The organism is Streptomyces sp. NPDC052107 (assembly GCF_040680215.1).
Taxonomy (GTDB): domain Bacteria; phylum Actinomycetota; class Actinomycetes; order Streptomycetales; family Streptomycetaceae; genus Streptomyces.
Genome location: NZ_JBFAWG010000022.1, coordinates 1 through 110,419, shown reverse-complemented (window position 1 = coordinate 110,419; position 110,419 = coordinate 1). Strand labels below are relative to the sequence as shown.

The window sequence follows — 110,419 nt, the reverse complement described above, 5'->3', positions numbered from 1 at the left end:
AGCAGCTGCCAGTCCCACAGGTCCGCGTTCGGTCCGGGAAGGCGGGAGAAATCTGGCCGCCGTATACGGCGGCCGGGGCCCCGAAACTCCCGGTCAGAGGGGTCAGCGGGCGGCGCGGTTGACGGCCGAGACGACCGCCTTCAGCGACGCACGCGTCGTGTTCGCGTCGATGCCGATCCCCCACAGGACCTTGCCGTCGATCGCGCATTCGATGTAGGAGGCGGCCTGCGCGGAGGCGCCCTCGCTCATCGTGTGCTCCTGGTAGTCCAGCAGGCGTACGTCGATGCCGATGGACTGCAGGGCGTCGAAGAAGGCCGAGATCGGACCGTTGCCGGTACCGGTCAGGACGGTGTCCTCGCCGTCCACTGTCGCCTCGACCGTGAGCGTGTCCACGCCGTCGGTGTCCGTGGTCGACTGGCCCGTGCGGACCTGGATGCGGCCCCAGGGGTTGTCCGGGTTAGGCAGGTACTCGTCCTGGAAGACCGCCCAGATCTCCTTCGGCGTGATCTCGCCGCCCTCGGCGTCCGTCTTCGCCTGGATGAGCTTGGAGAACTCGATCTGCATCCGGCGCGGCAGGTCCAGCTTGTGGTCGTTCTTCAGGACGTAGGAGATACCGCCCTTGCCGGACTGGGAGTTGACTCGGATGACGGCCTCGTAGGAGCGGCCGACGTCCTTGGGGTCGATCGGCAGGTACGGCACCGCCCACTCGATGTCGTCGACCGTGACGCCCTTGGCCTTGGCGTCGGCCTCCATGGCGTCGAAGCCCTTCTTGATGGCGTCCTGGTGGGAGCCGGAGAAGGACGTGTAGACCAGGTCGCCCACGTACGGGTGGCGCGGGTGGACCTCCATCTGGTTGCAGTACTCCCACGTACGACGGATCTCGTCGATGTCGGAGAAGTCGATCTGCGGGTCGACGCCCTGGGAGAACAGGTTCATGCCCAGGGTGACCAGGTCGACGTTGCCGGTGCGCTCGCCCTGCCCGAACAGGCAGCCCTCGACGCGGTCGGCGCCGGCCATCAGGGCCAGCTCGGCCGCCGCCACGGCCGTACCCCGGTCGTTGTGCGGGTGGACGGACAGGCAGACGTACTCGCGGCGGGAGAGGTTGCGGTGCATCCACTCGAAGCGGTCCGCGTGCGTGGACGGGGTCGAACGCTCCACGGTGGCGGGCAGGTTGAGGATGATCTCGCGGCCCGGGCCCGGCTGGTAGACGTCCATGACCGCCTCGCAGACCTCCAGCGCGAAGTCCAGCTCGGTGTCGGTGAAGATCTCGGGGCTGTACTGGTAGCCGAACTCGGTCTCGGGGCCCAGCAGCTTCTCGGCGTACTCCATCACCAGGCGGGTGCCGTCCACCGCGATCTGCTTGATGTCGTCCTTGGAGCCGCGGAAGACCACCCGGCGGAACACGGGAGCCGTCGCGTTGTACAGGTGGACCGTAGCCCGCCTGGCGCCCTTCAGGGACTCCACGGTCCGCTCGATCAGGTCCTCGCGGGCCTGGGTCAGTACGGAGATCGTGACGTCGTCGGGGATCGCACCCTCTTCCTCGATGATCGAGCGCACGAAGTCGAAGTCGGTCTGGCCGGAGGCGGGGAAGCCGACCTCGATCTCCTTGTAGCCCATCTTCACCAGCTGGTCGAACATCCGGCGCTTGCGCTCGGGCGACATCGGGTCGATCAGGGCCTGGTTGCCGTCACGCAGGTCGGTGGAGAGCCAGCGGGGGGCGGCGGTGACGCGCTGCTGCGGCCAGGTGCGGTCCGGGATGTCCACCTGCTCGTAGCGGCCGTACTTGTGGATCGGCATGGAACTGGGCTGCTGGCGGTTGGCCATGATGCGTGGGCTCCTCAGGGTGTCCGGATGATCGGAGATCCGGATGTCCGGGGTGGACGGCCGACGACGCAACGCCAGAGCTCCGCGGGGAGGGAGTCGGCCTTGTGACTACAGGCCCTCGCCGCGGCAGCTAAGGAGAAGCAGCCCGAAACGCATGATGCGTCGCAGCCTATCCGAGCCGCCCCGGACACGGGGACGCGTTTCAGTATGCGGGACCGTGGTCACAAAAGAGACAAAAGGTGCGCCGCACCACATCGCCCTAGCACACCGTCACGGAGCGTCGCGCTCCTGTCCCGGTATTTCACCAATCATGGTGGCCGCTAGTGACACCGGTGTCACTGAGTGCAATGGTGCCAGTCATGACGACCAACGGGGGCTTCGAGCCCGTCTTCTGCACGATCGTGCCGCCGCACGTCCTCGACAAGCTCGCCCGAGCCGAGGACTCCGCGCTCTCCGGCCCGGCCCGCCGGTCCCTGGAGCACGACGCCTACCAGCGCACCAAGCGCCGCCTGACCACGGTCATCGGCGCGCCTTCCGTCGCCGCGCCCGCGGGCGCCGCCGCGGACCAGCCGCACCGCACGATCTACGACGCCCAGCACACCCAGGACCTGCCCGGTACGCAGGTCCGCGCGGAGGGTTCCGACCCGGTCTCGGACGCCACCGTCAACCGCGCCTACGCGGGCCTCGGCGCCACCTTCGAGCTGTACCTGAAGGCCTACGGCCGGCACTCCATCGACGACAACGGGCTGCCGCTCGACGCCACCGTCCACTACGACCAGAACTACGACAACGCGTTCTGGAACGGCGAGCAGATGGTGTTCGGGGACGGCGACGGCGAGATCTTCCTCGACTTCACCATCCCGGTCGACGTCATCGGCCACGAGCTGACCCACGGCGTCACCCAGCACACCGCGAACCTGGACTACTTCGGCCAGTCCGGCGCGCTCAACGAGTCGGTCTCGGATGTCTTCGGCTCGCTGATCAAGCAGTACACCCTCGGCCAGACCGCCGACGAGGCCGACTGGCTGATCGGCGCGGGCCTGCTCGCCCCGCACGTCCATGGCACCGCGCTGCGCTCGATGAAGGCCCCGGGCACCGCGTACGACGACCCGAACCTGGGCAAGGACCCGCAGCCGGCGACCATGGACCACTATGTCCGCACCGGCCGCGACAACGGCGGCGTGCACATCAACTCGGGCATCCCCAACCACGCCTTCTACCTGGTCGCCACGGCCATCGGCGGCAACGCCTGGGAGAAGGCCGGGCAGATCTGGTACGACGTGCTCACCGGCGGCGAGCTGAAGAGCGACGCTCTGTTCGCCGACTTCGCCACGCTGACGGTGAAGGCGGCCCGGGAGCGGTACGGCGCCGGGGACGAACTCCAGGCCGTGCAGAAGGCGTGGGAACAGGTCGGGGTGCGGACGCTGTAGTACTGCGACACTGAGCCCATGCGGATTCAGGTGAGGCGCACAGGCGGGTTCGCGGGCATCGAGCGCCGGGCCGAGGTGGACACCTCGGGCCGGCCCGACGCCCATGCGTGGCACACCCTGGCCGAACGCGTCCTCGCGTCCGGCCGGGGCACGCCGCCGGCCGGCGTCCCGGACGGCTTCCGGTACGAGATCACGGTGGACGGCCGCACGGTGTACGCGGCTGATCCCCGACTCACCGAGGAGCAGCGGGAGTTGATCACGAGGGTGCTGAAGGAAGGGGCGTAAGGACGGGTTTCCGCCGGGGCGTTGACTTCCGTTACCGGGGGTAAGGATGATCCGGCCATGGCGACTGACGCAGGCAATCCGATACCTCGGTTCCCGGCCGGCTTCCTGTGGGGTGTGTCGACCTCCGCCCATCAGATCGAAGGAGCGGCGGACGAGCGCGAGGCGTCCGTGTGGGACGTGTTCACGGCCGAGCCGGGGCGGGTGAAGGACGGTTCGACGGCGGCGGTCGCCTGCGACCACTACCACCGCCACCGGGAGGACGTGGCGCTCCTGGCCGGCCTCGGCGTGGACGCGTACCGCTTCTCGATCTCCTGGCCCCGCGTCAACTCCCCCGGCGGCCTGGACTTCTACGACCGCCTGGTGGACGAGCTGTGCGCGGCGGGCGTACGGCCCGTGCCCACCCTCTTCCACTGGGACCTGCCCGCCTCCCTGGACTGGCTCCAGCGGGACACGGCGGACCGGTTCGCCGAGTACGTCTCCGTCGTGGCCGAACGGCTCGGCGACCGCGTCACCAAGTGGATCACCCTCAACGAGCCCGCCGAGCACACCCTCCTCGGCCACGCCCTCGGCGCCCACGCCCCGGGCCGGCAGCTCCTCTTCGACGCGCTGCCGGTCGCCCACCACCAGCTCCTCGCCCACGGTCTCGCGGTACGGGCCCTGCGCGCGGCCGGGGCGACGGACATCGGCATCGCCAACTCCCACGGCCCCACCTGGCCCGCCTCCGCCGAACCGGCCGACGTGGAGGCGGCCGGCTTCTACGACGTCCTGCTCAACCGCCTGTTCGCCGAGCCGGTCGTCCTCGGCCAATACCCGGACGGCATGGGTGAGTTGATGCCGGGCGACGTGCACGAGGACCTGAAGATCATCGCCGAACCCGTCGACTGGTACGGGATCAACTACTACGCGCCGACTCGGGTGGGGGCGCCCGGCGGCACCGGCAGCGAGTACGGCGGTCTGGCGCTGCCCGCCGAACTCCCCTTCTCGGTCAGGGAGATCGAGGGCCGGCCGGTGACCGACTTCGGCTGGCCGATCGTCCCCGAAGGCCTCACCGAGCTGCTGTGCGGCTTCCGCGAGGCCTACGGCGACAAGCTCCCGCCGATCGTCATCACCGAGAACGGCTGCTCCTACGACGGCCTCGACGACCAGGACCGCATCGCCTACCTGGACGCCCACATCCGCGCCCTGCACACCGCCATGGAGGCCGGTGTGGACGTGCGCGGCTACTTCGTGTGGTCCCTGATGGACAACTTCGAGTGGGCCGAGGGCTATCAGCGCCGCTTCGGCCTGGTGCACGTGGACTACACGTCGCTGAAGCGCGCCCCGAAGGCCTCCTACCACTGGTTCCGGGACATGCTCCGGGCCCAGAGATGACGGCCTGGGATGACCGCGCAGGATGACGGCACGGAGATGACCACGGCCTGGGCCCCGGCCGCGCTGGCCGAGCCCGTCGAGCCGGTCGGCCGGGGCTGGACGGCGGCCCTCTCGCTGGCCAACGGTGCGATCTGGGTCGGCTGGTTCGGCCCGCTGCAGATCCTGCTCGCCTCCCAGGCGGGGGACTTCGCACCCGGCTCCGGGATGTCCAAGGAGACGATGCTGGCCTGGGTGACCGGCGCCGGCGCGCTGGTCTCCCTGTTCGCCAACCCGCTCTTCGGCGCCCTGTCCGACCGTACGACCGCCCGCCCCGGCCGCCGTACGCCGTGGATCGTGGCCGGGGCGGCGGGCGGCGCGCTGTCCCTGCTGCTGCTCGCCCAGGCGCGCGGAGTGTGGTCCATGGCGGTGGGCTGGTGCCTGGTGCAGCTCACGCTGAACGCGGCGTTCGCTGCGGTGACGGCGGCCGTGCCGGACCGGGTGCCCCGGCGCCAACGGGGCGCGGTGGGCGGCTGGTTGGGGGCGGCACAGATCCTGGGCGTGGTCGGCGGCACGGGACTCGCGACCGTGGCGGGCGGAGTGGGGGCCGGGTATGCGGCGTGCGCGGTGTTCACGGCGGCGGGTGTGCTGCCGTACGTCCTGCGGTATCCGGATCTGCGGCTGTCGGCCGATGACCGGCCGCCGTGGTCCTGGCGCGGCTTCCTCGCGGGCTTCTGGCTGAGCCCGCGCCGCTACCCCGACCTCGGCTGGGCCTGGCTGACCCGCTTGCTGATCAACCTCAGCAACTCGCTGGTGCTGTTGTACCTCCTCTACTACCTGCGGGACCGCCTGCACCACGCCGACCCCGACCGGGGTGTGCTGATCCTGACGGCCGTGAACAGCCTGACGCTGATGGCGACGGTCGTGGCGGGCGGCGTCTGGTCGGACCGGGTGGGCCGGCGCAAGCCGTTCGTCGTCTGGTCGGGCGTGCTGATGGCGGTGGCGACGGCGGCCCTGGCCGGCTGGCAGACCTGGCCCGGCGCGCTCGTGGCGGCGGCCGTCCTCGGCGTCGGCTTCGGCGTGTTCACCTCCGTCGACTTCGCGCTGATGACGGACGTCCTGCCGAAGGCGCTGGACCGGGGCAAGGATCTGGGAGTCATCAACGTTGCCAACGCCCTGCCCCAGGTGGCGGCCCCCGCCCTGGCGGCGCCGATCGTGACCTACCTGGGCGGCTACCGGGTGCTGTACCTGGTGGCGGCGGTGATCGGGCTGGCGGGGGCGGTGCTGGTGGGGCGGATCAGGGGAGTCGACTAGTCGACTGGACAGGGCCTGGGTGGCTCAGAGGACTCCGGCGTCGCGGGCGGACCAGACGGTCGGGTAGAGGGGCCGGAAGCCGAGGTCCCGGCGGATCCGCTCGGTGGACATGACCCCCAGCCACGGGTCGGGGTCGGTCCGGGTGTGCATGTCGGCGGGCAGCTCGGCGCCGTTGAGCCGGTGCAGCTCGACCGCCGTGACGGGGGCGTCGTCGGCGATGTTGTAGACCGGGCCGCTGACCGCCGGTGCGTACAGCAGGCGCAGCAGCCCCTGGGCGACGTCGGCGTGGTGGCCCATGTGCAGCCGCTGGGTGGACGCCCAGTGCGTGGCCCAGCGCAGGGACTGGGCGAGGTGCGGGTCGCCGTCTCCGTAGACGAAGGGGAGCCGGCCGACGCGCACCTCCATGCCCTCCAGCGCGAGCAGCTCCCGCTCGGCCGCCGCCTTGGACTCGGGATACGCGCCCCACATCGCGCCGCCGGGCCGGGTCTCGTCGTCCTCGGTCAGCGGGCGGCCCCGCCCGACGCCGTACACGAGACCCGTGCTGACCTGCACGAAGCGCCGCACGCGGGAGGCGAGCGCGGCGCGGCCCAGGGCCACTGCAGCGTCCCGGTTGACGGCCCACGCCTCCTCGTCCGGCACCCCGCGGAAGGACGCCGCGATGTTCACGACCGCGTCCACCCCGGCGAGCGCCTTGCCGAGCGTCTCCTCGTCCCGCAGATCGCCGACGGCGACCTGGGCGCCCAGGTCCGCGAAGGCCTCGCCGCGCGCCGTGTCCCGCACCAGGACCCGTACCTGCTCGCCCGGCTGCCGCTGGGCCAGCAGCCTCGGCACGAAGCGCCGGCCGACCTGTCCCGTGGTGCCCGTCACCAGTGTCAACATCTTCTGCTCCTCTCGACGTGGTGCCACCACTGTCGAACGGGGCCGCGAGAGGCGGAAGGGACCTCCCGATCAGGGGACTGGCACTCCCTGGATAATCCCTGCCTTCTGCTCCACCCTGAAGAGGTGAACCGAGCCGAACTCGCCGACTTCCTGCGCCGTGGCCGTGCCCGCCTGGACCCGACCGACGTGGGACTCGCGCCCGGCGCCCGCCGCCGCACCCCGGGCCTGCGGCGGGAGGAGGTGGCGTCGCTGGCGGGTATGTCGGTCGACTACTACACCCGGCTGGAACAGTGCCGGGGCCCGCGCCCCTCCCGCCAGATGCTCACGGCACTGGCCCGGGCGCTGCGCCTGACCGACGACGAACGGGACCACCTCTTCCACCTGGCGGGCGAGGAGCCGCCCCGCCGGGAGACGACCTCCCCCCATGTCCGGCCCGGGCTGCTGCTGGTCCTGGACCGGCTGCACGACGCGCCGGCGCTGGTGGTGACGGACTGCGGGGAGGTGCTGGCGCAGAACGCGCTGTCCAGGGCTCTCTCAGGAGACGCGCTGGCCCGCCCGGCGCGCGAACGCAACCTGGTCCGCCGCTTCTTCCTGGACCCGGCGGGACGCGAGCTCTTCCCTCCGGAGGACGTGGCGGACCACGCGCGTCAGCACGTGGCGAACCTGCGCGCGGTGGCCGCAGCCCGCCCCGACGACCCCGAACCGGCCGGGCTGGTGAACGAACTCCGCGGCGCCAGCGAGGAGTTCGCCCGCCTCTGGGACGAACACGAGGTGGCGGTACGGCGCGGCGCGACGAAGCGTTTCCGGCACCCGGTCGTGGGCCTCCTCGAACTCGACTGCGAGATCCTCCTGACCGACGACCACCGCCACCACCTCGTCCTCCACACGGCCCGCCCGGGCACGGAGTCGTACGAGCGGCTGCAGTTGCTGAGGGTGGTGGGCCTGCAGGACATGACCCCCCAGCGTGCCGCCGGTTAGAAACCGAGCCTGCGAAGCTGCTTCGGGTCGCGCTGCCAGTCCTTGGCGACCTTGACGTGCAGGTCGAGGAAGACCGGCGTGCCCAGCAGTGCCTCGATGTGCTTGCGGGACTTGATGCCGACCTCCTTCAGGCGCTTGCCCTTGGGGCCGATGATGATGCCCTTCTGGCTGGGGCGTTCGATGTAGACGTTGGCGTGGATGTCCAGGAGGGGACGGTCCGCGGGGCGGTCCTCGCGGGGGAGCATCTCCTCCACGACGACGGCGATGGAGTGCGGCAGCTCGTCCCGCACGCCCTCCAGCGCGGCCTCGCGGATCAGCTCGGCCACCATGACCTGCTCGGGCTCGTCGGTGAGGTCGCCCTCGGGGTAGAGGGCCGGGCCCTCCGGCAGGAGCGGGATCAGGAGGTCGGCCAGGAGGTCCACCTGCTTGGAGCCCACCGCCGACACCGGCACGATCTCCGCCCACTCGATGCCCAGCTCCTTGCCCAGCTGGTCGATCGCGATCAGCTGCTCGGCGAGGGCCTTGGAGTCGACCAGGTCGGTCTTGGTGACGATCGCGACCTTCGGGGTCTTCTTGATCCCGGCGAGTTCCTTGGCGATGAAGCGGTCGCCCGGACCGATCTTCTGGTCCGCCGGCAGACAGAAGCCGATCACGTCGACCTCGGCCCAGGTCGTACGGACCACGTCGTTCAGTCGCTCTCCGAGCAGCGTGCGCGGCTTGTGCAGGCCGGGGGTGTCGACCAGGATCAGCTGGGCGTCGGGCCGGTGCACGATGCCCCGGACCGTGTGCCGGGTGGTCTGCGGCCGGTTGGACGTGATCGCCACCTTCTGCCCGACCAGAGCGTTCGTGAGGGTGGACTTGCCCGCGTTGGGACGGCCCACGAAGCAGGCGAAGCCGGCGCGGTGGACGGCCTCGGCCGGCTGCTCGGATGACTGGGTACGAACGCTCATGCCGTTCATTGTCCCTGATCCACGAGCCCCGCCGTACCGTGAGGTTTCGGTAACCCTCAGGCAATGAAACGTCACGGAAACACACCCGTACGCAACCGGAAACGCTCACCGGTGACCCTCTGACGAGCCCGCCCACCCGTTGGAGACGCCCGTGACATTCGCCGCCGCGCACGTGAACACCGGCGACACCGCCTGGTTGCTCGCCGCGACCGCCCTCGTCCTGCTGATGACGCCGGGCCTGGCCCTGTTCTACGGCGGCATGGTCCGCACGAAGAGCGTCCTCAACATGCTGATGATGAGCTTCGTGTCGATCGCCCTGGTCACGGTGGTGTGGCTGGCGGCCGGCTACTCCCTCGCCTTCGGTGACGACATCGGCGGCGGGCTGATCGGCGGACTCGGCCACGCCGGAATGGCGCACCTCGGTCCGGCCAGCGTGCACGGCACCGTCCCCACCCTCCTCTTCGCCACCTTCCAGCTCACCTTCGCGATCATCACCGCCGCCCTGATCAGCGGTGCGGTCGTGGACCGCACGAACTTCTCGGCGTGGCTGGTCTTCGTCCCGGTCTGGACCCTCCTGGTATACGTTCCGATCACCCACTGGGTGTGGGGCCCGGGCGGCTGGATAGCCGGCACGCTCGGCGCGCTCGACTTCGCGGGCGGTCTGCCCGTCGAGATCACCTCCGGCGCCTCCGGGCTCGCCCTGTGCCTGGTCCTCGGGCCCCGGCTCGGGTTCAAGAAGGACGCCATGCGCCCGCACAACCTGCCCATGGTGATCCTCGGCGCCGGTCTGCTCTGGTTCGGCTGGTTCGGCTTCAACGCGGGCAGCGCGCTCGGCGCGAACGGCCTCGCCGCGGCCGCCTTCCTGAACACCCTGGCCGCCGGCTGCACCGGCCTGCTGGGCTGGCTCTTCGTCGAGCAGAGGCGCGACGGTCACGCCACCACCCTGGGCGCCGCCTCCGGAGCGGTCGCCGGCCTGGTCGCGATCACCCCGTCGTGCGGCACGGTCTCCCTGCTCGGCGCGCTGGTCGTCGGCCTCGCCGCCGGTGTCGTCTGCTCCTACGCCGTGAGCTGGAAGTTCAAGCTGAACTACGACGACTCCCTGGACGTCGTCGGCGTCCACCTGGTCGGCGGCGTCATCGGCACCCTGCTGATCGGCCTGTTCGCCGAGAAGGCGATGACCGGCGGCACGGAGGGCCTCTTCTACGGCGGCGGACTGGCCCCGCTCGGCAGGCAGACGCTCGCCGTGGTGGTCGTGGCCGTCTACGCCTTCGCGGTGACGCTCGGCCTCGGCAAGCTGCTCGACAAGGCGCTGGGCTTCCGCGCGAGCGAGGAGCAGGAGCACACCGGCCTGGACCTTACGGTGCACGCCGAGACGGCTTACGATCACGGGGTCCTGGGGCACGGCGCCCCGGTCGCCCACTCCGTCCTCCCCTCCGCTCAGAAGGTCAAGTCCCAGGCATGAAGCTCATCACCGCGATCGTCAAGCCGTACCGTCTGGACGAGGTCAAGACCGCCCTGCAGGAGCTGGGTGTGCACGGGCTGACCGTGACCGAGGCGAGCGGCTACGGCCGCCAGCGCGGCCACACCGAGGTGTACCGGGGTGCCGAGTACCGGGTCGACCTGGTGCCGAAGGTGCGCATCGAGGTCGTGGTCGAGGACGCGGACGCCGACGCCGTCATCGACGCGATCGTCAGGGCCGCGCAGACGGGGAAGATCGGGGACGGGAAGGTGTGGGCCGTGCCCGTGGAGACCGTCGTACGGGTGCGGACCGGCGAGCGCGGTCCGGACGCCCTCTGAGCCGGGGGCTGTCGTGGGGGGCGGATGGTACGTGCTCGTCGAGACGAACAACGGGTACAGCGACGACAATTGGCTCCTGAAGGACAAGGTGCATGTGGAGGGCGGCCGGGAACAGGCCCTGGCGCGTGCCGAGGAGTTGAGCCTCACGTACACGGATCGGCTCTCCCCCATCGGCTCCGGCTACGGCCGCCTCGTGTTCCGCGTCTCCGAGACGAGCTGGTTGCTGGAGATCACGGATTCGTGGTGGTTCACCAACTCCGACGAGGCCGTCACGCGAACGCAGTACGCCCGACTGACCGTCGCGCAGCTCATCTCCTCGACGGAGCCTCCTCCCGTCGAGCGCCCCGCGCCGAGGAAGGGGAGACTGCGCCGCGCCCTCGGCCGTGACTGACGGCCCGTGCCCGACGCGCCCTGACCAGCAGTGCTCCGGTCACCACTCCGGCCACGAACACGACCCCGGCGAGCAGCCACGGCAGCGCGAGGAAGGAGGCGCTCGCCGACTGCCGGGTGCCGGTGGCGCTCGCGGTCAACGTCACGTCCGCCCGGTCGAGTTGGGGCGCGCCGGACCAGGTCTCGGTGAGCCGGACCCGCTGCCCCGGCAGCAGCTCGGACGGCACCCGGGTCAGCTCGCGGTCGAGCAGAGTACGGCCGAACAGCCCGCGTGCCCTCAGCTCCACCTTGGGGTCGAGGGTGACGTTTCCGGTGTTGCGCAGGGTGTAGGAGACGGTCGCCGTGCCGGTGCCGAACCCCGGGATCAGGGGCTGGTGGTGGGTTATGTGCAGCTGCCCCACGGAGAGCGCGGGCAGCGTGGGCCCGCTGACCCGGAGGTAGACCCGCGCGCCGACGGCCCGCTGCACGCCGAGCGCGAGCCGCCCGCTGCCGGGGTCGACGCGCTCGTCCAGGGCGACGACGGCACCCGGGTGATCACCGGGCTGGGCACCCTGCGGGACGCGGAGGGTGAAGGGCACGGTGACGGTCGTATGGCCGGGCACGGTGACCCGGGACTTCGCGAGCCGGGCCCAGGCGCCCACCCCGAGCATGTGCTCCTTGACGGTCCGCACGGCGAAACCGCCGTCCCGGGCGGTGTTGTAGGCGTCGGCCGCGTAGAGGCGGAAGGTGAGCGGCCCGCCGGTCCTGTTCTTGACGGCGACCTTGTCGGTGAGGGTCTGGCCGGGGTCGGCGGAGAGGTAGAAGTAGGGCCGCGCGGCGATCTTCGAGGCGACCGGGTAGACGGACCAGCTGCCGTTGTCGGCGGCGTGGGCGGGCGTGGCCTGCCATGCCGGCATCAGGGCCAGGAGGAGGACGTACAGCTTGCGCATGGGTGCGGACCCCCCACGGACGGAAGACAGGGGCGGGAGACAGAGGAACGGGCGGGTGCGGACGCCCGCACGCTCAGGTGAGCGTCAGTGTGAGCACGCCGGAGTACGCGCCCGGAGGCGTGAACGCCGGTACGTCCAGGGAGAGTCCGGCGTCGACGGTGAACTCACCGCCGGTGAGCGTGCCGTCGGAGGTCGACGCGAGGGTCGCTCCCGAGGCGCCCACGGCGCCCGCCGAGCCGGCCTTGCAGGTGCTGGGGCTGCCCGCCTTGGTCGCGCACGCGGGGGTCCAGCTCAGTTTCCCGGCGTCGATCCTGCCGCCGGGACCGGCGAAGTCGGTGACCTTGCCGGTCAGGGACCAGCCCGCGGGCCCGCCGCGGAAGTCCTGCACGGTCACCGTCTGCAGCTTGCCGGTCGAGGCCCCGCCCTTGCCGAAGTCGACCGCCGACAGCGCGACGGAGTCCCCGGCCTGGGACATGGACAGCGTGCCCGCCTTGACGGTGGTGGTCAGCTTCTGGCTGCCGGGCGGAACCGGGGTGTTGTCGTTGACGACGTAAGCTGCGGGGCCCGCGCCCTTGTCCGCGCTCCAGGAGCCGCCCTCGTAGGCCACGATCCCGGTCGTCGTCTTGTCGTTGACGACGAGGGAACCGCTGAAGGAGCCCTGGGTGTTCGCTGTCACGGTCGCGGTGTCCGCGGTCTGGGTGCCCCCGGACCGTCCGGCCAGGATGACGGTGGCGCCCGGCGTGAAGTTGCTGCCGGTGACGGTCACACCGGCGCCCGGGTCTCCCGAGGCCGAACTCAGTGAGATGGTACGGGTGTTGGCCGGGGTCCCGGCGGTGGCGGTCACGGTCTGGGACACCGGGGCGGGCGGATTGGTGACCGTGCACGGCGTGTCCAGCTCCAGGATGTAGCTGGTGTGGATGTTGTAGTCGCCGGGCGAGAGGGTGATCTGCCCGGCCTTGGTGACGGTGAACGTGCCGGTCATGGAGAAGGACGGGAACGCGGCCTTCCCCGGCACCGGCGGGTTCTTCTTCGGCCCGGCGACGGTCACGTCCCCCGTCTGTGCGCCGCCGAGGGTCACCTTCCCGGTCGGGGTCATGATGTCGGCGGGCAGGGCCAGGTCGGTGGGGTTGCTGGCGGCGGCCGTGACCACGGCGTAGGTCACGGTGACGGTGTCGCCGACCTTGGGGCTGACGTTGTCCACCGACACGGCGGCGGTCGTGGTGCCGTCGATCGGCGGGATGCCCGCGACGGCGGGCGGGATGCAGTGCGTGGCGAAGTCCACGTTCGTGCCGGCGGCACCGGCCGGACAGGCCAGCGCGCCGCCCGCGGTGACCACGAGGGCGGTCGCCCCGAACAGGGACGCCCAGCGCCACCGTCGGGATCTTCGTGGTCTTGGGGGTGTCGAACCCATGGGGCCCCCTCCTGAGGGTTGCGGGCGCAGCGGCTCATCTGCGCCGACAGGGGGCATTGATGTGGAGCGGGGGTGAGAAGTCAATGGAGATGCCGCAGAAATCTGACGGATCATCAGTTTCTGCGGCATCCGGAACAGATCGCTCAGTTCAGTCAGTCGAAGACGAACGGGCCGGGTGACTGCTTGGCGGTCGCCGTGCAGGTGATGGTGATCCCGAAGACGGTCATCTTCAGCGAGCCGCCGTACGCCTCCAGGCTGTCACCGGAGGCCGCGGTGCCACTGAGCGGGCCGACGGTGACGGTGGAACCGGCCGCCATGGCCGGGTTCTTCTTGCCGCTGAAGACGCTGGTGCCGCCGCTGCCCTTCACGAGCGCGAGGGTGGACGAGACCGAGTCCTGGGACACCGCGACCGGCACGGTGATCGCTGAGGACGTGATCGTGATGGTGGCCGAGGTGCCGCTCTGGGTGGCCGTGAGCGTGGCCGCACCGCCGCCGTAGACACCGCAGTTCGCGTTGATGGTCGCCGACTGTGGGGTGACGGCGGCCGCGGAGGGTGCGAAGGCGAGTCCGGTGACCGCGAGGGCCCCGGCGGCCAGTGCCGCACCCGTTGCCGTGCGCTTGCCTCTCATGGGAATCCGCTTCCCTTTCGTGTGGGGAGTGCGATGTGGGGGGACTCCGACGGGCGGGGAGGCCCGGGCAGGCGGGTGCGGACACACTGCGCGGGCGGTGCGGATCTGACGGCCCGTCGGAAACGTACGGTTTTATTGATGCGCAGGGGCAGGGAGCCAACAAGGCTGAATTCCAGCCGACCTTTCGTTCGGCCGGTGCTTCGGTACGTCAGCCGGCGGAAACGGTGACCCGCACGACCCCGTCGAGCCCGGCCAGCAACACCGGCGTCCCCGCACCCCCCAGGTCGGCCACCGCGGCCAAGTCCTCGTCGGCCACGGACTCCGCGTCACTCACGACCGCCGCCGCCTCCAAGGTGCCCGCCCCCGACGCCACCGCCATGGCGACGGCGGTACGCAGCGCGCTCAGCCGCAGCGAGGGCAGCGAAACCGACCCGGCGACATACGTACGCCCCGTCTCGTCCCGTACCGCCGCCCCCTCCGGCACGCCGTTGCGGACCCGCACGGAACGGGCCAGGGTCACGATCTTGCGGTCCTCGGGGTCAAGCGCGTTGCTCTCGGTCATGCCCAGAGCATACGAAGCCACAGCCCGCCCACTCCGCCACGGGGTACCGCGTCACCCCGCCACGGGGTACATCGCGCCCCGGCGCCCCTCCGGAGAGGCCAGCCACTCCAGCTTCGCCGCGGTGTTCGCCTCGTCCAGCGGAGTGTGCAGCACGATCATCAGATCGGGCCGGGCCGGCACCTTCATCACCGTCGACTCCACGACCAGCAGCCCGGCCAGCGGATGGTCCAGCTCCTTGCGGATCTGCCCCTGGTCCTCGATGTCCCGCTCGGCCCACATCGCCCGGAACTCGGCGCTGGCCTCGCTCACCTCGGCGAGCACCGCCCGGAACCCCTCGTCCTCCGGCCGCGCCGCACACGCCGCCCGGAACTGCGCCACGACCGTACGCGCGTTCTGCTCCCAGCTGTGGCTGCGCGACCGGTAGAGCGCATCGGTGAAGAAGTCGACGAGACAGTTCTGTGTGATGTCCGGCCGCATGCCGAGCACGATCGCGGCCGCGTCGTTGTACATCACGCAGTTGTAGTACAGGTCCATGATGTGCGCCGGATACGGCATCCAGGTGTCGATCAGCCGCCGCAGCCCGTCGCACATGTCCCGCTTCTCCGGCGCCACTTCGGGCGCCGGCGGGTTCATCCCGGCCAGCAGGTACAGGTGCCGGCGCTCGGCGTCGCTCAGCCGCAGCACCCGGGCGACGGCGTCGAGCACCTGTGGGGAGACGGAGATCTCCCGCCCCTGCTCCAGCCACTGGTACCAGGAGGCGCCCACCCCGGCGAGCACCGCGACCTCCTCCCGGCGCAGTCCGGGCGTACGGCGCCGGCCGCCGCCGACGGGCAGTCCGGCCTCCTCGGGGCTGACCCGGGCCCGCCGGCTCATCAGGAACTCGCGCAGCTCGTTGCGCCGTTCGCTCTTCATCGCCCCCGCAGCAGGCACGTACCGCTCCTCCCCCGTCGTGTCTGGTGGTGCCACCACCACCATAAGTTCCGACTCCCCACCGGTATTCCGCTCGCCCGAAGCTCAGGACATGGCGATCGACACCACCACCCAGACCACCACCTCCACGGGCACACCGCTCGACACCCCCCGGCCGCCCCGGTTGTCGACGCGCGACAAGCTCGTCCTGTTCGTGCTGTGCGCGGCCCAGTTCATGGTCGCGCTGGACTTCTCCGTCCTGAACGTGGCCCTGCCCGAGCTCGGCACCGACCTCGGCATGAGCCGCTCGGCCCTGCAGTGGGCGGTCACCGCGTTCGCGCTGCCGTCCGGCGGCTTCCTGCTCCTCTTCGGCCGCATCGGCGACCTGTACGGCCGCCGCAAGCTGTTCCTGACCGGCCTGGCCCTGTTCGGCGCGGCCTCGCTGCTGGCGACCCTGGCCTGGGACCCGGCGTCCTTCCTCACCGCACGCGCGCTGCAGGGCCTCGGCGCGGCGGCGATCGTCCCGACGGGCATGTCCCTGCTGACCACCACCTTCCCGGAGGGCCCGGCCCGCGACCGCGCCCTCGGCATCTCCGGCACGCTGCTGTCGCTGGGCTTCACCATCGGCATGGTCGCGGGCGGTGTGCTGACGGACGCGCTCGGCTGGCGTTCCACGATGGCCCTGCTGTCGGTGTTCGCGCTGATCGTGCTGCCGCTGGCCCCGGGCCTGCTGCCGGAGTCGCGCACCCCGGAGCGCCCGCGTCTGGACGTGCCCGGCGCGGTCACCGTCACCACCGGCCTGCTGTCCCTGATCTACGCCCTGTCCACGGCCGCCGACCACGGCTTCGGCCGCCCGGACGTCCTCACCACCCTGGTCGCCGGCCTGCTCCTGCTGGCCGCGTTCACGGTCGTCGAATCCCGTACGACCGCCCCGCTCGTCTCCCTGCCCATGCTGCGCCGCCGCACGGTGGCCTGGGGCAACGTCGGCGGCCTGGTCACCTTCTCGATGATGTCGACGGTGATCTTCGTCCTGACCCTCTACCTGCAGGAGATCCTGCGCCTGTCGGCCTTCGAGACGGGCCTGGTCTTCGGCGTGCAGGGCGTGCTGTCGGCCGTCGCCGGCTCGCTCGCCCCGAAGGTGATCGGCCGCTTCGGCGCCCGCCGCACCCTGGTCGGCTCGCTGACCGGCCAGGGCGCGCTGATCGCGACGCTGCTCCTGCTGAACTCCCACGTCTGGTCGGTCTGGCTCGCCACGGCGGCGGTGTCCCTGGCCAGCATGTGCCACCTGGGCGCGATCATCTCGTACGGCCTGACCGTCACCTCCGGTGTCCCGGACGAGGAGCAGGGCCTGGCCACCGGTCTGGTGACCTCCACCCAGCAGGTCGGCATCACGGTCGGCATCCCGCTGCTGGGCGTCCTGGCCACCGCCTCCGGCGACCTGCTGACCGGCGTCCACACGGTCCTCGCCCTGGACGCCGCGATCGTCCTCGCCGCCGCGGTCCTGGTCGGACTGGGCCTGCGCGGGCGTCAGCCCAGGGTCTGAACGATCTCGCTCCGCGCGGCCGTGTGCACCACACGGCCGCGCGCACCGTTGACCAGCGGAAGGCAGGGGGCGACATGCCCGCACTCGACATCGGCGGCGATCGGCACCCCGAGCGCGCCGAGGGCGTCGAGCACGGCCTCGTGCTGGGTGAGGGTGCGGCCGGCGGGGGCGTGGGTGCGGCCGACGAGGACGGCGGCGGCACGGTCGAAGAAGCCGTTGAGGCGCATGCCGTGCAGGCTGCGGCAGATGGTGACCGCGTTGTCCTCGCAGGCCTCGACGTAGACGAGCAGCGGCTCACCGGCGGCGAAGGACGAGGTGTCCAGGTACGGCGTCCCCGCGAGGTTGGCGAGGGTCTCGATGCACCCGCCGATCAGCCGGCCCTCGACGTCCACGTCCCCGCTACCGTCGAGCCGGGTCCAGGTGCCCTCGGCGTCCAGGGTCAGGTCACGGATCTGCGGGTTCCGGGCCCAGTCGTCCCAGCCGCCGGACCGGTACCGGCCGGCGGTGTCTGACCGAACGGCTCCCCCTGCGGCGCGGCCACCGTGTCCAGCCAGGACAACAGCCCGTCCGGCGTCCGGTAGGGCATGTCCATGAGGTTGCTCCCGTGGACGGCGGCGACTGCCGTCAGCGGGGTGTGACGGTCGGCATGTCCGAGTAGCCGACGACCCAGGTCGGCTCGGCCCGCCGGATCGCCTCGAAGTCGAGCAGCGGCAGCAGATCGATCGCCGTCTCCCCGCCCCCTAGGGGTCCCCCAGGCCCTTTAAGGCACTTGGGGGAGGCACGACGGCGTGGATCCCCGGATCGGTCAGCATGCCGGTCAGCTCGGCCGCGCGCTCGACGGCCGGCGCGCTGAAGTGGGCCGAGCCGTCCATGCACCGGCCGACGACCACCTCGTACCCATGTGACTCGATCTCCCGCATCGCGACATCGAGCCGCCCCCGGAGTTCCGTGGCCACTCCGCTGGAGGGAGAGGTCACACCGACGCGGTCACCGGGGCGCAGGGGACGCGGACCTCTGATCGTCACACGGGGGTCCCACCGCGCGCCGATCGCCCCGGGCAACCGGATTTACGGCCGGTCCAGCCGCAACCGCTCCGCCCTCGGCAATCCGGCGACGACGAGGTCGTACGAGTCCTCGATCAGCTCTTTCACCAGCCGCTCGGGCAGCCCGCCGTCGACCGTGACGGTGTTCCAGTGCCGCTTGTTCATGTGATATCCGGGGATGATCAGGCCCTCGTGCTCCCCGCGCAGCCGGATCGCGTCCTCCGGGTCGCACTTGAGGTTGATCGTGAGAGGCCGCGCGTCCAGGTTCGTCAGGGCGAACATCTTGCCCAGCACCTTGAAGACCGAGATCTCGGGCCTGAACGGGAAGTCCTCCGCCGCGGCGTTGAAGGAGAGGCAGAAGGCGCGCAGCTTCTCGGGGGTCACTCGGGTTTCGCCTTCTCGGCTGCCGGCACGGGGACGGGTTCCACCAGGACCGTCACGATCTTGTTCCGGCGTCCGGCCGCGGCCTCCGCGGTCAGCTTCAGCCGGCGCTCGTCGGGCAGCTCGACCTCGGCGGACGCGCCCGCGATGGGCACCCGGCCGAGGGCCTTGGCGAGCAGTCCGCCGACGGTCTCCACGTCCTCGTCGTCGTACTCCTCCAGGCCGTACAGCTCGCCGAGGTCGGTGATGTCCAGGCGGGCGGTGACCCGGAAGCGGTCGTCGCCGAGGTCCTCGACCGGCGGGAGTTCCCGGTCATACTCGTCGGTGATCTCGCCGACGATCTCCTCGAGGATGTCCTCGATGGTGACGATGCCGGCGGTGCCGCCGTACTCGTCGATGACGACGGCGACGTGGTTGCGTTCCTTCTGCATCTCGCGCAGCAGGTCACCGGCGTTCTTGGTGTCCGGCACGAAGGCGGCCGGGCGCATGGCGGTGGAGACCAGGTCGCCCTCCGTCTCCCGGCTGATGTGCGTCTTGCGGACCAGGTCCTTCAGATAGACGATCCCGACGATGTCGTCCTCGCTCTCGCCGGTGACCGGGATCCGGGAGAACCCGGAGCGCAGGGCGAGGGTGAGGGCCTGCCGGATGGTCTTGAAGCGCTCGATGGTGACCAGGTCGGTGCGCGGCACCATGACCTCGCGGACGAGCGTGTCGCCCAGCTCGAAGACCGAGTGCACCATGCGGCGCTCCTCGTCCTCGATCAGCGACTCCTTCTCGGCGAGGTCGACCAGCGCGCGCAGCTCGGCCTCGGAGGCGAAGGGGCCGCGCCGGAAGCCCTTGCCCGGGGTGAGGGCGTTACCGATGAGGATGAGCAGGGACGGGATCGGGCCCATGATCCGGGCCAGCGGCAGCAGCACGTACGCCGCCGCGGTCGCGGTGTTGAGGGGGTGCTGGCGGCCGATGGTCCGCGGGGACACCCCCACGGCGACGTACGACACCAGGACCATGACCCCGATGGCGACCAGCAGGGCCTGCCAGGTGTCGGTGAAAGCCGCCAGGCAGGCGTAGGTCACCAGGGCCGCGGCCGCCATCTCGCAGGCGACGCGGACCAGCAGGGCCACGTTCAGATAGCGGGTGGGGTCGGCGGCGACCTGGGCCAGCCGGGCGCTGCCGCGGCGGCCGGACTTGACGGCCTCCTCGGCCCGGAAACTGGAGATCCGGGCGAGGCCCGCCTCCGCGCAGGCGGCGAGCCAGGCGACGACGACCAGCGCGATCGCGCCGATCACGATCTGCGGAGACATACGGCCCGCTTACGAGACGGTCGGCGCCGGGGACGGCCCGGTCAGCCCGCGCTCGGCGCGCCATCCGTCCACGATGGCGGCCTGGAGCCCGAACATCTCGGCCTTCTCATCCGGCTCCTCGTGGTCGTATCCCAGCAGATGCAGCACCCCGTGCACGGTGAGCAGCTGGAGCTCTTCGTCCATGGAGTGCTGCGTCGGGGCCTCCGCCCCCTGCTTGGCGGCGACCTCCGGGCACAGCACGATGTCGCCGAGCAGCCCCTGCGGCGGCTCGTCGTCGTCCTTGGCCGGCGGCCGCAGCTCGTCCATCGGGAACGACATGACATCGGTCGGACCCGGCAGGTCCATCCACTGGATGTGCAGCTGCTCCATGGCGTCGGCGTCCACGACGATCACCGAGAGCTCGGAGAGCGGGTGGATGCGCATCCGCGCGAGTGCATAGCGGGCGATGTCGAGGATCGCCTGCTCGTCGACCTCGGTACCGGACTCGTTGTTGACGTCGATCGACATGGTCGTGCTGGTCTACTTCCCCTTGGGAGCCTTGGCGCCGGTCCTGCCGCGGCCGCCCTTGTGGGTGCCGTTCTCGGTGCCGTGCTGGCTGTCGTACAACTCGTACGCGTCGACGATACGGCCCACCAGCTTGTGCCGTACGACATCGTGGGACGACAGCCGGGAGAAGTGGACGTCCTCGACGCCCTCCAGGATCTCCTGCACCTGCCGCAGACCGCTCTTGGTGCCGTTCGGCAGGTCGACCTGCGTCACGTCACCGGTGATCACGATCTTCGAGTCGAAGCCGAGGCGGGTGAGGAACATCTTCATCTGCTCGGGGCTCGTGTTCTGCGCCTCGTCGAGAATGATGAAGGCGTCGTTCAGAGTCCGGCCACGCATGTACGCGAGCGGCGCGACCTCGATCGTCCCCGCCGCCATCAGCCGCGGGATGGAGTCCGGGTCGAGCATGTCGTGCAGCGCGTCGTACAGCGGACGCAGGTAGGGATCGATCTTCTCGTACAGCGTGCCGGGCAGGAACCCGAGCCGCTCCCCCGCCTCCACCGCCGGCCGGGTGAGAATGATCCGGTTGACCTGCTTGGACTGCAGGGCCTGTACGGCCTTGGCCATGGCCAGGTAGGTCTTGCCGGTACCGGCGGGTCCGATGCCGAAGACGATCGTGTGCTTGTCGATCGCGTCGACGTACCGCTTCTGGTTGAGGGTCTTCGGGCGGATGGTCCGGCCCCGCGAGGACAGGATGTTCTGCGTCAGCACCTGCGCCGGGGTCTCGGGCCCGTCGCTCGTCCCGTTCTCGCTCGCCTTGAGCATGGCGATCGAGCGTTCCACTGCGTCCTCCGTCATCGGCTGCCCGGTGCGGAGCACCAGCATCATCTCGTCGAACACGCGCGAAATGAGAGCGACGTCGGCGGGGTCGCCGACCGCGCTGATCTCATTGCCCCGGACGTGTATGTCGGCCGCCGGGAAGGCCCTCTCGATCACACGCAGAAGGGAGTCGCCAGAACCCAGCACGGTCACCATGGGGTGCTGGGCGGGGACGGTCAACTGCGCTCTCGCCTGCTCCTGCGCGGGGGTGGTGTGAGCTGTGGGTGTCTGTGTCATGGGCCGGCTCTGAAGGCCTGCGCTTCCTCCTCGTCACGGCCGCGTAGCTGAGGGCGGCCTCGCGATTCAAGAGTACGACGGTGCACAGACAAGCCCGTAGGGCTTTTACACGGCCTCCTCCTCAGCCGACCTGACCACCGCCGGCCCCACAGGGGGCACATCTCAACCGCCCGAGCCGCACCCACCCCGCCGGGGGCCACGCCCCAGGCACCCGAGCCAGACCCACTCCCGCCCGCCCCGCCGGGGCCCACATCTCAACCACCCGAGCCGGACCGGCCGGGGACGACCACTTCCCACCCGACCGAGCCGAAACCCCCAGGGCGCCACTTCCCAGCCGACCAAGACGTCCCCACCCCCGCCCGCCCCCGCCACGAGCCACTTCCCAACCGCCTGAGCCAGCCCCCCCGGGGGGCCACTTCCCAGCCGGCCGAGCCGGACTCACCCACGCCCCCGCCGGGGCACTCCTCAACCGCCCGAGCCAAACCCGCCGGGGACGACCACTCCCCAGCCGACCGAACCGAAACCGCCAGGGGGCCACTTCACGGCCGGCCGAGACGTCCCCGCCGCGAGCCACTTCCCAACAGCCTGAGCCGAACCCCCCCCGGGGGCCACTTCACAGCCGGCCAAGACGGGTGGGTGGGCAAGCGGGGGTCCGGGGGGCTCAGCCCCCGGGGTGGTCAGCTGGACCGGCGGAAGCCGATCGTGGGCACTGCGCGGCGCAACGGCCACGGCCGGTCCAGTTCCTCCGGAACCAGCGCGTCCAGGAAGCCGTACCGGCGAAGCGCCGTCGGCTCCTGCCCCGGCACGGACTGCACCCGGCGCCACCACGCCCCGATCTCCGACCACCCCGGCGCCGACAAGGACCCCCCGAACTCCTGCACGGACAGCGCGGCGGTGAGCCCCGCGAAGGCCAGCCGGTCCGCCAGCGGCCACCCCGCCAGGGACCCCGTCACGAACCCGGCGACGAACACGTCCCCGGCCCCCGTCGGATCCAGCGCCTCCACGGCGATCGCCGGCACCTCCGCCGCCTCCCCCGTCCGCCGGTCCACGGCGTACGCCCCCTCCGAGCCCAGGGTCACCACAGCCACCGGCACGTACTCGGTCAAGGCATGCGCGGCGAGCCGCGGACAGTCGGCCCCGGTGTACCGCTTCGCCTCCTCCGCGTTCGGCAGAAACGCCTCGCAGTGCTCCAGATCGGCGAGCCCGGCGAGATCCCACGCCCCGGTCTCGTCCCAGCCGACGTCGGCGAAGATCCGGGTCCCCTTCCGCGCGGCCTGCGCGATCCACGGCGCGGGCGCACCCGGCGTCAGGGAGGCCACGGCAGCACGCGCACGGGGCGGGCAGTCCGCGGCCCGCTCCTGGATGAGCACGGCCTCCGGCGGCGGCTCGTGCCCGTGGGACACCATCGTCCGCTCACCCTCGTACGCCATGGACACCGTCACCGGCGAGTGCCAGCCGGGCACGGTCCGCGACCTCGACAGATCGATGCCCTCGCCCTGTTCGAGCGCGTCCCAGCAGTACTCGCCGTAGTGGTCGTCCCCGAAGGCCGCCGCCAGGGAGGTCTTCAGACCGAGCCGGGCCAGGGCCGTGGCCATGTTGGCGACCCCACCGGGGCTGGACCCCATGCCCCGGGCCCAGGACTCGGTGCCGCGCACGGGCGCCGAGTCCAGACCGGTGAAGATGATGTCGAGGAAGACCGTGCCCGTCAGATAGACGTCCCAGGGCGGGTCCCCGGGCCCGCGCAGCACGGCGAGCGGGTCGACCTGGGCCTGACAGCGCGCGGCCGGGGTGAGGTGTTCCGGTTCCTCTCCGGTGATCCTGTGCGACGGGGTCACGGTGCGCTCCCTGGCATGGTGCGGATCTGGCCAGTGTGCACCAATCAGCCCGTCGCACAGGGTGTTACCAGCGGGGCATCACCGGTTGCCGCCAGCCCGGTTCGGCCACCCGCATCGCGGCCGCGTCGTCGCGGTCCCGCAGCGAGCCGTCGTCCTCGGCCCACCGCCGGTGCAGCCGGTCCAGTTCGTCCCGGTCGAGCTCGACCCCGAGGCCGGGGGCGTCGGAGACCTCGACCCTCCCGCCCCGGAACGCCGGCCGTACGGTGAGGACGTCCTCGGACTGCCAGGGGTAGTGGGAGTCGCACGCGTGGTGAAGCCCGGGGACCGTGGCCGCGACCTGGGTCATCGCCGCGAGGCTGATGCCCAGATGGGTGTTGGAGTGCATGGACACCCCGACTCCGAAGGCGGCGCAGATCGCGGCGAGCCGCTGGGTGTTGCGCAGCCCGCCCCAGTAGTGGTGGTCGGAGAGCACGACCTGCACGGCGTCGCGCGTGAACGCCTCCTTGATCTCCCCGAAGGTGGTCACGCACATGTTGGTGGCGAGCGGCACGTCGGTCCCGGCGGACACCTCGGCCATCGCGGGCGTGCCCAGCGTCGGGTCCTCTAGGTACTCCAGGACGTCCCCGAGTTCCTTCGCCACCTTCAGCGAGGTCTCGACCGACCAGGCACCGTTGGGGTCGAGGCGCAGCGGATGGCCGGGGAAGGCCTCGGCGAGGGCCCGTACGGCCGCGATCTCCTCGTCGGGCGGGAAGACACCGCCCTTGAGCTTGAAGGACGTGAAGCCGTGCCGCTCCTTGAACTTCCGCGCCTGCTCCACGACCCCGGCCGGATCGAGCGCGGCGCCCCACTCGTCCGGTTCGGCCGGCACGCCCTCCGGATGCCGGGCCCACTTGTAGAACAGGTAGGCGCTGTACTCGACGGCGTCCCGCACCTTGCCGCCGAGCAGCGCGTGCACGGGCAGCCCGAGTGCCTTGCCCTGGGCGTCCAGACAGGCGACCTCGAAGGCGGACAGCACCGACAGCCGGAGCTTGTCGGCGCTCTGCACGCCGCGCAACCCGCCGGCGTCCACCTGTTCCCGGACCCGGGATTCGTCCACGCCGAGGTCGATCCCGAAGAGACTGTTCACATCCATGACCGAGCGCCCGGTGAGCCGTTCGGCCGTCGGGCGGGCCAGTTCCAGGTACTTGGTGTCGCCGTAGGTCTCGCCGAGCCCGGTGATCCCGTCGGCGGTGACGATCTCCACGATCAGCCGCGGGGTGTACGGCTGGTGGACGCCCTGGGTGTTGAGCAGCGGCGGGTCGGCGACCAGGATCGGCGTCAGCCGCACCTCGGCGATGGTCAGGTCACGGGTCACAGGGAGGCTCCTACGAGGTCGAGTCCGGCGGTGAGCAGGGCCTTGAGGTCGGCGAGGTCGGCGGGCGCGGGGTCGGTGAGCGGGGCGCGCACGGGTCCGACGCGCTGTCCGCGCAGCCGGGCCGCCGCCTTCACCAGGGACACGGCGTATCCGGGTGCGCGGTCGCGCAGTTCCACGAACGGCACGTAGAAGTCCCGCAGCAGCTTGTCGACGGTCCCGTGGTCGGCGTCCCGCAGGGCGGTGAAGAAGCCACCGGCGATCTCGGGGGCGAAGGCGTGCACGGCGGAGGAGTAGGCGGGGACGCCGACGGTGGCGTATGCGCGGGCCTGGATCTCGGCGGTGGCGGCGCCGTTGAAGAAGAGGAAGCCGTCGGGGGCGGCGAGGGTGAGGCGCTGGAGCCGGTCGAGGTCGCTGTGGCCGTCCTTGAGGCCGATGACGTTCGGGATGCGCGTGATGCGCTTCAACGCATCGGCGGTGTAGGCGACTTGGCCGCGCTGGTAGGCGATCAGCGGCAGCCGGGCGCGTTCGGCGAGCCGCTCCAGCTGGGCGGCGAGGCCGGCCTGCGGGGCGTCGACCAGGTAGTGCGGCAGCACGAGCAGGGCGTCGGCGCCGGCGTCCTCGGCAATCCGCGCGAACCGGGCGGCCTGCGCCCAGCCGTACCCGGTCCCGGCCACGACCGGCACGCGCCCGGCGGCCTCCTCGACGGTGATGGCGACGACGGTCCGGTACTCCTCCTCGTCCAGTGAGAAGAACTCCCCGGTGCCGCAGGCCGGGAAGACGGCGCCGGGCCCGGCGGCGAGCCGGCCGGCGACATGGGCGCGGAAGCCGTCGGGGTCGAGGGAGCCGTCGTCGTGGAACGCGGTGAGCGGGAAGGACAGCACCCCGCGCGCCATCCCCTCCCGCAGCCGCCGCGCCACACCCTCGGGACTCGGATCGCCGCCCACCTGACCATCTCCCCTTATGAATGATGTCCACATATGAGAACGAGCGTAGCTCCTCCTACCCGGGCCCACCCCCAGCAAACCGAAAAGTGACACAGATCGCACCGCCCGTGCTTCTTCCGGAAACCGCGTGCTTGATACAACTTGCTCGCGGGTTCCTGTCCATCGACGGTCGCCGCCCCTCCCCCTTCTTCGAGCCCTTCCTTTCGCCTGCCTGGGAACGCCCGTGTCCGCCCCCCGCCGCCCCCTGCCCTGGTCCCTCGTCGCCCTTTTCACGGCCGGGTATCTCGCGCCCTATCTGCTGCCGACCACCGTCGGCCGGCTCGATTCCGCGCTTCCGCTCAACCCCACGCAGGCCGGGGCCATCGGCAGTGCCCTGCTGCTGAGTTCGGCGACGGCGGGCTTCCTGCTGGCCTCCCGGGTCGACCGCATCGGCCCCCGCAGGCTCGCCCGGCTCGGCCTCGCGCTCGCCGTCCTCGGCTACGGCGGTGCCTCCCTCACCGCCTTCGTACCGGCCGTCGTGGCGGGCGCGGTCATCGGCGGATTCGGGTCCGGCACGGTCACGGCGGTCGCCGCGAGCGGCATCGCCGCCCACCGGGACCCGCACCGGGTCACCACCCTCGGCCTGCTCGGCGTCTCCGCCCTCGCCGGTGCCCTGTACCTGACGATTCCCCACCTCGGCCCCGGCCACGGCCTGCCGCTGCTCGCCATCGCGCTGACGGCACTCGCGGTCCTCCCGCTCACCGGCCGCCTGTCCGGTCATACCGCACCGGCCCGTACGGCCGTCGCGCACGGCCGGCTCCCCCGCCTCCGCGCCGGGCTGCTGCTGGCCGCCGCCATGCCCTGCTGGTCCCTCGCCCAGAACGCCCTGTGGGGCGTCAGCGGCCGGATCGGACTCGACCAGGCCCACCTCACCGAGGTCACCGTCGGCGCGGTGTTCGCGGTCGCGCTCGGCGCCGGACTCGTCGGGGTCGTCGGCGCGGGCGCGCTCGGCCCCCGGCTGGGCCAGGCGGTGCCCATCGGCGCCGGTACGGCACTGATCGCGGGCTGTATCGCGCTCAGCGCGTCCGCGACCGACCTCACGGCCTTCGCGGCGGGCGAGATCTCCTGGAACCTGCTCTACCCGGTCGTCCTGTCGTACGTCATCGGCCTCGCCGCCTCACTCGACCCGCGCGGCCGCTGGGCGGTCCTGGTCGGCTCGGCGGCGTCACTGGGGACGGCGGCGGGACCGCTGACGGGGAGTGTGCTGGCGGCAGGAGCGGGCTTCCCGGTGATGGGCAAGCTGCTCGGCACCGGGCTGCTGCTGATCGCCGTGCCGATGACGGCCGTGGCGCTGCGGGCGGGCAGGCGGCCCCTGCCGGTCGTGGAAGTGCCGGTGGAGTCGCCCGCCGTGCCCGCCCAGCCGGCCTACGACACCGCGTCGCCGAACTCGTACGCGTCGACCTCGGCGATGTAGCGGGCCCGCCGCTCCTCGTCGTCCTCCAGGAACGAGGCGAGGAAGGAGTTGCGGGCCAGCTCGCGCAGCCGGTCCTCGGTCAGGCCCAGGGTCTGGCGTACGGCCGCGAAGTTGTCGCCGGCGTACCCGCCGAAGTACGCGGGGTCGTCGGAGTTGACCGTGCACAGCAGGCCGGCGTCCAGCATGGCCGGCAGCGGGTGGTCGGCCAGCGTGTCGACGGTGCGCAGGCGGACGTTGGACAGCGGGCACAGGGTGAGCGGGATCCGCGCCCGCACCAGCCGCTCGACCAGCGCCGGGTCCTCCATGCAGCGCAGCCCGTGGTCGACACGCTCGACGCCGAGCACGTCCAGGGCCTCGCCGATGTACTCCGGCGGCCCCTCCTCACCGGCGTGCGCGACGCGGCGCAGTCCGAGCGCGGCGGCCGCCTCGTACACCTCCCGGAACTTCACCGGCGGATGCCCGACCTCGGCGGAGTCCAGGCCGACCCCGGTGATCCGGTCCAGGTACGGCCTGGCGGCCTGAAGGGTCTCCATGGCCGACTCGGCGGACTCGTCCCGCAGGAAGCAGAGGATCAGCCTGGTGGAGATGCCGTGGTTCCGCTCGCTGCTGCCCAGCGCCCGCCACAGCCCCCCCACGACCGTGCCCATGGACAAGCCCCGGGCCATGTGCGCCTGCGGGTCGAAGAAGATCTCCGCGTGCCGCACGCCCTGCGCGGCGGCCCGGGCCAGATACGCGTCGGCCAGGTCGGCGAAGTCCTGCTCGGCGCGCAGGACGGCCATCAGCTCGTAGTACAGGTTCAGGAAGGACTGGAGGTCCTCGAACTGGTAGGCCTTGCGGAGCTCGTCGGTGTCCGCGTACGGCAGGGTCACGCCGTTGCGCGCGGCGAGCTCGAACGCGAGCTCCGGCTCCAGGGTGCCTTCGATGTGGAGGTGCAGTTCTGCTTTCGGGAGGGGCATCAAAGCATCGTACGGATCTTCTATCGCCGTTTCGGAACCGCCACCCGCTGCAGGTCGTGCGCCACGGTCAGCTCGCCCTCGAAGCCGGCCGCCCGCGCCTGCCGCTCGAACTCCTCCGGTTCGGTGTAGCGCTGGCTGAAGTGGGTGAGGACGAGGTGCCGTACGCCAGCCTCCCGGGCGACGGCGGCGGCCTGCCCGGCGGTCAGGTGACCGTGCTCCACGGCCAGTTCGATGTCCTCGTCCAGGAAGGTCGACTCGATGACGAGCAGGTCGCAGCCCTCCGCGAGCGCGTGCACGCCGTCGCACAGCCGGGTGTCCATGACGAACGCGAACCGCTGCCCGCGCCGCACCTCGCTGACGTCCTCCAGCGCGACCTCCCCCAGCCGGCCCTCGCGCTGCAGCCGGCCGACGTCCGGGCCCTTGATCCCGTGCGCGGCGAGCCGGTCGGGCAGCATGCGGCGGCCGTCGGGCTCGATCAGCCGGTAGCCGTATGACTCCACCGGGTGCGACAGCCTGCGGGCCTCCAGGGTGTACGACGGGGTCACCGCGAGGATGCCGTCGGCGGCGACCGGAGCCTCGGTGATGCCGACCGTCTCCCGGTAGGCCGTGGCGTACCGCAGGCGGTCGAAGAAGCGCTGCCCGGAGCGCGGGTAGTGCGCGGTGACCTCGTGCGGCACCTGGTCCAGGTTGATCCGCTGGATGACGCCGGCGAGGCCGAGGGAGTGATCGCCGTGGAAGTGGGTGACGCAGACCCGGTTCAGGTCGTGGGCGGCGACCCCGGCGCGCACCATCTGCCGCTGGGTGCCCTCGCCGGGGTCGAACAGGATGCCCTCGCCGTCCCACCGCAGCAGATAGCCGTTGTGGTTGCGGTGCCGGGTCGGGACCTGGCTGGCGGTGCCGAGGACCACCAATTCACGTACGGACACGGTGACGTGTTCGCTTTATCCGGGGGGCCACTGCATGCCGCGGCCGCCGAGGACGTGCGCGTGGGCGTGCCAGACGGTCTGGCCGGCGCCGCTGCCGGTGTTGAAGACGGTCCGGTAGCTCTCGAGCTTCTCCTCGTCGGCCACGGCCTGGGTTTCGGCGAGGACGTCGGCGGCGAGTTGCGGTGCCTCGACGCCGAGGACGGCGGCGCTCTTGTAGTGGGCCTTGGGGATCACCAGGATGTGGGTGGGAGCCTGGGGGTTTATGTCCCGGAAGGCGACGGTGGTGTCTGTCTCGCGGACGATCGTCGCCGGGATCGTACCCGCGACGATCTTGCAGAACAGGCAGTCGTCCTGCGGTTCTCCCGCCATGCGGGTCCTCCTCGCGCTGGTGATCGATACCGGTGCATCGTAGTCGCATCAGGTCGGCATTCCCGGCGGTGTTTTCGCGGGCCGTTCCTCCAGTGCCTGCAGCGCGAGCCGGATCGCCTCGTCGAGCTGGGTGTCGCGGTCCTCCGCCCAGTCCTGGGGCCTCTGTACGACCTCCACATCCGGGTCCACCCCGTGGTTCTCCACATCCCAGCCCACCCCCTCCAGCCACATCGCGTACTTCGGCTGGGTGATCAGGGTGCCGTCGACCAGGTGGTAGCGGCTGTCGATGCCGATGACGCCGCCCCAGGTGCGGGTGCCGACGACCGGGCCGATGCCGAGGGCCTTGATCGCCGCGTTGACGATGTCGCCGTCGGAGCCGGAGAACTCGTTGGCGACGGCGACGACCGGGCCGCGCGGGGCGTCGAGGGGGTAGCTGGTGGGGCGCATGCCGCGCGGGAGGTCCCAGCCGATGATGCGGCGGGCCAGTTTCTCGACGACCAGCTGGGAGGTGTGGCCGCCGCGGTTCTCGCGGACGTCGACCACGAGTCCTTCGCGGGCCACCTCCACCCGCAGGTCCCGGTGGATCTGCGCCCAGCCGGGGGCCTGCATGTCGGGGACGTGGAGGTAGCCGAGCCGGCCGTCGGAGGCGGCGTGGACGTGGGCGCGACGGTCGGCCACCCAGGCGTGGTAGCGCAGGGGTTCCTCGTCGGCGGTCGGGATGACGACGGTGTGCCGGGGTTCGCCGCCGCCCGCCGGGGAGACGGTCAGCTCCACCGGATGGCCCGCCGTGCCGACGAGCAACGGGCCCGGTCCCGTCATCGGGTCGACCGAGTGGCCGGCGACGGCGATGATCGCGTCTCCGGGGCGTACGGCGACGCCGGGTGCGGCGAGCGGGGAGCGGGCGTCCGGGTCGGAGGTCTCCGAGGGCAGGATGCGGTCGATGCGCCAACTGCCGTCCGGGTGGCGGGAGATGTCCGCGCCGAGCAGCCCGTGCCGGGGGCCGCCGCCACGACCGCCGGAGGGGATGACGTAGGCGTGCGAGGTGCCGAGTTCGCCGTGCAGCTCCCACAGCAGGTCGACGAGGTCGCTGTGGGTGGCGATCCGGGCCAGCAGGGGACGGTAGCGGGCGAGGACGCCGGTCCAGTCGACGCCGCCGAGGTCGGGCCGCCAGAAGTGGTCGCGCATCAGGCGGCCGGTCTCGTCGTACATCTGCCGCCACTCGGCCGCCGGGTCGAGGGTCTGCCGGACGCGGGCGAGGTCGACGGTGACGCTGGTGTCGCCGTCGTCGTCGGTGCCGGTGCGGCGGTCGCTGGGGACGACCCGGAGCCGGTCGTCGCTCCACAGCAGCACGCGTTTGCCGTCGCCGCTGACCTCGAAGTGGTCGGCGTCGGAGGCCAGGTGTTCCAGGCGCCGCTGGGCCAGGTCGTAGCGCTCCAGCTCGGTGTGCGGGTCGGGGTCCTCGGGGTGGGCACGGGCGGTGCCGAGGACGCCGCGCACGGGGTGGCGCAGCCAGAGCACGCCGTCCTTGGCGGCGCGCAGGGTGGAGTAGCGGCCGGCCTCGACCGGGAAGGGGACGATCCGGTCGGCGAGGCCTTCGAGGTCGATGCGGGTGGCGGGGGTGCCCTCGCTGTCGGGGGTCTCGTCCTTGTCCGGCGTCTCGAAGGCACGGCCGTGGCGCTGCGGGCCGAAGGGCGAGGGTGTGGTGGCGGCGAGGGTGATCAGGTGCGGGCGGGCGCCGACCACGAAGGCGAGGTCGAAGACGTGCTCGTCGTAGACCGGGTCGAAGGCGCGGTTGGAGAGGAAGGCGAGGTGTTTGCCGTCGAGGGTGAAGGCGGGGGCGTAGTCCTGGAAGCGCAGGGGGGTCGCCTCGGTGACCGACAGGTCGGTGGTGTGGGCGATGCGCAGTTGGGAGAGCGGGCGCGGGCCGGGGTGGGCCCAGGCGAGCCAGGCGGAGTCGGGTGAGAAGGCGAGGCCGGAGACCTCGCCGTCGTCGCTGCTGTCGACCTCGCGGACCTCGCCGGTCTCGCGTTCGACGAGCAGCAGCCTGCCGTCGTGCGCGGCCACGGCGGCCCGGCTGCCGTCGGGGGCCATGGCCAGCTCCAGGACCCGGCCGAGCTGCCCGGCGGCGAGCCGGCGCGGGGGCGCGCCGGGCACCGTCCCGGTCGCCGGGGCGAACTCCAGGGCGTCGTCGCCCTCCGCGTCCGTCACCCACACCACCCACTCCTCGCCCTCGGCGCGGAAGACGCGCGGCATCCGGGCACGGACGCCGGGGTTCGCGGCGAGGGCGCGGGCGGGCCCGGAGCGGTGGGTGACCCAGTGGATCCCGCCGCGCACGCAGACGGCGCTGCCACGCGCGGTGTGGTCCGGGGACGCCTCGCCGAACCAGCGGGCGGCGTTCACCGGACGGGGCCGCAGATCGATCCGGGGTCCGCCGAGGCGCACGTCCAGCCGGCGCGGCTCGGCGCCCTCCAGGTCGTCCAGCAGCCACACTTCACCGGCACTGCTGTAGACGACCCGGGTGCCGTCACCGGAGGCGTGCCGGGCGTAGAAGCCGTCGAGGGGGGTGTGGCGGCGCAGGTCGGAGCCGTCGGCGAGGGAGGAGTACAGGGCGCCGGTGCCCTCGTGGTCGGAGAGGAAGGCGATCCGGTCCCCGGCCCACACCGGGCACTCGATGTTCCCGTCGACGTCCTCGTGCAGCCGGACGAACTCCCCGTTCCCCTCCCGGTCGATCCACAACTTGCCCGCCGTGCCGCCCCGGTAGCGCTTCCAGTGGGCGGCCTCGCGGCCCATCGGCGCGGACAGCAGCACGGTGGCGGGGCCGACGGCCACATCGCCGACCGGGCCGTACGGCAGGGTCTCGGCGGGTCCGCCGTCCAGCGGGACGGCGTACGCCCAGCTGTGGCGGAAGCTGTGCCGGCCGTGCGCGCCGAGCGCGAGCACCCGCCCGTCGGCGGTCCAGCCGCGCACCTCGGTGCGGCGGTTGCCCCAGTAGGTCAGCCGGTCAGCGGGGCCGCCGTCGACGGGGGCGACATGGATCTCGGGCGCGCCGTCACGGTTGGAGGTCCAGGCGAGGTGCCGTCCGTCCGGCGATATCCGGGGCATGGTGACCGGCATGTTGTCGGCGCTGACCCGCCAGGCCCGACCACCGTCGAGCGGCGCGAGCCAGACGTCGTCCTCGGCGACGAAGGCCACCAAGTCGTCGTGTACATGGGGGAATCGGAGATAGGCGGAGGACGTCGTGGTCACCGTCGAAGCACCCTGGGTCACCCCGTCACTGTACGCAGCGACCGGTGTGCGCCGCTCCCCCTTCCGATCACTTGCACCCGGTCACTTTCCCTCGACGGGCCAGCAGGTGGGGTCGCCCTTGCACCAGATGGTGCGGGTGACGGTGACCGTCACGGTGGGCCGGCCGCCGCCGGGCCGGTAGGTGGGCGGCTCGTACGTCGGCCCGTGCGTCGCGGTGCAGTCGCCGAGCCCGCTGACGTGGAACACCTGTCTGCCCGCGACCCTGGCGGTCAGATCCCCCCGCACACAGGCGCCGTCGACGGCCTTGGTCACCTTCCCGGTGACGGTGATCTTCCGCCCGTCCTTGGTCTCGCCCTGGCAGTCGACGGACACGACGGTGGTCTCGGACGGCGAGGGCGTCCCAGCCGCCGCGCCGCCGCCGTTGCCGTAGTTGCCGGTGCAGGTGAGCCAACTGACGTCGACACGCTGCTGCCGGAGCCTGGCCGTCGCGGTGGTGTCGGTGGTGTAGGCGGCGCTCGCGGTACTGAGGTCACCCGGCTGACACGCGACGAGGGCCGCGCCGGCCCCCGCGACCAGCCCCACCACGGCCACCGTCCGCGTCCCGCGCCGCCCACACCGAATCCGTCTCAATACCCCCATGCAGGGCAGACTGCCACCGGCACGGACGCCACGGAAGGCCACATACGGCCACTCACCCGTACGTGGCCGGGTCAGCGCGCCCGGCAGAGCCTCCCGGCACTTCCCCTCGCGGCCGGACCGGCGGAGCGCCTGACGCCTGTCTGGTCCTATGCGCAGTCATCACAGGCTCAGGCGGCTCGCCCTGCCGGACGGAACCGTCTACCGGTGGTCCGTCCGGCACGAGCACGCCGACGGCTGCCGCGAGGTGCTGGGCCTCTACCGCGACGGCGGCTACACCCGGATCGTCTTCCGGGAGGGCGAGGCCGGTTCGGCCGCCGACGGCCACTGGTACGCGGGGTGCGTGGCGGACGGCCGCGGCAACCTTCTCGGCCTGCGCGAACCCCGCGTCGTACGCGCCCTCGTCGACGAGGCCGAGCGGCGCGGGCTGCTGCCGGGGAGGGGGGAGCTCGATCGCTGGGACCTGTTCCACGCGGCCGTGGCGGCCGTCGAAGCCACCGAAACCGCGAAAGCCGCCGAAGCCACCGCCGTCAGCCGCGCAACAGCAGCCACTGCTGGAGTTCGACCAGGTTGCCCTCCGGGTCCTTGACGTGGGCGACTCGCATGCGTTCGGTCATGGGGGCCGGGCCATGCACCAGCTCCGCACCACGGGCGGTGATCTCCGACACATAGGCGTCCAGGTCGTCGACGCGCAGCACCACCAGGGAGCGGTGCCCGGTGGCCGTCTCGCCCAGCTCGTTCAGCACCTCGGCCATCATCGCGCGGTCCTGCAGCGCGATCCCGGCGGAGCCGGCGTGCGGGCTGAACTTCTCGTACGGGCCCTCGGTCGCCCCGGACTGCGGCTTGAGGCCGAGGACGTCGGCGTAGAAGCGGTAGCAGGCGGCGAAGTCGGTGACCAGGAGCCGGACTTGGGCGAGTTCCACGGTTGTCCCCCAGGCCTCAGGACCAGCGGCCGGTGCGGCCCAGCAGCAGGGCCACGGCGGCGGTGCCGGCGGTTGATGTGCGCAACACGCTAGGACCGAGTACGTACGCCTGCGCACCCGCCTCCTCGAAGAGCGCCAACTCGTCCCGGGCGACGCCTCCTTCGGGGCCGACGACCAGCACGATCTCGCCCTCGGTGGGCAGTTCGGCGGTCGCCAGCCGCCCGCTCTCGTGCTCGAAGTCGGAGTGGAGCACGGCGGCGAAGTCGGCTTTGGCGAGAAGTGCGGCAACCTGCTTGGTACTTGCCGCGTCCGCGACCGCCGGAAAGCGCAGCCGGCGGGACTGCTTGCCGGCCTCGCGCGCGGTGGCCCGCCACTTGGCGAGCGCCTTCTGACCCCGGTCGCCCTTCCACTGGGTGATGCACCGGGCGGCCTGCCAGGGCACGATCGCGTCGACGCCGGTCTCCGTCATCGTCTCGACGGCGAGTTCGCCCCGGTCGCCCTTCGGGAGCGCCTGGACCACGGTGATACGGGGGCTGGGCTCGGGCTCCACCGGGAACTCGAACGGCTCGACCACCAGGTGGTCCTTGCCCGACACACCGACGACGACCCCGGCGGCCCCGCGCCCCTCGCCGTCCGTCAGCACCACGTTCTCGCCGGGCTGCAGCCGCCGTACGGAGACCGCGTGCCGCCCCTCGGGGCCCGTGACGTCGACGACCGAGCCGGGGCCCACGCCCTCCAGCGAGTCGACGACGAACACCGGCGCGGTCATCGCAGGCCCCCCTTGGCCGACAACGCTGTCCGGGCGGCGTCGAGTTCGGCGGCCAGCACCTCCACGAGCTCCCCGGCGGGCAGCTCGCGGGCCAGCCGATGCCCCTGCCCGGCCCACAGCGCCATGCCCTGCGCGTCCCCGGCCTTGGCGGCGGCCTTGCGCAGCGGCGCGGTGAGGTGGTGGATCTCCGGATAGGCGGCGGGGGCGTACGGGCCGTGCTCGCGCAGGAAGCGGTTGACCAGTCCGCGCGCCGGGCGGCCGGAGAAGGCGCGGGTCAACTCGGTGCGCGCGAACAGGGGGTTGGTCAGCGCCTGCTTGTACACGGCCTGGGCGCCGGACTCGGGGGTGGCGAGGAAGGCGGTGCCCAGCTGGGCCGCGCTCGCGCCGGCCGCGAGGACGGCGGCGATCTGGCTGCCGCGCATGATGCCGCCGGCGGCGACGACCGGGACGCTCACGGCCTCACGGATCTGCGTGACCAGCGACAGCAGCCCGATGCCGGCGCCGTCGTTCTCCGGGAGGTCCCGGTGCGTTCCCTGATGGCCGCCGGCCTCCACGCCCTGCGCGATCACCGCGTCCGCCCCGGCCCGCTCGACGGCGCGGGCCTCCTCGGCGGTGGTGGCGGTGACCAGGGTGCAGGTGCCGACACGGCGCAGGCTGTCGAAGACCTCCCGGCTCGGCACACCGAAGTGGAAGGAGACCACGGGCACCGGGTTGTCGAGGAGCACGGCGAGCTTGGCGTCGTAGCCGTCGTCCCGGCCGCTGTCCGGGTCGCCCAGCTCGGTCTCGTACCACGCGGCCTCGCCGGCCAGCTGGTGGGCGTAGATCTCCACGCCGCCAGAAGGGTGCGCGGCGTTGGCCGCTCCCGTGGAGCCGGTGCTTGCACCGGGGTACTCGGACTGCGGCATGAACACGTTCACGCCGAAGGGGCGGCTCGTGAGCCCCCGCAGCTGCTTGATCTCCTGGTACATCCCGTCGGCGGTCTTGTATCCGGCGGCGAGAAACCCGAGGCCACCGGCCTCGGAGACGGCGGCGGCGAGCTGCGGGACGGAGACGCCGCCCGCCATGGGGGCCTGCACGATCGGGTGGGGGAAGAGATCGGTCAGCGCGGAGGACATGACCGCATGTTGTCACGTCCGTCGAACAAGTCCGAATCCGGGCGTCCGATGGCATAAACCATTGGCATACGGGGTGCCGAAGCACCCCGTCAGGCCTCCGTCAGCGGTGGCTCAGCGCCCGTTGAAGGCGTCCTTCAGCCGCGAGAACAACCCCTGCTGCCCCGGCTGGAACTGCCCCTGGGGCCGCTCCTCGCCGCGCAGCTTGGCCAGCTCGCGCAGCAGGTGCTCCTGTTCGGGGTCCAGCTTGGTCGGGGTCTGCACCTCGACGTGCACGATCAGGTCGCCCCGGCCGCCGCCGCGCAGATGCGTGACACCCCGGTTGTGCAGCGGGATCGACTGGCCGGACTGGGTGCCGGGCCGGATGTCGACCTCCTCCATACCGTCCAGCGTCTCCAGCGGCACCTTGGTGCCGAGGGCCGCCGCGGTCATCGGGATGGTGACCGTGCAGTGCAGGTCGTCGCCGCGCCGCTGGAAGGTCGCGTGCGGCAGCTCGTGGATCTCGACGTACAGGTCACCGGCCGGACCGCCGCCCGGCCCGACCTCGCCCTCGCCGGCGAGCTGGATCCGCGTGCCGTTGTCGACACCGGCCGGGATCTTCACGGTCAGGGTGCGGCGGGAGCGGACGCGGCCGTCGCCGGCGCACTCCGGGCACGGGGTCGGCACGACGGTCCCGAAGCCCTGGCACTGCGGGCAGGGACGCGAGGTCATGACCTGGCCGAGGAAGGACCGGGTGACCTGCGAGACCTCACCGCGGCCACGGCACATGTCACACGTCTGGGCGGTCGTACCGGGCGCCGCGCCCTCGCCGTTACAGGTGTTGCAGACGACCGCGGTGTCGACCTGGATGTCCTTGGTCGTCCCGAAGGCCGCCTCGTCCAGCTCGACCTCGATGCGGATCATCGCGTCCTGGCCGCGCCGGGTGCGCGAGCGCGGGCCGCGCTGCGACGCCGTACCGAAGAACGCGTCCATGATGTCGGAGAAGTTGCCGAAGCCACCGGCCCCGAAGCCGCCCGCGCCGGCGCCGCCCGCCTGCGACAGCGGGTCGCCGCCGAGGTCGTAGACCTGCTTCTTCTGCGGGTCCGAGAGCACCTCGTAAGCGGCGTTGATCTCCTTGAACCGCTCCTGGGTCTTCGGGTCCGGGTTGACGTCCGGGTGCAGCTCGCGCGCGAGCCGGCGGAACGCCTTCTTGATCTCATCCTGCGACGCGTCGCGGCGCACGCCGAGAACGGCGTAGTAGTCCGTGGCCACTTACGACTCCGCCAGGATCTGTCCGACGTACCGTGCCACTGCGCGTACCGCTCCCATCGTTCCCGGATAGTCCATGCGGGTCGGTCCGACCACGCCGAGCTTGGCAACCGCCTCGCCGCCCGAACCGTAGCCGACCGACACCACGGAGGTGGAGTTGAGCCCCTCGTGGGCGTTCTCGTGCCCGATGCGCACCGTCACGCCCGGATCCTTCGCCTCGCCCAGGAGCTTGAGGAGCACGACCTGCTCCTCCAGGGCCTCCAGGACGGGCCGGATCGTGAGGGGAAAGTCATGCCCGAAGCGGGTGAGATTGGCGGTACCGCCGATCATCAACCGCTCCTCGTTCTCCTCGACCAGCGTCTCCAGAAGAGTGGAGAGCACCGTCGAGACCGTACCGCGGTCCTCGGGGTCGAAGGCCTCCGGCAGGTCCTCGACCAGCGTCGGCACGTCCGTGAACCGGCGGCCCGCGACCCGGCTGTTCAGCCGCGCCCGCAGATCGGCGAGGGAGGCCTCGCCGAAGGGCGCCGGGCAGTCGACCATCCGCTGCTCGACCCGGCCGGTGTCCGTGATCAGCACGAGCATCACGCGCGCGGGGGCGAGCGAGAGCAGCTCCACGTGCCGCACGGTGGACCGGGTCAGGGACGGGTACTGCACGACGGCGACCTGCCGGGTCAGCTGCGCGAGCAGCCGCACGGTCCGCGCCACCACGTCGTCGAGGTCGACGGCGCCCTCCAGGAAGTTCTGGATGGCGCGCCGCTCGGGCGCGGTCATGGGCTTGACGCCCGCCAGCTTGTCCACGAACAGCCGATAGCCCTTGTCCGTGGGGATCCGCCCGGCGCTGGTGTACGGCTGGGCGATGTACCCCTCGTCCTCCAGGGCCGCCATGTCGTTACGGACCGTCGCCGGGGACACGCCGAGGCTGTGCCGCTCGGTCAGGGCCTTCGACCCGACCGGCTCCTCGGTGCCGACGTAGTCCTGGACGATGGCGCGCAGTACCTGAAGCCTGCGTTCACTCAGCATTCGCGCGCACCTCCAGCACGTCCCCTCGGTTCCAGTCGGCCCTGCGGTTCGTCCGCCTGGCACTCTTCGCATGCGAGTGCCAGCGTTCCCCGGCCCAGTGTACGGCTGTCGGGTACGCCCAGGGCAAGGTCGGTGCGGTCCCGGCGGCTCGTGCGGCTAGCGTCGCCGGTATGACGGTGACTTGGGAAGAGCTGGGGTGGGAACGGCTGGCCCCGGGGGTCGGCCGGTGCCGGCTGCCCGGCTGGGACTGCACGGCCGGGCTGATCCTCGGGGAGGGTACGGCGCTGATGGTGGACGCCGGCTCCAGCCTGGCCGAGGGCGCGCGGCTGCGGAGACAGGCCGAGGAACTGACCGGCGGCCGTGTGACCCATCTCGCGCTGACCCACCCCCACTTCGACCATGTCCTCGGGGCGGCGGCCTTCGCGGGGGCGGAGCTGTACGGGGCGGTGGGCGTCGACGCGGTACTGGCGTACGAGCGCCACGAGCTGCGCACGGACGCCGTGAGAAACGGACTCGCGGCGGCGGACGCGGACGAGGCGGTGGACGCGCTGGTGCCGCCCGGCCATCTGGTCTGCGGCGAGTGGACGCTGGACCTCGGGGGCGGCCGGCAGGTTCTGCTGGCGAACGTGGGTCCGGGGCATACCGCGCATGATCTGGCGGTGCTGGTCCCAGGAGATCCCGAGGTGGTGTTCTGCGGTGACCTGGTCGAGGAGTCCGGCGAACCCCAGGCGGGCCCGGACGCGCTCCCGTCCCGCTGGCCGGACGCCTTGGACCGGCTCCTGTCCCTGGGTGGCGAGGACGCGCTGTACGTGCCCGGTCACGGAGCGGTGGTGGACGCGGCGTTCGTCCGAAGGCAGCGCGACGAGCTGGCGGCCCGTTTCGGCGTGTCGTGAGCGCGGCCGTACGGCTTCTCCTATCGTCACTCGAATGCGCCAGTACTCCGCCGACCTGACCCCGCCGTGGAAGAAGCCGAAGGCCGTGCCGGAGGTACCGGCGGAGCCGGGCCTGGTGGTGGAGGAGCCCGGCACCGGGTTCTGCGGGGCGGTGATCCGCTGCGAGGCGGGCACGGTGACCCTTGAGGACCGCTTCGGCAAGCACCGGGTGTTCCCGCTGGAGCCGCGGGGCTTTCTGCTGGAGGGGCGGGTGGTGACGCTCGTACGGCCATCCTCCTCGGCTCCGGTACGACCCACGCGTACCGCCTCCGGCTCGGTCGCCGTCCCCGGTGCCCGCGCCCGCGTGGCCCGCGCCGGCCGTATCTACGTCGAGGGCCGGCACGACGCCGAGCTGGTCGAGAAGGTGTGGGGCGACGACCTGCGCATCGAGGGTGTGGTCGTGGAGTACCTGGAGGGCGTGGACGACCTGCCGTCGATCGTGTCGTCCTTCGCACCGGACCCGGACGCCCGCCTGGGCGTCCTGGTGGACCACCTGGTGCCGGGCACGAAGGAGTGGCGGATCGCTGAGTCGGTGACCGGCGAGCACGCGCTGGTGGTCGGGCACCCGTACATCGACATCTGGCAGGCGGTGAAGCCGACCTCGCTGGGCATCGAGGGCTGGCCGACGGTGCCGCGCGGTCAGGACTGGAAGACGGGGGTGTGCCGGGCGCTGGGCTGGCCGTCGGAGAACACCGGGGCGGTGTGGCAGGCCATCCTGCGGCGGGTGGGGTCCTACAAGGACCTGGAGCCGGAGCTGCTGGGGCGGGTGGAGGAGCTGATCGACTTCGTCACGGGTAGCGGTGGGGCCTGACGTTGGGGAACGTACGGAACTCGCTCGTGTCGAGTTCGATACCCAGAATGTCCACCGGCAGCGGCTCGCCGAACTTGACGATGTACTGCTTCCGATAGTCGGCTGCCTCGCCCGTGCCCACCGGGTTCGTCAACAGAACGCACTGACCCATGATCGGATCGATGACAAGGTAGGCGGGCACCTGGCCTGCGGCGTAGATGGAACGCTTGACGCCGTAGTCCCGTTCGACACTGGTCTTGGAGACGACTTCCACGACCATGGTGATCAGCCCGGAAGGCAGCAGCCGCCCCGACGCCGGCAAGACCTCGGGCGCCACGACCACGAGGTCGGGGACTGGCTCACTGGCCTCGTCGACAATGTCGACGTCCTGGGTCTGGAGGGGATACCAATGGTCCAGCGGGATCTGCCTCTCCGTGAGCAGCACGATGAGGTTGTGCACCAGATCAGGGCTGGCCATCATCACAATGACCCCCCGGAGAAGCTCGACCCTGACGCCCTCCGGAGGCTCGAACTCCTCGAAGAACTCGGTCATCCCACGCTCGTCCACAGCGGTCATCTCCGTGGCCCTCCACATCCGCCGCGTCCTTTTGGCGGCAGCCTACGAACCAGGTTAGGGACCGAACCGGCGTTCCGGAGGGATTCGCTCGCGGGAGTGATCAGTCCACCAGGTCCCGCACCACCGCGTCTGCCAGCAACCGCCCCCGCAGCGTCAGCACGGCCCGCCCCTCCTCGTACGGCCCTTCCTGGAGGAGCCCCTCCGCCAGCGCGCGCCGGGACGCCGCAAGCCCCTCCTCCTTCAGCAGCCCCAGCGGCGCCCCCTCCCGCAGCCGCAGCTCCAGCAGGATTCGCTCCACGCGCCGGTCCTCGTCGGACAGCAGCTCACGCCCGGCCCCCGGCGACTTCCCCGATGCGAGCGCTGCCGCGTACGCCCCCGGGTGCTTGACGTTCCACCAGCGCACCCCGCCCACGTGCGAGTGCGCCCCGGGACCCGCGCCCCACCAGTCGGCGCCGCGCCAGTACAGCTCGTTGTGCAGGCAGCGCCCGGACTCGGAGGTGGCCCAGTTCGAGACCTCGTACCAGTCGAAGCCCGCCGCGGACAGGGTCTCCTCGGCGATCAGGTACCGGTCCGCGTGCACGTCGTCGTCGGTCATCGGGACCTCGCCCCGGCGGATACGACGGGCCAGCTGCGTGCCCTCCTCGACGATCAGCGCGTACGCGCTGATGTGGTCTGGTCCCGCCCCGATCGCCGCGGCAAGCGAGGACCGCCAGTCGTCGTCGCTCTCGCCGGGGGTGCCGTAGATCAGGTCCAGGTTCACGTGCTCGAAGCCCGCCGCCCGCGCCTCCGCGACGCACGCCTCGGGGCGGCCCGGCGTGTGCGTCCGGTCGAGCACGCGCAGCACATGCTGCTTCGCGCTCTGCATGCCGAAGGAGATCCGGTTGAAGCCGCCCTCCCGGAGGGTTGCGAGATACGCGGGGTCCACCGACTCCGGGTTCGCCTCCGTCGTGATCTCGGCGTCCGGCGCCAGGCCGAACTCCTCGCGGATGGCCGCCAGCATCCGTACGAGATCGTCGGCGGCCAGCAGCGTGGGCGTGCCACCGCCGACGAACACCGTACGGACCTGGCGCGGGTCGTCGCCGAGCACCTTCCGGGCGAGCCGGATCTCGTCCGTCAGCGTGTCCGCGTAGTTGTCCCGGGACGCCAGCACGCCGCCGGTGCCGCGCAGCTCGGTCGCGGTGTAGGTGTTGAAGTCGCAGTAGCCGCAGCGGGTCGCGCAGTACGGGACGTGCAGGTAGAAGCCGAGCGGGCGGTCGGCGGCCCCGGCGAGCGCGTGCGCGGGCAGCACGCCGTCGGCGGGGACGGGCTCGCCGTCGGGGAGTGCGGAAGGCATGCCCTCCATTGTCCAGCACGGCGGCCGTTACTCCGCCTGGAGCACCAGCAGGGCGAGGTCGTCCTCGGGCGGGCCCTCGCCGAAGCCGTCCACCAGGCGGCGGATCCTTTCCGCGATCAGTTCGGCGCTGAGCCCGGCGCAGCCGGACAGGGCGCGGGCGAGGCCGTCGCCGTCGTCGAACTGGCGGGCGCCGGAGCGCCGCTCGGTCACCCCGTCGGTGACGCACAGCAGGCTGTCGCCGGGCCGCAGGTCGAGGGTCTCGCTGGTGTACGTCTCGTCCTCGACCACGCCGAGCAGGGTCTGCGGGCCGGCGGCGGTGCGCACGGTGCCGTCGGGGCTCAGGACGAGCGGGAGCGGGTGGCCGGCGGAGGCGAGAGTGCAGCGGACCCCGCCGTCGTACGGGGTCAGCTCGCCGTAGAGGAGGGACAGGAAGCGGGTCTGCGGGCCGTCCCCGGTGACCACCGGCCGGCCGCCGGCGGCGACGAGGGCGCGGGCAGCGGCGTCGGCGGCCTCGGTGGCGTCGTCCAGGAGGAGCTGGTTGAGGCGGTCGAGGACGTCGGCGACCCGGTAGCCCTCGCGGGCCAGGAGGCGCAGCCAGGGGCGGGCGAGGCCGATCACGACCGCCGCCTCGGGCCCCTTGCCCTGGACGTCGCCGACGGCGAAGCACCAGCGGCCGTCACCGGCCGGGAACAGGTCGTAGAAGTCGCCGCTGGGGCCGCCCTTGTCGCAGGGCTCGTAGACGAGCGCGCTGCTCACGCCGGGGATCGTGGCGACCGCGCCGGGCAGCAGGCCGCGCTGCAGGACGGCGCTGATGGTGGCCTGGCGGGCGTACTGGCGGGCGGCGCCGATCGCCAGGGCGACGCGGCGGCCGAGGTCCTCCACGAGCCCGGTGACCTCGTCGGGGAAGCGCGCGAGCCCGCACCGGCCGATGACCAGCGTGCCGAGCGGCCGGCCGCCCGCGATCAGCCGGTACGCCAGCGCCGTGCCGTCGGCGCCCTGCGGGCCGAGCGCATGGCCGGGCCACGGGTACGGCTCCGGGCCGGAGCGCAGCCCCTCGCCCGGGCAGGGCGGCTCCTTCTCCAGGGCGCAGCGCAGTTCCTCGATGCGGTTCTCGCTGGCGTGCCAGACCCGGTCGGGACCGCCGGTGGCGCCGCCGCGCACGGTCGCCTCGTCCTCCAGCCACACCGCGCACCAGTCGGCGAGCCGGGGCACGATGAGCTGGCCGGTGAGGGCGGTGACCAGGGTCTCGTCCAGCTGTCCGGCGAGCAGGTCGGAGGCCTCGGCGAGAAACGACAGCGCGCCCCGGCCGAGCCAGTCCCGGTCGCCGTCGGCGCGGTGCGGCTGCGGGGCCAGGTCCTCGGCGACCTCCACGGGGGCGTCCAGGGCGGGGCCGTCCGGGTCCTCGACGCCTCCCGGGGGCAGCCGCGCCCAGACGGTCTTGGCGCCGGCGCGGTAGGTGACGCCCCAGGACTCGGCGAGCGTGGTGACCAGCCGCAGACCGCGCCCGTACTCGGGGGTGTCGTACGGCCCCTCGCCGCCGAGCGGATCGCGCGGGGCGCGGGAGGGATGCCGGTCGCCCACCTCCATCACGAACGCGCCGGTGTCCTCCAGCAGCCAGTCGACCACCACGTCCGTACCGGCGTGTACGACGGCGTTGGTGACCAGCTCGCTGACGACGGCCATGGCGTCGTCGACGAGCCGCGCCGGGATCGCGCACACCTCGGACGCCTCGGCCAGCGCGGCCCGCACCAGCGCACGGGCCGACCCGGGCGCGAGAGGGCTTCCGGGCAGCGTGGCGCGCCCGCGCACCTCCCGGGCCCGGGGCTCACTGTCCCGCTGTGTGGGTATGGCCGCCATGTCCATGCGGCCAGGGTGACAGACAGAGCGCACCTATAAGCGCTGAGTTACTGAAGTGGGCAGAAGACGGCCACTTTCGAACGCCGCTGACTGTCAAAGGGGCGCGGGGCTGTGCCCGGTATGCGGCTCCGCCGCGTGGCGCAAGACCACGGCGGAGCCGCACACTCACCGGACCAGCCCTTACTTCTCCCTGGTCCCGGCGTACATCTCCTCGATGAGGTGCTTGTACTCCCGCTCGACCACCGGCCGCTTCAGCTTCAGGCTCGGCGTGATCTCCCCGTGCTCCACGTCGAGGTCCCGCGGCAGCAGCCGGAACTTCTTGACCGTCTGCCACTTCTGCAGTCCGGCGTTGAGCTGCTGCACATAGCCGTCGACCATCTCCACCGTCTGCGGCGCGGCCACCACGTCGGCGTACGGCTTGCCCTCCAGCCCGTTCTCCTTCGCCCAGTCCAGGATCGCGATCTCGTCCAGGGCGATGAGGGCGGTGCAGTAGTTCCGGTCGGCGCCGTGCACCAGGATGTTGGAGACGTACGGGCACACCGCCTTGAACTGGCCCTCGACCTCGGCCGGGGCGACGTACTTGCCGCCGGAGGTCTTGATGAGGTCCTTCTTGCGGTCGGTGATGCGCAGATAGCCGTCGGGCGAGAGCTCGCCGATGTCGCCGGTGTGGAACCAGCCGTCGGACTCCAGCACCTCGGCGGTCTTCTCGGGCAGCCCGTGGTAGCCCTCCATGATGCCGGGGCCGCGCAGCAGGATCTCGCCGTCGTCGGCGATGCGCACCTCGGTGCCGGGCAGCGGCTTGCCGACCGTGCCGGTGCGGTAGGCCTCGCCGGGGTTGACGAAGGAGGCGGCGGAGGACTCGGTGAGACCGTAGCCCTCCAGGATGTGGATGCCGGCGCCGGCGAAGAAGTAGCCGATCTCGGGCGCGAGCGCGGAGGCGCCGGAGACACAGGCGCGCAGCCGGCCGCCGAAGGCCTCGCGGAGCTTGCCGTAGACGAGGGTGTCGGCGACCTTGTGCTTGGCGGCGAGGCCGAAGGGCACCGCGGCGGTGCCGGTGCGCCGGAAGTTGTCCTGGCTCACCTTGGCGTACTCGCGGGCGACCTCGGCGGCCCACTGGAAGATCTTGTACTTGGCCGGGCCGCCATCGCGGGCCTTGGCGGCGACGCCGTTGTAGACCTTCTCGAAGATGCGCGGCACGGCCGCCATGTACGTCGGCTGCACCACCGGAAGGTTCTCGATGATCTTGTCGACGCGGCCGTCGACGGCGGTGACGTGCCCGACCTCGATCTGGCCGGAGGTGAGGACCTTGCCGAAGACGTGCGCGAGCGGCAGCCACAGGTACTGCACGTCGTCCATGGCGACGAGGCCGGTCGCGGCGATCGCCTTCGCCATGTACGCCCAGTTGTCGTGCGGGAGCCTGACTCCCTTGGGGCGGCCGGTGGTGCCGGAGGTGTAGATGAGGGTGGCGAGCTGGTCCTTCTTGATCGCGCCGACCCGCTCCTTGATCAGCTCGGGGTGCGTCTGCAGGTAGGCGGCGCCGCGCTGCTCCAGCTCTGCGAGCGTGATCACCCAGTCGCTCGTCTCCACGCCCGCCGCGTCGATGACGACGACCTTGGTCAGCTCGGTCAGCTCGGCGCGCTTCTCGACCGCCTTGGCGACCTGGGCCGCATCCTCGGCGATCAGCACCCGGCTCTCGGAGTCGGAGAGGATGAAGGCCGACTCGTCGGCGTTGGTCTGGGGGTAGACGGTGGTCGTGGCACCGCCGGCGCACAGGATGCCGAGGTCGGCGAGGATCCACTCGACCCGGGTGGAGGACGCGAGCGCCACCCGCTGCTCGGGCTGCACGCCCAGTTCGATGAGGCCGGCCGCGATCGCGAACACCCGCTCGGCCGCCTGCGCCCAGCTGAGCGACTTCCAGTCGTCGGGGCCCTGGCCGGAGGCAGGCGGTACCGGGTAGCGGTAGGCCTCGGCGTCCGGTGTGGCCGCCACGCGCTCCAGGAAGAGGGCCGCCACTGACGGCGGACGGTTCTCGATCAGGGTCTGTGTGTCGCTCACGACATCCTCCGGGGGCCCGCGACGGTGCGGCTGTACTCGGTGCGGCTGGGTTAACTCACGGTGGGGGTTCGAGCTGTTGTAACACTGTTGTTTAACTCGCGAGTAACTATCGAGCAGGGATCAGAGTAAGCCGCGACCGGCCGCCGCGTAAGGGGCATCGGCCTGTCACTTTCCACGGAGAGCGACGCTACGCACGCGTAGGGGCCCGCCGCGCTTTCGCACGACGAGCCCCTTTGTGTCCGCGTTTATGGACGTAACCCGTTGTTACCGCTGGTTACTTCTTGCCCTTGCCCGACCCCGCGCTGTCATCGCTGGACAGGACGGCGATGAAGGCTTCCTGCGGAACCTCCACGGAACCCACCATCTTCATCCGCTTCTTGCCTTCCTTCTGCTTCTCCAGCAGCTTCCGCTTACGGGAGATGTCACCGCCGTAGCACTTGGCCAGGACGTCCTTGCGGATGGCGCGGATGGTCTCGCGCGCGATGACCCGGGAGCCGATGGCGGCCTGGATCGGCACCTCGAAGGCCTGCCGCGGGATGAGCTCGCGCAGCTTGGCGACGAGCCGCACCCCGTACGCGTACGCGGCGTCCTTGTGGGTGATCGCCGAGAAGGCGTCCACCTTGTCGCCATGCAGCAGGATGTCGACCTTGACCAGGCTGGAGGTCTGCTCGCCGGTGGGCTCGTAGTCGAGGGACGCGTAGCCGCGGGTCTTGGACTTCAGCTGGTCGAAGAAGTCGAAGACGATCTCCGCGAGCGGGAGGGTGTAACGGATCTCGACCCGGTCCTCGGAGAGGTAGTCCATGCCGAGCAGGGTGCCGCGCCGGGTCTGGCACAGTTCCATGATCGAGCCGATGAACTCGGTGGGCGCCAGGATGGTGGCGCGCACGACCGGCTCGTACACCTCGCCGATCTTCCCCTCGGGGAACTCGCTCGGGTTGGTGACGATGTGCTCGCTGCGGTCCTCCATGACCACGCGGTAGACCACGTTGGGCGCGGTGGCGATCAGGTCGAGGCCGAACTCGCGCTCCAGCCGCTCCCGGATCACGTCCAGGTGCAGCAGGCCGAGGAAGCCGACGCGGAAGCCGAAGCCGAGGGCGGCGGAGGTCTCCGGCTCGTAGACCAGCGCGGCGTCGTTCAGCTGCAGCTTGTCCAGGGCCTCACGCAGCTCGGGGTAGTCGGAGCCGTCCAGCGGATACAGACCGGAGAAGACCATGGGCTTCGGGTCCTTGTACCCGCCGAGCGCCTCCGTCGCCCCCTTGTTCTGACTGGTGACGGTGTCACCGACCTTGGACTGCCGGACGTCCTTCACACCGGTGATGAGGTAACCCACCTCGCCGACGCCGAGGCCGTCGGCCGGCAGCATCTCCGGCGAGTTGACGCCGATCTCCAGCAGCTCGTGGGTGGCGCCGGTCGACATCATCCTGATGCGCTCGCGCTTGTTGAGCTGGCCGTCGATGACACGGACGTACGTCACGACACCGCGGTAGGAGTCGTAGACGGAGTCGAAGATCATCGCGCGGGCGGGCGCGTCGGCGACCCCGACCGGCGCCGGGATCTCCTTGACGACCTTGTTCAGCAGCGCGTCGACGCCGAGACCGGTCTTGGCGGAGACCTTGAGGACGTCCTCCGGGTCGCAGCCGACCAGGTTCGCCAGCTCCTCGGCGAACTTCTCCGGCTGGGCGGCCGGCAGGTCGATCTTGTTCAGTACGGGGATGATCGTGAGGTCGTTCTCCATCGCCAGGTACAGGTTGGCGAGGGTCTGCGCCTCGATGCCCTGGGCGGCGTCGACGAGGAGGATGGTCCCCTCACAGGCGGCGAGCGACCGCGAGACCTCGTAGGTGAAGTCGACGTGCCCCGGGGTGTCGATCATGTTGAGGATGTGGGTCGTGCCCTGGTCGGGGCCCTCGGTGGGGGCCCAGGGCAGACGCACCGCCTGGGACTTGATCGTGATGCCGCGCTCGCGCTCGATGTCCATCCGGTCGAGGTACTGAGCACGCATCTGCCGCTGCTCGACCACACCGGTCAGCTGGAGCATCCGGTCGGCGAGTGTGGACTTGCCGTGGTCGATGTGCGCGATGATGCAGAAATTGCGGATCAGAGCCGGGGCGGTACGGCTCGGCTCGGGCACATGGTTAGGGGTCGCGGGCACGCAAGGTCCTGTCTCTTGAGGCGCCTTATGCCTCGGGTCGGATCGATACGTAGTCTCCATGGTCCCACGCGGAGGGACCGGGCACCGTTTTGGGCCGCTCGCAGGGCCACTGGTACTGTAGATGGCTGTGCCTCATGCCCTCTCAGCGCGAGGCACGTCAGAGATATTTTGGATCACCGGTACGGGACCCGCGCGGCCCCGCACCAGAACCTGAAAAGGCTCCTTCGTGGCGAACATCAAGTCCCAGATCAAGCGGATCAAGACCAACGAGAAGGCTCGGCTGCGCAACAAGGCCGTCAAGTCCTCCCTGAAGACCGCGATCCGCAAGGCCCGCGAGGCCGCTGCCGCGGGTGACGTCGAGAAGGCCACCGAGCTGCAGCGCGCTGCCGCGCGTGCGCTCGACAAGGCCGTCTCGAAGGGCGTCATCCACAAGAACCAGGCCGCCAACAAGAAGTCGGCGCTTGCTTCCAAGGTCACGTCCCTCAAGGGCTGAACCTCCTTTTTGATCTGACCGCCGGAAGGACCCAGAGCGGGCCCTCTCTCATCCGCTCCCTCCCGGCACCCCCGGATTCGCACGCGGCCTGCGTTCGCCACGCGGGTGCGAGTCCACCAGCTTGATCCGAAGGCCCCGGCACCCTCCCTTCCCCAGGGCGGGCGGCGGGGCCTTCGGCATGCGGTCCCTCTTACGACCGGAGCCGGGCGACCGGACCTCGGTGACCGGACCTCGGTGACCGGAGCCGGGGCGCGCACGTCGGCGGGCGTGGTGCCGGCCGTGACGTCGTGGAGCCGGCGTGGACGTCGATCATCCCGTGACCTCGTGATGCCGGCCGTGGGCGTCGATCATCGCGTCCTGGCCCCGGACGTCACGGGACGGACAGCGGACGGCGGGTGGCTCCGGCCTCGCGGTACCTGACGTCCGGGCCGCCGTCGGCAGTGCCCCGAAGGGTGTCCGCGTCCCTGCGGGAGAGGGCGTCGTGCCTTTCCGGACGATCATGCGAACGACCCCGTCGCGTGCGGGGCTTGGGCCTGACGGGTGGGCGCCCGATCCGCCCGGCTCAGGACCAGCTCAGGACCGGGTCCGCCCGAATCGGCGCCGGATCAGCCCCGGCCTCTCGACCGCGCCGCACGGGCAATCGTCACGACCGCCTTCTCCAAGGCGTACCCGGGGTCATCGCCCCCGCCCTTCACCCCGGCGTCGGCCTCGGCGACGGCCCGCATCGCCACCGCGACCCCGTCCGGCGTCCACCCCCGCATCTGCTGCCGCACCCGATCGATCTTCCACGGCGGCATCCCCAGCTCCCGCGCCAGATCCGCCGGCCGCCCCCCGCGCGCGGAGGACAGCTTCCCGATCGCCCGCACGCCCTGGGCCAGCGCGCTGGTGATCATCACCGGCGCCACGCCCGTCGCCAGCGACCATCTGAGCGCCTCCAGCGCCTCCGCCGTACGCCCCTCCACGGCCCGGTCGGCGACCGTGAAGCTGGAGGCCTCGGCCCGGCCGGTGTAGTACCGCCCGACGACCGCCTCGTCGATCGTCCCCTCCACGTCGGCGACCAGCTGGGAGACCGCCGAGGCCAGCTCGCGCAGATCGCTGCCGATGGCGTCGCAAAGTGCCTGGCACGCCTCGGGTGTGGCCGACCGCCCGAAGGAGCGGAACTCGCCCCGCACGAAGGCCAGCCGGTCCGCGGGCTTGGTCATCTTCGGGCAGGCCACCTCCCGCGCTCCCGCCTTGCGCGCGGCGTCGAGCAGCCCCTTGCCCTTGGCCCCGCCCGCGTGCAGCAGCACGAGCGTGATCTCCTCGGCGGGCGACCCGAGATATGCCTTCACGTCCTTGACCGTGTCGGCGGACAGGTCCTGCGCGTTGCGTACGACCACGACTTTCCGCTCGGCGAAGAGCGAAGGACTGGTGAGCTCGGCGAGTGTGCCGGGCTGCAACTGGTCCGGGGTGAGGTCGCGTACGTCCGTGTCGGCGTCGGCGGCCTTGGCGGCGGCCACCACCTCCCGCACGGCACGGTCGAGCAGGAGGTCCTCCTGGCCCACGGCGAGCGTCACCGGGGCGAGAGGGTCGTCATTCGCAGTCTTCCTGGCCATCACTCACAGCATCCCACGCGGCACTGACAACGAACCGGCCGCGGCACCCTGAGCGGTCCCGGAGCGGACCCGGAGTCCCACCTCGGGGTCACGGCTCCTCGCGCCAGCCGTCCCACTGCCCGGCGAACTCGTCCAGCTCCGCCGGGTCCAGCCGCCCGTCCTCGTCCCGCAGGACCACCAGCCACTGCGCGTCCTCGGCGTCGTCCTCGCCGGCCAGCGCGTCCCGGACGATCCGGGGCTCCTCGTCCAGCCCGAACCGCTCCCCGAGCACCTCGGCCACCTCCTCGGCGGCACCCCGGTCGGGCAGCACCAGCACGTGTCTCACATCGCTCACGGGCCCATTCTCCGGCACCGTACGCAAGACCGGGACGGCCCCGTACCGCGCAGGTCAGGCCGCGGGCACGGCAGGTGCGTCAGGCCTTCGGCACGAGCTGCACGCCGAGGTCGACCCGGATGCTCGGTCCGACGCTCACCGATGCGGCATTCGAGACAACACGGGCCCACATCGCGGGAATCCTGTACAAGCGCCGGATCTGGACCGAATTACGAAGTCAGGTTCAGGTTCGGGTTCAGGTTCGGGTTCCGGTTCCGCACAGTCGGCACACGGTCCAGCTCGATCCCGAACCGCTCCCGGTACGCCGTCAGCACCTCCTCGTCCGTCTCCAACTCCCGCGTTCCGCACGTACCGTCGCCGGCCGTCGTCTTCAGTTCCCGCCCGCTGAGTGTGATCCTCCCTCCGTCCTCGGTGACCCGTGAGCAGACCAGTGACCGGGTGAAATGCGACAGCGGCGAGGTGCTGTGCCACCAGGCCCCGGCCGCGAAGTCCCCGAGCACGCGGGGCCGCGTCTCCAGCCGGTACTGCGGCCTGCCGTCCCGTACGACGTCCAGGTCCCCGGAACCGGCCGAGCCGCCGCCGCTCACCCCGGCCGCATCCGGCCCGGCCGCCACCACCCGGAACACGCCGGCCGGGTCCACCTGCTCCTCGCGTTCCGCGTATCTCAGCGGGTAGTGGCTGTGCGCGCCGAACCCCACGTCCGCGAGCCAGGTCTCCCCCTCCACCGTCCGCACCCGCAGGGCGAGATGGTCGTACGGGATGCCGAGCCGCCCCTCGTCGCCGTACACGCGTGCCGCGAGCAGCTCGACCTCGTAGCCGAGCGCGGCGAGCAACGCGCCGAAGGCGCCGTTCAGTTCGTAGCAGAAGCCACCCCGCCCGCGTCCGATCACCTTGTCCAGCAGCCGCTCCTCCTCCAGCACGATCTCCTCGCCGAGGTGGATCGACAGGTTTTCGAAAGGGACGGTCCGCAGATGGCGCACCTGCAGCTCGCGCAGCGCCCGGCCGGTGGGCAGCCGCGGGTGCTCTGCCCCGATCCGGCGGAGATAGGCCTCGACCTGGCTTGAGTTCATGGACCCAGTCTGGCGAACACCCGGTCCTCAGTCTCTCGCCACCCGCACCTCCCCGCCCGTCCCTCCCGTCCCACCGACCGCGAGCTCCCCGTCCCGGTCGGTGCGCAGCACCAGCGCCCCGCCCTCCCGCAGCGCTGCCACGGTCGCCGGCGCCGGGTGGCCATAGGGGTTGTCGGCGCCGCACGAGATGAGCGCCACCCGGGGAGCCGCGAGCCGCATCAGCCCCGGGTCCTGATAGGCCGAGCCGTGATGGGCCACCTTCAAGACGTCCACACCGGCCAGCTCGGCCGCCGCCGGTGACCGCGCCAACGCCTGCTGGGCCGGCGGTTCGAGGTCGCCCAGCAACAGCAGCCGCAGCCCGCCCGAGCGCACCAGCATCGCGACGCTGGCGTCGTTCGGACCGTCGGGCTCGGGCACCGGGCCCGGCCAGGCCGGGGTCTGGGTGTCCCAGGGCGGCCGGATGCTCGGTGGGGGCCACAGGACCCGCCAGGCCAGCGCCCCGACACGCCGTTCCTCTCCTGCTACGGCCCGTGTGACCGGGATGTGCCGCGCCGCCGCCTCCCTTCTGACGAACTCGGCCTGGTCGGCGGGCTCCTCATAGCCCGTGGTCTCGATCGCGGCCACCGAACGGCCCCGCAGCACCCCGGGCAGTCCCGCCACATGGTCGGCGTGGAAGTGGGTCAGGACGAGAAGCGGGATGCGCGTGATGCCCAGCTGCCGCAGACAGTGGTCGACCAGCGCCGGATCGGGGCCGGCGTCCACGACCACCCCGGCACCGTCGCCCGCCGCCAGTACGGTCGCGTCGCCCTGTCCGACATCGCACATCGCGAACCGCCACCCCGGCGGCGGCCAGCCCGTGATCACCCGGGTCAGCGGCGCCGGCCGCACCACCGCCAGCAGGAGCAGCACCCCGAGCAGCCCGCACCACCACGGATGCCGGGTGAGCCGCCGCCCGGCCAGGACGACGGCGACAGTGACCGCCGCAAGCAGCAGCGCTCCCGGCCAGCTCCCCGGCCAGTCCACTCCCGCGCCGGGCAGCGCCGCCCCCGTCCGGGCCACACCGGCGATCCACTCGGCGGGCCAACTCGCACACCAGGCCAGCGCCTTGGCCGGCGCCGTCGCCACCGGAGCCGTCATGAGCGCCGTGAACCCCAGCACGGTGGCCGGTGCCACCGCCACCTCGGCCAGCAGATTGCACGGCACCGCCACCAGGCTCACCCGCGCCGACAGCACCGCCGTGACCGGGGCGCACACCGCCTGTGCCGCGGCAGCCGCTGCCAGCGCCTCCGCGAGCCTCGGCGGCACCCGGCGCCGCCGCAGCGCCTCGCTCCAGCCCGGTGCCAGGACGAGCAGCGCGCCGGTGGCCAGCGCGGAGAGCAGGAAGCCGTAACTGCGGGCCAGCCACGGGTCGTAGAGCACCAGCAGCAGAACGGCCGTGGCCAGTGCCGGGATCAGGGATCTGCGGCGCCCGGTGGCCAGGGCCAGCAGCGCGACCGCACCACAGGCGGCGGCCCGCAGCACACTGGGGTCGGGCCGGCACACGACCACGAATCCCAGCGTGAGCACTCCGGCGAGCAGCGCGGTCGTCCGCAGCGAGAGCCCGAGGCGCGGGGCGAGACCTCGGCGTTCGACCAGCCGGGCCAGTCCGGGCGGCCCGATGAGCAGCGCCAGCAGGACGGTGAGGTTGCTGCCGGACACGGCGAGCGTGTGCGCCAGGTCCGTCTCCTTGAACGCCTCGTCCAGTTCGGGCGTGATCCGTGCGGTGTCCCCGACGACCAGCCCGGGAAGGAGCGCCCGCGCGTCCTCCGGCAGACCGTCGGTGGCCTCCCGCAGCCCGGCCCTGAGCCGTCCCGCGAACCGTTGCGGCCCACTGGGCCCCGCCACGATCCGCGGCCCCGGCCGGCCACGCACCCGCAGCACAGCCGCGGTTCGCTCCCCACCCGCCAGCGCGGGCGCCAGCCGTCCGCCGACCCGCAGCCGCGTGGACGGCAACAACCCGAGCCAGGCATCACGAGCACCCTGCCTGCCCCACGCACCCGGCTTGTCCTGCGCGCCCCTCGCGCCCTGCTCACCGTGGTCGCCTTGCGAACCCCGCGCAGCCCCCGCGCCCAGGCCAGTGGATCGCGCCGCGTCACCCTCTGCCGGAGAGCCGCCGTTGCGAGCTGCCGTTCCTCGCGGTGCCGGAACATCCGCGTCGACGACCAACAGCACCGGAGTCCGCGTCCGCACACTCGTCCCGTCGCTCTGTTCGACGCGCCGCACCTCCGCCCGGGCCAGTACGGCCGGCGGCGCGGCATGATCGCCGCGCACCCGTGGCCGGCTCAGCCAGGGGTCGCCGCTCACCTCGACGTCGGCGGTCACGGTCGCGTACCGCCGGGCCAGCTCGGGTACCGGCCCGCGCCGCAGGTCCGCCCCGTGCAGTCCGGCAGAGGCGGCCGCCGCGGCGACGCACAGCAGCACGGCGGCGATCGAAGCGCGGGCCCATGCGAATCGCCCGCGCGGCCGCCCGGCCTGCGCTCTCCGCGTGACCTGTCCGGCCGGTACGGACTGTGCAGGCTGTGGGGCGCTCCGCGCCGCCAACAGGGCGAGCCCGCCAACCAGGCAGACGATCGCGATCCCGGCCGTCCAGCCCGCCGGGGTGTCCAGCGTCAGGGCCGCCGTGCCCCAGGCCGCGAGCGCGGGCGGCACCAGACGCAGGTCCATGGGCCCCGCCCGATCGCCGCGAGCGGCGGTCCCGTCTTCCCCGGTGTCACGGACTACGGCGCCGCTGGCCTCGGGGTCTCCTGACCGCTCGCCTCTCCGCCGGGCATGCGCGAGTACGCCGGTCCTCCCGCGCCTCGGCGGCCCGTCGACGATCGAGCGGCTCATGGCCGTACCAGGTTCCGCAGATCGCTGAAGCGGCGGTCGCCGATGCCGTTGACCTCGCGTAGTTCGTCCACCGAGCGGAAACCGCCGTGCTGGCTCCGGTAGTCGATGATGTGCTGAGCGAGGACCGGGCCGACTCCCGGCAGCGCGTCGAGCTGGTCCGCCGTGGCCGTGTTGAGGGAGACGGGCGCCGCGGGGCCCGTGCCGGCCGCTCCGGAGGCGGGCCCGGTCGACGGGCCGGGGGGAGGCACCGCCCCGGCGGGCGCGCCGACGACGACCTGTTCGCCGTCGACCAGGAAGCGGGCCCGGTTGAGCCCTTCGATGCTCACGCCGGGACGGACACCGCCCGCCACCCGCAGCGCGTCGGCCACCCGGGAACCCGCCGGCAACCGCTGGATCCCCGGGTGGCGGACCTTGCCGCTGACATCCACGACGATCTGCCCGCCCGGCGTCGCCGAACCGCCCGCACCCGCACCGGCGGCCTTCCCGTCGTCTTCCTTCTTGGTGTAGTGCGTGTCCGACTTGGCGTAAGGCGCCTGCGCGCGCACCACTTGAGGCGCGCTCACGGACTCGGTCCGCCCGGCCCAGAAGTGCTGCACGGCGAACACCGCGGCCGCCAGGAGCACCACGGCGAGCGCCACGACTCCCCGCCGCTCCACCCCGCACCGCGCCTGCAACCACACCGGCATCCGCTCCCGCAACGCCGGCCCAAGCCGCCCCCACCAGCCGGGGCGTACGGGGCCGGGTAGCCCCAACGGGTTTACATCCCCGGGTGGTTCCGGGGCGTAAGTCGGGTTCGGTACCGAAGTCGGCATCGGTGTCGGCCCGCCGGCCGGCACGGCGTGCGATGGCTCGGTCGGCGCAGGCACGACCGTGGCCGTCTTCGCCCTCGCCGGGCTCAGCCCGGGCGCCCGACCCGTGACCGATGCCGCAGCCACCTCCGTCGTCGCCTCGGTCGTCGCCCCGGTCGCCGCCTCGGTCGCCATCGTGGTCGCCGGGCCGGCGGTCCCCTCCCCGTCCGGCGGGCCGTTCCCCGACTCCCGCCGTCGCACGGCTCGTTCACCGAAGAGGAGTTCCGCTCGGCGGCGCAGTTCCTCGGCCGGCGCCGGCGGGCGGTGGCGGGCACGGCCGCGGTCGATGCCACGGCGGTGGCGGATGCGGCCGTCGGAGGTGGGGCCACGGCCGGGGCCACTGGTCGGAGTCGCTGTGCGGGAAGGTGATCGAAGAGCCATGCGACGAGGATGGGACATCCCGCCGATTCGCGATGATCTTGGTCAATTCCCGTGAACAAAAGCCCCGTTGTGGATAACTCCGCCACCCGTACGAATGACTGGCTCAGCGAGGTGAGATCACCGCTCCGAGCAGCCCGGGACCGGTGTGTGCCCCGATCACCGCCCCGACCTCGCTGACATGGAGGTCGGCCAGGCCCGGTACCCGTTCCCGCAGCCGGACGGCGAGCGCGGCGGCACGGTCGGGGGCGGCGAGGTGATGGACGGCGATGTCGACCTCGGCATCGCCCGCCCGCTCGGCGGCGATCTCCTCCAGACGCGCGATGGCCTTGGACGCCGTGCGGACCTTCTCGAGCAGTTCGATGCGGCCGCCGTCCAGCTGGAGCAGGGGTTTGACGGCGAGTGCGGAACCGAGCAGGGCCTGTGCGGCTCCGATGCGGCCGCCACGGCGCAGATAGTCGAGAGTGTCGACGTAGAAGTAGGCGGACGTGCCCGCGGCGCGCTTCTCGGCGGCCGTGACGGCCTCGTCCGCCGTGCCGCCGGCTCCGGCCGCCTCGGCTGCGGCGAGCGCGCAGAAGCCGAGGGCCATCGCGACCATCCCGGTGTCCACCACCCGTACCGGCACCGGCGCCTCGCGGGCCGCGAGGACCGCCGCGTCGTAAGTGCCCGACAGCTCGGCGGACAGATGCAGCGAGACGATGCCGCTCGCGCCGGACTCGGCGATCCTGCGGTAGGTTTCCGCGAACGTCTCGGGGCTCGGGCGCGAGGTGGTGACGGGACGCCGCTTCTGCAGCGCCTGGGCCAGGGAGCGGGTCGAGATCTCGGTGCCCTCTTCGAGTGCCTGGTCGCCGAGGACCACGGTCAGGGGCACCGCGGTGATGCCGTGACGCTCCATCGTCCGCGGCGGCAGGTAGGCCGTTGAATCGGTGACGATCGCGACATGGCGGGACATGAGCTGGAGGTTACCTGCCGTAGTGCTCGTGCGGCAGCCCGGCCCCCAAGGTGGGGGCGGGAGCGGCCGGGTCAGGTGGTGTTCTCGGGGCGCGGCTTCTTCTGCCAGGGAGGGGTGAGACGCGGCGACGGCGGGGTGATCGCCTGACGTGCCTGATCCTCGGCGGACGTACGCGAGCGGGCGTGCAGGGCCGCCGGGCCGCCGGATGTGGACGCGGCGGATGCGTCGGGCTGCGTTCCCTGCGCCGGTCCGGGACCGGCCGGTGTCCAGTGGCGCAGGGCGTCGGCCTCGATGTCTATCTGGTCGCTGAGCGCGCCCAGATCGTCGTCGACGAAGCGGCGCGCCCGGTCGCGGACCGCCCAGCGCAGTGAGTCCGCGGACTTGGTGACGCGTTCGGTGCGGCTGCGCAGCTCGGGCAGCCGTGCGCCGAGCTCGGCCCGGTCCGGCTCCGACTCCAGCCGTCTGAGGTCGGCGTCCAGCTCGTGCCCGTGTGCACTGAGCCGCTCGAAGAGGCCGAGGGACTCCTTCAGCGACTCGTCCTCGGCCACGCCCGCGCGCAGGGCGTCCTGGGTGGCACGCATGGAGGTGCGCAACGCGAGTCTCAGCTGCGCGATCTCGGCGGCCGGGCCGATCTGGACGAACGACTTGGCGCGCAGCGTGTGGTCCTCGACGGTGCGGCGGGCCTGCTCGATCGTCCGGTCCACCCCGCGCTTGGCGGCGCCGACCGCCTTGACGGTGGCGTACGCGCCCAGGCCGACGAAGAGCACGAAAAGCAGGGCGAACACGGCGATCACTGCTTCCACGACGCTCCTCCTCCGGCAGGTGCGGCACACACCGCTGCGCTTTCCACGGTAAACGCAGCGGGCAGGCCCGGAGTTCCAGAAAAACCCCGAACCTGCCCGTAGGGGAGTACCCCGAGACTGCCCGCTCCGGTGGCCTGGCGGTCACGCCGGAACGATGTTCACCAGCTTCGGCGCCCGGACGATCACCTTGCGGATGCCCGCGCCGCCCAGCGCCGCGACGACCTTCTCGTCGGCCAGCGCCACATTCTCCAGCTCCTCCTCGGAGATGGCCGGCGGCACCTCCAGACGGGCCTTGACCTTGCCCTTGATCTGCACGACGCAGGTCACGGTCTCGTCCACGACGTACTCCGGGTCGGCGACCGGGAAGTCCTGGTGGACGACCGAGTCGGTGCGGCCCAGCTTGCGCCACAGCTCCTCGGCGATGTGCGGGGCCAGCGGGGCGACCATCAGCACCAGCGGCTCGGCCACCGAACGCGGCACCGCGGCGCCGGCCTTGGTCAGGTGGTTGTTCAGCTCGGTGACCTTGGCGATGGCGGTGTTGAAGCGCAGGCCCTCCAGGTCCTGGCGGACACCGTCGATCGCCTTGTGCAGGGCGCGCAGGGTCTCCTCGTCGGGCTCGGCGTCGGTGACGGTGACCTCACCCGTCGCCTCGTCGACGATGTTGCGCCACAGCCGCTGCAGCAGCCGGAACTGGCCGACCACCGCGCGCGTGTCCCACGGCCGGGACACGTCCAGCGGACCCATCGCCATCTCGTACAGGCGCAGGGTGTCGGCGCCGTACTCGGCGCAGATCTCGTCCGGGGTCACCGCGTTCTTCAGGGACTTGCCCATCTTGCCCAGCAGACGGGTGACCTTCTCGCCCTGGTAGTAGTACGCGCCGTCCAGCTCCTCGACCTCGGCGGCCGGCACCGCGATGCCACGGCTGTCGCGGTAGACGTAGGCCTGGATCATGCCCTGGTTGAACAGCCTGTGGAACGGCTCGGCCGACGACACGTGCCCCAGGTCGTACAGCACCTTGGACCAGAAGCGCGCGTACAGCAGGTGCAGCACGGCGTGCTCAGCGCCGCCGACGTACAGGTCGACACCGCCGTGCGGCTGGCCCTCGCGCGGGCCCATCCAGTACTGCTCGATCTCGGGGTCGACCAGCTGCCGCTCGTTGTGCGGGTCCAGGTAGCGGAACTCGTACCAGCAGGAACCCGCCCAGTTGGGCATGGTGTTGGTCTCGCGGCGGTACTTCTTCGGCCCGTCGCCCAGGTCCAGGGTGACGTTGACCCACTCCTCGTTGCGCGACAGCGGGGTCTCGGGCTGGGTGTCAGCGTCGTCCGGGTCGAAGGTGCGCGGGCTGTAGTCCTCGACCTCGGGCAGCTCCAGCGGCAGCATCGACTCGGGCAGCGCGTGGGCGACGCCGTCCTCGTCGTAGACGATCGGGAAGGGCTCGCCCCAGTAGCGCTGGCGGCTGAACAGCCAGTCGCGCAGGCGGAAGTTGACGGTGCCCTCGCCGATGCCCTTGTCCTGCAGCCATCCGGTGATGCGGGCCTTGGCCTCGACGACGCCCAGGCCGTCCAGGGAGACCTCGTCGCTCGCGGAGTTGACCAGCGTCGCGTCGTACGAGACGAAGGCGTCGTCCCAGGACACGGTGTCGGTGCCGCGGCCGTCGGTCGGCTCGACCACGCAGCGGATCGGCAGCTCGAAGGCGCGCGCGAAGGCGAAGTCACGGGTGTCGTGCGCCGGGACGGCCATGATCGCGCCGGTGCCGTAGCCCATCAGTACGTAGTCGGCGATGAAGACGGGGATCTGCTCGCCGTTGACCGGGTTGGTCGCGAACGCGCCGGTGAAGACGCCGGTCTTGTCCTTGGCCTCGGCCTGGCGCTCGACGTCGGACTTCGAGGCGGCCTGCGCGCGGTAGGCGGCGACGGCGTCGGCCGGGGTGGCGTGTCCGCCGGTCCACACCTCGTGCGTGCCCTCGGGCCAGGCCTCGGGGGTGAACTTCTCGACCAGCGGGTGCTCGGGCGCCAGCACCATGTAGGTCGCGCCGAACAGGGTGTCCTGGCGGGTGGTGAAGATCGTGATGTGCTCGCCGTCGATCGGGAAGTCGACGCGGGCGCCCTCGCTGCGGCCGATCCAGTTGCGCTGCTGCAGCTTGATGGCCTCGGGCCAGTCCAGCGCCTCCAGGTCCTCCAGCAGCCGGTCGGCGTAGGCGGTGATGCGCATGTTCCACTGGCGCAGCTTGGCCTTGAAGACCGGGTAGTTGCCGCGCTCGGAGCGACCGTCGGCGGTGACCTCCTCGTTGGCCAGCACGGTGCCCAGGCCCGGGCACCAGTTGACCGGCGCGTCGGAGGCGTAGGCCAGGCGGTACTCGCCCAGGACGTCGGCGCGCTCGCCGGCGTTCAGCTCGCTCCACGCGCGCGTGGTGCCCGGAATGGCACGCTCACCGGACTCGAACCGTGCGATCAGCTCGGAGATGGGGCGGGCCTGCTTCGCCTCGTCGTCGTACCAGGAGTTGAAGATCTGCAGGAAGATCCACTGGGTCCACTTGTAGTAGTCCGGGTCGATCGTGGCGAAGGACCGGCGCTTGTCGTGGCCCAGGCCCAGCCGGCGCAGCTGGGCCTTCATGTTCTCGATGTTGGCCTCGGTGGACACGCGCGGGTGCGTACCGGTCTGCACGGCGTACTGCTCGGCGGGCAGGCCGAAGGCGTCGAAGCCCAGGGTGTGCAGGACGTTGTGGCCGGTCATGCGCTGGAACCGGGCGAAGACGTCGGTGGCGATGTAGCCCAGCGGATGGCCGACGTGCAGGCCCGCACCCGAGGGGTACGGGAACATGTCCATGATGAACTTCTTGGGCTTGGCGACCAGCTCGGGGTCGCCCGCCAGGTCGCCCCTGGGGTTCGGCGCCGCGTACGTGCCGTCGGCGTCCCAGAAGTCCTGCCAGCGTGCCTCGATCTCGGCTGCCATGGCGGCCGTGTAGCGGTGCGGCGCGGCCTCAGCCGACGTGGCGGCGGCAGCGGGGTTCGTCTCGCTCATGATCCTCAAAGCTCCATCGATCGTCTCTGCCTGCGGAAATGAAAAAGCCCCTCGCACAGGAGGGGACGCCGCGCCGATGCCGACCTCACGGTTCGACCCGGGGTCGGTACTGATCAGCGCGGCCCGCTAAGCAGAAGGCGTACGGCACGCATGGCGCTAGGGTACCGCAGGCCTTGAGCGAGCGGCGACGGCGACGGCCTTGAGCAAGCCGCGATCCGCTTCCGTATTCCATGTGGACATGCCAGGACCACAAGGGGAGCTGAACCAAGGTCAACGATTACTTCGCGTACCGTCCGCTAAGGGACATCGCCTCAGTCGCACTGTCCGTTGATAACAACGCAATAACTCAAACCCCCGTACTGATCGGTATGGCGCCACTTAGAGTTCGGCAGCGGGACCGCCTTCCCGAAACTGCTCGGAGTTGCCCCCATGAACCCTCGTCGTAGTACCAGCTCCCTCCCCAAACCTGGCCGCTCGGCCTATGGGGTGGCATCGGCTGTCGTCCTGCTGCTCATACCCGTGGTCGTGCTGGCCGGAGGCAACCAGTTCCGCGACTTCCTGAACTTCGGCGCGGGTGTGTTGTCCCTGGTCTCGCTCAGCTGCTCGGTGATCTGGGGCCTGTTCGCACAGGACCGGATCTTCCTGAACATCCGGCAGCGGATCGTCGGCCAGGCGGTGCACCGCACGCTCGGGGTGGCCTCGATCGCGTTCCTGCTGCTGCACATCACCACAAAGGTCGCACTCGGCCACACGAAGGCGATCGCCGCGGTCATTCCGTTCTCGCTCGGCGTCACGGGAATCGGCGGCCTGATCGGACTGGGTTCGCTGGCGGGCCTGCTGATGATCTTCGTGGGCGTCACCGGCGCCCTGCGCAGCAATTTCGCCACCCCGGCCCCGGTCGCCGCCCGCTGGCGCGCCATGCACATGCTCGCCTACCCGGCCTGGTGCGCCGCGCTGATCCACGGACTGTACGCGGGTCGCGCGGCCAAGCCGTTCTTCGTGATCTCCTACGGCCTGTCACTGCTGGGTGTGATGGCCGCCCTCGCCCTGCGCGCCGCCCCGCGCCCGGTCAAGCGCCGGGTCGCCGACCGGCTGGTGGCGCTGTTCGGCAGCTCGGAGCGGCCGGGACTCGAGGAGCTGGACGCGAGCCGTTCCCGGGCGGCCGAGCCGGCCCCGGCGGGCTTCGAGGGCCGGCGCGAGCCCAGGGCGGCCGCCGCCCCTTCCGCGCCGCTGTACCAGTCCCCCGCCGCCCCCGCGGCGGAACCCGCGTCGGGCTTCGCGGCCGCCTACCGCGCCGTCTCCACGCCGGGCCGCTCCCGACCGTCGTATCCGGCCGGCCAGACCGCACGCATGGACCTGCCGCTGGACATGCAGGCCACGGAGGCCATGCCGCGCGTGGACGGCGGCTCCAGCACCTCGGGCAGCTGGCCGATCCCGTCCCCGCCGCCGGTCGGCGAGGCCCCGCCATCCGCGTACGACCCGCTCCAGGACACTGGGCAGACCATTCCGGTCTACGGCAATTCGGGCACCGCTGCATACAGCGGAAGTGACATGTACGACACCGGTGAGACAAACGGCCTCTATGGCACGTACAAGGCCGGTGACACGTACAACAGCGGTCCCGCTACCGAAACGCTGCCCGGCGCGTCCTACGACACTCCGGGATCGGGCGAACCTTGGAACACGCCGTCCGGAGGCTTTAAGTGAACGAGGCCCTGCCCGACGTCCCAGAAGTCCGCGTGGTCGGACTTCCGCAGCTCACGTCGGGCTTCGACCTTGTGGAACGGCTCGACCTGCCCATGCACCTGAAGGTGCACGGGCCGCTCGACCCGCTCGGCGGCGAGCAGCTCGCGCAGCTCGCCGAAGGCATCAACCTCAGGGGCCGCGGCGGCGCGGGCTTCCCCTTCCACAAGAAACTGCGCTCGGTCGCCGAGTCGGCGATCAAGCGCGGGGTGCGGCCGGTCGTCGTGGTCAACGGCAGCGAGGACGAACCGGCCTGCCGCAAGGACACGGTGCTGATCAACCGCGCCCCGCATCTGATCCTGGACGGCGCGCTGCTGTGCGCGGAGGCGCTCGGGGCGCGGACGCTCGTGGTCGGCGTCACGCGCGAGTCGACGCAGCGCTCCATGGAGGCCGCGCTCGCCGAACGCGGGCTGAGCAACAGCCGTAGATCGGCGCTACGCGCGTGGGTGCAGCGCAACCCGGTGCGGATGGTCACCGGCGCCGCCGCCTCGCTGATCCGCTCGGTCGACGGCGGCCCGGCGATCCCGCCCGGCCGCAAGATCAGCGCCTCGCAGAGCGGTGTCGGCGGCGCGCCCACGCTGCTGTCCAACGCGGAGACGTTCGCGCAGCTGGCCATCGCCGCCCGCATCGGCCCCGAGCGCTACGGCAACACCGGCCTGTACGACGAGCCGGGCACCGTCATGCTCACCGTGTCCGGTGCGGTCGCCCGCCCGATGGTGATCGAGGTCCCCACGGGCGTGCCGCTGCGTTACGTGCTGCAGCTGGCGGGTGCCCCGCCGGTGCCGCAGGGCGTGCTGACCGGCGGCTACCACGGCAAGTGGATCGACGCGGCGACCGTCGACGAGGCGATCGTCTCCCGCAACTCGCTGGACGCGGTGGGTGGTTCGCTGGGCGCGGGCGCGATCCTGCCGATCAGCCAGGAGACCTGCCCACTGGGCGAGTCGCTGCGGGTGGCGCAGTGGCTGGCCGAGGAGAGCGCGGGCCAGTGCGGGCCCTGCTACCTCGGACTTCCGGCCGCCGCGCGCGGCATGGAGGACATCCTCAACGGCGGCGGTCCGGCCGCCCTGGAAGCGCTGAAACAGGTCGCGAAGAACGTCAAGCGCCGTGGCGCGTGTTCGCATCCGGACGGCTCGGCGATGTTCCTGGAGTCGACCATCAAGGCGTTCACCGACGACCTGGCCGCGCATGTGCTCGGAAACGGCTGCGGACGGCCCGTTGAGGGCGTTCTGCCGCTCTTCGAGGGAGGCAGGGCCCCTACGGGCATCCCGGGCGGCGGAGAGCCCGAGGAGACCGGCGCGAGCCGTCAGAAGATCTACGTCGACTGGACGCTGTGCCGGGGCCACGGACTGTGCGCCGACATCCTCCCGGAGGTGTTCGAACTCGGCGCCGACGGTTTCCCGACCGTCGCCCAGGCGCAGGTGCCGCGGTACGCGGAGGCGAAGGCGCTGCGCGCGGTGCGCCGCTGCCCGGCGCTCGCCCTGCGCATCGAGGAGGACACGCGCGGGCAGGCGCCGTCGCGCAACCTTCCGGTCGTCTCCCAGGGCCGCGGCCGGCGCGCTCTCGGCCGCTGAGTACACGAAGGGCGTCACCCGGGTCGGGTGACGCCCCTTCGTTCGACTGCGACTCTCCGGACGCAACACGCCGAAGGCGGACCATCCGTCGGGATGATCCGCCTTCGACTTCTGTGGAGCTAAGGAGAATTGAACTCCTGACCTCCTGCATGCCATGCAGGCGCTCTACCAACTGAGCTATAGCCCCTTGTTTTGTTGTTTCGCCCGGCTCCCCCGGCGACGACGTAAACATTACAGGTCCGGGGACGCGGCGCCAAATCGATTTCAACTTCACACCGATACGGTTATTAATGTCTGGTTTTGTGAGCGTGATCGCGTCGTCCGCAGCCCATCGCCAGGTGCCCGTCGGACTGGGCGTGTGCCTGGCCTCCTTCGCGGTGTTCTGGGCCGCACAGCGGGCCGCGCACGTGTCGATGATCGATCTGATGGTCTACCGGGCCGAGGGCGCCACCGTGCGCGTCGGCGGCGACCTCTATGCGCGACGGCCGCGCACCTGCCCACCACCTACCCGCCGTTCGCCGCTCTGCTCTTCACACCGCTGACCCTGCTGGACACCGCGCCACTGCGCGTGCTGGCGACGGCGGGGAACCTCGCGCTGCTGGTGGTCTTCGTACGGCTGTCGCTGAAACTCGTCGGCTACGCGCGTGTGGATGCCGTCTGGTGGATCGCGGCGCCGGCCGTGTGGTGCGAGCCGGTGTGGACGACCCTGCGCTACGGCCAGATCAATCTGCTGCTGGCCGTCCTGGTGCTGTGGGACCTGACCCGCCGCCCCGCCGGCGGCTACGACCGCTGGACAGGAGCGGGTCTGGGGCTGGCGGCGGCGGTCAAACCGACGCCCGCTGTTCCCGGTGTTCCTGCTCGTGACGGGTGCTGCAGCCCGCCTGCGAGGCGGGGACGCGACGCCATGGTTGCGGCACGCGCGCGGGGCGGCCGTCGCGTTCGCCGCCGCGACCCTGGTGGCGGCGGCCGTCCTGCCGTACGACTCATGGCGGTTCTGGACGGACACGGTGTTCCGCGCGGGCCGGGCCGGTCTTGCCGAGGACACGGCCAACCAGGCCCTGCGCGGCGTTCTGGCGCGCGTTCTGCACACGCCGGCCCCGGGAGCCCTCTGGGCCGCCTCGGCGGCCGTCGTGGCCGCTCTGGGTCTCGCGGCCGCCGTGGCGGCGGAGTTGCGCGCGGGACCGGGCGGTGTGCGCCTGCGCGGTCACCGCGCTGCTCATCAGCCCAGTGTCGTGGACCCATCACTGGGTGTGGTGTGTGCCACTCGTACTGCTGCTGTGGAAACACGGACACGGAGCAGCGGCCCCGGGCACGCTGCTGGTCTTCTGTTCGTACGTCCCCTGGTGGGTGCCGCACGGAACCGGGCGGCCCGAACTGCACCAGGGAGCCCTGGAATTGACGCTTTCGGCCCTCTACGCGGCAGCCGGGGCGCTGTTCCTCGTGCTGACCCGGACCTCGTCACCAAAACGCGACAGCGGCGCGCCCGGTATCAGGCGGTCACGAAGGAGTAGAACCGCTTGAGTGTGCAGTGCTCTTCCAGAAGGCGGCCGTAGATCGGCTCGCCCTCCAATTCCCGGTACGTCTCGATCGGGTCACCTTTTATGATCAGCGCCCGCGCGCATTCCTCGCACCAGTACTGGTAGTCGGGATTGATCGGCTCCATGTCACGGACGATCGGCGTACCGCTCCCACACCAGTCGCACTTTCGCCTGTGTGCACCCATCGATCAGCTCCAGCAGTGGCCGCAGGCCGTGCACACGTAGGAGATTCCGCCGTTGTCGCCGAGAACCTGGGCGACATGCGCGGAACCACAGGAAGGGCAGCTCAGCCGGGTGGTCGTGTCCCGTATCAACGCCGCACCGAGGAGGTGGCCGCCCTCCTCAAGGATGCTCGCAGGCATCGCTACTCCCTCCCGTCGGGCCGCGCCCCCTTCCGGCCGTTTGATTCTGCCACGGCCGGAGCAATACGGTCAGCGACGCCTCAGTACCAGTCCGGACACGGCGCCCGCCGCAGCCGCTGAGGCCAGCGCCCAGGCACACACCGAGAACGCCTCCGCAGAGGTATACGAGCGCAGAACACCGAATGACTCAAGCCGGTTCAGGAACAGTGTGCCGAAAGACGCCACCCCGATCAGCTGGCCTAGCTGGGTGACCGTCGCCAGCAGACCGCTGGCGTCCGCCGCGTCCTCGGGCCGCACGGTGGCGAGCGCGCCGGTGAGCGTCGGACTGAAGGCGAACGCCAGTCCGGCACCCAAGCCGGTGTACCCGGCGTACAGAACCGCTCCCCCGTCGCCACCCCCGCGCAAGGCCAGCCCCACGACGGCCACGGACGCCGCGGTCAGCGCGAACCCGGCCGCGGCCAGCGCCCGCTGCAGCCCGGCGGGCCACCTCCGCCACGTCAGGCTGACGATACCGAAGACGCCGGCGGTCGGGGCGAAGCTCAGGCCGGCCCGCAGCGCGCTGTAGCCGAGGCCGCCCTGGATGTGCAGGGTCAGTGCGAAGAGGAAGCCCGCGTTGACCGACATCACGGCGAGGATGCGGAAGACGGCCAGGCCGATGCCGGGGTGGCGCAGCACCCGGGGCGCGATCAGCGGGGCGCCGCCGCGCCGGGCCAGCCGGGTCTCGTACCCGCAGAACAGCGCGAACAGCACCACCGCGCCGGCCAGTGACAGCCAGGACCACAGCGGCCAGTCCTCCTCCTGCCCGAGCACCAGCGGCACCGTCAGCATCGACACGGCCGCGCCCAGCAGCACCAGTCCGGGCAGGTCGAGCGCACGGCCCCGCCCCCTCCCGCTCGCGCCGCCCAGCGGCAGTACCCGGCGGCCGAGTACGACCAGCACGGCGCCCACCGGCACGTTGACGAGGAACACCGGCCGCCAGCCGGTGCCGAACAGATCGGCGCTGACGAGCACACCGCCCGCGATCTGCCCGGCCGCCGCGCCGACGGCGAGGACCGTGGAATAGGCGCCGAGCGCCCGGGCCCGGGCCTCGCCGGTGAAGGTGCGCTGGATCAGGCTGAGCACCTGCGGGATGGCCAGCGCCGAACCGGCGCCCTGCACCAGCCGGAAGGCGATCAGTTCGGTCGCCCCCTGCGCCAGACCGCAGGCGAGCGAGGCCACGGTGAACAGGGCGACGCCGGCGAGGTGGACCCGACCATGGCCGAGCCGGTCGCCGAGCCGGGCGCCGGTGATCAGCAGCACGGAGTAGGAGATGGCGTAGCCGGCGACGACCAGCTGCAGGTCGGCGCCCGAGGCACGGAGTTCGGAACCGATGGTGGGAGCGGCGACGTTCACGATGAAGACGTCGAGGGCCGCCATGAACAGGGCGGTGAGCAGGACCGCGAGCAGCAGCCGGGGCCGGTTGTCAGTGCGGGGTGCTTCACTGTCGGTGACGGGTGATGCGGGACCGTCGGCGATCGAGGGGTCACTGTCAGTGGCGGGTGCTTCACTGATCGCAGGGTTCGCAGCGGGCGCGTTGCCCGGCCCGGTTCGGGATGTCGTCGTCATGGCACCGAGCGTGACGACGGTCCGGTACCGGTGCCGAGAGCCTGGCGATGCTGGTACTGCCAGCACCTGGCAGGGCCGGGTCCGGGTGCCGACGATGAGGACGGGGATGACGGGGGACGACGGGATGGCGGGCGATGACGAGGGTCGCACGATGACGACGAGCACGAGCAACACGACGAACACCACGCAGACGACGAGGACGGCGAACAGGGCGCGGACGGCGAAGACGCCCCGGCCGGCGAGCACTCAGCGCCGCAGGCCGGAGCTGGCTGCCTTCCTGCGCAGCAGGCGGGCGCGGGTGACACCGGCCGACGTGGGGATGCCACCGGGCCTGCGCCGGCGCACACCCGGGCTGCGCCGGGAGGAGGTCGCCCAGCTCTCCGGGGTTGGTGTGACCTGGTACACGTGGCTGGAGCAGGGCCGGCCGATCAACGCTTCGCCGCAGGTGCTGGACGCGGTCGCCCGCACGCTGCGGCTGGACGCGCCGGAGCGGGAGCATCTGTACCGGCTGGCGGAGGTGCCGTTCGAGGCGGAGCCAGGTGCCCTGGCCCGCCGGGTCGCCCCCGAGGTGCAAGGCATCATCGACGCCCTCGATCCCCTGCTGGCGGTGGTCTACAACTCGCGGTACGACATCCTGGCCGCCAACCCGGCCTACCGTGACCTGTTCGCGGTGCAGAAGGCCCGCGGGATCGGCGTGCCGAACGCGCTGTGGACGCTGTTCACGGTGGCGGACGAGGACTGTCCGGTGATGCACCGGGAGCGCGAGCTGCCGGTGATGGTGGCGACGCTGCGGTCGGCCTACGGCAGACACGTGGGCGAGCCGGCCTGGGAGGAGTACATACGCGCGCTGTCCGCGGCGAGCCCCTGGTTCGCGCAGCTGTGGGCGAGCGGTGAGGTGATACCACCGGGCCCTCGGGTGAAGACGTTCCGTCACGCGGCGGTGGGCGACATGCGGATGACCTCGCAGTCCCTGTCCATCGACGGGATGCCCGAGTGCCGGATCGTCGCCTACACCCCGGAGGACGAGGAGTCACGCGAGAAGGTCACGTTGCTGCGGGAGCGAAGAGAGCGGCTGTGGCCGCCGGCATACACAACAGAAAATCCCGCCCCCTGAGGGGACGGGACCTTCAACACCGATCTTTGACAACTCAACAGAGTGTCGATCAGTGGAGCTAAGGAGAATTGAACTCCTGACCTCCTGCATGCCATGCAGGCGCTCTACCAACTGAGCTATAGCCCCTCGGGTTCTTCCCGCTCGGCGGGGCGAACAAGAAGAACTTTAGCCTGTGACCTGCCGGAAAGTGAAATCCGGGGTCCGCGAGCCTCCGGACGCTCAGTCGTCGTCGCCGAGGACCGGCTCCGGGAGGGTGCCGGCGTTGTGCTCCAACAGGCGCCAGCCGCGGGCGCCCTCACCGAGCACGGACCAGCAGCAGTTGGAGAGGCCGCCGAGGCTCTCCCAGTACCCGGCTTCCAGGCCGAGCAGCCGGCCGATCGTGGTGCGGATGGTGCCACCGTGGCTGACGACGACGAGGGTGCCGTCCTCGGGCAGCTTCTCGAGGTGCCGCAGTACGACGGGCGCCGCGCGGTCGGCGACCTCGGTCTCCAGTTCGCCGCCGCCACGGCGGACCGCCTCGCCGCGCTTCCAGGCGGCGTACTCCTCGCCGTAGCGGGCGATGATCTCCTCGTGCGTCAGCCCCTGCCAGACGCCCGCGTAGGTCTCGCGCAGGCCTTCCTCGCGGGTGATGTCGAGGCCGGTGAGGGCGGCGAGCTCGGCGGCCGTGTTCGCCGCCCGCTGCAGGTCCGAGGAGATGATCGCGTCCGGGCCCAGGGAAGCGAGCAGCCGGGCGGCGCGCCGGGCCTGGCCGATGCCGGTCTCGGTCAGCTCGACATCCGTGCTGCCCTGGAAGCGGCGCTCGACGTTCCAGGCGGTCTGGCCGTGCCGCCACAGGATGATGCGGCGGCCGCGGTTCTTGCGGTCGGTCACCTCGCCGGTGGCGCTCATCACCACTCCCTGCCCGGCTCCTGCTCGGCCTCGACGGCCTGCAGCTTCGCGTGCTCCTCCGCCTTGCCGCGGGTGGCCTTGGCGTCGGCGGGCAGCTCCAGCTCGGGGCAGTCCTTCCACAGCCGCTCCAGGGCGTAGAAGACCCGCTCCTCGCTGTGCTGGACGTGCACGACGATGTCGACGTAGTCGAGCAGGATCCAGCGGGACTCGCGGTCGCCCTCGCGGCGCACCGGCTTGGCGCCGAGTTCCTTCAGCAGGCGCTCCTCGATCTCGTCGACGATGGCCCTGACCTGGCGGTCGTTCGGCGCGGAGGCCAGCAGGAAGGCGTCCGTGATCGACAGCACGTCGCTGACGTCGTAGGCGATGACGTCGTGGGCGAGCTTGTCGGCCGCCGCCTGGGCGGCGGTGTTGATGAGATCAAGGGAACGGTCGGTGGCGGTCACTACGAAGCTTTCCGGTCGGCGGTCACTGGATCTCAAGGGTCTCACGGACCGCCCGGCGCACCCCACGTGATTACGGTGGCACGTGGGGTGGCCGGGACCCGGTCAGGAACCGGCGGGCTTGTAGTCCTGGCCGAGGACGACCGAGACGTCGGCACCGGAGGACACCGTGCCCTTGGCCACGGAGCCGGCGGGCAGGCCGAGGGTCTTGGCGACCTCAGTGGCGTCCGACTTGTGGGAGGCGTCCGAGTAGAGCACCTTCGAGGTGGCCTGCGCGCCGGAGGCGGTGCCGCCCTCCAGGAAGGTGAAGCCGCCGTTGAGCAGCACCACGCGGGCCTTCTCCGAGTCGTCCTTCACCCCGGTGGCGTTCTGTACGGAGACCCGGACCGCGGAGCCGGCGTCGGGGCTCTTGGCGGTGCCGCCGAGGATGTCCTTCACCACGCTGTCGCTGGTCTTCGCGCTCAGGGTGCCGTCGGCCTGCACGGGCAGCAGGGCGGTCTTGTAGGCGCCGCTCTTGGCGAGGTCGGCGAGCTTGGCGAGGAAGGCGCCGAGGTCCTTGTCGGTGAGCGGCGGGTCGAGGATCTGCGCAAGGGTCTGCACGGTCGTCGTGGCCGCCGCGGGGTCGGAGGACATCTTGCGCAGCACACCCTGCATGACCTGGCCGAACCGCTCCAGCTGGGCGTTCTGGGCCTCGCCGGCGGCGCGGTAGGTGGCGTAGGCGACGGCCATCTTGCCGCTGAGGGTCTGGTCGCTGCCCTTGTGGACGAGGGGTTCGGCACCCTTCTTCTTGGTGTCCGGGTCGGGCACGTCGGTGTTGGTGTCGATGTCGATGTTGCCGACCAGGTCGACCAGGTTCTGCAGGTAAGGGGTGTCCAGGCGCCAGGTGCCCTGGATGTCGGTGCCGAGGACGGTGTCGAGCTGGTCGCGGGTGCCGGAGGAGCCGTCGTCGTCCACCGACTTGGCGAGGGTGGTGGTGGAGCCGTCGTCGCCGCTCAGGGCGAGGGAGTTGGGCAGCAGCACGGTGCTGCCCTGCTTGGTGGTGGTGTTGTCGACCAGCAGCGCCGTGGAGGTGCCGCCCTTGCCGGTGTTGTGCAGGTGGACGACGATCACGTCGCGTTTCTGGGCGCCGACAGGAGTGGCCGCACCGGGCTTGGAGGCGGAGGAGGACAGGCCCGGCAGCTTTCCGGCGTACCAGAGATAGCCGACGCCGCCGACGGCGACGAGGGCGAGGACGACGAGGAGGGCGATGATCCGGCTGCGGGCGCGGCGGCGGGCCTCCTCGCGGCGCTCGGTGCGGTTCTCGGTGAACTTCAGCCAGTCGATGACGTCCTCGGAGTTGCCGTCCGGCTCCTCGACGAAGGCGAACTGTTCGGTGTGGTAGTCCCGGTCGCCGTCGTCGTGCGGCCGCTCGGACTCCGCCGGGGCGTGCGAGCGCTGCGCCGGGCCGGCCTGCTGCGGGATGTGGGCGGTCTGCTCGGTGACCCGGGGCTGCTGTCCGCTGTTCGCGGCCCGCCCGTAGGGGTCGTGGCCGGCGGGGTGCTGGGTGCCGGTGCCGTAGGGGTCGTACGGGGCCTGGGAGCCGTAGGGGTCGTACCCGGGTGCGGGCCGGCCGGGGTCGTAGGAGTTCACCGGCGGCTGCTGGCCGGTGGCGTACGGGTCGTAGCCGTAGCCCTGCTGCTGGGCGTACGGGTCGTAGGTCGCCTGCTGAGCCTGCGGTGCCTGCTGTGCCGGGACCTGCCGGTACATGGGCCGGCCGTACTCGTCGTAGCCGACGATTTCGTACGGGCCGGCGCCGTAGCCGCCGTCACCCGCGTCGTATCGGTCGTTCACCGGTGCCCCTCTCGGCTCACTCGCCGCGGTACAGCTCGCGCTTGTCGATGTAGCGCACGACTCCGTCCGGCACCATGTACCAGATGGGTTCTCCCTTGGCGACTCTCGCACGGCAGTCCGTGGAGGAGATGGCCAGCGCCGGTACCTCGACGAGCGAGACGCCGCCTTCCGGCAGACCGGGGTCGGTCAGATGGTGGCCGGGCCGGGTGACGCCGATGAAGTGCGCGAGGGAGAACAGTTCCTCGCTGTCCCGCCAGGTCAGCAGCTGCGCGAGGGCGTCGGCGCCGGTGATGAAGAACAGGTCCGTCTCGGGGTTGAGAGCGCGCAGGTCGCGCAGGGTGTCCACGGTGTAGGTGGCGCCACCGCGGTCGATGTCGATGCGGCTGACGGAGAACTGCGGGTTCTCGGCGGTGGCGATGACCGTCATCAGATAGCGGTCCTCGGCCGGGGAGACCTTGCGGTGGGACTTCTGCCACGGCTGGCCGGTGGGCACGAACACCACCTCGTCCAGCTGGAACTGCGCGGCGACCTCGCTGGCCGCCACCAGGTGCCCGTGGTGGATCGGGTCGAAGGTGCCGCCCATGACGCCCAGGCGCCGCTTGCCCGTGTGGGCGGGGCCGTGGCCCGGCCGGTGCTGCCGGTACTGCGGGTGCTTGACCGTGTCGTCGGCGGTCTCGTAGTCCGGACCGGTAGGCATGTCCTGCTCTCCCATGCGTGCAGACCCTACCGGCCCGGCCTCTGGCGTCCGGCCGGGGACGGGGTCCCGGCTCAGCGGTCGCGGTTGAAGCGGGTGGTGATCCACAGCAGGAGCAGCAGGATGGCGAGGGCGCTGCCGCCGGTGACCGCCGGGTTGAGGCTGTTGTGGTGGCCGCCCTCGGCAAGGGTGACCAACTGGGCTGCGGTGCTGGGAAGGCTCATCTTCGGCAGGACCTAACGCGTGTGGGCGGGATAAAGATCTCGGCTCATCGTATGCGGGCGCCCCCTCGGCGATCACGCCGACTCCACCGTTCGGGCCGGGCGGGGAACTTTCGCGCGCTGTCAGTCGTCTTTCCGCTTGTAGCCGCGGAGCAGGAACCAGGCGGTCAGTACACAGCCCAGGATCATCACGATCAGGACGATGCGGAGCAGATTCCCCGCCCCGTGCTGCTGGACGGCGCTCGCGGCGGCCTCGGTCAGCCGGGCGGCTGCGGGGTGGTGCTCCATGAGTGGACTCCTTCGGCTGTACTGCCCGTCCACGGTATCTCCGCCTAGGCTGGGCTCCGCTTCGGGGGCACAGTGGTACTCACACGAGCACATGGGGGAAGACATGTCCGACGACGGCCAGCAGCAGACGGGGCACGAGCGCGTGCCGAGCAGGCAGCGCAGGCGCTTCCCCGGGATCTCCTCGCGTGCCTACGAGCATCCGGCCGACCGCTCCGCCCTGGTCGCGCTGCGCAAGCTGAGCGGATTCGACACCGTCTTCAAGGCGCTCAGCGGGCTGCTGCCCGAGCGGAGCCTGAGACTGCTGTTCCTGTCCGACTCGGTGCGCGTCTCCGAGCGGCAGTTCCAGCATCTGCACGACATGCTGCTGGACGCCTGTTACGTCCTGGACCTGGAGAAGGTCCCGCCGATGTACGTCAACCAGGACCCGCAGCCGAACGCGATGTGCATCGGCCTGGACGAGCCGATCATCGTGGTCACCACGGGGCTCGTGGAACTCCTCGACGAGGAGGAGATGCGGGCGGTCGTCGGGCACGAGGTGGGACACGCGCTGTCCGGTCACTCGGTGTACCGCACGATCCTGCTGTTCCTGACCAGCCTCGCGCTGAAGGTCGCCTGGATCCCGCTGGGCAACTTCGCGATCATGGCGATCATTACGGCGCTCAGGGAGTGGTTCCGCAAGTCGGAGCTGTCCGCGGACCGGGCGGGGCTGCTGGTGGGGCAGGACGTCCGGGCCTCGATGCGCGGCCTGATGAAGATCGCGGGTGGCAACCATCTGCACGAGATGAACGTGGACGCGTTCCTGGAGCAGGCCGAGGAGTACGACTCCGGGGGCGATCTGCGCGACTCCGTGCTGAAGATCCTGAACGTGCTGCCCCGCTCGCACCCCTTCGCCACGATCCGTGCGGCCGAGCTGAAGAAGTGGGCCGAGTCCCGGGACTTCCAGCGGATCATGGACGGCCACTACCCGCGGCGTGACGAGGACAAGGACACCTCGGTCAGCGACTCCTTCCGCGAATCGGCGGCCAGCTACGCGAGCGACGTGAAGACCTCCAAGGACCCGCTGATGAAGCTGGTCACGGACCTCACGGGCGGCGCCGGCGACCTCGGCGGCCGGGTCCGCCGCGGCTTCGACGGCTTCCGCAGCCCGCCCCCGGCAAAGGGAGGCCCGGCGGACGCCCCTCAGGAGGGGTGACACCAGCCCGTCCGACCGACACCGTCTCCTCTCGCCCGCCCCACTGACACCCGGCTTCTCTCCCCCGCCCCACTGACACCCGGCTTCTCTCCCCCGCCCCACTGACACCCGGTTTCTCTCCCCCCGCCCCACTGACACCCGGGCTTCTCTCCCCCCGCCCCAACCGCACCAGCTCTCCGTTTCCACCCGCCTCCCCCACAGCGGCCAGCTGTCCTTTCCCACCGCAACGGCGCCCATCCACGGCGGCGGGATACGGCGGTGCCGAACCCTCCTCGGCCCGACGAGTCCATCTCGGACCACCCGGAAAACCCCACGAGTGCCCGAACCGCCCCACGATCACCCCGGCCGGCCCCGAGAACTCCCCCGCTCAGACCTTCGGCTGAGCCCCAGCGGCCAGCGTCCCGCACAGGGCAGTGGGGCTGTCCGTCTCGTAGGGGTCGGTGCCCGCGGGGCCGCCGGTGCGAGCCGTCTGGCCGGCCAGGAGGGGGCGGAGGTAAGACGTGGAGTCCTCGGCGCAGGCGAGAGGGCCCGCCTGGACGTAGGACGTGACCAGCTGAACCTGGTGGGTGCGCAGGTCGTCGCGAGTGAAGCGGAAGGTCAGCTCGCGGCGGACGGTGAACAGGGACACCGGCGCGTTCGCCGCGGCGCCGGTGGGGCGAAGGGCGTAGACGAAGGTGTGGTCGGCGGTGACCTCCAGCGTGCCCGAGTCGCTTTCGGTTGCCTGCAGGTCGCCCTGGACGCGGATCCGGTCGTCGGCGAGCTGGGCGCGGGAGGGATCGAGGCGGACCAGCCACCCGGTGGGGGCGTGCCGGCTGTCCGCCGCCGGGTGGTCGAAGCTCTGGTCGAACTGGTCGAGCTGGTCGGCGTCGACGAGGGACCGGGCGGGTCGGACCTGGCGGCCGGTGAGCACCTCGGGGTAGAGCGAGGAGCGGACGATGTAGTCCTTGGCGGTGGTGAGCGCGGTCACCACCTGGCTGTCGGAGAAGTGGGCGGTGTTGCGGGAGGCCGGCAGGGGGACGCCCTCGGCGCCGACCTCGTACTGGGCGGCGGGGCTGTGCGCGTACAGGTACTCGGCGTCGGCGGTGCCGGGCACCTTGCCCGTCGGGGCGAGGGGGATCACGGTCATCCGCAGGGGCTCGGCGGGGCGCCGGGTCTGCGGGGCGCCGTAGGGGTGGCGTACGCCCATGTAGATCGCGGTGCCGAAGGCGACGGCGATCAGCAGGACCAGGATCAGGGCCTGCCGGGTGAGTCCGCGGTGCAGGGGCGGGCGGCGGCGTACGGCGGGCGCGTGGTCGGCCATGCGCTCCTTGGCGGAGTACTCCTGGAGCCGGGCAGCACGGACGAACGACTCGTCGAACACGACGGATCGGTACTCGTCCTCTCCACCTCCGGGGCCGCCCTCGGGTGTGCCCTCCGGTGGGTCTCCAGGCCCGCCCATACTTTCAGAGTAGGTCGCGTAGGCCTCAGGTAAACGCCCTGCTACACGACAACTTCTGACAGGTGCTCACCAAGAACGAACGCGGGCGTTCAGGGGGAGCGCGGGATGGCCGAGGCGGCCGGCTGGGAGGTGTCGGCGGAGACGGAGGGCGCGGCGGCGCTGCCCTGTTCCAGGCCGGTCGGAGCGGGCGCGGGGACCCCGTCACGGGTCTCGGCGGAGCCGCCCCGGTAGACGGCGGCGAAGGCCAAGGCGACCATGCCGATGCCCATCACGACGGCCAGCACCCAGGCCACGGGGCGGTGCCAGCGGACCTGTTTGCCGTATCCCCCGAAGTGGCGGTCGCCGAGGACGTAGGTGTCCTCCAGCTCGTCGTCGTCCGGATCTTGGCCGAATTCGGTCCCCTCGGGGCCGTAGGCGTCGTCGTAGCGCTCGCCTCGGGCGTGGGCGCGGCGGGCCTCCGCCTCGGAGGCCTCGGCTCTGGCCTGTGCGGCGGCAAGGAGGCGTTCGACGGCGGTCGGCTCATGGACCGTGGCCGCCTGCACGAAGGCCTCGTCGAAGACCACGGAGGCGAACTCTTCGTCCGACACCCCGTGGTCGTGGTCGTCGTCGGGCTCCCAGCCGTCAGGGAACGGCGTGCCCCCCACGTCCTCCGGCACGCATCCAGAGTAGACCTGGGGGGTCAATTTGGGCAGACGGTATGGAAATTCGTCTGACTGGTGAGACGACCTTTCGGCCGCCCGCCAGGACTCCCGGACGTTCGACCGAACGGGTGAATGTCAGGGGCGCACATGGCCGTCGCCGGTGACGATGTACTTCGTGCTGGTCAGCTCGGGCAGGCCCATCGGGCCGCGGGCGTGCAGCTTCTGGGTGGAGATGCCGATCTCGGCGCCGAAGCCGAACTGGCCGCCGTCGGTGAAGCGGGTGGAGGCGTTCACGGCGACGGTGGTGGAGTCGACCAGCTGGGTGAAGCGGCGGGCGGCCTGCTGGGAGGTGGTGACGATCGCCTCGGTGTGGCCGGAGGTCCACAGCCGGATGTGCTCGACGGCCCTGTCCAGGGAGTCGACGACCGCGGCGGCGATGTCGTGGGAGAGGTACTCGGTCTCCCAGTCCTCGGCCACGGCTTCCACGATCGTCGCCTTGGAGTCCTTGGCGTAGGCCATCACCCGCTCGTCGGCGTGCACGGTGACGCCGGCCTCGGCGAGGGCGTCGAGGGCACGCGGCAGGAACACCGGGGCGATGTCCTGGTGGACGAGGAGGGTCTCGGCGGCGTTGCAGACACTGACCCGCTGGGCCTTGGAGTTGATCAGGATGTCGATGGCCATGTCGATGTCGGCGTGGGCGTCGACGTAGACGTGGCAGTTGCCGGTGCCGGTCTCGATGACGGGGACGGTGGACTCGTTCACCACGGTCTGGATCAGGGAGGCGCCGCCGCGCGGGATGAGGACGTCGACCAGGCCCCGGGCGCGCATCAGCTCACGGACGGACTCGCGGCTCTCACCGGGCACCAGCTGGACGGCGTCGGCGGGCAGCCCGGAGCCGCCGACGGCGTCCCGGATGACGCGGACGAGGGCGGTGTTGGACTCGTAGGCGGAGGCGGAGCCACGCAGCAGGACGGCGTTGCCGGACTTCAGACAGAGGGCGGCGGCGTCCACGGTCACGTTCGGGCGGGCCTCGTAGATGATGCCGACGACGCCGAGCGGGACGCGGACCTGACGCAGGTCGATGCCGTTGGGGAGGGTGGAGCCGCGGACGATCTCGCCGACCGGGTCGGGCAGCTTCGCCACGTCACGGACGTCGGAGGCGATGGCGCGGACCCGCTCGGGGGTGAGGGTGAGCCGGTCCACGATGGCCTCGCTGGTGCCGTTCTCCCGGGCCTTGGCCACGTCGCGAGCGTTGGCCTCGACAATCTCGGCGGTCCGGACCTCCAGCGCGTCGGCGATGGCGAGCAGCGCGTCGTCCTTTACGGCCCGCGGGAGCGGCGCGAGGTCGGCTGCGGCGGCCTTGGCCCGGTAGGCGGCCTGGGTGACCGGGGACATCGAGTCGTAGGGCGAGAGCGTGGTCATGAGGGAAGGGTAGTGCGCGGGGCGGGTCACCCACCGCTCATCCCAAACCCCGAGACAAGGTCTCAGGAGGACCCAAGAGGACACCAGTGGGTGCAAGAGCACTCACGAGAGTCAAGGGTGATCAAAAGGGATGGACTCCCACCGGTGTCGCGGGCGGTGGGCCGTAGCCCTCGGCGATGCGCTGGTGGTAGGTCTCGCGGTCGATGACCTCCAGGCCGACGATCTCCCACGGGGGCAGTCCGGCGGTCTGCCGGTGCTCGCCCCACAGGCGCAGGGCGACGGCGGCGGCGTCATGCAGGTCACGGGCCTCTTCCCAGTACCGGATCTCCGCGTGGTCGCTCGCGTACCGGCTGGTCAGCAGGAAGGGGTGGTCGTGGGCCAGCTGTTCCAGGGCCCGCCGCAGGTCGGTGAGGGGGACGTCGGAGCCGGAGACGCTGAGAGTGACGTGCCAGAGCCGGGGCATGTCCTCGGGCTCCTCATAGGTGTCGCCGGCCGCGACGCTCGTCAGGGCACCGCGGGTGGCCACCCCAGGGCGCACTCGTCTCACGACGGCCTCCTTCACCCACCGCTCGGGGACGTCTCTCGGAACGTCTCTCTGAGACAAAGTTGAGCAGGCCCTACGGCACCGCGGGGCGGTTTTACGGAACGTCCCCCACGGGGGTCTGTCGTTACGTCCCGTTTTACGCGTGCAAGAGCACCAGGTCGTCCCTGTGTACGACCTCGCGTTCGTACGCCGGGCCGAGTTCCCGGGCCAGTTCGCGCGTCGAGCGCCCGATCAGCCGGGGGATCTCCTTGGCGTCGAAGTTGACGAGTCCACGGGCCACCGCGCGCCCGGACGTGTCGCGCAGTTCGACGGGGTCGCCGGCGCCGAACTCGCCCTCCACGGCGGCGATTCCGGCGGGCAGCAGCGACTTGCGCCGCTTCACGACGGCGTCCACCGCCCCGTCGTCCAGGGTCAGCGCCCCTTGCGGGGTGGAGGCGTGCTGCAGCCACAGGAGCCGGTCGGCGGAGCGCTTGCCGGCGGGGTGGAAGTAGGTGCCGGTGTCCCCGCCGCTCAGGGCCTCCGCCGCGTGCACGGCGCTGGTGAGTACCACGGGGATGCCGGCCGCGGCCGCGATCCGGGCGGCCTCGACCTTGGTGACCATCCCGCCGGTGCCCACGCCGGCCTTGCCCGCGCTGCCGATCTCGACGCCCCCAAGGTCCTCGGGACCCTTCACTTCCGCTATCCGCGAGGTGCCGGGCTTGCTGGGGTCACCGTCGTAGACGCCGTCGACGTCGGAGAGGAGGACGAGCAGGTCGGCGTGGACGAGGTGGGCGACGAGGGCGGCGAGGCGGTCGTTGTCGCCGAAGCGGATCTCGTCGGTGGCGACCGTGTCGTTCTCGTTGACGATCGGGAGGGCGCCCATCGCGAGGAGCTTGTCGAGGGTGCGGGAGGCGTTGCGGTGGTGGGCGCGGCGGCTCATGTCGTCGGAGGTGAGGAGAACTTGGCCGACGCGGACGCCGTAGCGGGCGAAGGAGGCGGTGTAGCGGGCGACGAGCAGGCCCTGGCCGACGCTGGCGGCGGCCTGCTGCCGGGCGAGGTCCTTGGGGCGGCGGCGCAACCCGAGCGGGGCGAGGCCGGCGGCGATGGCGCCGGAGGAGACGAGGACGACCTCCCGCTCTCCCCCGCTGCGACTCTTGGCCAGCACGTCGACCAGCGCGTCGACGCGGTCGGCGTCCAGGCCGCCGGCGGCGGTGGTCAGCGACGAGGAGCCCACCTTGACGACGATCCTGCGGGCCTCGCCCACGGCCTGCCTTGCCCTTGTCACCTTGCCCTCTGTTCCCTCTGGGTACCGCGCGCTGTTCCGCCTGCCTGAGCGGCAATCTACGCGAAGTGGATCGTCCCTCGCCCATCGGTCCAGCCTCCGGACACGCGGTCCGTAACCGTTCCTTCACGGTTTGCGTACGGCAAAAAGGTTGTACTGGTTGTGTATAGAAATTAAAACTCGTCCAAACATAACTTGAAGTTTGTGAAGCGCATTCTGTTGCGATCGGGCAAGAGCCCGTACGACGTCCTGTCCGTCGAGGAGGCCCTGTACCGGGACGTCATCGCCACCAACTCGGGGAATCTGATCTTCAGCGACGCGGCGCACAAGATCCTGCAGACACCGGACACCGAGGTCGTCTCCAACGGCATCGGCACGGACCTGGCCGCGGCCGCCCGGATCAACGAGGAGTACGACGCGTTCGTCGTCCCTCTGGCCAACGCCTTCCGGCCGTCCTTCGAGCGTCAGCTGAACCGGCTCACCCGGCTGATCGGCAAGCTCAGGATCCCGGTCGTGGTGCTGGGCGTCGGCGCGCAGACCGGCGTGACCTACAACCCGGCCAGGCTGAAGCCGATGGAGCAGTCGGTGCGCGAGTTCTGCACGGCGGTGCTGGAGCGCAGCGCGTCGATCGGGGTGCGGGGCGAGTTCACCGAGCAGTACCTGCGGGACATGGGCATTCGTGACGTGGAGGTCATCGGCTGCCCGTCGATGTTCCTGTACGGCCCCGAGCTCGACGTCCGCAAGCGGGTGCCGGCGCTGGGTGCCGAGTCGCGGATCGCGGTCAACGGTTCGCACAGCGCGGTGCAGAAGCAGGGCCTGGACCGGATCATCGGCCGTACCCACGCGTGCTATCCGAACCTGCGGTTCATCGGCCAGAACCTCAGCGACGCACGGCAGTTGCACTGGCGGGACCTCACGGATCCCAACTCCCAGGTGGCCGCCATGCCGACGCACCCGGACCACCCGATGTACCGGGAGGACAAGGTGCGGGTGTACGTCGACCCCGTCACCTGGATCGACGGTCTGCGCGGCTTCGACTTCTCCTTCGGCTCGCGCATCCACGGCAACATCGCGGCGCTGCTGGCTGGGACGCCCGCGACTGTGCTGTGCGGCGACTCGCGCACCCTGGAGCTGTGCCGGTACTTCGAGATCCCGCACCAGCGGCTGGACAAGGCCGCCAAGGACCCGGAGGCGGCGGATCCGGCGCGGCTTTACGAGGAGGCGGACCTCGGCGGTCTCGTGGGCAACCACCGGGAGCGGTTCGACCGGTTCGTCGGCTTCCTGGACAAGAACGGGCTGCGGAACACCTTCACCCACGGCGACGGCGGCGCCGCCTTCGAGGATCGGCTGCGGTCGCTGTCCTTCCCGCCGGGCATCCGGCCGTGGAACGACACCGACCTCGCCTCGCTCAGCAGCCGGTTCGGCTGGCTGCACACCCAGATCGGCGAACTGGCCGAGGACAACGCGAAGTTGCGCGAGGAGCTGGCCCGGTCACGCAAGGCCCAGGCCACGTCCCCCGCGCCCACAGCCTCCGTCTACCGCCGCGCCCGCCGCGTGGTCGGCCGCCCGCTCCGCCGGGCACTGCAGTCGGGCAAGCAGTAGGGCCGGGTCCCCTCAGGCCTCAGTGCGGTCCAGGCAGGCAGGAGAGCGCCGGGCCGCGGGCCGCTACGCAGCACAGAGTCCGGCCGTGCCGGCCACGACCGCGCGGGCCGCCACGCGGCAGATTTCGGCCGCCGCAAGCCGCCATAGAGCAAAGAATCCGACCGCCCAGGCCATCACGCAGCACAGAGCCCGGCCGCCCAGACCGCCTCACACAGGCCGCCCAAGGCGAGCCGGGCCGCAGGCCCCCGCACCCGCCGGGCAGAACCGGTCCCGGCCGCCCAAGCCGCCGCGCACACGCCCGGCACCAGCAACCCCGGCCGCCCAAGCCACCTCACACACACCCGGCACCAGCAACCCCGGCCGCCCAAGCCACCTCACACACACCCCGCACCAGCAATCCCAGCCGCCCAAGACCCCACACGCACGCCCGGCACCAGCGCCCCCGGCCACTCAAGCCGCACGCCACTCAAACCGCCGCCCCCACACACCCGGCAACAGCGAACGTCGGCCGATCAGGCCGCCGCAGCCTTGAAATCCTTCGCCGGCAGCATCCGCCGCACCTTGCGGAGTGCCCTGCGCAGCAAGGAGTTGGCGGCGGCCTCGCGGTAACCGTGGACGGTGCGGGCCTCGCGGGGTGCTGCGAGGTAGATGTCGTCCGGGACGCCGGCCGTCTTCGAGCGGAAGTGCGGGTAGGCGAGGTAGACGCGGGTGCCGCGCTTCTCCAGGAGCGCGCCGGCCTGCTGCTTTGCCTTGACGAACTCCACGACGTCCAGCAGCAGATCGGCTCGCTGCAGGGCGACCAGGTGCAGCCGCAGCCGCTCGTGCACCTTCAGCCGCCGGGCCACTCCGGGTGTCCAGTAGGCGTCCATCAGCGGCTTGGCCAGCTCCAGCTTGTGCCGGCGGACCTTCTCGCTGTCCTTGAGGAACTTCGGCCCGAACTGCGGCAGCAGGGTGATGATGAAGGGGCGGATCATGAGCAGGTCCCGCTTGTCGCCGGCCGGGACCATGTCGGCGATCAGCTTCATCAGGGCACGCGCGGAGTCGAAGCGCAGGGTGTAGCTGCCGCTCTTGGTGACGTGCTTGCCGTCGTCGCGGCCGACCAGGTAGTAGCAGGGGTAGTCGGCGAGGACGGAGACGCCGTCCGCGCGCAGGTACGCCTCCATGGTGAACAGGGCGTCCTCGCCGGTGAACAGCGACTCGTCGAACCGCATGCCGTGCTTGTCCAGCAGGTCACGGCGGAACAGCTTCTGCGCGCTCAGCGTGAACTTGATGTTGGAGGAGAAGACGTCGGTACGGCCGAGAGTCTTGCCCCACATGGACTTCGGCGGGATGCGGTTGATGCCCTCGACCTTGCCGAGCACCACGTCCGTGCCGTTCTCGTCGGCCATGGCGACCATGCGCTCAAGGGCCTCGGGGCCGAGCCGGTCGTCGGCGTCGAGGAAGAACACGTACCGGCCGGCGGCCTTGCCGAGGCCGACATTGCGGGGGCCGCTGGGGCCGCCGGAGTTCTCCTGGCGGATGACGGTGACGCGCATGGGGGCGCGGGCGGCGAACTCCTCCAGGTACTCCCCGGTGCCGTCCGTCGAGCCGTCGTCGACCGCGATGACCTCGAGGCGTGCCGGGTCGATGGTCTGCGCCTCGACGGACGCCAGGCACTCGACCAGGTACGGCATCGCTTCGTACGCCCCGATGATCACGCTCACATCAGGCTGCGGCACGACGGTCACACTTTCCCCTTACTTACCAAACGCGTATTTTCCCCGTATTGCCTTGATGGCAACCTGTTAGACGGACATCTCATGCAACCGGTTGCCCCACTCGAGGTGATCAGTGGCGCACGTCACACGGGGTTCAGGTGTCCACCCGACAGTACGTAGGGCCGGTAAGAGTCGCTCACGGCCGGTCGGCGGCCGAGGTAAGAGCGATCGGTAAGAAACCTGAACATAAGCGCCCCTGAAAAGCGGATCCGCGCGACGAAAAGGGCCGGCCCCGGGATCGCTCCCGGGGCCGGCCCTCGTCGGCAGTGGGGTGTCAGCCCGCGTTCACACCGTCCTGGTCACCGGCGGACGCGCCCCGCTGGCCGGGCACCGCGTTGGTCAGCTCGGCGGCCTCGGCGGGGTCCGCGCTCGCGGCGCCCAGCCGGGACTGCTGGCCGACGTTGCGGGCCTCGGCCTTGAGGGCCAGGTCGGCCACCGCGGCGTTGAACTGGACGATGGACGTCGGCTCGTCCGGGCCCAGCAGATAGCGCTTGAGCTCCTTGCGGGCGTCCCTCAGCGGGTCGGCCGACGGGTCGCGCACGGCGTCCAGCAGGCCGCCCAGCTCGCCGGCGTCGTTGGACAGGATCACCGCGGCGCGCACCGCCGTGTTCTGCCGCTTGAACTCCTCGTGACCGAGTTCCCCGGAGTCCGTGACCGCGTACGGCTTGCCGCTCGCGATGAAGTCGGAGACCACGGAGGAGATGTCGGAGACCATCGCGTCGGAGACGTTGAAGCAGTCGTACAGGCGCGGCTCGGCGCCGGTGATGACACGGTGTTCGTAGGACGGCAAGGAGCGCCAGTAGGCGGTGTTCCACTCGGCACGCAGCCGGGCGATCTCCTCGTGCTTGGCCACGTCGACGACGCCGTCGCGGGTGGCCTCGGCCTCGTCGCCCTTGTCGCCGCCGGCCGCGGCCAGCTCGGCGAGCCGGGCCTCGATCCGGGCCAGGTCGGCCTTGGCCTGGGCCATCGCCGTGCCGTCGGCGGTGAAGCGGGAGTCGGCGGCGCGCTCGGCGGCGGCCTTCTCGACCAGCGCGGTGATCCGCTTGTGCGCCGCGCCGGCCTCCTTGCTGACGGTGCCGGTGAACGGGTGCGGCTTGTACAGGACGCGGACCGGTGGGTTCGCCGTCACCAGCTTCTTCACGATGGTCTCGCCGGCGAGCACGATCGAGGTGTTGCCGGGGTTGCCGTCCCAGCCCTCCCAGGTGGGCGCGTACAGAACGGTCGGGCAGCGTCCATCAGCGGCTCCGCCGCGGGGGCCGTCGGGCACGCCCTGCCAGCTCTGGATGGGCGCGAGCTGCGGACGGCCGACCTCCACGATGTCGTCGTCGCGGACACCGACGTCGGCGATGGCGTAGCGGTCGCGGCCGGCGCGGCCGGCGGTCCACACCTCGTCGTAGACCTTGCTGTACGGGTTGACGCTGGCGAGCTTGTCGCTGTCGCCGTGGCCGATGAAGACGTGCTTCATGGTGGGCACGCGCAGCAGGTGGATGTTCTTGCCGACGTTCGCGGCGTACAGGGCCACGCGCACGGTCGACAGGTCCAGGTTCATCAGGTGCACCCCTCCGGGCACGCAGATGACGGGGACCGTGGTCGGCGCGAGGTTGTTCAGGATGGCGCGCTCGCGGAGGATGATCAGCGGCCGGGTGTCCAGCTGCTCCATCGTCTCCAGCCACATGTTGACCTGGTACGCGGAGTCCTTGGAGCCGGAGAAGTACAGGACCGTCTCCGGCTTGTAGCCGGCCAGCCAGTCGTCGACGGCGGCGAGGACGACCTCGGCCTTCGGCGGGATCTTCCGGCCGCGCACGTACGGCACCAGCACCAGGACGTACAGGACTCCGAGGCCGACGGTGAGGCCGACGCCGGCGAAGCCCGGGGCGGCGGGGGCGTCCTGCCCGGCGGAGATCAGGATGCCGATCACCGCGAACAGGTCGAGGTGGAGCATCTTCTCCGCGCTGCGGTCCAGCAGCCGGCGCGGCGGGGCGTCCGGGATGCGGATGCGGGACTTCAGGTCGATGTTGCGGGTGGCGACCGGCATCCGGCGGCGGTTGCGGATGAGGGTGACCAGCGCGCCGTGCGGGGCCTGGAGGCCGTAGAAGGCGATGAAGCAGGCGACGGCGCCGTAGAAGATCAGGTCGTCCGCGTGCGACAGGCGGGCCAGCAGCAGGATCAGCAGCAGCTGCCGGATCAGGAAGCGGATCGACAGACCCGCCCGGATCTTGCTGAGGCGGTTGATCAGGTAGCTGCCCTTGCGGTGCAGATAGTGGTCCGCCAGGTACGTGACGGCGGCCAGGGCCGCGAAAGCGGGAACGCTCGGGACGAGCGCGGCCAGCATGAGCGCCGGGAAGCCCAGGATCATGAGGGCCGCCGCGGTCAGCTCGGCCGCGCTGCCCACCCGGGCGACGCGAATAGCGGTGGATATCACGGAGAAACCTGCTCTGGGAGGGGGAGTGCCGGTTCGCGGGGAATTGTGTGAGATGTACGGATTCAGGCCTCTGCTAACGCCCGGTGAATGAGCGACGGCAGAGGCCTGAAATTCCTTAAAAGCTATTGACGAATTATTACATGCCGTCCTGGCGGTCCAGAACGGCGGCCAGTGCCTGCTCGAAGCCGGAGGCCTGGGCGGCGCCCGCCGTCGGGTCCTGCTGACGGACGTCGATGACATGGCCGGTCAGCTCCGACAGCAGCACGTCCAGGGACGTACGGGCCACGGCCTCGGAGGAGAGCAGCGTGCCCGCAGGCTCCTGACCGAAGGCCTTGGTGCGCATCGGGGTGGCGGTGCGCTCGGGGTTGACGCAGTTGACGCGGATGCCGTCGCCGGCCCACTCGTCGGACAGCGCCTGGGTGAGGTTCACCATGGCGGCCTTGGTGGAGGAGTACAGGGAGTACTCGGCGCGGCCGCGGGTGTAGCTGCTGGAGGTGTAGAGGAGCAGCTGGCCCTTGGTCTCGGCGAGGTACTTGTAGCTGGAACGGGCGATCTGCACCGGAGCCAGGTAGTTGACCTTCAGCGCCTCCTCGATGGTGGCGTTGTCGGTCTCGGCGAGCTTGCCGATGCGCAGCACGCCCGCGGTGTTGACGACGTAGTCGATCCGGCCGGTCTCGGCGTACGCCTTGGAGAGCGCGTCGTCGACCTCCTCCGGGTTCTCCACGTGGGTGCCGGTGGTGGAGCGGCCCAGCGCGTAGACGTTCGCGCCGTAGGACTCGGCGAGTTCGGCGATGTCCTTGCCGATGCCGTAGGAGCCGCCGAAGATGACGAGCGTCTTGCCGGTGAGGAGCTCGCGGTAGGCGTCCTCGCCCTTCTGCTCGGGGGCGGCCGTGGAGGCGAGCTGGAACAGCTTGTCGGCGATGAAGACGTCGACCGGCTGGGTCACCTTCATGTTGTACTCGTCACCCGCGACGACGTGGATCGGCACGTCCGGCAGGTACTTGAGCACGACGGAACAGTCGTCCGTGGCCTGGAAGTTGGGGTCGCCGGCGGCGACCTCGTAGGCGCGGCGGATCGTGGACAGCTTGAAGGCCTGCGGAGTCTGGCCGCGGCGCAGCCGGGAGCGGTCCGGGATCTCGGTGATGAACTCGCCGTCCTCGCCGTGCGTGCGCGTGACGATGATGGTGTCCGCGGACGGGATGGCGACGTCCACCGCCTGGTAACGCTCCAGCGCGGCCACGCAGTCGTCGATGACGCGCTGCGCGAGCAGGGGGCGTACGGCGTCGTGGAAGAGGACGTTGAGGTCCTCGCCCTCGGCCAGGCCCTCGCCCAGCGCGGAGATGGCGCGCTCGGTGGTCTCGTTCCGCGTCGAGCCGCCCTCGATGATCTTCTTCACCTTGGTGAAGCCGGCCTTGGCCACGATCTTCTCGACGTCCGGCACATAGCCCGGCGCCATCAGCACGATGACGTCGTCGACCGAGTCGGCGTTCTCGAAGGTGGTCAGGGTGTGCTCGATGACTGCCTTGCCGGCGATCTTCAGCAACTGCTTGGGGATCGACAGACCCACCCGCTGACCGGTGCCACCGGCCAGGATCACTGCGGTGGTTCGGGGCTTGGCTATGTGCTGGGACACAGGCGACCTACCTTGGGGCGTCAGGGAACCGTGAAATGGTCCCACTTTAGGTAAGCGCAGTGCAAGGTGAGCGACATCCCATGCATATGTGAGCGCAACCTGTCATTCACCTTGTACCCCTGGTGATTGGTCCCAGGCCTCGCGAACCCCCGTGAATTTGCTGTGAGTAAGTCCACAGGTCCGTCACGGGTTGGCGGCGAGGCCCGTTCAGCGCCGCCCGAGCCGCTTCAGACAGCGGTGCCCGAGCACCCGCACGAGCTCCCTCGACGACGTCTGATGCACGGTCCGCGCGGAAGCCTGCCCGGCCGCCGCGGCCAGGGCTCCGTACAGCGCCTGCGCCGCGACTTCCGGGGCGAGCCGGGGCTCGGCCGGCCCGGCCTCCGGCTGTTCGGGAACGGCGGACAGCAGGGCCGGATCACCGAGGACCCGCACCCCCAGCGCGGCGATCCGCTCGGCCGACGCGGCGCCGATCGCGGCCGCCCGCTCGACCGCCCAGCGCGGGGTCACGATCTTCACGTCTCCGGGCGCGGGAGCGCACGCGTTCTTCATATGGAGCACCGCGCCGCCCCGGACAAGCCGGGAATACAGCTCGGCCGGCAGTCCATTGCCGCGGAATTCGACATTAAGATTCCGCAGCATTTCGGTCTCGGCGAGGGTAAGCGAGCGATTAGCGGTGTCCGGAACGGGCCGGAGGAGATTCTCCGGTAGCCCGAGCAGCGCCTCGAAGGCGCGCAGCAGGCCACCACGGTCACGGTCGTCCACCACGACCACGGTCACCCGCCCCGGACCGACCGCCCGCGCCCAGCGCTCGACCAGCCGGTCGTGCCGGTGCCGGTGCCAGAAGTTCGGATTGGGCTTGTCGTACGGCGGCTTGCGGAGCATGTGCTCCAGCCAGTCCGCGTAGCCCATGCGCAGCCCGTTCTGCACGTACTGCTGCCACTGCGAGGGCATGATCCTCACCAGGGGACGCAGCGTGACCAGCACATGCACCCTCCCCATGCCGCCGAGCTGCTCCACGATCCGGGCGATCGTCTCGTCGCCCTGGGCGTCGGCGAAGAACTCGCTGCTGATCACCGAGGTCCGCGCGCCCGTGGCCGCCACCTGGTCCAGCAGCCGCCTCCAGTGCCGGTCGGTGGGCACGGTGTCGCCCATCATGGCGGGCCGGGCGCAGGCGGCGAGGGCGGCTTCCATGGGGTGCCGGGTGTGGGCGGGGAACTCAGCGCCGAATTCCGGCAGCCGGTCCTTCGCGGCGAACAGGGCACCCTGGATGGCGGTCGTGCCCGTCTTGTGCGGGCCGATGTGCAGCAGGCGGGTGCCGGGTGGCAGGGGTGCGGGTGTCGTACAGTCCGTCTCCATGGTCACGGGACGGTAAGAGACTTACCTGAGGCTTACCTGAGAGCACCGTGGGACTGTGATGAGTCCCACGGTGCCCGTACCAGTACGGGCGGTCCGGGCGCAGCCCGCGCACGTCCACGTGGACGCTGTGGCCGAGTTCGGGCCGGGCCTGGGCGGTGCCCCGGCGGGCGGTCCGGCTGAACCGCTCGTCCTCGGCGAGCTCCCACTCCACGGGAACGACCGCGTCGGGCATGCCACCGCCGTTCAGCGGGTCGGGCGCGAGCCTGGTCCACAGCACGACGCCGTCGGGCAGGGGGTCGCCGGAGGTGGCGCCGAGGCTGAACACCCCGTCCGGAAGGGGGGTTTGGGCGGCGCGGGCCGTGATCGGCAGCCACAGCTGGGCGGAGGCCGCGGCGCCGAGGACAGCGGCCCCGGCGGTCAGAAGACGGCGGCGGTCGGGCGGTGGTGCGGTCATGCGCTGACTGCCTTGCCACGGTGGCCTCTTCGGACATGGGGGAACCTTTGCCGCCGGACGGACCGCCCGCTGAACGAAGACCATCGCGAGCATGACAAATGAGGAGACGGCAGAAGATCCGTTGCAGCGCGGGAACTCCTTCGCGCGACAACGGATCTGACGACAAATCGGAAGACGCGCCGCGGAATCAGGAGCCGAAGCGGTAGCCCAGCTGCGCGCCCGTCGCCACGGTGCCGAGGGTGCCGCCGGCGAAGGTGAACGAGCCGGTCGGGGTGATGCCCGTGGAGGTACCGCGCAGCACCCACACCGCCCCGGCCTTCGTGTTCTCCCCCGGGGCGCCTACGGCCAGGTCGGCGCGCCCGTCGTGATTGGCGTCCACCAGGCGGACGGCCGAGCCGAACCAGTCGCCCGACTCACCGGCGCCGGGCACGCCCGTGGTGTCCTGGCTGAACGACTTCGCTCCACTGCCCGTCGGGCCGCTGGCGGTGCCGCGCAGGGTGACGACCCGTCCGCCGCCGCTCACGCCGGGCACGCCGACCGCGATGTCGCGGTAGCCGTCGCCGTCGATGTCCGCGATCGAGAGGCCGGCACCGAAGCGGGACCCCGGCACGGCTGTGCCCGGGACGCCGGAGCTGTCCTGGTTCATGATGACCGCCTTCGTCCCGTCGGGTCCGGCCGCGGTGCCCGGGATCCAGGCGATCCGGCCGCCCTTGGAGAGCGGGGTGTCCACATCGCTGTCGGCACCCTCGACCGTCCGGCCCACCACGATGTCGGCGTAGCCGTCCCGGTTCACGTCGCCGACGGCGAGGCTCTCGCCACCCTGCATGCCGTAGCCGCTGTTGTCCCGCACCACCGTGTACGGGTTGAGCCCGTTGTGCGTGCCGGTCCAGACGACGACCCGGCGGGAGTCCCACTCGTCACCGTCGTGGACGACGGCGACGACGTCGGTGATCCCGTCGCCGTTCACATCGCCTTTGGCCAGGTCCAGAAAGCGGCTGTTGTTCGGGTCGATGACCACCTGTCCGCCGTGCGTGGTGGAGCCGTTCCGGGCGAACGGCCCGCTGAGCACCCGCAGATCCTTGGCGTTCTGCACGAGCACGACATCGGGCGCACCGTCCCCGTTGACGTCCCCGACCGTCCCCCGGGCACCGAGCGATTCGTACGCCGTCCCGCCGGCCAGGGACGCTCCGCCCGACAGCCCCGTGGGGCCGCCCCAGACCACTTCGACCAGCCCTGCGTCGGTGCCGGCGGCCGAGTCCTCGCCACCGACGCCGACGACCAGGTCGGCGTAGCCGTCCCGGTCGAGGTCGGCGGAGGACACGGTGCTGCCGAACCCGTCATCGGTCTCGGCGCCGCCCGGCACGCCGGCGCTGTTCTGGCTGAGGACCTGCTTGGTGGAGGTCTTCAGCCCGCTCGACGAGCCGTACACGACGGCGACATAGCCGGCGCCCTTCTTGCCGTCCACGGTCGCCGTGGGAGCGGCGACGGCGAGGTCGGCGTAGCCGTCGCCGTTGAAGTCGTCGTGCAGATGCCTGCTGCTGGGCACCGACGTGGTGGCCGCGTGGGCGGGGACCGCGAGAGCACCGACGGCGAGGGCCATGCCGGTGGCGATCGTCAGGGATCGCCGGCGGAGGGGACGGGGGTGGGACACGTGAGCTCCGGGAGTCGTGGAGACAGGAGTGCGGCGCCGAGAGACCTCGGCGCCGCACCGTTCGACTCACCGGGGTGGGCCATGGTTGCCCTGAGTGCACCCTGTGTTTTCCCGATGTTCAGAAGAACTCAGGAGGTCATGGAGACCGCGCCCTACTCGAACGGGTCGAACTCGTCGTACTCGCGCAGCGCCTCGTCCCGCTCCGCCTGCTTGTCCCGGCGGCGCTGCGCCGCGGGCCGCTGCTCGTCCAAACGGTGGTCCTCGCCGCGGCGGCCCAGCATCTCCGCGCCGGCCATGACCGTCGGCTCCCAGTCGAAGACGACCGCGTTCTCCTCGGGACCGATGGCGACACCGTCGCCGGACCGCGCGCCCGCCCTCATCAGCTGCTCTTCGACGCCGAGGCGGTTGAGCCGGTCGGCGAGATAGCCGACGGCCTCGTCGTTGTTGAAATCGGTCTGGCGGACCCAGCGCTCGGGCTTCTCGCCGCGCACCCGGAACAGCGACTCGCCGCCGACCTCCTCGCGGGTGACGGTGAAACCGGCGTCGTCGACGGCCTTCGGCCGGATGACGATCCGGGTCGCCTCCTCCTTCGGCTTCGCTGCGCGTGCCTTGGCGACCAGCTCGCCGAGCGCGAACGACAGCTCGCGCAGCCCGATGTGGGCGACGGCCGACGCCTCGAAGACGCGGTAGCCGCGGGCCTCCAGGTCGGGGCGGACCATCTCGGCGAGGTCCTTGCCGTCGGGCACGTCGACCTTGTTCAGGACGATGATCCGGGGCCGGTTGTCCAGGCCGCCGTACTCCCGCAGCTCGGCCTCGATGACGTCGAGGTCGGAGACCGGGTCGCGCTCGGACTCCAGGGTCGCGGTGTCCAGTACGTGCACCAGCACGCTGCACCGCTCCACATGCCGCAGGAACTCCAGGCCCAGGCCCTTGCCCTGGCTGGCGCCCGGGATCAGACCCGGCACGTCGGCGATGGTGTAGACGGTCGAACCGGCCGTCACGACACCGAGGTTCGGCACGAGCGTGGTGAACGGATAGTCGGCGATCTTCGGCTTGGCCGCGCTGAGCACCGAGATCAGCGAGGACTTCCCGGCGCTCGGGTAGCCGACCAGTGCAATGTCGGCGACGGTCTTCAGCTCCAGGACGATGTCGTGCAGGTCCCCGGGCTCGCCGAGCAGCGCGAAGCCGGGCGCCTTGCGGCGGGCGGAGGCCAGCGCCGCGTTGCCGAGGCCGCCCCGGCCGCCCTGCGCGGCGATGTACGAGGTCCCGTGGCCGACGAGGTCGGCGAGCACATTGCCCGCCTTGTCCAGTACGACCGTGCCGTCCGGCACCGGCAGGACGAGGTCCTGGCCGTCCTTGCCGGAGCGGTTGCCGCCCTCGCCGGGCTTGCCGTTGGTGGCCTTGCGGTGCGGGGAGTGGTGGTAGTCGAGAAGTGTCGTCACCGACTGGTCGACGGTCAGGATGACGTCACCGCCACGGCCGCCGTTGCCGCCGTCCGGGCCGCCGAGCGGCTTGAACTTCTCGCGGTGTACGGAGGCACAGCCGTGACCTCCGTTACCCGCGGCGACATGCAGTTCGACGCGGTCCACGAAGGTGGTCATGGTTAAGTGCCTCCAGAAAACGATCGGTATGTCTAGCTCTCAACACGCGAAAGGCGGACCCGCCTTCCCGTCCGGGAAGTGAGGTCCGCCTCGCGAAACGTTCGGTCTGAGCCGTAAGTCAGAAGACTCAGGCGACCGGAACGACGTTCACGACCTTGCGGCCGCGGTGGGTACCGAACTCCACCGCACCGGCCTGCAGGGCGAACAGCGTGTCGTCGCCGCCACGGCCGACACCGGCGCCGGGGTGGAAGTGGGTGCCGCGCTGGCGGACCAGGATCTCACCCGCGTTGACGACCTGACCGCCGAAGCGCTTCACGCCGAGCCGCTGGGCGTTGGAGTCGCGACCGTTCCGGGTGGACGATGCGCCCTTCTTGTGTGCCATTTCTCCTCAGTCCCTTACTTCGCAGCCGTGGGGATCGACGTGACCTTGATCGCCGTGTACTGCTGGCGGTGGCCCTGCCGACGGCGGTAGCCGGTCTTGTTCTTGTAGCGCAGAATGTCGATCTTCTGGCCCTTGTGGTGGTCCACGACCTCGGCCTGGACCTTGATGCCGGCCAGCACCCACGGGTCGCTGGTCACAGCGTCGCCGTCGACAACGAGCAGGGTCGAGAGCTCGACCGTGTCGCCAACCTTGGCGGTGGAAATCTTGTCAACCTCAACGATGTCGCCGACAGCAACCTTGTGCTGGCGACCACCGCTGCGCACGATGGCGTACACGCGGATCTCTCTTTCGCTCGAAGAAACGGCACCCCCGCAGGCCAGCCGCCCAGAAACATCACGGACGACCTCTCCCGGCCAACCTTGCGCCCGGGAGGATGAGGTTTACGGGGATGTGGCGTGCTCAGTGGACACGCCGACGGTCAAGGTTACGGGGCCATGACCTGGAGGGTCAAACCGGGCCCCGGTGGGTGTGGGGCCGGTCACCCGGACCGGCCCCACACCCCGGGCGTCAGCCCTCGTCGGTGGCGTCTCCGGCAGCGGCGACCGTGGTGGTCTTCTTCGCCGTCGACTTGGCGGCGGCCGTCTTGGCCGCCTTCTTGGCCGTGGTCTTCTTGGCGACCGTCTTCTTGGCCGCGGTCTTCTTCGCCGCGGTCTTCTTGGCGGCGGCCTTCTTCGCCGTGGCCTTCTTGGCGGTCTTGCGGGCCGCCTTCTTGGCCGGAGCCGTCGCCTCGGCCACCTCCTCGGCCGTGACCTCGCCGGCCGGGACCTCCTCCGCCACGGCCGACGGGAGGACCACGACGGCCGCCTCCTCGGACGCGGCCGGAGCGCCGACCTTGCGCACGGCACGACGGCGCGGGCGGGCCGGTCCGGCGGGCTCGGGCGCCTGCTCGGCGGCGACCGGGGCCGGGGCCTCTTCGGCAGGCGCCTCGGCGGCAGGCTCGGCCACCGGCTCGGTGACGGTCACCACGGCCGCCCCGGCTCCCGCCGGGGGACCGGCCGGCGCCGACACCTTCCGGGTCGCACGACGGCGCGTACGGCCCTTCGGCGCGGCCTCCTCGGCGGCCTCGGCCTGCGGCGCCGGGACCACCTGGTCCTCGACGGCCACGGGCTCGGCCAGGGCCTCGGCGGCCGGCTCCTGCCGCACCGGGCGCGCCGCCGCCTCTTCGGCGGTGACGTCCTGCGCGGTCGGCGCCTCGGTGGCCACGGCGGCCGCGGTCTTCCGGGCCTCCGCACGGCGGGCTTCAGCCTTCGGCGCGCCCGCCGGAGCCGAGGCCCGGCGGCTCGCCCGACGGCGCGTACGGCCACGGGTGGCCGCCGCCTCCGCCTCGGCGACGGAGCTGTACAGCTCCTCGTCCGGCGCGAACTCGGGGGCCGGCAGGGCGACCGGCTCGGCGGCCTCGGCGGCCACCTCGACGGCGGTCTCCACCTCGGGCTCGACTGCCTCGCCGGTCTCCACGGCCACGGCGGCGGTCTCGTGCACGTGCTCGGGCACCTCGCCGCCCCGGCCGCGCTTCTTGCGCTTGCCGCCACCGCCGCCGGCGGACACCGGCTGCTCCATGTGGACGATGACACCGCGGCCGTTGCAGTGGACGCAGGTCTCGGAGAAGGACTCCAGCAGGCCCTGGCCGACCCGCTTGCGGGTCATCTGCACCAGGCCCAGCGAAGTCACCTCGGCCACCTGGTGCTTCGTACGGTCGCGGCCCAGGCACTCCAGCAGACGGCGCAGCACCAGGTCGCGGTTGGACTCCAGGACCATGTCGATGAAGTCGATGACGACGATGCCGCCCAGGTCGCGCAGCCGCAGCTGGCGCACGATCTCCTCGGCCGCCTCCAGGTTGTTCCTGGTGACCGTCTCCTCCAGGTTGCCGCCCTGGCCGGTGAACTTGCCGGTGTTGACATCGATCACGACCATGGCCTCGGTCTTGTCGATCACCAGCGAACCGCCGCTGGGCAGCCAGACCTTGCGGTCCAGCGCCTTGGCGAGCTGCTCGTCGATCCGGTAGGTGGCGAAGACGTCGACCTCGGACGTCCACTTCGACAGCCGGCCGGCTAGATCCGGGGCCACGTGGGAGACGTAGCCGTGGACCGTCTCCCAGGCGTCGTCACCGCTGACGATGACCTTGGAGAAGTCCTCGTTGAAGATGTCGCGCACGACCCGGACGGTCATGTCCGGCTCGCCGTACAGCAGCGTCGGCGCGTTGCCGTTCTTCGACTTCTTCTGGATCTCCTCCCACTGCGCCTGCAGCCGCTCGACGTCCCGGCGCAGCTCCTCCTCGCTCGCGCCCTCGGCGGCGGTGCGCACGATGACGCCCGCGTCCTCGGGGACGATCTTCTTGAGGATGGTCTTCAGCCGGGCCCGCTCGGTGTCGGGCAGCTTGCGGCTGATGCCGGTCATCGAGCCCTCGGGGACGTACACGAGGTAGCGGCCCGGGAGGGAGACCTGGCTGGTCAGACGGGCGCCCTTGTGCCCGATCGGGTCCTTGGTGACCTGCACGAGGACCGACTGCCCGGACTTGAGGGCGGACTCGATACGGCGCGGGCCGTTGGCCATGCCCAGCGCCTCGAAGTTGACCTCACCGGCGTACAGGACGGCGTTGCGGCCCTTGCCGATGTCGATGAAGGCGGCCTCCATCGACGGCAGCACGTTCTGGACCTTGCCCAGGTAGACGTTGCCGACGTACGAGGTCGACTGCTCCTTGTTGACGTAGTGCTCGACGAGCACGCCGTCCTCCAGGACGCCGATCTGCGTGCGCTCGCCGTACTGGCGCACGACCATCACGCGCTCGACGGCCTCGCGGCGGGCCAGGAACTCGGCCTCGGTGATGATCGGGACGCGGCGACGCCCCTGCTCACGGCCTTCCCGGCGACGCTGCTTCTTGGCCTCCAGACGGGTCGAGCCCTTGATGGACTGCACCTCGTCGGACGGCTCGGCGGGCTTTCGCGGCTCGCGGAGCTTGACGACCGTGCGCTCCGGGTCGCCCTCGCCGGGCTCGGTGTCGACGGTGGTGTCACCGGCGCGGCGACGGCGACGACGGCGACGACGGCTGCTGCTGGAGCCACCGGCCTCCTCGTGGGCCTCCTCGGCGTCCTCTTCCTCCTGCTCGGCGGCGTCCTCGGCGTCCTGCGCGGCCTGCTCGGCGGCCAGTTCCTCGGCCTCGCCCTCGGCGCCCTCACCGGCCTCTCCCTCGGCGGCTTCACCGCGACGGCGACGTCGGCCGCCACGACGGCGACGGCGACGCGAACCGGCCTCCTCGAAGCCCTCGGCGCCCTCCTCGGCCTCCTCGCCCTCCTCGGCCTCCTCGGCCTCGGCGACGGCCTCGGCGGACTCCTCCGGCTCCTCCTCGGCGACCCGGGTCTCCTCAGCGGCGGCACCCCGGCGGCGACGGCGACGGCGCGTGCCGGTCTCGGCGCGCTCCTCCGCGTGCTCCTCGGGCTCCTCGCGCTCCTCCGGCTCGGCGGCCTCGGCCGCGGCCGCGGCGGCGGCGCGCTCCAGGGTCTGGAACCTCGGCTCGGTGAACACCGGCGGCTGGAAGACGGCGACGGCCGGGCGGGCGGGCCGGCGCGAGGCCTCGGCCTCGGCCTCGGGGGCCTCCGTCTCGGCGTCCGGCGCGGGCCGCGTGGACTGCGGCTCGGAGAACCCGAACACGGGGCGCACGGCCCGACGCCGGGTACGACGCGGACCGGCCTCCTCGGCGGGAGCCGGGGCCTGCGGCGCGGGAGTCTGCGGCGCCTCGGCGGCGGGGGCGGGCTCGGTGGTGTGCGTGGTGACGGGGGCCTCCGGGATCTGGGCGCCGGTGCCGGTCTCGCCGGCCTCGGCCTCGGCGGACTCGGCGATGTCAGTGGCGGGCGCGGACACCTGGCGGGTGGACCGGCGACGGGTACGACGCGGGGCCGCCTCCTCGGCGACCGGCGCCTGGACGGCTTCCGCGGTCTCCTCCGCCTCCAGGACGGCCGGGGCGGGGACGGCTTCGGCGGCGGGCGCCTCCTCGGCGGCCTTCGGCGCACCGGCGGGCGCCGAGGCACGGCGGGCGACCCGGCGCCGCGGACGACCGGCAGCAGCGGCCTCTTCGGCGGCGGCACCGCTCACCTCGGCCTCGGGGGCTTCGGCAGCGGCGGCCGGGGCCTCGGCGGCAACGGGCTCGGCGGCGGACTCGGCCACTGTCGGCGCGCCGGCGGGTGCGGACACGCGGCGGGTCGCACGGCGGCGCGGACGCGCGGGAGCGGCCTCCTCCTCAGCGGCGGGCGCCTCGACGGCGGGCTGCTCCGGGGCCTTCTCGGCCTCGGCGGCAACGGCCGTACCCGACGCAGCGGTGGCCGGTACGACGGCCTCGGCGGCCTCGGTGGCCCCGGCGGCGGCCGGGGACCCGACGGGCGCGGAGGCACGGCGGCCGACCCGGCGCCGCGGACGACCGGCAGCAGCGGCCTCGTCGGCAGCGGGCGCCTCGACGACCGCCGCCTCCTCCTGAGCCTTCTCGGCCTCGCCGGCGGCGGACGCGGCACCGGCCGGGACCACGGTCTCGGCGGCCACGGCGGCCACGGCGGCGGAGGGGGACCCGGCGGGCGCGGACGCGCGGCGCGCGGCACGGCGGCGCGGACGAGCGGCGGGAGCGGCCTCCTCCGCAGCGGCGGGGGCAGGGGCGGCGGCCTCCAGGGCCTCCTCCGTCACAGCGGTCTCATCGGCACCCGGAGCGACGGCGGCCGGCGCGGTGACACTGCGCGTGGCACGGCGGCGGACGCGGCGGGGCGCGGCCTCCTCGCCGGAGAGGACCTCGCCGCCCTCGGCGACGGCGGCGGGCTTCTCGGTCTCGGCGGCGGACACGGCCGGAACGACGGTCTCGACGGCCTCGGTGGACGCCGGCGCCCCGGCCGGCGCGGACGCACGACGCGTGGCACGGCGGCGCGGACGACCCGCGGGCGCGGGCTCCTCTGCAGCGGGTGCCGGAACGGCCTCGGCCGCTTCGGCCTGCGCCTCGGCGCTCTGCGCACCGGCCTCTTCGGCCTCGATCGCCGCTACGGCCTCTTCGGTGCCCTCAGCCTCAAAGGCCGCAGAAGCCTCAGCGGTCTCAAATACCTCGGTGACATCGTCGGGTTCCGCGGCCGGTATGGCCGGCACGGTCACCTCGGCGGGAGCCTCGGCCGCGGCGGGCGGGCCCGCCGGGCGGGAGGCGGCACGGCGACGCCTGCGCGGCGGCAGGGTGTCGCTAGGAGTGTTCAGTTCGGAACCCTCGTTGGGTTCGGTCGGCTCGAGCATGCGGGCGTTTCTCCCGTCAGGCCCCCGGGCGCCGCGCCTGGTCCGGCGGCGGTCCGAAAAGACCGTCCGTCGTTGACGTCCACGGCCCGCGCGATCCGCGATGGCCGCCGTCCGGGGCGCGGGCGCCGCACGGGAGCACTCTGTGTCCTGTCTCGCCGGTTCCGTACGCCTTGTCGGTACGGCCTGGCGAAAGTCTTCTGGTCGGTGCGCTGCCCGACCCAGGTGGCTCCCGAGTACGAGGGCGGCGCTACGACGTCCGTCCCTACGCGGGACCTTCCGGCGTCGGCGCCGTCGCGGCGGCGGCCGGTACGGCCGTCAGGGCCTCGGCTGCCTCGCGGTCGGGCGCGAGCGGGTCGGTCACCGTGCCGGTCTCTTCATCGAACAGCCCCTGCGCCAGCCTGGTCACCGCTGCGGGGACCGGCGGCGCCAGGTCGGCCACGGCGCGGAGACCGGACAGGACGTCGTCGGGTCGTACGGCAGGCGTCACGTGCCGAACAACCAGCCGCAGTATCGCACAGGGCTGGTCGGTCGGCCTATCAGCCGGTGAACCGTGCGTTTCCAGGCTCACCACGGCCGGGCGGGCGTCGAAGGTGCGGACGCCGTTCTTGGTCATCCGCTGGACCTCGACGGTCTCGGCCCGGTTGAACGCGTCGACCGCGCGCCCGGCGTCGACCGGGTCGACGCCGTCCAGCCGCAGCTCCCAGACGGAGGCCGTCAGCCGGTCGGCGAGGCCCGAGGTCCGCGCCTCGACCGCCTCGACGACGTCGAGCCCGGCGGGCATCGACTCGTCGAGGAGGACGCGCAGGGTCTCCGGGTCGCGCGCTGCGGTGAGCGCGATCTCCAGGTACTCCGCCTCACTGCCCGTGCCGGTGGGTGCGGCATTGGCGTACGACACCTTCGGGTGCGGCGTGAACCCGGCCGAGTACGCCATGGGCACCTCGGCGCGGCGCAGCGCACGCTCGAAGGCGCGCTGGAAGTCTCGGTGGCTGGTGAACCTCAGGCGGCCGCGCTTGGTGTAGCGCAGTCGGATGCGCTGCACCGCGGGTGCGGGCGGCGGGCCTTCGGGCTGTCGCTTGCCCAGTGTCCTAGTCCTTCGTGAGTGCGGTCGTACTGCTATCAAGAGTACGTGTCGCGGGCCCCTGAGGTTCCCGTCGGTCCACCGGGGCCGGCCGCCGGGGCTCGCCGAACAGCATCCGCCGGAAGTCGGCGCGGGCCTGCCGTACCGTGTCGCGGGCGCCGGCCAGGGCCTCCCGGACGGCCCGGCCCACCACGCGCGCGCCCTCGGCGACGGGCCCCAGGACGGCGTCCCGGACGACGTGGCCGACCGGGGTGAGGACGGTCCGGTACACCCAGCGCAGGGGCTCCACGAAGATCCACCGGAAGAGGGTCCCGAGCGCGCGACCCACGGCCCGCGAGATCCGTCCGGCGATCCGCCAGGCGTGCCCGAGGGCGTCGCCGACCTCGCGCGCCAGGACGGCGAGGAACCGGCCGACCGGCGCGAGGACCCAGCGCCGCAGTGCGAGGGCGGGCAGGACGAAGAGGACGCGCAGGGTCCAGTACAGGGCGACTCCGATGCCGGTGCCGATCACGCCGAGGAGCCACCCCAGGCCTCGTACACACCGGGCGACGGCACGTCCGACGGGCGTGAGGACCCGGTCGTACAGCCATCGCGCGGGGACGACGAGCAGACGGCGGACCAGCCAGGCGACGGCCGTGTACCCGCCGATGCCCACGGCGGCGAGGACCGCGCCGATGCCGGTCAGCAACCAGGTGACGGCATGACCGATCGGGCGGAGCACGCGCGCGTAGGCCCAGGCGAGCCCGGCTCCCACCCCGCGCGCCAGCCAGGCGACGGCGTGCCCGACGGGGGTGAGGACGTACCGGTACAACCACATGCCCGGTACGACGACGAGGACGGTGCCGAGCCACGCCAGCGCCGTGCCGACGGGGACCAGGACATAGCGCCACAGGCCCACGAACGGCCACACGAACAGTGCTCTTGCGACCCACTGCAGCGCCCGGCCGAGCGGCCTGAGCACGGTGTCCCGCAGAAACCTTCCGGTGACGACGAGGGCGTCCCACGCCATGCGCACCGGCACCACCAGCACCAGGACGACGATCCGCAGAGGCACGCGGATCGCGACGGTGAGACAGCCTTCCGGCTGCCCGGGCCGGGGAGGCGGCTTGCTGAGTTCCATACCGGGGTAGACGCCAGCGCCGTCCGTTCGGATCCGGCGATCCGGCGCATCCCGCTAGAGCACCCGCGCCTTGTACGACTCCGGATAGCGCTGGGTGAACTTCACCGCCCCCACCAGCAGGGCGATGGGGACGACCCAGTTGAACCAGTCGTCCTGGGACGGGAAGCGGACGGCCAGCCAGGTCGAGACCGTCATCAGGGCGAAGGCCGTGCCCCACACGGTCGTCAGCACGCGGTTGATGTGCCGGAAGACCGGCGAGTCCCACACCTCGCGGGGAGACGACTCCCGGGCGTACTGCGCGGTGAAGGGGTCGGCGAGCAGCGATCCGAGCGCGACGACGGCCACCAGACCGTTGGAGACTACCTGCGCGTACGTCTCCACCCAGAGGAGCTGCCCGCGGTCCACGGCCAGCCCGAGGACCGACAGGACGGCGAAGAACACGATGCCGGTCACGTCGAGGAGCCGGAGTTTTCCGCGCACGAGGTCCTGTCCCGACAGCACGATCGAGGCGATCAGCGCGGCGAGGGCCGCGTACTCCCAGGTACTGGGACTGGCGACCACCCCGAAGATGATCCAGGGCGCGAACGACAGGAACACGCTCCCGGTACCGACGGGCCTCTTGACCGGCGCCTTCGTTGCCGTCTGCTGAGCCATGGGAGTCCCTCCCGTCAGCCTGCCACCACCCGCCCCCTCGTCCTCATCGTGCCGCCGCCCGTGCCGAAGGGCACCCGGTCCGAGCCGGTCAGGGACCGCTGTCCGGCTGCAGGTCCTGCTCGGTCCAGATCGTCTTGCCGGTGCGGGTGTAGCGCGTGCCCCAGTGGTGGGTCATCTGGGCGATGATGAACAGGCCGCGGCCTCCCTCGTCGTCGCTCGCGGCGTGCCGCAGATTGGGCGAGGTGTGGCCGGTGTCGGAGACCTCGCAGATCAGGGCCCGGTCGCGGATCAGGCGTACCTGGATCGGACCGCCGACATAGCGGATGGCGTTGGTGACCAGTTCGCTGACGATCAGCTCGGTGGTGAACGCCAGGTCGTCCAGCCCCCAGTCGCCGAGCTGCTTGCTGACGGCGGTGCGGACGGTGGCCACGGCCGCCGGGTCCGGGACCACCGCCCACTCGGCGTACTGGTTACGGTCGAACAGGCGAGTGCGGACCATGAGGAGCGTCGCGTCCACGTCCACCACCCCGGGCAGCAGGGTGGTCACCGCCCTGTCGCACAGCGCCTCCAAGGACGCCTCACGGTCGGCCAGGAGGCGGGAGAGCTGTGCGAGCCCGGCGTCACGGTCGTCGGCCGACTGGAGGAGGCCTTCCGTGAAGAGGGCGACGAGGCTGCCCGGCACGAGGTCCAGTTCCGTGCTCTGGTAGGGCGGGCCGGCGGTTCCGAGCGGCGGCCCTACCGGCAGCTCCGGGTAGTCGACGACGCCGGTCGGCGGCTGGACGACCGCCAGCACCTGCTCTCCGGCCCGCGCGATGCTGCACTTCCCGGAGAAGGGCTCGTACACCGCGTACAGGCAGCTCACACCGAGGACCGGGTCGGCGTGCGGCCTCAAGTGCCCCGGGCCCGGACCGGCCGCGCCCTCGTGCGCGGTCTCCTCGAACAGGTCGGCCAGGCGGGACAGGACCTCGTCCGGGCTCAGGTCCAGCCGGGCCAGAACGCGCACACCCGTACGCAGGCGTCCCATGGTGGCCGCGGCGCGCAGGCCATGGCCGAGCACGTCCCCGACGACCAGGCCGACCCGGGTTCCCGACAGGGGAATGACGTCGTACCAGTCGCCGCCCACCCCCGACCCGCTGTCCGCGGGCAGATAGCGGCTCGCCGAGTCGACGGCGGCGTGCCGTGGCAGGCGGCGCGGAAGCATGCTCCGCTGCAGTTTGAGGGCCACGCTGTGCCCACGGGTGGCCATCGGCATCAGCAGGAGACCGATCAGCAGGGCGCCCAGGCCGAGGACGGTGACCCCGCCCGTCCTGCCGATGAGCGGCAGGTCGACGGCGGTCGTGCCGTACCTGGGGTCGGCGTAGACCACGAAGGCGGCATAGAGGAACAGCGAGATCATCATCAGCCCGCCGAGCCCCGGCAGTACGCCCTTGAAGACCAGGTCTCTGGCGCTGCGGGTCAGGACCTTGCGGTAGTGCCAGAGGCAGGCGAAGCCGGTCACACCGTACTGGAACGCGATCGCGAGACCGACCGAGTCGATCGAGTCGGCCAGGACGTTCCGGCTGACCGACGCCAGCAGGACGAACAGGACGAGGGAGGCCGCTCCCATGCCGAGGGTCCCCCAGGTCGGAGTGAGAAATCTTCGGTGGACCCGGGCGAGCCGGGAGGGAAGCGCCTTGTGGACCGCCATGGAGAAAACGATCCGGGCCAGGGGCAGGATGGTGGTCTCCGCGGAGGCCAGCGCAGAGGTCAGCACCATGAGGATCAGCAGTCTCGACAGCAGCAGCCCCGTGCCGTGACTCCCGAACACGGCCGCCCCCAGCCCGGACAGCACGTCGTCCGAGTTGTGTGTGTTGCCGAGCCCGATGCCCGAGGTGCCGACTCCCGCGAACGCCTGCGCCGAGGTGGACACGAGCCCGTACATGATCAGCAGCAGCACGGTGGACATGACCGCGGCGCGCCCGGGGATACGCGCGCTGTCGACGGTTTCCTCGTTGACCGCGAACGAGGTGTCCCAGCCCCAGTAGATGAAGACCCCCGCGAGGACGCCCGCCGTCAGGGCCCTTATCGAGGGCACCTCGAAGGGGTTGAACCAGGAGGCCGAGACGTGGATCGCGGTCGCGGGAGGGTCGGTGTAGACCCTGACCAGCGCGGCGACGGCGAAAAGGATCAGCATCACCACTTCCAGGCACAGCAGCCAGCGCTGGACGGCCGCCGAGACCTCGATGCCGATGTAGCAGACAGCGGTCAGCACGGCGATCCAGACGATGCCCGCCAGGGTGGTCAACAGCCGGCTGTCCGCCAGTCCGTCCAGGCCCACCAGGCGGAAGCCGTAGGCGGCGGCGATCGCGGCGAGGTTCGCCATGACGATGATGTTGGCGACGATGAGGCCCCAGCCGCCCATCCATCCGGTGCGCGGTCCGAAGGCGCGGGTGGCCCAGGTGAAGGTGGTCCCGCAGTCGGCGTTGGTCGCGTTGAGCTCCCGGAAGGCACACGCCACCAGCAGCATCGGTATGAACGCCAGCATCGTGACGATCGGGGCCTGCAGTCCGACCCCGACCACGATGACGCCCAGCGTGGCGGCCAGGCTGTACGCCGGGCCGGTGGAGGCAAGGCCCATGGCCACCGAGGAGAACGTGCCCAACGCGTCGTTCTTGAGCCCTTTCCGGCCGGCCCCCGTCCCGGGAGCGGGGCGGCCGTCGAGCAGGGCGCCGTCAAAGTGCCTCACACTTGATTCCAACGCCGCGCCGCTCCCCTCCGCAACAGCGCGGGCGCGCCGGCAACGCCGCCGGCCCCCCACAGCGGCTCTCTTCCTTCACCTGGCCTCCTGACGCAGCAGGACGGCACGCCGCCCGCGAGACGTCTCATGGTCTGGGGAGCTTGGACGCCTCTGGTTTCTCGGATCTGTTGGTGGGGGCCGTACTCATCGGCTTCCGCAACAGCCGCCGACGCAGGGCCCGCCGAGTCGGTCCGGTCTCGCCCGCCCACGTCGCGAATGCCCAGGCCACGGCAGAGCGGCGCGCGCCCTCACAGGCTCAGCGTGATCGCAGCGGCGACACCTCCGAGCCCCAGAGCGAAGGCGGCTTCGGGCCAGCCGCCGGCGCCCCAGGGGAAGAACCGGTCGGCGGCCAGCCGGCCTGGGCCGATCGCGGCGACGGCCAGGGCGACGACGGAAATGGCAACGCTGTACTCGACGCCGCCGTCGACCTCCCACAGTCCGTGTGCCCCGGTGACGGTCGCCATGGCGTTGATCATCGTGCCGATAAGCGCCGCGGCTGCGAGCGGCGTGAACAGTCCGACGGCCAGGCCGAGGCCGCCGAGGAACTCGGAGAGGCCGCCGATCACCGCGAAGACCTTCCCCGGGTGGTAGCCCAGACCGGCGAATCCCTTGCCGGTGGCCGTCAGCCCTTGCCCCCCGAACAGGCCGAAGAGCTTCTGAGAGCCGTGTCCGGCCATGAACAGCCCAAAGGTCAGCCTGATCAGGAGGAGTCCCCAGTCGCCGGCGGTCAGCCCCTGCGCGGGGTCCCGACGTGTCGCGGATCGGGTGATGGCCGACGGCCGACCCGAGTTGCCCTTCGTCATCTGAGTGCTCCGGTACGGACGGCCGAATCGGGCGTTGCACACCGGCCTGATCAGGCATCGGCTCACCGGTCGGCGGTGACGAACCCGCACTCCGCGGCAGGGTGCATGCCGCCCCTGACGATGCTTCCGCAACAGCAATCATTTCGCACATCGGATGACCGGCAGCGGACACGGGCGTTCGGCCGGCGACCGACGCTCGGCCGCCCCGCTCCTGCCGTCGAGTACGGCGCAGTGCGTCGACCGCGCCAGTTCTCCACGCGCACCGGGCACTCGGCGACCTCCGCGCGCCACTGGTCGCGGTCCGCGACTCCTGGAATTCACGTTCGGGCAGAGCATCGAGTCTCGGTCACCCTCGCAGGGCGGAGGCGAAGACGGCAGGCAGTCGGGCGTAGCGCGGCGCGGTGGTGAAACGCGTGACGCGTTCGATGGTGGTGCGACCGGTGCGGTTGGTGACGAAGTACGGCGGCTTGGGAGACAGCGAGGGGCAGCCGGTGGACAGGCCGCGGGGAGCGGGGGCGAAGGGGGCGCGCAGCACGGTCTTCTCGATGTCCGCGAGCATGAAGGCGTTGTTGACGAAGCCGATGCCACTGCCGATCGCCTGCCGGGTGTGGCCGGGATGGGCACCCCACGGGGTGTATCCCAGCAGGAAGCCGACGCCGGACCAGGTGTTGACGCCGATGGTGCCGTAACGCAGTTCGCCCAGGGCCGCTTCCATCGCACCGGGCTGGGTCCGCTCGGTCCTGGGGTGCACGATCAGGGTCGCTCCCAGCGTGCCCGGCAGGACGGTGTTGGCGAAGTCGACGGCATGGCGGAGGAAATGCGCGGGGGTCTCGCCGGGCAGGCGGACGACACCCAGCGCGCTGGCGAAGACCTCGTCGGTGAGCAACATGTCGTCGCGGTCGGCGATGTCCGCGACCAGGATCCGGGAGTCGTCACCGTGGCATTCGGCCCGCGGGTGAGCCGCCAGTACGGCCTGAAGCCGCTGATGGGCCCCGGGGTAGTAGTCCGTGCGGGCCGGCAGGGCGCGCAGCACGCGCCTGATCTCCTCCAGCAGCGGTTCGGTTCCCTGCCAGGAGCGGGGCAGCACCAGCACCTGGCTGGCGATGCAGTTGTGGCCCGAGTTGTTCATCTTGCTCGTGACGATGTGCTCGGCCTGGTAGCGGAAGTCCGCCCTGCTCCACGGCCCCGGCGCCACGATGCACGGGCTGACCCCGCCGAGTTCGCTCGTGAACGGTTTGCCGATCAGCGGGGTGTCCTCGCGGCGACGCCGCTCGGCGTGCTCGTCGGTGCCCCAGACGATGGCGTCGTGGGTGCGGTCGCTGCCGGTCACGTGGATGGAGTCCACGCCGTCGTGGGCGGTGAGGTAGGCGCCTTCGGCGGTGCCGCCGTCCACGAACCGCACCCAGCCGCGCTGGACGTACTCGGTGAAGATCCGCTCGAAGTGCGGGCGCAGATAGGCGTTGACCGGGTTCATCTTGGCGATGACGACCTGGCCCTCCGCGTAGAGCTTGTGCAGGATGTCGGTCGCGGTGAGCGAGGCGACGTTGCCGGCGCCCAGGACCAACGCCACACCAGGGCGCTGCGCACCACCCCGGTATGGTGCGGCCGCGCGGTGTCGCACCTGCTCGGCCGTGATCCCGGCCTGCATCCGGACCTGGGCCGAGTAGCCGCCCAGCAGCAGGTTGTCCCAGCCGGTGGCGGGAAAGACGTCCACCCAGGTGCGGCCGCCTCGCTCGTGCACCGCATCCGCGTGCAGAGGTTCGCGGCCGGCGGCCAGGCGTCGCAGCACGTGCAGCCGTGCGGTGACGTGCTGGGCCAGCGACCATGGACCGCCGGCCCAGTCCTCCGCGGCCCACGGAGAGTCAGGGCCGTATCCCTTGGCGCGTGCGCCCGCCGCGGCCAGGTCGGCCGCGCCGTCGCGGATCCTCGGCATGAGCCGCTCCAGCAACCCGATGCCTTCGGCGAGCGGCGCTGTCGCCCAGGACGAGGCGTTGTGACGCAGCTCCCTCAGAGCGCGGTCGAGGACGGTCGTGTCGAGGGTGGGGCTGTTCACGTTTCTCCTTGACGGGGCGGACAAGCAGAGCGGGAAAGGGCGGGTCAGGCGGTGCGGCGCCGAACGTCGTCGCGGTTCGGTGCGATCAGGGTGATGGTGGCCGGCCGCCGGACGCGGGCGGCACGGCCACCGGACACAGGCGGATCCGGGTGAGGGGCGGGGACCTCAGGACAGCGGGACACCGGCGATCGCGATGCGCTCCATCACTCGACGCTGGGGGTAGTAGTCGTTGATGGCGTAGTGCTGGACGGCGATGTTGTCCCAGATCGCGATCGAGTCGGGCTGCCAGCGGAACCGCACCTGGAGCTCGGGAACGCGCGCCTGCAGGCCGAGCTCGTGCAGCAGTTCCCGGCTCTCGTCCTCGGGCAGTCCGACGATGCGGGTGGTGAACGGCTCGTTGACGTACAGGGTCTTGCGCCCGGTGCGCGGGTGCCGCACGACAACCGGGTGCTCCACGGGAGGCAGGAACACGCGCAGCGCCTCGATCTGCTGCGGGGTCATGAACGTGCCCCAGCTGGGCTCCCAGTCGTGTACGGCGGTGAGGCCCTCGATGCGCTGTTTCATCTCGTCGCCGAGGTTGTCGTAGGCGGCGCCCATGTCGGCCCACATGGTGTCACCGCCGGCCGACGGGACCTCGACCGAGCGGAGCACCGAGCCCATTGCGGGCGTGGCCATGAACGAGTGGTCGCTGTGCCAGATGTTCTCCTGGCCGATGGCTGTCTCGTCCTTCGCCAGCCGTGAGACGCCGGCGGTGTCGCCCTTGGGGAAGAACGGATTCGGCTCCGGCTCCCCCCACACCGCGGCCAGGGCCAGGTGGGCGTCGACGCCGAAGTCGTGCTGGTCACGGAAGAAGATCACCTTCCATTCGAGCAGCGCCTGCCGCAGCTCCTCCGCGAGTTCCTCGTCGATCGGCCGGGACAGGTCCACCCCACCGATCTCCGCACCGATGTGCGGAGTCATCGGCGCGATCTGCAGCAGCCGGTACTCGGCCGGCGCCGTATCGGGCGCTGTCCGCTCCAGCACGCGCCGGCCGAAGTGGATCAGCGGCTTTTCCAGGAGGGGGTTCTTGACGGCTCCGTTGGTCTCCATGCGGTCCTCCACGGTCGCATCCGAGAAATCGTTACGGGCAGTATCGATATTCAGCGGGGTCAGGGCAAGGGCTTCCGCGTGATCATTTGGCCGCGCCATGAGCGGTGCCCGACGAGGAATTCTGCGCCCTCTCAGCATTCACAGCGAGCAGGCCCTTGTCGTCACGTCGAACCGTATCGATACTTCACGTAACGATTTTCTCGCCACAGCGATCGGTGTGCGCCGACGCGCCCCGAACCGTCGGCGTCCCCTCCCCCGTGTTGCCCGCCGACCACGCCTGCCCGAGTGCAGCTACCTTCGCGGAGTCCCCGTGCCCCACACCGATCTCACCCCCGCCACGCTGACCGACCCCACCACGACGAGCCGCAGCCACCGACGGCAGGCCTGGACCGTCACCGGGTTGCTGGTGGTCTTCATGATGGTCAACTTCGCCGACAAGTCCGTCCTCGGACTGGCGGCCGACCCGATACGTAATGACCTGGGCCTGTCGGCAACCGGCTTCGGCCTGACCAACAGCGCGTTCTTCCTGCTCTTCTCGCTGTGCGGCGCCATGGGCGGGCTGCTCGCGGATCGTGTGCGGCCACGGTGGCTGTTGCTGGGCATGGCACTGGTCTGGTCGATCGCCCAGACGCCGATGGCCCTGGGCGGAGGACTGATCGCGCTGGTCGCGTCGCGGATCGTGCTGGGTGCCGCGGAGGGGCCCGCCTTTCCGGTGGCCCAGCACACCGCCTTGGCATGGTTCCCGGACCACCGTCGCAATCTCCCCGGCGCCCTGATCACCATCGGCATCACCCTCGGTGTGGTGCTTGCCGCACCGGGGCTGACCTGGATGATCCAGCACCACGGCTGGCGTTCCGCCTTCGCCGTGGTCGCCGTCGCCGGCATGGTGTGGGCGGCCGCCTGGGCCCTGTTCGGCAAGGACCGGACCTCGCGGGCCGACGTCCCCGGCGCCGACTCCGGCAGCGCCGACGAAGACGGCTCGCACGCCCCCTCGTACCGCCGCATCCTGACCACCAGGACCTGGATCGGTGCCACGATCGGCTACTTCGGCACCTACTGGATGATCGCCCTGTCACTGGTGTGGGTGCCCTCCTACCTGCACGACGGCCTCGGCTACTCCGCCACCGCCGCCGCCGGCCTGGTCGCCGGGATCTGGGCAGTCAACGGCCTGGCGCTGCTGGGGCAGGCTGGGGTGACCGGATGGCTGCTACGACGTGGCGTGAGCAGCCGGTGGGCCCGTGGCCGCGCCGGCGGCATCACGCTGCTCGTCTCCGCAGTCAGCTGCGGTGCCTTGTCGCAGGCCGGGCGCGGGCCGGTCACCGTGCTGCTCCTGCTCGTCGGCTTCGGCCTGTGCGGGGCGATGTCGACGGTCGCGGTGACCACGGTCGCCGAAATCGTGCCGGCCCGCCGACGCGGCGGCGCCCTCGGCCTGATGAACGCCGTGGTCACCACGGGCGGCCTGATCGCCCCGGCGCTGACGGGACACCTGGTCGACACCCAGGGCAGGACCGGCTACCAGCACGCGGTGCTTCTCGCGGCCGCACTGCTCGCGCTGGGGGGCACCGCCGCTGTGACACTGATCCACCCTGCCCGCGACGCTCGGCGTCTGGCCCCATGACGATCATCATCAACGTCCGAACCGCACCGGTGCCCGACGGCAACGAGCGCAACGCCTCGCACACAGCCCGCACCCCACGGGCCCGCGGTCCTCAGGTACCCGGGTGACCGACGGCCCGGACGACCAGATCCACCAGGTCCTCCACGAAGTGCGCGTTGGGCAGTTCACGCTCCGCCAGCAGGCGGTACACCAGCGGCGCCGCCACCAGCGTGGCGGCCGACCGGATGTCGACATCGGGCCGCACCTCCCCACGGGCGATGCCCCGCTGGAGGATGCGGCGTGTCTCGGCCATCAACCGGTCCGTGTAGTCCACGTACTCTCCGCGGGGCCCGCCCGCCTCGGCGGCGGCGGCCATGAGTTCCGTCAGCAGCCGCGCCGTACCCGGCAGCCGGTACGCCGCCAAGCGCGCTGTCAGCACTTCGCGCAGCTCGGCCCGGACATCACCCAGGTCCGGGACCGCCAGGGGGCCGATACGGGATTCGGCCGCCGCAATGATCAAGGCCTGCTTGGACGGCCAGCGCCGGTAGATGGCGGGCTTGCTCACCCCGGCGCGCGCGGCGACGGCATCCATCGTCACCGCCTTCACGCCTTGCTCGGTCACGATCTCGATCACCGCCTCGAGCGTGTCGTCCGTGACCCGCTCCTGCCGCGGCCGCCCCGGCCCCCGCTCGGCCCTCTGTGTCTGTGCCCCGACCATGCTCCGAGAATACGGGGGCGCGGCAAGCGCCCCAGTCGTGTACCGACGGCGGACGTCTGGACGGCGTCAAGCACCGACCGGTGGTACCCCAGAGGGTGGTACGGGTGCGCCAGGCGATGTCGCCCTGTTCGTCGACGAGTTCGCGCGGCGAGCCGACGAGGTCGGTGACGATCACAAAGAAACGGGAGTCGATCTCCTGCTGCGGGATCCGCCTCGTCGATGACGCGTTTCACCAACTGGCAGTGATCTCGGCCGCGCCCAGGACCGCGGACAGGCCTCCCGGGATGAAGGCCGCGCCCGAGCGAGAGGCCCACCGAGCCCGCCATGACGGCGAGTTCGGCCTCGGCCTTGGTCGTCATCCCGAAGACGATGTCCGCGACCACGTCACAGGCGCCGGCGAACAGGCGGGCCAGCTCCGGGATCTTGTCCAGGTGGCCGGCGTCGACCTGGTTCCAGTGGGTCTGCACCCAGTGGACGGCCCAGCCCTTGGAGGAGGCGAGGATCTGTTCCGCCTTGTGCGCGTCCGCGCCGTGTCCCTCGAAGTCGGCGAACTTCCGCATGGCGTCCGCCATGTGGCGGTAGTCGTCCTCGTCCACGTTCGGAAGTGGATGCCGATGCAGTCCAGGACCTGGTCAAGCGAGCCTGGAATCGTGTAACCCATACCCGTCGTCCCCGTGTGTCCCGCACAGCCCAGAGCCAGGCTGCCATGTGCGCTTCCGAACCCTACCGACGGAGGACGTTCCGGATGGCGCCCTGGTAGCGCGGGACAACGCGGGTGAACTGGCCGGACGGCCGCCGACGCCTCACTCGCCCGGTGCGAGTGCCTCACCACCCACGTCAGTGCGCGTGACCTGCCGAAGCGGCCGCCGGACCGGCGTTCTCTCCCCCGGCTGCGCCACGCGTGCACCAGCGACGAAGGCGGCCGCGGCCTCTACATCGTCGCGCAGCTCTGTCGGCGCCACGGAGCCAGGTGTCTGACGAGCGGCGGCAAAACCATGTGGGCCGAACAAGAACTCGACCCCGGCATCTGAGACGGGAAGGCGACGAAGAAGGCCGGATCATCGGGGCCGGCGGCGAGGGTGACGGCGAGGACCAAGGGCAGAATGACCCCATCGAGACCCCTTCACCGGAGTTCCGCAGCAAATCGGCCTTCTGGCAGGTGATGCATGGCAAACCTGCTGGTCAGGCGGTTGAGACATAGCGGCAGGCGTCAGAATCCCT

At 71.4% G+C, this 110,419-nt stretch carries 90 protein-coding genes, 2 tRNA genes and 4 pseudogenes; 22 read left to right on the top strand and 74 right to left on the bottom strand.

All coding sequences use genetic code 11. From position 1 onward, the window contains the following. Positions 1-102 precede the first annotated feature (102 nt). Positions 103-1,824 (bottom strand): 2-isopropylmalate synthase, encoded by a 1,722-nt coding sequence (leuA, locus tag AB0M27_RS24170; RefSeq protein ID WP_365723939.1) that lies wholly within the window; start codon positions 1,822-1,824, stop codon positions 103-105. Positions 1,825-2,183: 359 nt separating this feature from the next. Between leuA and AB0M27_RS24165 the strand changes: the two genes are divergently transcribed. The 4 genes from AB0M27_RS24165 to AB0M27_RS24150 are packed head-to-tail and all read left to right on the top strand — an operon-like array spanning position 2,184 to position 6,200. Further along, positions 2,184-3,254 carry a M4 family metallopeptidase gene (locus AB0M27_RS24165; protein WP_365723938.1) on the top strand — a complete coding sequence of 357 codons (1,071 nt, stop codon included), beginning with the start codon at positions 2,184-2,186 and terminating at the stop codon, positions 3,252-3,254. Positions 3,255-3,272: 18 nt separating this feature from the next. After that, the gene (locus tag AB0M27_RS24160; protein WP_365723937.1) at positions 3,273-3,539 is read left to right on the top strand and encodes a protealysin inhibitor emfourin; all 267 of its coding nucleotides are present in this window, start codon (positions 3,273-3,275) and stop codon (positions 3,537-3,539) included. A 57-nt stretch (positions 3,540-3,596) separates the two neighbouring features. Continuing rightward, a complete protein-coding gene (locus AB0M27_RS24155) occupies positions 3,597-4,910 on the top strand; it encodes a GH1 family beta-glucosidase (protein WP_365723936.1) in 1,314 nt (437 codons plus the stop codon). Between the two features lie 36 nt (positions 4,911-4,946). Beyond that, complete coding sequence (locus AB0M27_RS24150; RefSeq protein WP_365723950.1) at positions 4,947-6,200, top strand: MFS transporter; 1,254 nt, start codon at positions 4,947-4,949, stop codon at positions 6,198-6,200. A 24-nt stretch (positions 6,201-6,224) separates the two neighbouring features. On the opposite strand, the gene AB0M27_RS24145 is transcribed toward AB0M27_RS24150, so the two are convergent. Beyond that, positions 6,225-7,079: an NAD(P)-dependent oxidoreductase gene (locus AB0M27_RS24145; RefSeq protein ID WP_365723935.1), complete on the bottom strand. Its 855-nt coding sequence runs from the start codon at positions 7,077-7,079 to the stop codon at positions 6,225-6,227. Between the two features lie 123 nt (positions 7,080-7,202). Here AB0M27_RS24145 and AB0M27_RS24140 point away from each other — a divergent pair, with 123 nt between their 5' ends. Beyond that, the gene (locus tag AB0M27_RS24140; RefSeq protein WP_365723934.1) at positions 7,203-8,057 is read left to right on the top strand and encodes a helix-turn-helix transcriptional regulator; all 855 of its coding nucleotides are present in this window, start codon (positions 7,203-7,205) and stop codon (positions 8,055-8,057) included. Here AB0M27_RS24140 and era read toward each other — a convergent pair. Beyond that, positions 8,054-9,007, bottom strand: coding sequence for a GTPase Era (era, locus tag AB0M27_RS24135; RefSeq protein ID WP_365723933.1), 954 nt, complete (start codon positions 9,005-9,007; stop codon positions 8,054-8,056). The genes AB0M27_RS24140 and era overlap by 4 nt on opposite strands. A gap of 151 nt (positions 9,008-9,158) precedes the next feature. Here era and AB0M27_RS24130 point away from each other — a divergent pair, with 151 nt between their 5' ends. Genes AB0M27_RS24130 through AB0M27_RS24120 form a run of 3 tightly spaced genes read left to right on the top strand, consistent with a single transcriptional unit; the run spans position 9,159 to position 11,195 of the window. Next, on the top strand, positions 9,159-10,469 hold the full coding sequence (locus AB0M27_RS24130; protein ID WP_365723932.1) for an ammonium transporter: 1,311 nt from the start codon (positions 9,159-9,161) through the stop codon (positions 10,467-10,469). Then, entirely contained in the window at positions 10,466-10,804 is a 339-nt protein-coding gene (locus AB0M27_RS24125) for a P-II family nitrogen regulator (RefSeq protein WP_365723931.1), read from the top strand. Before AB0M27_RS24130 ends, AB0M27_RS24125 begins: the two co-directional genes overlap by 4 nt. A gap of 31 nt (positions 10,805-10,835) precedes the next feature. Continuing rightward, the gene (locus AB0M27_RS24120; RefSeq protein ID WP_365723930.1) at positions 10,836-11,195 is read left to right on the top strand and encodes a hypothetical protein; all 360 of its coding nucleotides are present in this window, start codon (positions 10,836-10,838) and stop codon (positions 11,193-11,195) included. On the opposite strand, the gene AB0M27_RS24115 is transcribed toward AB0M27_RS24120, so the two are convergent. The 5 genes from AB0M27_RS24115 to AB0M27_RS24095 all read right to left on the bottom strand — a co-directional run bounded on the left by AB0M27_RS24115 (position 11,113) and on the right by AB0M27_RS24095 (position 15,637). Then, entirely contained in the window at positions 11,113-12,123 is a 1,011-nt protein-coding gene (locus AB0M27_RS24115) for a DUF916 domain-containing protein (RefSeq protein ID WP_365723929.1), read from the bottom strand. The two genes, AB0M27_RS24120 and AB0M27_RS24115, sit on opposite strands and share 83 nt — an antisense overlap. Positions 12,124-12,196: 73 nt before the next feature. Next, a complete protein-coding gene (locus AB0M27_RS24110; protein WP_365723928.1) occupies positions 12,197-13,534 on the bottom strand; it encodes a beta-xylosidase in 1,338 nt (445 codons plus the stop codon). A gap of 152 nt (positions 13,535-13,686) precedes the next feature. Continuing rightward, positions 13,687-14,163, bottom strand: a complete 477-nt coding sequence (locus tag AB0M27_RS24105; RefSeq protein WP_365723927.1) for a hypothetical protein — start codon at positions 14,161-14,163, stop codon at positions 13,687-13,689. 208 nt (positions 14,164-14,371) lie between these two features. Further along, the gene (locus AB0M27_RS24100; RefSeq protein ID WP_365723926.1) at positions 14,372-14,725 is read right to left on the bottom strand and encodes a cytidine deaminase; all 354 of its coding nucleotides are present in this window, start codon (positions 14,723-14,725) and stop codon (positions 14,372-14,374) included. A gap of 51 nt (positions 14,726-14,776) precedes the next feature. Further along, a complete protein-coding gene (locus AB0M27_RS24095; RefSeq protein ID WP_365723949.1) occupies positions 14,777-15,637 on the bottom strand; it encodes a helix-turn-helix transcriptional regulator in 861 nt (286 codons plus the stop codon). Between the two features lie 109 nt (positions 15,638-15,746). Between AB0M27_RS24095 and AB0M27_RS24090 the strand changes: the two genes are divergently transcribed. Beyond that, positions 15,747-17,177, top strand: coding sequence for an MFS transporter (locus tag AB0M27_RS24090; RefSeq protein ID WP_365723925.1), 1,431 nt, complete (start codon positions 15,747-15,749; stop codon positions 17,175-17,177). On the opposite strand, the pseudogene AB0M27_RS24085 reads toward AB0M27_RS24090, so the two are convergent. The 8 genes and pseudogenes from AB0M27_RS24085 to AB0M27_RS24050 form a co-directional block, all read right to left on the bottom strand. Then, positions 17,162-18,154: pseudogene (locus AB0M27_RS24085) on the bottom strand (S66 peptidase family protein). The gene AB0M27_RS24090 and the pseudogene AB0M27_RS24085 overlap by 16 nt on opposite strands. A 90-nt stretch (positions 18,155-18,244) precedes the next feature. Then, positions 18,245-18,604, bottom strand: a complete 360-nt coding sequence (locus AB0M27_RS24080) for an MmcQ/YjbR family DNA-binding protein (protein WP_365723924.1) — start codon at positions 18,602-18,604, stop codon at positions 18,245-18,247. After that, positions 18,601-19,902, bottom strand: coding sequence for a hemolysin family protein (locus tag AB0M27_RS24075; protein ID WP_365723923.1), 1,302 nt, complete (start codon positions 19,900-19,902; stop codon positions 18,601-18,603). Before AB0M27_RS24075 ends, AB0M27_RS24080 begins: the two co-directional genes overlap by 4 nt. A gap of 9 nt (positions 19,903-19,911) precedes the next feature. After that, on the bottom strand, positions 19,912-20,409 hold the full coding sequence (gene ybeY / locus AB0M27_RS24070; protein ID WP_365723922.1) for an rRNA maturation RNase YbeY: 498 nt from the start codon (positions 20,407-20,409) through the stop codon (positions 19,912-19,914). 12 nt (positions 20,410-20,421) lie between these two features. Continuing rightward, a complete protein-coding gene (locus AB0M27_RS24065) occupies positions 20,422-21,504 on the bottom strand; it encodes a PhoH family protein (RefSeq protein WP_365723921.1) in 1,083 nt (360 codons plus the stop codon). 677 nt (positions 21,505-22,181) lie between these two features. Next, entirely contained in the window at positions 22,182-23,321 is a 1,140-nt protein-coding gene (locus tag AB0M27_RS24060) for a PfkB family carbohydrate kinase (RefSeq protein WP_365723948.1), read from the bottom strand. Positions 23,322-23,403: 82 nt separating this feature from the next. Next, a complete protein-coding gene (locus tag AB0M27_RS24055) occupies positions 23,404-24,693 on the bottom strand; it encodes a glucarate dehydratase family protein (RefSeq protein ID WP_365723920.1) in 1,290 nt (429 codons plus the stop codon). Further along, a complete protein-coding gene (locus AB0M27_RS24050; RefSeq protein WP_365723947.1) occupies positions 24,690-25,586 on the bottom strand; it encodes a 5-dehydro-4-deoxyglucarate dehydratase in 897 nt (298 codons plus the stop codon). Before AB0M27_RS24050 ends, AB0M27_RS24055 begins: the two co-directional genes overlap by 4 nt. Positions 25,587-25,860: 274 nt before the next feature. Here AB0M27_RS24050 and AB0M27_RS24045 point away from each other — a divergent pair, with 274 nt between their 5' ends. Further along, a complete protein-coding gene (locus AB0M27_RS24045) occupies positions 25,861-27,090 on the top strand; it encodes an MFS transporter (protein ID WP_365723919.1) in 1,230 nt (409 codons plus the stop codon). Here the strand turns inward: AB0M27_RS24045 and AB0M27_RS24040 are convergent. From AB0M27_RS24040 to AB0M27_RS24020, 5 genes are read right to left on the bottom strand one after another with little or no spacing between them, the layout of a single operon-like run. Then, positions 27,042-28,046, bottom strand: coding sequence for an adenosine deaminase (locus tag AB0M27_RS24040; RefSeq protein ID WP_365723918.1), 1,005 nt, complete (start codon positions 28,044-28,046; stop codon positions 27,042-27,044). The two genes, AB0M27_RS24045 and AB0M27_RS24040, sit on opposite strands and share 49 nt — an antisense overlap. A gap of 20 nt (positions 28,047-28,066) precedes the next feature. Then, entirely contained in the window at positions 28,067-28,972 is a 906-nt protein-coding gene (locus tag AB0M27_RS24035; RefSeq protein ID WP_365723917.1) for a ribonuclease Z, read from the bottom strand. A gap of 15 nt (positions 28,973-28,987) precedes the next feature. Continuing rightward, positions 28,988-29,341, bottom strand: a complete 354-nt coding sequence (locus AB0M27_RS24030; protein WP_365723916.1) for a histidine triad nucleotide-binding protein — start codon at positions 29,339-29,341, stop codon at positions 28,988-28,990. A gap of 48 nt (positions 29,342-29,389) precedes the next feature. Next, on the bottom strand, positions 29,390-32,608 hold the full coding sequence (locus tag AB0M27_RS24025) for a S41 family peptidase (protein ID WP_365723915.1): 3,219 nt from the start codon (positions 32,606-32,608) through the stop codon (positions 29,390-29,392). Between the two features lie 60 nt (positions 32,609-32,668). Continuing rightward, positions 32,669-33,178: a hypothetical protein gene (locus tag AB0M27_RS24020; protein ID WP_365723914.1), complete on the bottom strand. Its 510-nt coding sequence runs from the start codon at positions 33,176-33,178 to the stop codon at positions 32,669-32,671. 196 nt (positions 33,179-33,374) lie between these two features. On the opposite strand from AB0M27_RS24020, the gene AB0M27_RS24015 reads away from it, so the two are divergent. Beyond that, on the top strand, positions 33,375-33,812 hold the full coding sequence (locus AB0M27_RS24015) for a hypothetical protein (RefSeq protein ID WP_365723913.1): 438 nt from the start codon (positions 33,375-33,377) through the stop codon (positions 33,810-33,812). Here AB0M27_RS24015 and AB0M27_RS24010 read toward each other — a convergent pair. The 5 genes from AB0M27_RS24010 to hrcA form a co-directional block, all read right to left on the bottom strand. Beyond that, positions 33,754-34,146, bottom strand: coding sequence for a VOC family protein (locus tag AB0M27_RS24010; RefSeq protein WP_365723912.1), 393 nt, complete (start codon positions 34,144-34,146; stop codon positions 33,754-33,756). The two genes, AB0M27_RS24015 and AB0M27_RS24010, sit on opposite strands and share 59 nt — an antisense overlap. Before the next feature lie 16 nt (positions 34,147-34,162). Further along, the gene (locus AB0M27_RS24005) at positions 34,163-34,915 is read right to left on the bottom strand and encodes a 16S rRNA (uracil(1498)-N(3))-methyltransferase (protein WP_365723911.1); all 753 of its coding nucleotides are present in this window, start codon (positions 34,913-34,915) and stop codon (positions 34,163-34,165) included. After that, complete coding sequence (locus AB0M27_RS24000) at positions 34,912-36,030, bottom strand: nitronate monooxygenase (RefSeq protein WP_365723910.1); 1,119 nt, start codon at positions 36,028-36,030, stop codon at positions 34,912-34,914. Before AB0M27_RS24000 ends, AB0M27_RS24005 begins: the two co-directional genes overlap by 4 nt. A 111-nt stretch (positions 36,031-36,141) precedes the next feature. Beyond that, the gene (gene dnaJ, locus AB0M27_RS23995; protein ID WP_365723909.1) at positions 36,142-37,278 is read right to left on the bottom strand and encodes a molecular chaperone DnaJ; all 1,137 of its coding nucleotides are present in this window, start codon (positions 37,276-37,278) and stop codon (positions 36,142-36,144) included. Further along, entirely contained in the window at positions 37,279-38,295 is a 1,017-nt protein-coding gene (hrcA, locus tag AB0M27_RS23990; protein WP_365723908.1) for a heat-inducible transcriptional repressor HrcA, read from the bottom strand. Positions 38,296-38,465: 170 nt separating this feature from the next. On the opposite strand from hrcA, the gene AB0M27_RS23985 reads away from it, so the two are divergent. Beyond that, the gene (locus tag AB0M27_RS23985; RefSeq protein ID WP_365723907.1) at positions 38,466-39,188 is read left to right on the top strand and encodes an MBL fold metallo-hydrolase; all 723 of its coding nucleotides are present in this window, start codon (positions 38,466-38,468) and stop codon (positions 39,186-39,188) included. 34 nt (positions 39,189-39,222) lie between these two features. Further along, a complete protein-coding gene (locus tag AB0M27_RS23980; protein WP_365723906.1) occupies positions 39,223-40,038 on the top strand; it encodes a DUF3097 domain-containing protein in 816 nt (271 codons plus the stop codon). On the opposite strand, the gene AB0M27_RS23975 is transcribed toward AB0M27_RS23980, so the two are convergent. The 5 genes from AB0M27_RS23975 to lepA all read right to left on the bottom strand — a co-directional run bounded on the left by AB0M27_RS23975 (position 40,016) and on the right by lepA (position 47,988). Beyond that, entirely contained in the window at positions 40,016-40,594 is a 579-nt protein-coding gene (locus tag AB0M27_RS23975; protein WP_365723905.1) for a Uma2 family endonuclease, read from the bottom strand. The two genes, AB0M27_RS23980 and AB0M27_RS23975, sit on opposite strands and share 23 nt — an antisense overlap. 100 nt (positions 40,595-40,694) lie before the next feature. Further along, positions 40,695-41,927: a radical SAM family heme chaperone HemW gene (gene hemW, locus AB0M27_RS23970; protein WP_365723904.1), complete on the bottom strand. Its 1,233-nt coding sequence runs from the start codon at positions 41,925-41,927 to the stop codon at positions 40,695-40,697. A 27-nt stretch (positions 41,928-41,954) separates the two neighbouring features. Next, a complete protein-coding gene (locus tag AB0M27_RS23965; RefSeq protein WP_365723946.1) occupies positions 41,955-43,784 on the bottom strand; it encodes a SpoIIE family protein phosphatase in 1,830 nt (609 codons plus the stop codon). Positions 43,785-43,964: 180 nt separating this feature from the next. After that, positions 43,965-45,839, bottom strand: a complete 1,875-nt coding sequence (locus AB0M27_RS23960; RefSeq protein WP_365723903.1) for an AMP-dependent synthetase/ligase — start codon at positions 45,837-45,839, stop codon at positions 43,965-43,967. A gap of 274 nt (positions 45,840-46,113) precedes the next feature. Beyond that, complete coding sequence (gene lepA / locus AB0M27_RS23955; RefSeq protein WP_365723902.1) at positions 46,114-47,988, bottom strand: translation elongation factor 4; 1,875 nt, start codon at positions 47,986-47,988, stop codon at positions 46,114-46,116. Between the two features lie 226 nt (positions 47,989-48,214). Between lepA and rpsT the strand changes: the two genes are divergently transcribed. Continuing rightward, positions 48,215-48,481 carry a 30S ribosomal protein S20 gene (gene rpsT / locus AB0M27_RS23950; RefSeq protein WP_067006864.1) on the top strand — a complete coding sequence of 89 codons (267 nt, stop codon included), beginning with the start codon at positions 48,215-48,217 and terminating at the stop codon, positions 48,479-48,481. A 605-nt stretch (positions 48,482-49,086) separates the two neighbouring features. Here rpsT and holA read toward each other — a convergent pair. From holA to leuS, 8 genes are all read right to left on the bottom strand, one after another. Then, complete coding sequence (gene holA, locus AB0M27_RS23945; RefSeq protein WP_365723901.1) at positions 49,087-50,076, bottom strand: DNA polymerase III subunit delta; 990 nt, start codon at positions 50,074-50,076, stop codon at positions 49,087-49,089. 88 nt (positions 50,077-50,164) lie between these two features. Further along, a complete protein-coding gene (locus tag AB0M27_RS23940; protein WP_365723900.1) occupies positions 50,165-50,410 on the bottom strand; it encodes a hypothetical protein in 246 nt (81 codons plus the stop codon). Between the two features lie 209 nt (positions 50,411-50,619). After that, entirely contained in the window at positions 50,620-51,480 is an 861-nt protein-coding gene (locus AB0M27_RS23935; protein ID WP_365723899.1) for an arylamine N-acetyltransferase, read from the bottom strand. A gap of 27 nt (positions 51,481-51,507) precedes the next feature. After that, positions 51,508-54,183, bottom strand: a complete 2,676-nt coding sequence (locus tag AB0M27_RS23930; RefSeq protein ID WP_365723898.1) for a ComEC/Rec2 family competence protein — start codon at positions 54,181-54,183, stop codon at positions 51,508-51,510. Between the two features lie 161 nt (positions 54,184-54,344). Further along, positions 54,345-55,484, bottom strand: coding sequence for a ComEA family DNA-binding protein (locus AB0M27_RS23925; RefSeq protein WP_365723945.1), 1,140 nt, complete (start codon positions 55,482-55,484; stop codon positions 54,345-54,347). A gap of 196 nt (positions 55,485-55,680) precedes the next feature. Beyond that, a complete protein-coding gene (locus tag AB0M27_RS23920) occupies positions 55,681-56,526 on the bottom strand; it encodes a DegV family protein (protein WP_365723897.1) in 846 nt (281 codons plus the stop codon). Positions 56,527-56,597: 71 nt separating this feature from the next. Next, complete coding sequence (locus AB0M27_RS23915) at positions 56,598-57,329, bottom strand: hypothetical protein (RefSeq protein WP_365723896.1); 732 nt, start codon at positions 57,327-57,329, stop codon at positions 56,598-56,600. Between the two features lie 141 nt (positions 57,330-57,470). Further along, positions 57,471-60,350: a leucine--tRNA ligase gene (leuS, locus tag AB0M27_RS23910; RefSeq protein ID WP_365723895.1), complete on the bottom strand. Its 2,880-nt coding sequence runs from the start codon at positions 60,348-60,350 to the stop codon at positions 57,471-57,473. Between the two features lie 429 nt (positions 60,351-60,779). Between leuS and AB0M27_RS23905 the strand changes: the two genes are divergently transcribed. Then, entirely contained in the window at positions 60,780-62,057 is a 1,278-nt protein-coding gene (locus AB0M27_RS23905) for a cytochrome b/b6 domain-containing protein (protein ID WP_365723894.1), read from the top strand. After that, the gene (locus AB0M27_RS23900; protein ID WP_365723893.1) at positions 62,054-63,664 is read left to right on the top strand and encodes an NADH-ubiquinone oxidoreductase-F iron-sulfur binding region domain-containing protein; all 1,611 of its coding nucleotides are present in this window, start codon (positions 62,054-62,056) and stop codon (positions 63,662-63,664) included. Before AB0M27_RS23905 ends, AB0M27_RS23900 begins: the two co-directional genes overlap by 4 nt. Positions 63,665-63,778: 114 nt before the next feature. Here the strand turns inward: AB0M27_RS23900 and AB0M27_RS23895 are convergent. Then, positions 63,779-63,851, bottom strand: a tRNA-Ala gene (locus tag AB0M27_RS23895). A 103-nt stretch (positions 63,852-63,954) separates the two neighbouring features. On the opposite strand from AB0M27_RS23895, the pseudogene AB0M27_RS23890 reads away from it, so the two are divergent. Further along, a pseudogene (locus tag AB0M27_RS23890) lies at positions 63,955-65,185 on the top strand (glycosyltransferase 87 family protein). Here the strand turns inward: AB0M27_RS23890 and AB0M27_RS23885 are convergent. From AB0M27_RS23885 to AB0M27_RS23875, 3 genes are all read right to left on the bottom strand, one after another. Continuing rightward, a complete protein-coding gene (locus AB0M27_RS23885; protein ID WP_006136074.1) occupies positions 65,154-65,387 on the bottom strand; it encodes a hypothetical protein in 234 nt (77 codons plus the stop codon). The pseudogene AB0M27_RS23890 and the gene AB0M27_RS23885 sit on opposite strands and share 32 nt — an antisense overlap. A gap of 3 nt (positions 65,388-65,390) precedes the next feature. Beyond that, complete coding sequence (locus tag AB0M27_RS23880; protein WP_351797802.1) at positions 65,391-65,564, bottom strand: hypothetical protein; 174 nt, start codon at positions 65,562-65,564, stop codon at positions 65,391-65,393. 69 nt (positions 65,565-65,633) lie between these two features. Then, positions 65,634-66,998 (bottom strand): MFS transporter, encoded by a 1,365-nt coding sequence (locus AB0M27_RS23875; RefSeq protein ID WP_365723944.1) that lies wholly within the window; start codon positions 66,996-66,998, stop codon positions 65,634-65,636. A gap of 322 nt (positions 66,999-67,320) precedes the next feature. Between AB0M27_RS23875 and AB0M27_RS23870 the strand changes: the two genes are divergently transcribed. After that, positions 67,321-68,283: a helix-turn-helix transcriptional regulator gene (locus AB0M27_RS23870; protein ID WP_365723892.1), complete on the top strand. Its 963-nt coding sequence runs from the start codon at positions 67,321-67,323 to the stop codon at positions 68,281-68,283. A gap of 53 nt (positions 68,284-68,336) precedes the next feature. On the opposite strand, the gene AB0M27_RS23865 is transcribed toward AB0M27_RS23870, so the two are convergent. The 7 genes from AB0M27_RS23865 to AB0M27_RS23835 form a co-directional block, all read right to left on the bottom strand. After that, positions 68,337-68,409: transfer RNA gene (locus AB0M27_RS23865), tRNA-Ala, on the bottom strand. Positions 68,410-68,502: 93 nt separating this feature from the next. Further along, complete coding sequence (locus AB0M27_RS23860; RefSeq protein WP_365723891.1) at positions 68,503-69,171, bottom strand: histidine phosphatase family protein; 669 nt, start codon at positions 69,169-69,171, stop codon at positions 68,503-68,505. Next, positions 69,171-69,614: a ribosome silencing factor gene (gene rsfS / locus AB0M27_RS23855; protein ID WP_365723890.1), complete on the bottom strand. Its 444-nt coding sequence runs from the start codon at positions 69,612-69,614 to the stop codon at positions 69,171-69,173. Before rsfS ends, AB0M27_RS23860 begins: the two co-directional genes overlap by 1 nt. Before the next feature lie 102 nt (positions 69,615-69,716). Continuing rightward, positions 69,717-71,441: an LCP family protein gene (locus AB0M27_RS23850; protein WP_365723889.1), complete on the bottom strand. Its 1,725-nt coding sequence runs from the start codon at positions 71,439-71,441 to the stop codon at positions 69,717-69,719. Between the two features lie 16 nt (positions 71,442-71,457). Beyond that, positions 71,458-72,153 carry a nicotinate-nucleotide adenylyltransferase gene (gene nadD, locus AB0M27_RS23845; RefSeq protein WP_365723888.1) on the bottom strand — a complete coding sequence of 232 codons (696 nt, stop codon included), beginning with the start codon at positions 72,151-72,153 and terminating at the stop codon, positions 71,458-71,460. Between the two features lie 56 nt (positions 72,154-72,209). After that, complete coding sequence (locus AB0M27_RS23840) at positions 72,210-72,359, bottom strand: hypothetical protein (protein WP_365723887.1); 150 nt, start codon at positions 72,357-72,359, stop codon at positions 72,210-72,212. A gap of 120 nt (positions 72,360-72,479) precedes the next feature. Next, the gene (locus AB0M27_RS23835) at positions 72,480-72,644 is read right to left on the bottom strand and encodes a hypothetical protein (RefSeq protein ID WP_351797790.1); all 165 of its coding nucleotides are present in this window, start codon (positions 72,642-72,644) and stop codon (positions 72,480-72,482) included. A 103-nt stretch (positions 72,645-72,747) separates the two neighbouring features. Here AB0M27_RS23835 and AB0M27_RS23830 point away from each other — a divergent pair, with 103 nt between their 5' ends. Beyond that, positions 72,748-73,836: a M48 family metallopeptidase gene (locus AB0M27_RS23830; RefSeq protein WP_365723886.1), complete on the top strand. Its 1,089-nt coding sequence runs from the start codon at positions 72,748-72,750 to the stop codon at positions 73,834-73,836. 367 nt (positions 73,837-74,203) lie between these two features. Here the strand turns inward: AB0M27_RS23830 and AB0M27_RS23825 are convergent, their stop codons facing one another. From AB0M27_RS23825 to proB, 5 genes are all read right to left on the bottom strand, one after another. Further along, positions 74,204-75,274, bottom strand: coding sequence for a hypothetical protein (locus tag AB0M27_RS23825; RefSeq protein ID WP_365723885.1), 1,071 nt, complete (start codon positions 75,272-75,274; stop codon positions 74,204-74,206). A gap of 89 nt (positions 75,275-75,363) precedes the next feature. Beyond that, entirely contained in the window at positions 75,364-75,957 is a 594-nt protein-coding gene (locus AB0M27_RS23820) for a hypothetical protein (protein WP_365723884.1), read from the bottom strand. A 93-nt stretch (positions 75,958-76,050) separates the two neighbouring features. Next, a complete protein-coding gene (locus AB0M27_RS23815) occupies positions 76,051-77,337 on the bottom strand; it encodes a glutamate-5-semialdehyde dehydrogenase (RefSeq protein ID WP_365723883.1) in 1,287 nt (428 codons plus the stop codon). A 121-nt stretch (positions 77,338-77,458) separates the two neighbouring features. After that, complete coding sequence (locus AB0M27_RS23810; protein WP_365723882.1) at positions 77,459-77,884, bottom strand: hypothetical protein; 426 nt, start codon at positions 77,882-77,884, stop codon at positions 77,459-77,461. A 133-nt stretch (positions 77,885-78,017) separates the two neighbouring features. Then, complete coding sequence (gene proB / locus AB0M27_RS23805) at positions 78,018-79,124, bottom strand: glutamate 5-kinase (RefSeq protein ID WP_365723943.1); 1,107 nt, start codon at positions 79,122-79,124, stop codon at positions 78,018-78,020. 222 nt (positions 79,125-79,346) lie between these two features. Between proB and AB0M27_RS23800 the strand changes: the two genes are divergently transcribed. Continuing rightward, on the top strand, positions 79,347-80,744 hold the full coding sequence (locus AB0M27_RS23800; protein ID WP_365723881.1) for a polysaccharide pyruvyl transferase family protein: 1,398 nt from the start codon (positions 79,347-79,349) through the stop codon (positions 80,742-80,744). Positions 80,745-81,256: 512 nt separating this feature from the next. Here the strand turns inward: AB0M27_RS23800 and AB0M27_RS23795 are convergent. The 17 genes and pseudogenes from AB0M27_RS23795 to AB0M27_RS23715 form a co-directional block, all read right to left on the bottom strand. Further along, positions 81,257-82,417 (bottom strand): glycosyltransferase family 2 protein, encoded by a 1,161-nt coding sequence (locus AB0M27_RS23795; RefSeq protein ID WP_365723941.1) that lies wholly within the window; start codon positions 82,415-82,417, stop codon positions 81,257-81,259. Positions 82,418-82,775: 358 nt separating this feature from the next. Further along, positions 82,776-84,893 (bottom strand): hypothetical protein, encoded by a 2,118-nt coding sequence (locus tag AB0M27_RS23790; protein ID WP_365723940.1) that lies wholly within the window; start codon positions 84,891-84,893, stop codon positions 82,776-82,778. Between the two features lie 166 nt (positions 84,894-85,059). Then, positions 85,060-86,556 (bottom strand): bifunctional cytidylyltransferase/SDR family oxidoreductase, encoded by a 1,497-nt coding sequence (locus AB0M27_RS23785; RefSeq protein ID WP_365723880.1) that lies wholly within the window; start codon positions 86,554-86,556, stop codon positions 85,060-85,062. Between the two features lie 207 nt (positions 86,557-86,763). Then, complete coding sequence (locus AB0M27_RS23780) at positions 86,764-87,912, bottom strand: hypothetical protein (protein WP_365723879.1); 1,149 nt, start codon at positions 87,910-87,912, stop codon at positions 86,764-86,766. A gap of 76 nt (positions 87,913-87,988) precedes the next feature. Beyond that, positions 87,989-88,366: pseudogene (locus AB0M27_RS23775) on the bottom strand (PhoD-like phosphatase N-terminal domain-containing protein); the annotation flags it as partial. Positions 88,367-88,553: 187 nt separating this feature from the next. Beyond that, a complete protein-coding gene (locus AB0M27_RS23770) occupies positions 88,554-90,017 on the bottom strand; it encodes an FG-GAP-like repeat-containing protein (protein WP_365723878.1) in 1,464 nt (487 codons plus the stop codon). Between the two features lie 152 nt (positions 90,018-90,169). Next, on the bottom strand, positions 90,170-91,618 hold the full coding sequence (gene obgE, locus AB0M27_RS23765; RefSeq protein WP_365723877.1) for a GTPase ObgE: 1,449 nt from the start codon (positions 91,616-91,618) through the stop codon (positions 90,170-90,172). Positions 91,619-91,745: 127 nt separating this feature from the next. After that, positions 91,746-92,000, bottom strand: coding sequence for a 50S ribosomal protein L27 (gene rpmA / locus AB0M27_RS23760; protein ID WP_055703572.1), 255 nt, complete (start codon positions 91,998-92,000; stop codon positions 91,746-91,748). A 14-nt stretch (positions 92,001-92,014) separates the two neighbouring features. Then, on the bottom strand, positions 92,015-92,335 hold the full coding sequence (rplU, locus tag AB0M27_RS23755; protein ID WP_009188585.1) for a 50S ribosomal protein L21: 321 nt from the start codon (positions 92,333-92,335) through the stop codon (positions 92,015-92,017). A 232-nt stretch (positions 92,336-92,567) separates the two neighbouring features. Next, positions 92,568-97,310, bottom strand: coding sequence for an Rne/Rng family ribonuclease (locus AB0M27_RS23750; protein WP_365723876.1), 4,743 nt, complete (start codon positions 97,308-97,310; stop codon positions 92,568-92,570). A gap of 262 nt (positions 97,311-97,572) precedes the next feature. Continuing rightward, positions 97,573-98,349 (bottom strand): TIGR03936 family radical SAM-associated protein, encoded by a 777-nt coding sequence (locus AB0M27_RS23745; RefSeq protein WP_365723875.1) that lies wholly within the window; start codon positions 98,347-98,349, stop codon positions 97,573-97,575. A 46-nt stretch (positions 98,350-98,395) separates the two neighbouring features. Then, entirely contained in the window at positions 98,396-99,508 is a 1,113-nt protein-coding gene (locus AB0M27_RS23740; protein WP_365723874.1) for a hypothetical protein, read from the bottom strand. A 54-nt stretch (positions 99,509-99,562) separates the two neighbouring features. Next, on the bottom strand, positions 99,563-100,162 hold the full coding sequence (locus AB0M27_RS23735; protein WP_365723873.1) for a hypothetical protein: 600 nt from the start codon (positions 100,160-100,162) through the stop codon (positions 99,563-99,565). An 88-nt stretch (positions 100,163-100,250) separates the two neighbouring features. Further along, on the bottom strand, positions 100,251-102,887 hold the full coding sequence (locus AB0M27_RS23730; protein ID WP_365723872.1) for an amino acid permease: 2,637 nt from the start codon (positions 102,885-102,887) through the stop codon (positions 100,251-100,253). Positions 102,888-103,186: 299 nt separating this feature from the next. Beyond that, a complete protein-coding gene (locus AB0M27_RS23725) occupies positions 103,187-103,741 on the bottom strand; it encodes a DoxX family protein (RefSeq protein WP_365723871.1) in 555 nt (184 codons plus the stop codon). A 346-nt stretch (positions 103,742-104,087) separates the two neighbouring features. Further along, on the bottom strand, positions 104,088-105,794 hold the full coding sequence (locus tag AB0M27_RS23720; RefSeq protein WP_365723870.1) for an aldehyde dehydrogenase family protein: 1,707 nt from the start codon (positions 105,792-105,794) through the stop codon (positions 104,088-104,090). 165 nt (positions 105,795-105,959) lie between these two features. Then, complete coding sequence (locus tag AB0M27_RS23715; protein WP_365723869.1) at positions 105,960-106,883, bottom strand: TauD/TfdA family dioxygenase; 924 nt, start codon at positions 106,881-106,883, stop codon at positions 105,960-105,962. Positions 106,884-107,193: 310 nt separating this feature from the next. Between AB0M27_RS23715 and AB0M27_RS23710 the strand changes: the two genes are divergently transcribed. Next, positions 107,194-108,501 carry an MFS transporter gene (locus AB0M27_RS23710; protein WP_365723868.1) on the top strand — a complete coding sequence of 436 codons (1,308 nt, stop codon included), beginning with the start codon at positions 107,194-107,196 and terminating at the stop codon, positions 108,499-108,501. Positions 108,502-108,592: 91 nt separating this feature from the next. On the opposite strand, the gene AB0M27_RS23705 is transcribed toward AB0M27_RS23710, so the two are convergent. Together AB0M27_RS23705 and AB0M27_RS23700 are read right to left on the bottom strand one after the other, a co-directional pair. Further along, positions 108,593-109,198 (bottom strand): TetR/AcrR family transcriptional regulator, encoded by a 606-nt coding sequence (locus tag AB0M27_RS23705; RefSeq protein WP_365723867.1) that lies wholly within the window; start codon positions 109,196-109,198, stop codon positions 108,593-108,595. A 121-nt stretch (positions 109,199-109,319) separates the two neighbouring features. Beyond that, positions 109,320-109,373: pseudogene (locus tag AB0M27_RS23700) on the bottom strand (hypothetical protein); the annotation flags it as partial. Here AB0M27_RS23700 and AB0M27_RS23695 point away from each other — a divergent pair. Next, positions 109,363-109,854, top strand: a complete 492-nt coding sequence (locus AB0M27_RS23695) for a hypothetical protein (RefSeq protein ID WP_365723866.1) — start codon at positions 109,363-109,365, stop codon at positions 109,852-109,854. The pseudogene AB0M27_RS23700 and the gene AB0M27_RS23695 overlap by 11 nt on opposite strands. The last annotated feature ends 565 nt before the right edge of the window (positions 109,855-110,419 follow it).

Excerpts from the sequence above, each read along its gene's own strand:
- leuA (WP_365723939.1), bottom strand. The coding sequence starts at position 1,824 with ATGGCCAACCGCCAGCAGCCCAGTTCCATGCCGATCCACAAGTACGGC.
- AB0M27_RS24165 (WP_365723938.1), top strand. The coding sequence starts at position 2,184 with ATGACGACCAACGGGGGCTTCGAGCCCGTCTTCTGCACGATCGTGCCG.
- AB0M27_RS24160 (WP_365723937.1), top strand. The coding sequence starts at position 3,273 with ATGCGGATTCAGGTGAGGCGCACAGGCGGGTTCGCGGGCATCGAGCGC.
- AB0M27_RS24155 (WP_365723936.1), top strand. The coding sequence starts at position 3,597 with ATGGCGACTGACGCAGGCAATCCGATACCTCGGTTCCCGGCCGGCTTC.
- AB0M27_RS24150 (WP_365723950.1), top strand. The coding sequence starts at position 4,947 with ATGACCACGGCCTGGGCCCCGGCCGCGCTGGCCGAGCCCGTCGAGCCG.
- AB0M27_RS24145 (WP_365723935.1), bottom strand. The coding sequence starts at position 7,079 with ATGTTGACACTGGTGACGGGCACCACGGGACAGGTCGGCCGGCGCTTC.
- era (WP_365723933.1), bottom strand. The coding sequence starts at position 9,007 with ATGAGCGTTCGTACCCAGTCATCCGAGCAGCCGGCCGAGGCCGTCCAC.
- AB0M27_RS24125 (WP_365723931.1), top strand. The coding sequence starts at position 10,466 with ATGAAGCTCATCACCGCGATCGTCAAGCCGTACCGTCTGGACGAGGTC.
- AB0M27_RS24115 (WP_365723929.1), bottom strand. The coding sequence starts at position 12,123 with ATGCGCAAGCTGTACGTCCTCCTCCTGGCCCTGATGCCGGCATGGCAG.
- AB0M27_RS24110 (WP_365723928.1), bottom strand. The coding sequence starts at position 13,534 with ATGGGTTCGACACCCCCAAGACCACGAAGATCCCGACGGTGGCGCTGG.
- AB0M27_RS24105 (WP_365723927.1), bottom strand. The coding sequence starts at position 14,163 with ATGAGAGGCAAGCGCACGGCAACGGGTGCGGCACTGGCCGCCGGGGCC.
- AB0M27_RS24100 (WP_365723926.1), bottom strand. The coding sequence starts at position 14,725 with ATGACCGAGAGCAACGCGCTTGACCCCGAGGACCGCAAGATCGTGACC.
- AB0M27_RS24095 (WP_365723949.1), bottom strand. The coding sequence starts at position 15,637 with ATGAAGAGCGAACGGCGCAACGAGCTGCGCGAGTTCCTGATGAGCCGG.
- AB0M27_RS24090 (WP_365723925.1), top strand. The coding sequence starts at position 15,747 with ATGGCGATCGACACCACCACCCAGACCACCACCTCCACGGGCACACCG.
- AB0M27_RS24075 (WP_365723923.1), bottom strand. The coding sequence starts at position 19,902 with ATGTCTCCGCAGATCGTGATCGGCGCGATCGCGCTGGTCGTCGTCGCC.
- ybeY (WP_365723922.1), bottom strand. The coding sequence starts at position 20,409 with ATGTCGATCGACGTCAACAACGAGTCCGGTACCGAGGTCGACGAGCAG.
- AB0M27_RS24065 (WP_365723921.1), bottom strand. The coding sequence starts at position 21,504 with ATGACACAGACACCCACAGCTCACACCACCCCCGCGCAGGAGCAGGCG.
- AB0M27_RS24050 (WP_365723947.1), bottom strand. The coding sequence starts at position 25,586 with ATGGCGCGCGGGGTGCTGTCCTTCCCGCTCACCGCGTTCCACGACGAC.
- AB0M27_RS24040 (WP_365723918.1), bottom strand. The coding sequence starts at position 28,046 with ATGCCCCTCCCGAAAGCAGAACTGCACCTCCACATCGAAGGCACCCTG.
- AB0M27_RS24030 (WP_365723916.1), bottom strand. The coding sequence starts at position 29,341 with ATGGCGGGAGAACCGCAGGACGACTGCCTGTTCTGCAAGATCGTCGCG.
- AB0M27_RS24015 (WP_365723913.1), top strand. The coding sequence starts at position 33,375 with ATGCGCAGTCATCACAGGCTCAGGCGGCTCGCCCTGCCGGACGGAACC.
- AB0M27_RS24005 (WP_365723911.1), bottom strand. The coding sequence starts at position 34,915 with ATGACCGCGCCGGTGTTCGTCGTCGACTCGCTGGAGGGCGTGGGCCCC.
- AB0M27_RS24000 (WP_365723910.1), bottom strand. The coding sequence starts at position 36,030 with ATGTCCTCCGCGCTGACCGATCTCTTCCCCCACCCGATCGTGCAGGCC.
- hrcA (WP_365723908.1), bottom strand. The coding sequence starts at position 38,295 with ATGCTGAGTGAACGCAGGCTTCAGGTACTGCGCGCCATCGTCCAGGAC.
- AB0M27_RS23985 (WP_365723907.1), top strand. The coding sequence starts at position 38,466 with ATGACGGTGACTTGGGAAGAGCTGGGGTGGGAACGGCTGGCCCCGGGG.
- AB0M27_RS23980 (WP_365723906.1), top strand. The coding sequence starts at position 39,223 with ATGCGCCAGTACTCCGCCGACCTGACCCCGCCGTGGAAGAAGCCGAAG.
- AB0M27_RS23975 (WP_365723905.1), bottom strand. The coding sequence starts at position 40,594 with ATGACCGCTGTGGACGAGCGTGGGATGACCGAGTTCTTCGAGGAGTTC.
- hemW (WP_365723904.1), bottom strand. The coding sequence starts at position 41,927 with ATGCCTTCCGCACTCCCCGACGGCGAGCCCGTCCCCGCCGACGGCGTG.
- AB0M27_RS23965 (WP_365723946.1), bottom strand. The coding sequence starts at position 43,784 with ATGGCGGCCATACCCACACAGCGGGACAGTGAGCCCCGGGCCCGGGAG.
- holA (WP_365723901.1), bottom strand. The coding sequence starts at position 50,076 with ATGGCCAGGAAGACTGCGAATGACGACCCTCTCGCCCCGGTGACGCTC.
- AB0M27_RS23935 (WP_365723899.1), bottom strand. The coding sequence starts at position 51,480 with ATGAACTCAAGCCAGGTCGAGGCCTATCTCCGCCGGATCGGGGCAGAG.
- AB0M27_RS23930 (WP_365723898.1), bottom strand. The coding sequence starts at position 54,183 with ATGGACCTGCGTCTGGTGCCGCCCGCGCTCGCGGCCTGGGGCACGGCG.
- AB0M27_RS23920 (WP_365723897.1), bottom strand. The coding sequence starts at position 56,526 with ATGTCCCGCCATGTCGCGATCGTCACCGATTCAACGGCCTACCTGCCG.
- leuS (WP_365723895.1), bottom strand. The coding sequence starts at position 60,350 with ATGAGCGAGACGAACCCCGCTGCCGCCGCCACGTCGGCTGAGGCCGCG.
- AB0M27_RS23905 (WP_365723894.1), top strand. The coding sequence starts at position 60,780 with ATGAACCCTCGTCGTAGTACCAGCTCCCTCCCCAAACCTGGCCGCTCG.
- AB0M27_RS23885 (WP_006136074.1), bottom strand. The coding sequence starts at position 65,387 with ATGGGTGCACACAGGCGAAAGTGCGACTGGTGTGGGAGCGGTACGCCG.
- AB0M27_RS23880 (WP_351797802.1), bottom strand. The coding sequence starts at position 65,564 with ATGCCTGCGAGCATCCTTGAGGAGGGCGGCCACCTCCTCGGTGCGGCG.
- AB0M27_RS23870 (WP_365723892.1), top strand. The coding sequence starts at position 67,321 with ATGACGACGAGCACGAGCAACACGACGAACACCACGCAGACGACGAGG.
- AB0M27_RS23860 (WP_365723891.1), bottom strand. The coding sequence starts at position 69,171 with ATGAGCGCCACCGGCGAGGTGACCGACCGCAAGAACCGCGGCCGCCGC.
- nadD (WP_365723888.1), bottom strand. The coding sequence starts at position 72,153 with ATGGGAGAGCAGGACATGCCTACCGGTCCGGACTACGAGACCGCCGAC.
- AB0M27_RS23840 (WP_365723887.1), bottom strand. The coding sequence starts at position 72,359 with ATGAGCCTTCCCAGCACCGCAGCCCAGTTGGTCACCCTTGCCGAGGGC.
- AB0M27_RS23835 (WP_351797790.1), bottom strand. The coding sequence starts at position 72,644 with ATGGAGCACCACCCCGCAGCCGCCCGGCTGACCGAGGCCGCCGCGAGC.
- AB0M27_RS23830 (WP_365723886.1), top strand. The coding sequence starts at position 72,748 with ATGTCCGACGACGGCCAGCAGCAGACGGGGCACGAGCGCGTGCCGAGC.
- AB0M27_RS23825 (WP_365723885.1), bottom strand. The coding sequence starts at position 75,274 with ATGGGCGGGCCTGGAGACCCACCGGAGGGCACACCCGAGGGCGGCCCC.
- AB0M27_RS23815 (WP_365723883.1), bottom strand. The coding sequence starts at position 77,337 with ATGACCACGCTCTCGCCCTACGACTCGATGTCCCCGGTCACCCAGGCC.
- AB0M27_RS23795 (WP_365723941.1), bottom strand. The coding sequence starts at position 82,417 with ATGCCGTACCTGGTCGAGTGCCTGGCGTCCGTCGAGGCGCAGACCATC.
- AB0M27_RS23780 (WP_365723879.1), bottom strand. The coding sequence starts at position 87,912 with ATGGAGACGGACTGTACGACACCCGCACCCCTGCCACCCGGCACCCGC.
- obgE (WP_365723877.1), bottom strand. The coding sequence starts at position 91,618 with ATGACCACCTTCGTGGACCGCGTCGAACTGCATGTCGCCGCGGGTAAC.
- rpmA (WP_055703572.1), bottom strand. The coding sequence starts at position 92,000 with ATGGCACACAAGAAGGGCGCATCGTCCACCCGGAACGGTCGCGACTCC.
- AB0M27_RS23750 (WP_365723876.1), bottom strand. The coding sequence starts at position 97,310 with ATGCTCGAGCCGACCGAACCCAACGAGGGTTCCGAACTGAACACTCCT.
- AB0M27_RS23740 (WP_365723874.1), bottom strand. The coding sequence starts at position 99,508 with ATGGAACTCAGCAAGCCGCCTCCCCGGCCCGGGCAGCCGGAAGGCTGT.
- AB0M27_RS23735 (WP_365723873.1), bottom strand. The coding sequence starts at position 100,162 with ATGGCTCAGCAGACGGCAACGAAGGCGCCGGTCAAGAGGCCCGTCGGT.
- AB0M27_RS23725 (WP_365723871.1), bottom strand. The coding sequence starts at position 103,741 with ATGACGAAGGGCAACTCGGGTCGGCCGTCGGCCATCACCCGATCCGCG.
- AB0M27_RS23715 (WP_365723869.1), bottom strand. The coding sequence starts at position 106,883 with ATGGAGACCAACGGAGCCGTCAAGAACCCCCTCCTGGAAAAGCCGCTG.
- AB0M27_RS23705 (WP_365723867.1), bottom strand. The coding sequence starts at position 109,198 with ATGGTCGGGGCACAGACACAGAGGGCCGAGCGGGGGCCGGGGCGGCCG.